Consider the following 115,343-nt stretch of genomic DNA (forward strand, 5'->3'; position numbering starts at 1 on the left):
ACTATCTGACTATCTGACTATCTGACTATCTGACTATCTGACTAATGGCATATATATTGCTTATAGAAAATATTGCTTTCAGAAATTTAGCCTAATTCGTAGGTATGTAAGGGGTAACATGTATGAATAAAGATACAGATAGACCAATAGATGTAAAAGGTGATTTATTTGGCGGACACTTTGATAAGGATGAAGAAAAACTACAACGTTCTTTAACAAACCGTCATATTCAATTACTCGCGATTGGTGGAGCTATTGGTACAGGTTTATTCATGGGTACAGGTAAGACATTAAGTTTATCAGGAACTTCTATTGTCTTAACCTATATGATTATTGGGTTTTTCTTTTATTTTATTATGCGTGCAATGGGAGAGTTGTTGCTCTCCAATACCAATTATAAGTCTTTTGCAGATTTTGCAACGGCTTATCTAGGTCCATGGGCAGGGTTCTTCATGGGCTGGTCTTATTGGATGTTATGGATTATTACTGCCATTGCCGACATTATTGTGATTGGAGGCTATTTCCAGTTTTGGTTCCCTCATTTATCTGCATGGATACCCGCCTTTATTACAGTAAGTACACTAACAATATTGAATTTGCTTACAGTGAAAATGTTTGGTGAAACTGAATTTTGGTTTGCACTCATTAAAATTGTTGCCATTATTACGTTCTTGTTAGTAGGAATTTATTTAATTTCAACAGGGTTTACTTCACCAAATGGTGTAAAAGCTTCCTTGTCACATGTCTTAGAGGCAGGGTCTATTTTTCCTCATGGGTTTTCAGGGTTTTTAGCAGGTTTTCAGATAGCTATATTTGCTTTCATTGGTGTTGAACTTGTAGGTACAACTGCTGCTGAAACAAAAGATCCAAGCAAAACATTACCTAAAGCAATTAATTCAATTCCTATAAGAATATTATTATTCTACGTTGGAGCACTAATCTGTATTATTTCAGTGACATCTTGGGCACAAGTTAGTCCAAATCAAAGTCCATTTGTGCATATGTTTACACTTATTGGACTACCAATTGCAGCGACTTTAGTCAACTTTGTTGTAACAACATCTGCAATGTCATCTGCAAATAGTGGTATTTTCGCGACAAGTCGTATGATGTATGGACTAGCTGTTGAGCGTGATGCACCAAAATATTTCAAAAAGTTATCTAAGGGCAAAGTTCCTGTAAATAGCCTATTATTTTCAATGGGTTGTATCATTATTGGTACAAGTATGTTGTTTATTATTCCAAATGTAATGACAGCTTTCACGATCTTCTCATCATTAACAACAGTTCTTATTATGTTTGTATATGGAATGATGTTGGTTTCATACCTTGCATATCGTAAAAAAGTACCACAGCTTCATAAAAAGTCTGTATATAAAATGCCAGCAGGTATCTTTATGTCGTGGCTATGTTTGGCATTTCTTGTATTTGTCACTGTTGTGCTTAGTTTAGACCATGATACTAGAATTGCTTTGTATTGTTCACCTCTTTGGTTTGGCGGTCTTTACATCGCTTATAAGTATCGTAGCAAAAAAGATGTAGAACGTTCTTGGATTTTGCAACATGGTAAACGAGTTGAACGTGATTAATTAATAGTCTATAGAAATAGAAAACTAAAAATGCTCTAATTGAGAGCATTTTTAGTTTGTACGGTTGATATTTTTATCACATTATGTTTTATTAATTAAAGTTATTATTGGTTGTACTGTGTGAAAAAGAAGTCAGTATTTTTATTGGTTTTATCGGGCTTACTGCTATTCCAAAGTATGTGGAATATTGCAGCGGCTTTTTGCACACATGAAAAAGGTACAGTCTCTACATATGCCACTCAAATGCATTTTGGTCATCATAGTTCGGGTCATCAGTTAACTGTAAGTCAAGAGAACAAGTTTTTTTCGAGTCAAGATGACCATAGTGACCATCTTCCTTCATTTTCTCCACTTATTCTTGTAGAAGCCCAAGGTGTACCTCAGCCTGTTAGTAAGATTGCACAGTCTAGAGATGATACAGATTGGCGAAACTTGTACTCCTCTCCATATTTGAGTTTTAATTCACCCCCTCCAAATTTAGCCCCGCTATAGGTGGGGTAGCCGAAAAATAGCCCACCGTTTAAATTTAATTTAATTCGGGGCTTTTTCATGTCTTTTTTATATAAGGTAAGTGTTCATTATCAAAAAATGAATACTATACGTAAGTTTTACATACATAGTGCTGCATTGCTCTGTGCGTTATGTTCTATCTCATCAAATGTGGTATATGCTGAAGAAACTCCATTAGTTTTTAGTCAGACATTACAAAAGATTGAAGCTTATCAGCAACCTGAAAAGTGGAGTAATCAGGAAAAAATCGCTAACTTAGAGGTTGCAAAGAGTAAGGTCTGGGACAATCCAACACTTTCTATACAGCAAACAGGGTTTAATCGCCGCCAGGAAAAATCATCTGAAATTTCAGTTGCGCAGCAGATTGATATTTTTGGTACAAAGCGAAAAGCAGCGTACGTTTCTCAAATTCAAAAGCAAAATGTAATTCTAAATAAAGAGATGTATCAAATACAGCAATTCTTAGCTGTGAAGTATTTTTGGATGCAGATTTTATTTTTGGAAAAAGAAGTAGCTATATTAAAACAACAGTTCGAAGTAAGTGAGCTAAGCCTTAATACAGCTCAGTTGCGTTTACAAGCAGGAAGTATTGCAAAGATAGATTTTGAAAGAGTAGAAGTCTCAACGCTTGATTTAGAATCGCAGTATAAACAACAAACAGCTGCATTAGAAATTCTGAAAAATAAGTTCTCAAAATTATGGGGTAGTACAGCCTCTAATTTTCATTTAAATGAAATGTCGGAACAGGCATGGCAACAGCAAGCTGAAAGTATGCCACTGAGAATAAATATCTATGAAAGTGCAGTGCAATTACAAAAACAGAGTTTTGAAGCTCAACTTGATTATTTAAAGGCACAAGCAAAGCCAAAACCTTCAGTCACTTTAGGTGTAGTAAGAACGCAAAGTGAATTTGGAGGAAAGTCTGATCAGCAAGTACGTGTTGGTTTAGATATTCCATTAAATATTTTTAATCGTGAGCAATATAGCCAAAAGATTGAAGAAACAAAATTAAAGTTAGTAGAGCAAGAGCGTCTTCGATATCAAAGGCAGCAACTTATTGATATAAAAAACTTATCTGCTGAAATTAAGTTACTTAAGGAGAAGCTAAATACCTTAACTCATTCTCAAATTCCTTTATCAAAAAGTATTCAACAAAAAATGCTTCTTGGCTTTAAAGCAGGTAAGTATGCCGTAACAGATATACAGCTATCGACTTTAGAACTACAGCAAAGGCAGCTACAGGAAATTGAACTCAATAGAAATATTTTTCAAAAAACAATGCAGCTAGATTGCCTACGGTTTGGTATTGAGCCAGAAAGTATTTTGTATACAGATGCAATTAATAATTTAAATAAATCTTTGAGATTGGGGATGGAAAATGAATAAGAGTAAGTTATGGATCGGAATTATTGGTGTATTTACAGCATGCATCATCGGTTTTATTTTTAAAGTACAAGAGTCTAAACATTCAGATAGCCATGATCATGAAGGTGAGTCAAAGACTGAAAAACACAATGATGAGGCACAATCAGATCATAAAGAAAAAGAATGGAGTATGGTAATAACACCTGAAGAAGCTGTGCAACAAGGTATGAATATTGCAAAGGTTGAACAAGGTGAAGTGAGCAACTCATCACTTTATCCTGCAAAGATTGTGCAGAATCCAAATCAACAGGCACATATTTCATCAGGGTTTTCTGGTCGTATAGAAAAGGTTAATGTTTCTTTAGGGCAAACGGTAAAGAAAGGAGATATTTTGGCATGGGTATCTTCACCAGAACTGATTGATCAGCAGGCAAATTTGAGTTTAGCAGAAGAAAACTTAAAGCTATCTCAGCAAGATTATCAGCGAGAAAATCTACTTTTTCAACAAGGTATTTCAGCGCAACAAGATTATTTAAAGGCTTTTAATGCTTATAAACGTAGTCAAATTGAAGTTCAAACATTACGCCGTAAATTGGTTACATTAGGTGTAAATACTGCTAATGGAATGTATGCTGTTAAATCTCCAATTGATGGGGTTGTTTCTAAAAAAGACCTTGTAGTAGGTGAGTATATTCAAGTTACAGATCAGGTTATGGTCATTGATGATAATCGTCATTTGTGGTTAGAGTTTGTTATCCCAAGTCATTTTTCTCAAAATTTATCTCAGCTTTCAGATGTAACATTTGAATCGATACAGACACAAAATGTATATCGAGCAAAAATCAGAACAGTTTTACCTGAAGCAAATGAGCAAACAGGTCAAATTAAGGTTCAAGCAGATATAACAAGTCAAGACCCGATGTTAAAACCAAATATGATGGTAAATATTCGCTTGGCAACAAAATCATCAAAAGTAAATCGTATTTTAAAAACTGCGATACAGAAGGTTGAGGGTAAAAACGTTGTATTTACTGTGACCGAGCAACAAGGGAAACTCCTTATTCAGCCTACAGAAGTCGTACTAGGTTTAGACTCTGAAAAAAACTGGGTTGAGGTTGTCGAAGGTTTGGATATAGATCAACGCTATGTTACAGAAGGAAGCTTTACTCTGAAATCTGATATGGAGAAAGGAGAAGCTGATCATGGGCACTAAGCACGATGATACTTTTCCAAAGTCTAAGGGTATTTTTGATTCAATTATTCAATTTTCAATTCAAAATGCACTATGGGTCATATTGTTTACACTTATTTGGATTGCTATTGGAGTTTTTAGTTATCAGAGACTCTCAATTGATGCAGTTCCAGATATTACGAATGTTCAAGTTCAAATTAATAGTGAAGCAAAGGGATTCACAGCATTAGAAACTGAGCAGAGAATTACATATCCAATTGAAAATGAAATGGCGGGTATTCCAGACTTACAGCAAACACGTTCGATCTCTCGTTACGGTTTATCTCAGATAACTGTAATTTTTAAAGATGGTACGGATATATATTGGGCAAGACAGCAAATTACAGAGCGTTTGCAAAAAGTTAGAGGAGAGATGCCATTATCTGTAGAGCCTAAGATTTCACCTGTTTCTACAGGACTAGGTGAAATATATCAATGGGTAATACGCGCTGATACTAATGCCAAAAAGCCCGATGGTTCTGTGTATAGCCCAATGGATTTAAGAGAAATACAAGATTGGATTGTAAAACCACAGATACAACGACTTTCTGGTGTTGCTGAAGTAAATAGTATTGGAGGATATGATAAAAATTATATTGTTTCGCCAAATTTGAGTCGACTACAGCAACTTGGTATTTCTTTAAACCAAATTACAGAAGTCTTAGAACAAAATAATGAGAATAAAGGTGCAGGATTTGTTGAAAATAATGGTCAGCAATTGACTGTACGTGTGCCCGGTGTTTTAAAAACGGTTTCAGATATTGAAAATGTTGTGGTACAAAATAAAGGCAATACACCTATTCGTATTTCAGATATAGCAACTGTTTCAATTGGTCATGATTTACGAACAGGCGGTGCTACTTATAACGGTAAAGAGGCTGTTTTAGGTATTGCAATGATGATGATGGGAGAAAATAGTCGTACCGTTGCTCAAACTGTTCATAAAAAAGTACAAGAAATTCAAAAAACACTTCCAAAAGGTGTGGTGATAGAAACGGTATATGACCGTACGAATTTGGTTGATAAAGCCATTAAAACCGTCGTCAAAAACCTGATTGAAGGTGCTGTTTTAGTCATTGTTATTCTATTTATATTCCTAGGGAACTTTAGAGCAGCATTAATTACAGCATGCATTATTCCTCTATCAATGCTATTTACTCTAACAGGAATGGCAGAACAAAAAATTAGTGCCAATTTAATGAGTTTAGGTGCTTTAGATTTTGGAATTATTATTGATGGTGCTGTAGTTATTATTGAGAACTGTATACGGCGACTTGCTAATGCACAGCATGAAAAAGGACGTTTGTTAACACGTAAAGAAAGGTTTAGAGAAGTATTTTTAGCAGCACAGCAAGCAAGAAGACCACTTATTTTTGGTCAGCTGATTATTATGGTGGTATATATTCCAATCTTTGCACTTACAGGTGTAGAGGCGAAATTATTCCACCCAATGGCAATGACAGTTGTACTCGCACTTGTTGGTGCAATGATTTTATCTTTAACTTTTGTGCCCGCGGCAGTGGCTCTATGCGTAACAGGCAAAGTTTCTGAAAAAGAAAGCCGTTGGATGATAAAGCTAAAAGAGATTTATCTATTAGTACTAGATATAACATATGCATATAAAGCGATACTTATTGCAGTAGTCATATCTATCTTATGTATTACAGGCACGATTGCTTTTAAAATGGGTACAGAGTTTACGCCTAAACTAAGTGAAGGAGACTTTGCAATACAATTTATGCGTGCGCCAAGTACAGGCATAGAACAATCTTTGCAAATGCAAGAAAAAGTTGAGCAGCAACTGATTCAGAATTTCCCAGAGGTTAAAGCAATATTTGCACGCACAGGCACTGCTGAAGTTGCTACAGATGTTATGCCACCAAATATTTCAGATAGCATTGTTCTATTGAAGCCTCAAGCTGAATGGTCAAATCCTAAAGAAACGATTTCTGATTTAAGACAACGTATGATGGCATATGTTGAACATATTCCTGGAAATGCAAATGAATTTTCTCAGCCTATTGAACTTCGTTTTAATGAGTTGATCTCTGGTGTGCGAAGCGATATTGGTGTAAAAATTTTTGGTGATGATTTAAATGTTCTAGCAGATGAAGCCCAAAAAGTAGAAAAGCGGCTAAAGACTATTGATGGTGCAAGTGAGGTGAAAATAGAGCAAACGCAAGGGTTGCCTATGTTAAATGTAGATATACAGCATGACAAGATTGCACAATATGGTCTTTCTACAAAGATGATACAAGACTGGGTTGCGATGGCAACTGGTGGGCAATCTGTCGGTAAAATTCTGCAAGGAGATCGCCGTTTTGATTTTGTTGTAAGGCTATCTCCAACATTGAATAGTTTGGAGCAGCTACAGCAATTACCGATTTCATTGCCAGGTGGTGGCTCTATTGTTTTAAAAGATGTTGCAAAAGTTGAAGAAGTGAGTGGTATTAGCCAAATTAGTCGAGAAGAAGGGAAACGCCGTATTGTTATTACTGCAAATGTACGTAATCGTGATTTGGGCTCTTTTGTACAAGAAGTACAGCAAGTCATGCAACAACAGAAGCTAGCTGCTGGCTATTGGATGAGCTATGGTGGTCAGTTTGAAAACCTACAGTCGGCAGCGCAACGAATGCAAATTGTTGTGCCCATTGCGCTTACTTTAATTTTTGTTCTATTGGTTGCTGTTTTTGGTCGTTTGCAAGAAAGTTTATTGGTCTTTATGGGAGTTCCTTTTGCACTTTCTGGTGGTGTTGTTGCATTGTGGTTAAGGGATATTCCATTTTCTATGTCTGCGGGTATTGGATTTATTGCATTATCAGGTGTTGCTGTACTCAATGGCTTAGTCATGCTGACCTTTATTAAGGAACTAGCTCAGAGTCATTCATTGGTACAAGCCATTTGGCAGGGTGCTATTTTAAGATTACGCCCAGTATTAATGACAGCCTGTGTTGCTTCTTTAGGGTTTGTACCAATGGCATTGGCAACGGGTACGGGTGCTGAGGTTCAGCAACCATTAGCAACGGTTGTTATTGGTGGAATTGTGTCATCAACATTGTTGACGCTTATAGTCGTACCTATTGTTTATAGATGGTGGAATGAACGTAAAAGTTAGTTGTTCGCTGTAATTATATGTCCTACACACTATTACGTGTAGGACATATAAAAAATTATAATATTTTCTGATCGCGTATTTGTTGAATAGATAAAATCTGTTGACCATCTTGGTCAAAGTTATTTGGATCTAGCCAAGATTGAAGTACAGATTTATTGAGTGACCACTCACTATCTATTAAAGAAAACCAAGATGTGTCTCTACTTCTATTTTTATATACAACTAGTTTCCTAAAAGTGCCTTCATAAGTAAAGCCTAGACGTAATGCTGCTTTTTTTGATGGATCATTGAAAGAATCACATTTCCATTCATATCTTCTATATTTAAGTTCGTCAAATATATATTGCATAAGTAGATATTGTGCTTCTGTAGCAATTCTCGTTTTTTTGAGTTGTGGTGAGTAAAGTACAAATCCCATTTCTACAACACCGTTTTCTGTATCTATACGCATAAGTGCAATAGAGCCAACCGCTTGTTGAGTTATTTTATTGATCACTGCGTAATGTATAGGGTCATTGCTTATTTCAAATTGATTGGCGCAGGAAAGGTATTCTTCAAAGTTTCTAAAAGGTCCTATAGGGAGCCATGTCCAGTCTCTATCATCTAAAGCCTCAGAATAGGCGCTATATAAATCTTTTGCATGAAGATTCACTTTATAAGGCACTAAAGTACAATATTTACCATCTAATATTTTCTTTTGGGGGAGATCTCTTTTATCCCAATTGAGGATTGGCTCGCCAATAGGCTGATCATACTGATTTTTATGCATAGGAAGTCTCTACTTTAAATGATTTTTTATAATCTTATTGTATTTATATAAATGCAAATAGGTGATAGAAATTTTTCTTTAGTTTCTAAGAAAAATAATAAAAAAATAGGCTATAAATAAGACAATTGGGAAAAAATTATAACTAATGTTTTTTTTGTGGAATTTTTTTTAGAAATACGTCAAAATTTATTTTATTTAGGAAAATAATTCGGTTTGGTTAGCGCTATATTATAAATCAGGGTGTGATGGGGATCGAGAAGAGCGTCAGTTAGATTGGGAGATTGCTGACTTAACTCAAAAGGTTCATTCTCGGCTTTAAACACAGTAAACCAAAAGTTGATCTGCGTCAGCAATATGTTACCCACATAACGCTGTTTAAAGTAAACAAATTGTTTTCCCTTGACCCTTAAAATTTTATGCCTGCCTCGATATATTTTCCGTAAAAATCTTAACTATAAGGGAAAATATGCAACTCGATCGTTTTGATAAACAGATTCTTGAAATTCTAACGCATGAAGATTTAAATTTAAATGAATTGTCTGAGCGAATAAACTTATCTGTCAGTTCTGTGCATCGCCGTATCAAGCTACTGATTGAAGCAAATGTGATGACAAGCTTAAAAAGAGAAATTAATTATGCAAAATTAGGTTTTAAACTGCATATTCTTTTGCAAGTTTCTTTAAGTAAGCATGACAGTGAAACATTTGATGTTTTTTTAGCAGAAATTGAATCAATCGCTGAGGTGATTAATGCTTATCTAGTCACAGGCCAAAGTGCAGACTTTATTGTAGAACTTGTTGCTAAAGATATGGAAAACTATAGTGAAATTCTTCTACGCCGCATTGCAAAAATTGATAATGTAACAGCACTCCATTCGAGCTTCGTGATTAAAAAGTATGATGTGTTTAACTGCCATAGTATGTTGAGTCATATTTAATAAAATAAATGGGGAGTGTGACTCCCCATATTTTTATAAAATATTCTTTAGTCGTTTTATAACTTCTTCACATTGTTGAATGTCTGCAACAAGCGCCATTCGTACATGATTTTCTCCCGGATTACCATGAGCAGTTTCTCTAGATAGATAACGTCCAGGAAGTACTTTAATATTTGCTTCTTTTAATAGTTTTCTTGCAAATTTTTCGTCATTATCGACTTTTAACCAATAGTAAAATCCTGCATCAGGTTTTTGTAATGGCAGTAAATGACTCAACTCGTTTTGGAATAGATTGAACTTTTGACGATACTGCTTTCTATTTTCTTCGACATGGGTTTCATCATTCCAAGCAACAATAGAAGCAATTTGATGTTGTACAGGCATAGCTGCACCATGATAGGTTCTATATTGTAAGTATGGTGCTAAAAGCGCTGCATCACCTGCAATAAAGCCTGAGCGCATGCCCGGTAGGTTTGAACGTTTTGACAATGAATGAAATACAACACAATTTTTATAATCATTGCGTCCCATATCTGCACAGGCTTCAAGCAGTCCAACAGGTGCTTGTTCAAACCATAGTTCTGAATAGCATTCATCTGAAGCAATTGTGAAATTGTATTGATCAGAAAGTTGAATTAGTTTTTGCAGTTGCTCTTTAGAAAATGTTGCTCCTGTTGGATTGCCCGGAGTACATATAAAGAGAAGCGTTGTCTTTTCCCATACTTCTGCAGGTACGGCATCAAAGTCGCCTAAATACCCATTTTCTGCTGTACAGTTAATAAAGTATGGTGTGCCTCCTGCTAAAATTGTTGCTCCTTCATAAATTTGATAAAAAGGATTGGGCATAACTACATATGGATTGTCTTCACGGTTAATAACTGCTTGTACGAATGAGAAGATTGCTTCACGTGTACCAGAAACGGGTAACACTTCTGCATCAGCACTGATGATATTTAAATGAAACCGTTGTTTTAGCCAATTTGCGATTGCTTCGCGTAGCTCAGGTAGACCTTTGCTACTTGGATATGTTGAAAGATGTTTAAAGTTTTGGCTTAAAGAATCAATGACAATTTGTGGCGCAGGATGTTTGGGTTCGCCAATTGATAATGGGATCAGTGGTAAATCGACAGGTTGAATGTCTGAAAAAAGTTTATTTAACTTTTCAAAAGGGTATGGATGTAATTGTGATAGATGATGATTCATAATATGCTTACCGATGTTGAATAGTCACTTGATTAGATGCTTCATCTAAAGCAGCTTTTAATTGTTGTGTAAGAAGATTAGATTCTTCTTCAGAAAGAGGGATGTCATCTTTTTTTGTGACAAAGAATATATCTTCTGCTTTTTCACCAAGTGTGACAATTTTTGCAGAGTGTATATCTAAGCCTTGCATCATGAATAATCCCCCAATTTTTGCAAGTAAACCAGGATGATCAAGTGTAGAGATCTCTACAATGTTTTTTTGTAATGATGCATCAAAACGAATAGACACTTTATTCTCGATATTAAAGTGTCTAAGTTGTCTAGGAATACGGCGCTGCATTAGATTTGGATATTGGTCTAAATGGCTTAAGGCTTCGATAAGGGCATTTTTAACAGTAGCTTGACGCTCAGGATCATTTAATAATGTACCAAAACGGTCTAATACAATATAGGTATCTAAACTGAAGTCTGTATTGGCTGTAATAATTCGTGCATTTTGTACATCAAGGTTCATTCGATCGAGTACAGCAACAGTGGTTGCAAATAGGTTGGGTTTATCTTGTGTGTAAATAAATACCTGAACTGCATCTTGAGCTGCCTGACGCTGTGCACGTAAGAGTATAAGAGGTGTTGGGTTGTCGCCGTGTTCAAGAATGGCTTTGGTGTGCCATACAATTTCATCAGCAGATTCTTTGATGAAGTAATCATCGCCAAGTGCTTGCCAAACTTGCTCTACTTCTACAAGTGAAAATTCATGTACAAGTTTCTCACTGGCAGTGAATTTCGTATCCTCTATGAGCATTTGATAGTCGACAGGCCGATCTAGTCCGTGACGAATGACTTCTCTTGTTTGTGTATAAAGCTGACGCATTAAAGAAGCGCGCCATGTATTCCAAAGTTTAGGATTGGTGGCATTAATGTCTGCAACGGTTAGCGTATATAAGTAATTGAGATAATCTATGTCTCCAAGTTTATCTGCAAATGCTTTAATAACATCTGGGTCCGAAATATCTTTCTTTTGTGCTGTAAGTGACATCAGTAAATGATTCTGTATCAGCCAAACAATAAGCTCTGTATCGGGCTTAGAAATGCCATGTGCTTCACAGAAGTCATAAGCATCTTGTGCACCAAGCTCACTATGGTCACCGCCACGTCCCTTTGCAATATCGTGGAAGAGTGCAGCTATCATAATAATTTCTTTACGTCTAAGGCGCTGATATACAGAGCTGACAACAGAAAATGATTTGGCAAACTCAGGCTCTTGAAATCTTTCTAAATTGCGCAGTAATAGTAGCGTATGTTGGTCTACCGTATATATATGGAATAAATCGTATTGCATGAGACCCATAATTTGGCCAAAAGCAGGTAGATATTTTCCAAGTATGCCATACCGTCGCATATGTGAAAGTGTTTCGTAGAGGCGTGTAGAGGAGCGAATAATATTGATGAATAAATGGCGGTGTTCAGGATTATCTCTAAAATTTTGATCTATACTTTTTGCTGCAAGTACAAGCAAACGTAATGTGCGTGCACGAATTCCTGTAATTTCAGGATGAATACCAATAAGATAAAATATTTCTAAGATAGCACTGGGCTGTTCTGCAAATATTTTATGATGTTGAACTGCAATTTTTCCATCAATCAGTTTAAAACGATCATTCAAGATAACAATATTTTTTTCTGTATCTTGATCCTTCGGTTGAATTGCAACTTGATTGAAATAATCTAATAAAATTTCATTCAGCGTAAATACTTGTTGTGCCATTCTATAGTAGCGTTTCATAAACTGTTCTATAGGATAGTTACGGTGTTGGTCTTCTTGATTGGTATAGCCAAATTTTGCTGCAATTTCACGTTGATAATCAAATAGCAGTCTATTTTCATCACGTTTGGTGAGTTTGTGTAGGTGGTGCCTAATTTCCCAATAGAATGTTTCGGCTTGTTCTAGCATTTCTAGTTCGAACTCAGAGATAAAGCCTAAGTGAACTAAATCATAAATACGGTTTACACGGAAATGTCGTTTTGCAATCCAACCAATTTGGTTCATATCTCGAATGCCGCCCGGAGCATTTTTAATATCTGGTTCTAGATTGCTTTCAGTATTGTGATGTTGCGCATGACGTTGTTTTTGTTCTAGCATTTTTGCATCAAAGAAATCACGATCTGTCCAAACGTCATTAACCGTACGCCGTGGCCATTTTGCTAAAGTTTCATTGCCAATAATGAGACGAGCTTCGATAAGAGATGTTGCAATGGTAAGATCTGATTTTGCTTGTTCTATACATGATTGTAGTGTGCGTACACTGACACCGGGTTTAATATTTATATCCCATAAGAGTGCAATAAACTTTGAAACTTTTTCTTCTTGTTCTGTTGTAAGCTCAGATGTAGATAATATCATGATGTCTACATCTGAATAAGGTAACATTTCCCTACGACCATAACCACCAACTGCAAAGAGAGAAATGGTTGTTTCTTCTGAGAGTTGAGTCATTTGCCATAAGAATGTAAGTGCATCATCAATTGCATTAGATCGAGCCAATACAATGTCGCGGATGCTGTAACCATATTCCTCAAAGTTTTGATCAAGGTGTTGTTCTATATCATTTCGCCATTGTTGTAATGAGGAAATATCTTGGTCATGTTGAATATATTCGGTTAAAGCACGCATTTTTACCATTGTATTTGCCCTTTTCTTTATGCTTTTACACTTATTTGTTTTGCAGATTCTCGTGCAATTTCACGAGCATGGTCAGTTGTTGCTGCACGTGCAGTAATGACACCCATACGACGTTTTACGAAGCCTTCAGGTTTACCAAAAAGGCGTAAGTCTGTATTTGGGTTTGTAAGCGCCGTCTCTAGATGATTAAATGAAAGGTTTGTACCATCTGTACCTGCATAGATTACAGCACTTGCAGCAGTACTATGCTGTTCGGTATTTACAGGTAAACCTAAAATAGCGCGTGCATGAAGTTCAAACTCATTTTGAAATTGAGAGGCAAGGGTAACTAAGCCTGTATCATGTGGGCGAGGTGAAACTTCACTAAACCAAACTAGATCGCCTTTTACGAAAAGCTCAACACCGAAGATACCACAGCCACCTAATGCAGTTGTGATTTTATCGGCAATATGTTGTGCGGACTCTAATGCGGCTTGAGACATTGGCTGTGGCTGCCAACTTTCGATGTAGTCGCCGTTTTGTTGCTGATGACCAATGGGATTGCAAAAGTGGGTTTCAATTGCACCAGATGTAGGATTCTTTGCGCGCACGGTGAGTAGTGTAATTTCAAAATCGAAGTCAATTTGCGATTCTATAATGACTTTACCTTGGTTTACACGTGCAGCTTGCATCGCATAGTCCCATGCAGCATCGACCTCCTCAAAACTTTTAATGTGAGATTGTCCTTTGCCTGACGATGACATTACAGGCTTAACAAAATTTGGATAGCCAATATCATCACAGGCAGCACGAAAAGATGCTAGATTGTCTGCGAAACGGAAATTTGATGTAGGTAAACCGAGTTCGTCTGCTGCTAAGGTACGAATACCTTCGCGATTCATTGTTAGGTTGACTGCTTTTGCTGAAGGGATAATCGTTGTTTTATTTTGTTTCTCTATATGAAGTAAAACTTCTGTTGCAATGGCTTCAATTTCAGGAACGACTAGATTAGGTTGTACTTCATCTATGAGTTGTTGTAATGCAATTGGATCTGCCATATTTAAAGTATGTGAGAAGTGAGCAACTTGCATTGCAGGCGCATTATGGTAGCGATCTGCAGCATGTACTTCAACGCCTAAACGCTGTAAGGATATAACAACTTCCTTGCCAAGTTCTCCTGAGCCTAATAATAATACTTTGAATGCTGATGGTTGCAGAGGTGTGCCAATTGTAATACTCATGTCATTATTCCTTGTTTCAGGTTATTTTAGAATAACAGAACTCGGAATGCTGTTAAGTATTCAAAAGTATATTTTTTGAATAAAATGACTAATTTAGTGGTATTTTTTTATATAGCGCCGATTTGATGTATCTTATAGCGTAGTGTATCGCATGAGTAAGAAGTGAAATCGTTATGATGTTGTACAAAAAACAGTATATGGCTCTAGCACTCATTGGTATGATGCTTGGGTTAACCGCATGTAATAATAACAATGGTCAAAAGGTTGAAATTAAGCCTGCACCTAATTTGAGCAAAGATGCAACAGAATATGCAAAAAAATCTTGGGAATTAATGAACCAAGTGGAGCCAATGGTTGAAAATCATGAGTTGACTAAAATTGACAGTGAAGTACGTAAGCCTTTACGAGAGCTTGGTAGTCAATGGATGATTAATGTGAAAATGGGTGACTCTGTTGCAGAAGGAAACTTTGCATTATGTAGAAAGGCGATGGTCAGTTTGGATACATGGGCACGTGCTGTGCAGGCCAATGATGATTCTCAAACTGATGCAAAGGAGAGTTACCTACATAATAAAGGGTTGTGTAAAAGTGCATTAGATAGCCCTGCACTAGGAAATAGTTAAAAAAAAGAAGGTGATCATCACCTTCTTTTTTTAAATCTTAGCTGAAAAGCTTATGATTTTTTATTCATTGACATTTTAGACATTGAATCATGATTCATTTTCTTGTCTGATTTAGCTGCACTAGAGCCAGCTTTAGCAACACATTTGCCGCCTTTATGATGTGGACCTGTACCGCCTTGTAAAGATGAGCCTTTAGGGCAAGCCATAGCACCTGCGCTTAATGTTGCAACGCTTAATGCAATAATAGAAGTAGAAAGTAATTTTTTCATTGTATTTTACCTATATAGGATAGTAAATCTTTAAACAAGATAAGGATAATCAATTAAAAATATAAACTGCAAGAAATAAGTCGTATTTTATTGAAATTTTTTGAATTGAATTTGTTGTTTTTAATGTAATTTAAAAGAACTAGATAAATCTAGTTCTTTTTATTTTGAGTCTATGCTGTTTTGACGAAATTTTGCATCAATCATTGCCCAAACAGAAAAAGCAATAGATACACCAATTGCATATAAAAACTGTTCAGCTTTTAGGTTGCCACTAATAACGCCCTGAACGCTTAGAGTAAGCATTAGTGCTATAGTCATAACCATATAGATAGCAATATTTGGATTGATTCTTGTATTCATGATTGCCTCCAATATGTACTTAGATAAAAAATATCTTCAGATAAGTGAATGTAAGTTTAGTATTTTACTTGGAATTTTAAAAAGGTCAAGTTTTTGCTATCAAAGTTATATTACTGAATTATGACAATATGAAATAATTTAAAAAAATACCTGCATGGTTGCAGGTATTTTCATCAAATATCGTGAGAAGTTAAGAGGATTTGAATCTATCAATAATCACACAGATAATAAGTAAAATTACAGATGGGATGAACCAATCTAAATTTTGTTCAGCAAGTGGCAATGCATTGATAAGGTCAGGTACAAGTCCTTTGAGTTCAGAAGATCTTAATCCCTCAAAAATACCAATAATAAAAGCCAGTGCAGCAACAGGCAGTACAACGTGTTTTGGACGATTTAACTTTTGTACAAACAATCCTGCAAGAATAACAACAATCGCTGGTGGATAAATTGCAGTAAGAATAGGTACTGAAATTGAAATAAGTTTAGTTAAACCAAAGTTTGCAAATGCCAAAGAGAAGAGTACAAATACTAATACAAGTATCTTATATGGGATCTTCGTCATTTTATGGAAATATTCTGCACATGAGCATGTTAAGCCTATTGCTGTAACTATACATGCGAGAAATATAAGTAAACTTAGGAACCAAGAGCCCGTTTGTCCCAACGTATTTAGAACATATGCATGTAAAATTTCTGCGCCGTTTGTTGCTGTAGGTAGGAAAGAATGGCTTTGTACACCTAATCTAAATAAGCATAGATATAGAATGGTTAATCCAACACCTGAAATAATACTGGCAATAACAGCATACTTTGTAATGAGTTTGCTGTCTGTAACACCTCTAGATTTAATTGCTTGTACAATAAGTATACCAAATACAAGTGCCGATAGCGTATCTAGTGTGAGATAACCATTCACTAATCCTTCTGCAACAGGCTGTTGAACATAGTTATGGGTTGCAGGTGGAATATCAAGTAAAGGAACAAATAATGTTACGCCACATAAAACAGCAAGTGCTAAAATTTTAATTGGTGCAAGAATATGTCCAATCGAATCTAATAGTTTATTTGGGTTAAGTGAAACCAAAGTTACAATAACAAAATAGACAATACTATAGATAAGTAGTGGTTTTTGTGGATCGGTAAAATGAGAAGAAAGTCCAATTTCATATGAAACGGATGCTGTTCTTGGTATACCAAATAGCGGACCTACCGATAAGTAACAGGCAACTGCAAGTAATACACTCGCAAAACGACCAATAGATGAACCTAATGTTTCTATTGAACCTTGTACTCGACCTAACATAATAATGCTAAGGACAGGCAAGCCAACAGCTGTGACTAAGAAGCCTAAAGCAGCGAGCCAAACATGGTCTCCTGCTTGGTATGCAACAATCGGTGGAAAAATAATATTTCCAGCCCCAATAAACAATGCAAAAGTCATAAAGCCTAATGCAAATGTATCTCGAACATTCAGCTTAGTCATAGAATTAAAGGTAATATAGAATCTTAAAGTTAGGATTCTAAGACAAAAAAACTAATTTTAGAAATATTCTTATTAAATTTATGCATTTTTTGAAAAAAATGGCTCAAAAATCTATTTTTTTGAGCCAAATATTTTATATCTTTATGCGTTTTTATTCATTTTATCGAAAATTACAGAGATGAATAAAACAATTGCACATGGGATAACCCAAGCTAAGTTTTGCTCTGCTAAAGGTAATGTTTGTAAAAATGAAGGTACGATAGAAGCAAAAGAAGATGCTTTAATGCCTTCAACAACACCAAAGATAAGCGCAATACCTGTAACAGGAACAAGGACAAAAGATGCTTTATTAAAAAACTTCCAAAAGAAACTCAAAACAATTACAACAATTGCTGGTGGATAAATTGCTGTCAATATAGGAACAGAGAAAGCAATGAGCTTTGTTAAGCCAAGGTTTGAAATAATGAAAGCAAATCCAACCAATAATAATACAAGCAATTTGTAAGAAATATTAGTTAATCTATGGAAGTACTCTGCACATGAGCATGTTAAACCAATTGCAGTAACCACACATGCTAAGAAAATTAGGATACTTAAGAAAATTGAACCTAAGTTACCAAATGAGTGCTGAACAAAAGCATGAAGAATAACCGCGCCGTTACTTGCATTTGGTATAAATGAGTGACTTTGAATACCTAAGCGGAATAAACATAAATATAATGCTGTTAATCCTACACCTGCCATAATACTTGCTATGACAGCATAGCGGGTTATTAACTTACGATCAGTCACACCACGTGAAGCAATTGCTTGTGTAATAACGATACCAAATACTAAAGCGCCTAAAGTGTCCATAGTAAGATAACCATTTACTAATCCTTCAGATACAGGACGAGTAACATAATTATTAATTGGTGGCGCAGCAAAAATAATAGGTAATACAAGCGTTGTAATACATAAAATTGCTAATGCAGCTATTTTTAATGGTGCAAGTACTTTACCAATAGTATCTAATAACTTAGTTGGATAAAGAGATACAATTCCTACAATAACAAAGTAAATTGCACTGTAAATTACAAGAGATGATGATGAACTACCAAAATATGGAGATAGACCAATTTCATATGAAACAGTAGCTGTACGAGGTGTAGCAAATAAAGGGCCTACTGCTAAGTAACAGACGATTGTTAAGATAAGGCTAGCAAATCTTCCAATAGGCGCACTTAATGTCTCAATAGATCCACCAACACGAGCTAGAGCAATAATTGTTAGAACGGGAAGACCAACACCTGTAATTAAGAAACCAAAGGCAGCTAACCAAACATGATCTCCAGCTTGCTGTGCGACAATAGGCGGAAAAATAATATTGCCAGCTCCAATGAAAAGAGCAAAGGTCATAAAACCCAAAGCAATGATATCCCTAATACTAAGTTTAGTCATAACATCGAACAATAATAAAAAGTAATGTTATATTTTAGTGCAAAAGTATCTCTTTTGAAATTCTTGTTTAATTCTTTCAAAAAAAAGGGAAATATTTTACTATAGCGAAAAGTAATTCATATTTTTTTTCAAATAGCCTAAGTGTAGTATTTTTGAGAAGAAATTATTTTCACAAATATGAAGGGTAATTTCATGTATAACTCCAAAGTAAGTATCAAAACAGCGGAAGAAATAGACAAACTGCGTGTAGCAGGAAGGCTAGCTGCTGAAGTTTTATACATGATTGAAAAGCATGTTAAACCAGGTGTAAGTACAGAGTACTTAGATGACATCTGTAATGACTATATTGTAAATACACTTAAAGTGATTCCTGCAAATGTTGGATATCATGGATATACAAAAACAACATGTATATCAAAAAATGAAGTTGTATGTCATGGAATTCCATCAAAATCAGAAATCTTAAAAGATGGTGATATTATCAATATTGACGTTGCAATTATCAAAGATGGATATCATGGAGATACAAGTCGAATGTATCCTGTAGGGGTAATCACACCGCAGGCAAAGAACTTAATCGAAGTGACATACGAAGCTATGAAGGCAGGAATTTACCAAGTTAAGCCGGGGGCAACATTAGGGGATATTGGCCATGCTATTCAGTCATTAGCACAAAAAAATGGATACAGTATTGTTAGAGAATACTGTGGCCACGGAATTGGTAGAGTTTATCATGAGCAACCTAATGTGCTTCATTATGGAAGTAAAGGTCATGGCTTAAAGTTAAAAGAGGGAATGGTATTTACTATAGAACCAATGGTAAATCTAGGGAAAGCTGGGGTAAAAGAGTTATCTGATGGCTGGACTGTAATTACAAAAGATAAATCATTATCTGCACAATGGGAACACATGATTGTTGTAACTCAATCAGGTTTTGAGCTTTTAACGCCTTGGCCTGAAGGAACAGGGAATTACTCTAAAATTTAAAAGATCGATGCTTATGCATCGATCTCTTTTTTGCTCTTACTTTAAATAGCCTAAGCATGGAAAATATATGAGTTACAAAAACAATAACCTAAAAAAAATCAGAAAATCTTACTGGGGAAAAAATAATAAAAACATTCAAGAAGAAAAAAACCATCTAAAAAAAATACTAATAGAAAATAAGATATTCAAAAATATATCTGAAAAAGATCTTGAATATTTTTTTGATACATTACCAAGTGAAATTATAATTAAAGCCTTTGGTTTAGGGCTTAACCATCCTTCAATCACAGTGCTTTTAATAAAGCATATCCAAAAAAATAAAGAAGATTTAGTAAATAAGAAACCACTAAATATAAAATATAGAGCAGAACCCTAATATTTTAAATTTTTAAATACTGCTTGTAAGTTTCCCATAGTTTTTTCAACTTGAAGAGGAGTTAATCCATCAAATGTTCTTGCTAGAATTGCATTGGTTAAATCATTCGTTTTATTTAACGTATCTAAACCAAAATTAGTAATATTCACACGTGTAATACGACCATCATCATTACAAGAATAAGTATCGACTAGTCCTTCGTTTTTTAAACGATAAATAATCTTTGTTGTTGTCGACATTTTGAGTATAAGCATCTCCGAAATTTCAGAAATACTTGCATGAGGTGTAATTAATAAAGCATTCAATATACGTTGTCTAGAGTGGTCAATTCCGTATTTTTTAAGGACATGATCAACACCTTGAACATATTGTGCATGAACTTGAGTGACCCAGTGGAAAAATAAGAAATCCTGATTTTCCATATCAGTTGAAGGCAAAAATCTTAAATATTTTTTAGACATTAAAAAAACCAAACTACGATAAATTTCTAAATAATTGTGACCTATTTCACAAAAAAATACAAATATATAATTTATTTTTTTAGTTATTAAGCAAGCTTTATGTCTAAAGCTTGCTTTTAAAATATATTACTAATTAAACATTAAAACGGAAATGCATGACATCGCCATCCTGAACGATATAACTTTTACCTTCTAAACGCCATTTTCCAGCATCTTTAGCGCCATTTTCACCATTAAATTGGATGAAATCTTCATAAGCAATAACTTCTGCACGAATAAAGCCTTTTTCAAAGTCAGTATGAATGACACCAGCTGACTCAGGTGCTGTTGCACCAACTTTTACAGTCCATGCACGAACTTCTTGAACACCAGCTGTAAAATAAGTTTGTAAACCAAGTAAGCCATATCCTGCACGGATTACAACATTGAGTCCTGGTTCTTCCATTCCCATTGCTTCTAAAAATTCTGTACGGTCTTCATCTTCTAATAAAGAGATTTCAGCTTCAATCTGATTACATAGGGGAACAACAATTGCATTTTCTTCTTTTGCAAGTTGACGTACGGCATCTAGGTAAGGATTATTTTCAAATCCATCTTCAGCCACATTTGCAATATACATAGTTGGTTTTAATGTAAGTAAACCATAACCACGAAGTGCTTTCTTATCATCATCAGATAAGTCTGCGGCACGAGCAGGGAGACCTTCATTTAAAAGAGGTAATATTTTTTCAAGAACGGCTTTTGTAGCAATTGCTTCTTTATCGCCACCTTTTGCAATCTTTGTAAGACGAAGCAGAGATTTACTTACAGTATCTAAGTCTGAAAGCGCTAACTCTGTATTAATAGTAGAAATATCATCTAATGGATCAATTTTACCATTTACATGAATAACATTTTCATCTTCAAAGCAGCGTACAACATGTGCAATTGCATCGGTTTCTCTAATATTTGCTAAGAATTGGTTACCTAAACCTTCACCTTTAGAGGCACCAGCAACTAATCCAGCAATATCTACAAACTCCATCGTTGTTGGTAACACACGCTGTGGTTTCACAATTGCAGATAATTTGTCTAAACGCTCATCTGGTACAGGTACAATACCTGTGTTTGGTTCAATTGTACAAAATGGAAAATTTTCAGCAGCAATAGCAGCTTTTGTTAAGGCATTAAATAAAGTTGACTTACCAACGTTTGGAAGACCTACAATACCGCAATTAAAACCCATGCAATACTCACAAAGATGTAATGTAAAATTATTGTCGATTTTACATTAAAGTTTAAATAAAGTCAGGCAATCATTCATACAAGAATAATTTAAAAAGAAATAGGACGAAAAGATCATTGTTTTTTTAGCATGTGCTCTCTAAAGTAAAGAAATATTATAAATTGGTGGATTATTATTTATGCGTATTCTTTACCAGTTCCCATTGTCTCATTTTTGTGAGAAAGCACGCTGGTTATTAGACTATAAAGAATTAGACTATGTTGCGCAAAATTTAACGCCTATTGTACATCGTGCATTTTCTAGGTTAAAAACAAAGCAAAATACATTACCTATTTTAAAAGACAATGATTTATGGATTCATGATTCAACAAAAATTGCAGAATATTTAGATGAAATATATCCTGAAAAAATTTTAATTCCACAAAATCGTTCATTGAAAGAATCTATTTATAATTTTAATAATATTGCAAATGAACTTGGAGAACATGTACGGCGTTGGACATTGCAAAATATAATTCTAATAGATCAGAAATCGATTGATAACATGATTAATGAAAGAGGATATTTAAGAAAATTTGAGAAGTATTCTAAACCTGTGCTCAAAAAATTGATTAGCCAAAGTCTTCATTTGAGTGATGAGCAAATGAAATATGATCACCATAGAATTATTGAAATCATTGAGATGCTTAATATACAGCTTAAAAATGCACACAAAGGATATTTAGTCGGTGAGCATCTCACACTGGCTGATATATCTATCTGCTCAATGTTAGCTCCTTTGATGAATATTTATGGTACACCATGGGAAATAGGGGAAAGTAAACAGAGTCAAGAATTATTAGATATGCAAATGTTTATTCAAAGCACAGCGATTGGCCAATATGTTCAACGAATTTATAATACTGAACGCAATGCGCGTATTGATTGGAGAGGTATATAATAAGGAGGATTTCTTCTCCTTATTATTTATTAAATAAAATTATTGTTTATATATTTGGTCAAATATACCGCCATTTGAGAAATGTATTTTTTGTGCTTTTTCCCAACCACCAAACATAGAGTCAATTGTAAATAACTGTATTTTGGGAAACTTAGCTGCATATTTTTGGGCTATAGCTTCATTTCTGGGCCTAAAGTTATATTGTGCCGCAAGATCTTGACCAATTGGAGAGTATAAGAAGTTGAGATATCCTTTAGCAATAAGTCGGTTTCCATCTTGATCTACAGTTTTATCAACAATAGCAACTGAAGGCTCCGCGAGAATTGAAATTGAAGGATAAACAATTTCAAAATCAGCTTTTGGATCTTCTTTTTGAGCCAATAGGGCTTCATTCTCCCAAGTAAGAAGAACATCACCTATACCACGCTCTGCAAATGTAGTTAATGAGCCTCTTGCACCTGAATCTAAAACCTTAACGTTATGGTACATTTTAGAAATAAGCTCTTTTGCTGTTGTATCATTACCATGAGGCTGTTTTAAAGCATATCCCCAAGCAGCTAGATATATCCATCTCGGTGCACCACCTGTTTTAGGGTTTGGCGTAATAATATCAATACCTGGTTTTGTTAGATCATTCCAATCTTTAATATGCTTAGGGTTGCCTTTACGCACTAAGAAAACAACAGTAGATGTATACGGCGCAGAATTATCTGGGAACTGTTTTTGCCAATCCTTCCGAATGAATCCTGCCTTTGAAATTTCATCAATATCATTAGAAAGAGCAAGTGTGACAACATCTGCTTTTAATCCTGTTGCTACAGCACGCGCTTGTTTGCCTGAACCACCATGAGATTGTTTAAAATCTATTTTTTGACCTGTTTTGCTTAACCAATACTGACCAAACTGCTGATTAAAGGCTTTATAAAACTCACGTGTTGGGTCATAAGATACATTTAAAAAATCTTTAGTTTCTGCAAATGCAGGTGCAACAAGAAAAAAACTAAGTAAGCTTGAGAAAAAAATACGTTTCATTATAGGCTCTATATTACAGTCATTTTCTATGTATAGCCTTAGCTATAATAATGTTTAAATAATTTTATCTACAATAGATATGAAATATCTTGCTAAAGATTGCCTTTAGCTCATTTTATTAGAAGTATATTAGAAAAATCTATTTATTAAATTTAAATAAGTAATACAGTTTTTCTTATTTTTTTCTTATTTGTACGAGATTTAACATATACATAATATTCATAAGTCAGTGCTATAGCCATGCGAAAACAGTATAAGAAGCCACTTTTCACAACAGTTATTGTATTGGCTGCGCTTGTTGGTTTTTTGGTATATCAAACACGTGGAAATACAGATATAACAGATGAAGGTAAAAAGCCAATCATCATTGCCTATCAAACAGGGGTAGATCCAAGTAAAGTTGCACAGGCAGAAGGCTTATATGAAAAAAATAGTAACCAACCCATTGAGTGGAAGAAGTTTGATACAGGACCTGATGTTGTCAATGCACTAGCATCAGGTGATGTTTCTATTGGAAATATTGGCTCAAGTCCATTCGCTGCTGCAACAAGTAGAGGCGTGCCAATTGAAGCATTTTTAATTACAGCAAAACTAGGAAGCTCTGAAGCACTTGTAGTTAATCAAAAATCAGGTATTAAACAGCCAAGTGACTTAATTGGTAAGACCATTGCTGTACCATTTGTATCAACCACACATTACAGTTTATTGTCTGCATTAAAGCATTGGAACATTCCTGAAAATAAAGTCAAAATTATTAATTTACGTCCACCTGAGATTGTTGCTGCTTGGAACCGTGGCGATATTGATGCCGCTTACGTATGGGAACCTGCTTTAAGTAAAGTTAAAGCAACAGGTAATGTATTAATTGACTCTCATCAAGTTGGCGAGTGGGGTGCACCAACTTATGATTTATGGGTTGTAAGAAAAGACTTTGCAGAAAAAAATCCCGAGTTTTTAAAATCTTTTGTGAGTACTGCATTAACTCAACTTGAGAAATACAACCAAAACCCTGAAGCATTTTCGCATGATGAGAAAAATGTAAATGAGATTTCAACATTAACAGGTTCTAGCCCTGCTGATATCGCACTATTACTTTCAGGAAATACGTACTTAAGTAGAAAACAGCAAATCGAAACGCTTTCAAATGAATTTTCTAAAAATATTTTAGATACGGCGCAATTTTTGAAAGGGCAAGGCAAAGTCGATCAAGTGAAAGCAGACTATCACGACAATGTATCTACAGCATTTTTGCAATAAATAAGGAGAATATGATGAGTACATTAGTTGCTGAAAATATTGGACTGACATTTGCCAAACAAGAAATACCAACACTTGAAAATATTAATTTAAGTCTTTCAGAAGGCTCTCTTACTGTTGTGCTCGGTGAGTCTGGTTGTGGTAAAACTACCTTATTAAATATATTAGCAGGATTTCAAAAACCGACTGTTGGACATATTTCACTCGATAAAAAAATTCTACATGAACCTGATGAAACGAGAGCTGTCGTTTTTCAAGAGCATGCTTTATTCCCGTGGCTAAATGTAGAAGAAAATATTTCATTTTCTTTAGATATAAAAAAAGAGAAAGAACAAGTAATTGCACAGAAAGTAGCAGAAATTCTTCAAATTGTTGGGCTTAGTCATGTTGCTAAGTCCAATATTTGGGAATTATCAGGCGGAATGAAACAACGTGTTGGTATAGCTCGTGCATTGATTAGCCATGCAAACTTTATTTTACTTGATGAACCATTTGCTGCACTTGATGCATTTACACGAGAAAATATGCAAAAACTCGTGCTCGATTTATGGTCTAAGCGGAATAAAAGTTTTTTTCTAATTACACATGATATTGAAGAAGCACTTCTATTGAGTGAAGAGCTTATTATTATGCAAGCAAAACCAGGAAGAATAGCGAAAAGACTGCAATTGGACTTTTCACATCGTTATCGCAATGGAGAAAATATCCGCTCAATTAAATCTGATCCTCAATTTATTGAACTTCGCGAACAATTATTCTCACAGCTTAGCCATGAAGTGGAGTCACAGATATGAGTAGCATCGTAGATACTCGGGATAAAGAAAAAAAAGGGCATAGTGTGGCACAAGGCAAAAGAGAAACTTCATCAAATGAGCGTTTTTGGGAAAAGTATCAGAGTCTACTTCTAAGTATTTTGAGTGTTTCAACATTAATTGCCATTTGGTTTCTAGTTACCACGCTAGGATTAATATCTCCATTATTTTTACCGAGCCCTCAAACAGTTTTTCATAAATTTATTGAAGTGAGTCAGCATGGATTTATGAAGGCAACGTTATGGCAGCATTTGGCTGCAAGTATCAGCCGTGTACTGGTTGCGCTTGTAGCAGCTGTTATTATTGGTGTGCCTATTGGGCTTTGGATGGGATTAAATAAATGGGCAAGAGCAATCATTGACCCATTAGTTGAGTTATTAAGACCTATTCCACCTTTAGCATACTTACCATTGCTTGTCATCTGGTTCGGTATTGGTGAAACAACAAAAGTATTACTTATTTTCTTTTCGATTTTGGCACCAATTATTATTAGTAGTACACATGGCGTGTTAAGTCATCAACAAAATAGAGAGCGAGCAGCACTCTCACTTGGTGCAAGCCGTTCACAGGTCTTTTGGTATGTGATTGTACCTACAGCTTTGCCTCATATCATTACAGGTGTTCGTATTGGGCTGGGGGTTGGTTGGTCTACTTTAGTTGCAGCGGAACTGGTCGCAGCAGATAAAGGAATTGGATTCATGGTGCAATCTGCCGCACAGTTTCTAATTACAGATACAGTTATTTTAGGCATTATTGTTATTGCTGTTGTTGCTGTAAGCTTTGAGTTGTTTTTACGTTGGTTACAAAAAGAACTCGCGCCATGGTATAGCAAACAGTTGTAGGAGAAATAAAATGCAACTTCAAATTGAAAAAATTAAACCTGCGATTGGTGCAGTCATTCACGGCGTAAATTTAAATGAACTCAATGATGAAAATTTAGTGCAAATTCATCAGGCACTTCTAGACCATCAAGTCATATTTTTTCGTAATCAGAATTTATCGCCACGCAATCAGGCCAATTTAGCAAATAGTTTTGGTTCACTACATATTCATCCTATTTTCCCAAATGTAGAAGATGTACCTGAAATTCTTATTTTAGATAGCTTGAAGCAAGATTTGAGAGATAACGAGCTTTGGCATACAGATGTAACATTTAGCAAAACACCACCTTTAGGCTGTGTTCTACAAGCGAAAAAAATTCCAGCGTTTGGTGGTGATACCTTTTGGTCTACAGGTATAGGTGCTTTTCGTACATTACCTAAAGAGATTCAACATAAACTATTGGGTTTAACCGCGGTACACGACATTCGCCAATCATTTCCTATTGAGCGTTATGCAAAAACTGATGAAGAGCGACAAAAGCTACTTCAAATTTTTGAGAAGAATCCACCTGTTGTTCACCCTGTGGTAAGAACACACCCTATAACAAAAGAGCCTATTCTATTTGTGAGTGAAGGGTTTACAACAAAAATTAATGAACTAGAAACATCTGAAAGTGATGAACTATTAAAGTTCCTATTTGAACATTCAACACAACCTGATTTACATGTACGCTGGCAGTGGACTGAAGGAGATGTGGCTATTTGGGATAACCGTTGTACCCAGCATAAAGCTCTTTTTGATTATGGAGATGCGCATCGAATTATGCATAGAGCAACAATTAATGGTGATGTACCATTTTATAAAGCGGCATAAATAAAAAAGGTCAGTAATTTTACTGACCTTTTTTAAAATTAAGCAAAACTCACAAAATTTGTCGACTGATATTCTTGTTTTAGATGATGAATCAAAGTCTCTATATCTTTTTCAGTTGTATATTTACCAAAACTAAATCGTACTGCATTTCTAGCTGTTTGTTCATCTCTACCTAGTGCAACCAATACATGTGATGGTCCACCATGCCCTGAATTGCATGCAGAGCCACTTGAAACAGCTGCTAAGGTTTTAATTGCATTGATAATAATAAATGCATCATCATTTAAGAATGATACATTTAAGTAGTTGGCAACGCGCTGTGTTTTATCACCATTTAATACAATGTCTGTAAGGTCGTTCAGGGCATTAAATAATTTTTCTTGTAAAACTTTTAAACGCGCTTGTTCTGTAACTAAATTCTCTTTGGCTAGTCTAAATGCTTCGCCCATACCAACGATTTGGTGTGTTGCTAGTGTACCTGAGCGACAACCTTGTTCATGTCCACCACCGTGAATCTGTGGCTCGATCTCAAATGAGTTCTCATGGTTTACATAAAGTGCACCAATTCCTTTAGGGCCATAAACTTTATGTGCAGAAAGGCTTAGAAGGTCTATACCAAGCTCATGAACATTGATAGGAAGTTTACCTGCAGCCTGTGCAGCATCTACGTGGAAAAAGATATCTTTTGCTTTCGTTATTTTACCAATCTCAGCGATATCTGTAATTGTACCAATCTCATTATTTACCATCATGAGTGATACCAATACGGTATCTGGTCGAAGTGCTTCTTGTACAGAATGAGGCGAAATTAAACCTGTTTCTTTTTCAGGTTGAAGATAGGTGACCTCAAAACCAAGGGATTCTAATTTTATACAGCTATCTAGAATCGCTTTATGCTCAATTTGACTGGTAATAATATGTTTACCGCGATGTGCATAACGCTCAGCTATTCCTTTTAATGCAAGGTTATTCGATTCTGTTGCACCCGAAGTCCAAATGATTTCATCTGCTTTCGCACCAATAAGGTCTGCAACATACTGTCTTGCTTCTTCAATTTGACCTCTTGCATCTGTACCAAAACAATGACCATTTGATGCAGGATTACCAAAGAGACCATCGAAGGATAAACAGTCTGCCATCTTTTTTATAATCTCAGGGTAAACTGGTGTTGTAGCAGCATAATCTAAGTAAATTTGCTGTTTCATGTCCTTAAGGTCTCCATATCTATTTTAACGATTTCTATATCAGAAAAAGTTCTAAAGTAATAAGAATATATATCAGAGCTCAATAGATCAACTGAAATTCACTCATTTTAGGAGTGATTTATAAAACTTATATTGTGTCTTGTGTAGTTATAGAATATTTTGCAAAGAATGAAAATGAATAAAAGCACATATATTAATGAATAAAAGTAATATAAATGTAGAACAGAATAGAATTAAATGATTTAAGGAAAATTATTTGATTTGCATTTTTTATGAAATACTCATCAGATATTATAAAAAGTAAATGATATAGTATCATCTATACTACTCAATTGAGTGTTTTTGTTTGGAATTTCAGTCAGGTAAGCGTTTTATGTACCCAAAAAATAATTTAAAAGAACTCGAAAAACAAATAAAGATAGATTTAGAAAATTTTAATATTCCACCCAAAGACTGGATAAGCTCTGTAAATAATAATCCACCGATTGTGATTATTGGTGCAGGAATGTCTGCGCTATGTTTGGCGTTTGCTTTAAAAATAAAAGGAATTCCATGTGTTCTCTTTGAAAAAAAAGAAGAAGGCTACGAAGGGGCTTGGCTTAGTCCTGCGCTTATGGAAAATTTAAGATCTCCTAAAAATTTAACAGGACCAGCTTTAATTTCTCCATCATTAACATTTCAAGCTTGGTACAAAGCACAATTTGGCCTAACACAGTGGGATGAACTAGAGAAGATTCCACGCGTTACATGGCATCGCTATCTGCAATGGTTTAAAACAATAACAGCTCCCAAAATTCATTATAAACATGAATTAATTGATTTAATTGTAGAAAGAAAAAGTATTAAATTGACTTTCAAAACAGAAAATGAAGAACAAATATACGCTGCAGAACATTGTGTGCTTGCAATGGGTATGGATAGCTTAAGCTCTCCAAATATACCCAATTATGCAAGTCATTTACCCCAGAAATTTTGGGAACATAGCTATGCTGGAACAGACTACACTCGATTTAAAGGTAAAAATATTGGGATTGTTGGGTCAAGTGCGGGAGCAATGGACAGTGCTGCAACTGCATTAGAGCATGGTGCAGAAGTAGTTGAAATACTCTGCCGTACAGATGATTTTCCTAGAGTAAATCGAAGTAAGGCTGCTTCTAATCAAGGTTATCTTTCTTCTTATGCATATTGGAGTGATACCCAAAAATGGGATTTTCAATACTATTTAAAGAAAGAAGGGACACCGCCACCTTTTGGAAGTACATTGCGTGTTTCTAAACATGAAAATGCGTATTTCAATTTTAATGAAACAATTGATAAAGTTGTTATACAGAGTAATAAGCTACATGTTTATACTGAGCAGCATCACTTTATTCTTGATCACTTAATTTTTGCGACAGGATTTAAGCTAGATTGGACAAAAAATATTTGGCTTGAACGTTTACAGCATCAGGTAAAAAAATGGAAAGAAGTTTATACCCCTGAACAGAGCCAATCATACGATGAAATGGGGGAGTACCCATATCTTAGTCCAAGCTTCGAGTTTACTCCTAAAGTGGATGAAAGTTTAGATGTATCTCGTTTATATTGCTTTAACTATAATGCACATATGAGTCAAGGTCCTTTGGTTGGTATGATTGGCGGTGTTGCAAAGGGTGCAGAGACCTTGGCAGAGGCTTTGGCTAAAAAAATATATATAGAACAGTACGGTACTCAAATCAATCATGTGAAAGCAAGTGAAGACTTTGAATTACAAGGTGATGAATGGATTACAGATAAAACTTATAGAAACACAAAAAGAAAAATTGAGTAGAGTACTAGCATGCAGAAAAGCTTTGCCGAACAGACACTCTATATGAGGCATAGACCAATTTTAGAGGTTGTATTGGGTTATTTAAATGATGATTTACCTAAAGTTGCAATAGATTGTGGTTGTGGTGCAGGAAATGAAGTTCAATTTCTACTAGATCAGGGCTTTACAGTCTATGCTTTTGATCAATCTAAACAGGCCGAAGAAATTTGTCGAACAAGATTTAAATACGCTAATCGCTTTATATTTTCAAATAACTCGTTTCATGACTATCCATTTGTTGAAGCTAGTCTCATTACAGCATTTTTTAGTCTTTTCTTTGTTCCTGAAAAACAATTTTTTGATGTTTTGGAAAATATAAAGAAAGCTTTACCCAAGAATGGCATTTTTGCATGCAATTTACTGGGCATAAATGATGCTTGGATAGAAGAATCTCCACATGTATTTTTAGGGTTTAATGAACAACAGCTAAAGGATTTATTTAGCGAATACTTTGATATTGTGTATTTAGACCACTTACAAGAGGAACGTCCTTTGGCAAGTGGCCTAATGAAGTTTTGGGATATCTTCACAGTTATTTTAAAGAAAAAATGATTTCTACCGAAACAACTTAAAGATAAAAAGAATTATTGATAAGCTGCTAAGCACGAAGATTGAATGACCTAAGGTTTCTATACTTTGTCCAAAAATATGACTAATTAAATAAGAAATGACACCAGCAGAACCTATTTGTAAAAATCCTAATATACCCGAAGCAATTGCTGTCTGATTATGTTTACTATTAATTGCTGCTGCTACCGCAAGAGATAACGAAGAACCATTCGCTAAGCTCACAATAAACATTGAAAGAATGAAATAAGCTAAAGAGGGACGTGGGTATATAAATAGGATTCCACCTATAAAAAAACTAATTAATCCAAATAAAATAATATGATCTGAGTTCCAAAATCTTAATAATTTTCGAGTACTATAATTTGCTATGATAATTCCAAAGCTCAGTGGTAAATACAACCATCCTGCTTGTTTTGCAGATAAGAAGTAAATATTTTTAAAAATAAAAGTAGATTGTGTTAGATAAATAAACCATGCTTGATAAATTAAACAAACTATACAAGTATAGATCCAAAAGTTTATATCCTTGAACAGAATGCTGATTGACTCTTTTAAGCATACTTTGGTTTTTTGTCTAGAAGAAGGTTGTTGAGAGAATGAGATTGGTAGAATTTTATAAGTTAAGAAAAGTGCAAATAAACCAAAAATAGCAATAAAAATGAAATTGCTTTGCCAATGAAAATAAGTAGAAAGATATCCTCCAATGAGCGGTGCGATTGCAGGTGAAAGAGAAACAAAGGGGTAAATAATGGCATAAATATAAGCCGATTTTTCTTTAGGAAAACATATAGATATAATATAACGTCCAACAACTAAACCTGATGCTGCACCAATACCTTGAATCAGTCTAAAAATAATAAATAGGTGATATGTATTTGAGATTCCACAAGCCAGTGATGAGAAAATATAAATAATTATTCCAGTGATTAAAACATATTTTGCACCAAAACGTTCAATCAGAACCCCATAGACAAGCTGGGAAAAGGCCAGTGCTATAAGATATATAGAGATTGAAAAAGTTATTTCATCTTCTGAAACAGCAAAAAAATGTGTAATTGCGGGGAGTGTAGGAATATAGATATCAGATGATATCAGTCCAAACATACTTAAAATAGTAATTAAGAGAATGAGATAAAAGTTAGAATACTTTTCCATTTATATAAACCTATTCAGTTCATCTAATATTTGAAAAAGAGTCTATCTATTTTTATGTGTATGAATAATAGATACAAATACAGCAAGATGCTGCGGATATGCAGCATCATATTTATGTAAAATGACTTATTCGGATTTTAAGATGAGAGAATTTTTTTGAACTGGAATGATTTACAAGTTTTCTTAGAGATATATGAATCTAAAACTTTGAGAGCAGCAGCAAAAAAGTTAAATGTTGATCAAGCTACAATTGCAAGACGTCTAAATGATTTAGAAGAAAAACTAAATACAAAACTATTTATTAGATCTAGGAATGGTGTTACTCCAACATCACATGCTTTAGATTTAATTCCACATTTAAATACCATACAACAAGAAACAATAGATATTGAAAGAAAGTTAAACCAGCTTCAACAGGAGGTAATAGGCACTGTAAAAATAAGTACGACAGATAGTCTTGCTATCGAATTTATAACTCCTTTAATACATCGGTTGCAAGTCAAATATCCCAAACTTTGTATTGAGCTGACAACAACAGTCGAAACATTAGATTTAAATAAAGCGGAAGTAGATATTTCAATCCGAACGTTCAGAGCGAAAGAGCAAGATCTCATTGTAAAAAAACTAGCAGAATGGGAAGTTGGCTTATATGCATCAAAAGAGTATATAAATAAATTCGGTCAGCCAAATGATCGTTTACACCATCGACACATTGTGATGTACCAACAAGGGATATTGCCATATCAAAATGACCGGCTAGTTGGTGAGGTAGTAGATCACTCTAATATCATTACTCAAGTAAACTCTAGCTTGATTCTCATGCATATGATTAACTCGGGTTCGGCAATCGGGGAGCTATGTAGTTACTTTGCTAAAAAGAATAATCTTCAACGCATTTGGCCAAATAAAAAACGTGAACAGAATTATGAAGTTTGGTTGGCAATGCATAAAGATAGCTATAAAACAAAAATAGTTCGTATTGTAATTAATGAAATCGTAAAAATATTTGAAAAACTCTAAATAAGATTACTCATCAATTAATAAAAGATTTAAATCAATAATTTCATCTACCCATTCAATACAGTATTTTGCATGGGTAACTAAAATTATTGATTTAACATGCGAGCTTATAAAATCTAACATCTTTTTAGCAGTTTTTTCATCTAATGCAGATGTTGGTTCATCTAAGATTAAAAGGCTTGGTTTTCTTAGTAGGGCTCTAATGATATTCAACCTTTGGCATTCACCTCCAGAAAACTTTTTATAAACATCATCAATTTGAGTGTTTAGGTCTAGATTATAGTTATTTAGAGTACTATCTAAAAAAAGTTCCTTTATATAAAAAAGAAGGTCTTCATCTGTATATGCATAGTTCGCGTTATAAACTAAGTTATCTCTTAAAGTACCATTAAATAAGGTACTTTTTTGCCCGACAAATGCAATTTCTTTAAAAATATTTGATGAGAAATGTTGAGTTATATCTATATTTTTATAAAAAAGTTGTCCTTTCTCTAATTTTTCTAATCCTAACATATGATTGATTAACGTCGTCTTTCCTATACCACTTTCACCAACAATCGCATACTTTTTATTTTTAATAAATTGAAAATCAAAATTTTTAAGCTTTTTCTCACCAAAGCTTAAAAAAGCTGCTTTAAATTGATAAAAATAATCTTTATCTACCAGTTTTTCTTTAGATAATTGATCTTTACTCATATCTAAATAAATTTGAAAGTTTGATAAAGCAACAATATTTGCGCCTAATTTAGTAAGTTGCTGTGACAGCATGAGGAAGGGTGTTGTTAACATAATAATATATGAACTAACTAGTATAAAGTCACCGGAGCTTAATGTATTTTTACTAAATAAGTAGGCAGATATAAGCATAAAAAAAAGAAGAAAAATAAAAATGATAATAACTTGAAATATTAAGGATATGCCTAGCTTTGACTGATTATAAAAGGATGTCTTGACATTTTCTTGAAGAATTCTTTTGAATATATTTGTCTCATATTCAATAGCATTACTTGTTTTTATATCATAAGCATTTGCTACTTTTTGTAAAAAGAAACTATTTACATGATTGCGAGAAGAATAAATAGGGGATAAATATTTCTTATTTCTTTTATTAATATATAGAGATGTTAAAAATATGAATATAGAGAATAAAGTAAAGCATAAGGAGTACAATATATTAATGTTTTTATATAAGTACCAGCACATAAAGAAAGTTTGTATTAATGTTGGAATAAGAATTAGAAATATTGTGGTATTTGTTGCAGAAAATGCATTTGCAGCACGATTAACATCACTGACAAACTTTCCTATATCTATTTTATCTATCTCATACTTTTTTATACTTAAGAAATCTTGCAAACCAAAGCTTAATAAAGAAACTTCAAAAGAGTTTGATAAATATAGACTTGAAATATTTTGTACCCATTCTAGTAACTTGCTAAATAGCCAAACAGATGCATATATAGTAACTAAAGTATATAAATTATTTAAAGTGAATATTCCTGTCGTATCTAGATAGAGTTTCTTTTCATGTGTCTTATCAATGATAATTTTCATGAGAAAAGGAACTGATGTATTTAAGAAAGATGATAATAAAGCTAAGGCAACCATGATGATCAAATGAAAATATGCTTTAGAGTAGTAATTTACAGAAATATTCCATATTCTTTTATACAACTGTAATGATTTCATTATTTTTTAGATCAAATTATTTTGAAAAATAGAATAAACCATCAGCACTACTTAAAGTTAATATTTAAAATACATTATTAATCCAAGAATAAATATATGATCTTCAAAGGTAATGGGTGTAAGCCCGGCATACACACCTCATTTAACATAATATTGATTATACGAACTCATGTATAGGGGCCAACAACAACTAAAATTTGCTGTTGGCCATAAAACTATTCTTTAGCTATTGGAGTCTCAACTTGTTTTACTGTGGTTGAGCCTTGGATTTGCTTAATAGTATTTTCAACTTTTTGTACTTGTGAGCGATCGCTGAGTAATGAATACGTCAAGTCAAAACTTACACTTTGGCCTGCTTCAATTTGTTTAACTCTTTTCTGTGCTCTTTCAATATTCACAGGATATGCATAGCTCGTTCCAGGTTCAATACCAGTCACATAGCCTTGTTTTAAGGTATCTGTATTTTTCCATAAAGTAAGTACAGGAAGCTGCTTTGTATTAAACTCAATTGCAACACCTTTATTATTATCTTTATTGACTAATGCAGCTATGGTATTACCATTTTGGTCTGACAATGGTTTTAAATTAAATACCATTTCATCAAAATCTTTAGTTGACCCTAAATACGTTGTCCAATCTTTTAGACCTTTCTTCGCATAATCATTAAAAGGACTAACTTCACTGACTGGTGCTAAGAATTTTGCACCTTCTTCTAATATTGGCTGAGAAAAGTTACTATGGTAGATAATTTGATAATCATGCCCGTAATCTGCATGATTTGTCAGCACATCATGTAATTTGAATGACGTTTCTCCCGGAATATATGTCAGCTGTGTCATTGTTCGCAAATCAGTTTTTTTAAAGGTACTTTCCTTAATTAAACCCTTGACATGTATAGCAAAAGGTGGTTTTTCATCAATTTCAACTACAACATATGATGCAGGCGTATTTTGAGCTTTACCATGCAAGGAGTATATTTGACCATCAATTGTTGTTGGGTGCCCAGTCCATTCATATCCACAGCGAACAACCATTTCATTAAATCCGTCAAGCCACCCCAATCCATTACGGCTATCTAAATTTATATACGCAGGATTAACAAGCTCGGTTACAGGAGATTTCCAACCAAGATGAACTCCATTACCTTCTGCATGGAGTAATCCCATACCTCGTGTTGGCGAGAGTGCAATTGTTAAACCATTCGGACTTGTAATGGTAATAACTTTACTCCCTTCTTGCTTTCCGCCGTGTAGGACTTGTTGCTCTATTGTGTAGTTTTGACCTTCTGTTTTCCAACTTCCAACTTCTATATTGTTTTGAGTATCTGTAAGTACATATGTTTTTGCATGAATACTCATTGCACTAATTCCTATAATTGCACCAATAATTACACTATATTTTTTCATTTCATATTCCTTATGATTTCTTTATATGATGTTTGACTACACCATATTTATATAATATTTGATCTTATATAATTAAGATATATAGCCAATTGTCTTATATGCGAGAAGCAAAGAAATACAAATAAGCGTAGAAGAAAATACCGTTTTTATAATTTGAACAGGGATATACTTACAAAGTAATCTCCCTAGAACTAAACCTAATATACATGTGCTTGTAAATATAAAGGTTTCTGATAAAGGATAATGATATCCTTGCATTATATGCATGATTAATGTGATTGAACCAATCAAAAAAATTACCATGAGAGATGTATTGGTAATGCTATAAAACTTAAGGTTTGTCATCTTTTGTAATGATGGTGTAATGACAAATCCACCACCAACACCAAGTAGCCCCGTAAGTACTCCAGATAATATACCAATGCCTCCTAAAGAAAGTCTTGTTCTCCAATTCCAAATAAAACGCCCTGTTCGAGGGTTTGTCTTACACAAAGCGGTCGATGAACATTTAGATTTAAATATTAAAGGTTTTAGGCCAATAATAAGCATAACTAGGCAAAAAAGTATTGTGATCCATAGTATAGGCAATATATGGCTCAGCTTTAACCCAATATAAACCGATGGTAAGGAAAAGATTGCAATCCAGATAGCAGCTTTATATCTAACTGTCTTTTCAAATAAACCTTGTAAAGTACCCACAAAAGCTGAGATTGTAATCGCAATTAATCCAACAGGCGCTGCTTCTAGGATACTCCAGCCTTGTGACCACATTAGAATGGGGATTGCTAAAATCCCCCCTCCTGCACCTGTCATTCCTAACAAAGTGCCTATGAATAAACCTTCTATTATTAAAAGCATCATAGTACTAAGCGTCTTTCTTTTGACCACAAGTCTGATTTAGAGGTAAAGCAATATCTATTTGTTTAGGATATGGCAAATTAAGATTTTGCATTAACTTTACAAACTCCTCTTGGGTTTTCCCCTCTCCTAATCTTACATTCTCTTGTTTTTCTTTTTTAACTGTTGAAGATTTTTCTCCGCGATAATCGTGTGCTGGGTAAACTACTGTATTTTCAGGAAGTGTAAAAATTTTGTTATGAATACTTTGATAAAGCTGAACAGCACTGCCATGTTGAAAATCTGTTCGACCACAGCCATTAATCAATAAAGTATCCCCTGTAAATATGATACCTTCCTCTTCAATATAATAAATTGTGCAAGCATCTGTATGACCAGGTGTATAGCGTGCCTCAATTTTATACTCACCAAATCGAATTACGCAGCCATCTGTAATGAGAATATCGGCACAACTGATGTGCGCATTTTTATGAACAATAGATTTCGCCTTTGTTTTTTCTCTAAGCTCAGAAGCTGCCGTGACATGGTCTGCATGAATATGCGTTTCCAAGATATAGAGAAGATTAAAACCTTGTTCATTAATGATATCTAAATAATTTTCTATTTCTGACAGTACAGGGTCAATAATAATTGCTTCTTTAGACTGAGTGCTTGCAAGTAAATAGGTATATGTCGAGCTTTTTTCTTCAAAGAATTGTTTTAAGAACATAGTGCCTCTCATATAAGAATATTAGATATATTTATTCAGTTTAATGCATACATTGTGCCAATTTTTCAATAAATTTAATTATTATATTTATCAGTTACTTATATTTTAAATTATATATTTATTCTAAAGAAAGGTATTATATATTGAAACATGAAACAAAATTATGAAACATGAAACAGATCTATTTTGCTAACACCTTATCTTTTCAAGATTTTACGACTCAATATTTGGTCTTAAATAATGAGTTAAGTTTAGAAAAACATCAAAAAGATAATAAAATATTCTATGTTTTCTATCCAAAGTATATGCAACATTTAGAAAATGTACTTTTAGAGAATTATATTCAAGCTCAAGTCTATATTGATAATTTAAATTACGGATATTTATGCATTATTCCTCAGATCTCTAAATTAGAGTATTTAGGTGATTATCAGAAAGATCTTACTAAGTATTTAACAAGTCAGTCTTCCTCAATGGAAAAAATGTTTAATATATTAAAAAAAGTAGCAAAGACCTCTTTTCCAGTATTGGTTCGCGGAGAGTCAGGTGCAGGAAAAGAAAAAGTTGCGCAATTAGTACATCAGTTTGGAAAAAGATTTAACTCACCCTTTATTAGTGTTAACTGTGCTTCTCTCAATGAAAATCTTTTAGAAAGCGAGCTATTTGGACATGTCAAAGGTGCTTTTACAGGTGCTATTCGTGATCATAAAGGTGTTTTTGAACGTGCAAATCACGGTACATTATTCCTAGATGAGATTGCAGAACTTCCTTTAAACCTACAAGCAAAGCTTTTAAGGGTCTTAGAAACAGGTGAGTTTACGCCGTTAGGTGGAGAAAAAACCATTGTCACAGATGTTCGTATTGTTACTGCAACCCATAGAGCACTAAGAGAGGAAGCAAAAAATGGAAGATTTCGATATGATCTACTATACAGGCTAAGAGTTATTCCAATTTTTGTGCCTCCGCTTAGAGAAAGAAAGGAAGATATTCCTTTATTGGCGAAAAGGATTATTTCTGAATATGCAAAGGACTATCCTAGCCAACCTGTTATTGACCCTGCGGTTTTTAGTGTTTTTGAGTCTTACGACTGGCCAGGAAATATTAGAGAACTCAAAAATACATTGCTTTATGCATTAACGATGGCATATGGGGAGCATAAGATTACTACCCAAGACTTACCTCAAGAGCTTTTATTAGATTCCTTATATACATCTACAACAAACAGTTTAACCAAGCCGCAAGAAAAAGCTAAAATGTCTAAAGCACTGTTAAGCAAAACGTTGCAGGAAACAGAGTTTGATATTCAGAAAACGCTGAAACAATTAAATATTAGTCGTAGTACTTTATGGCGATATCGTAAAAAGTGGGATATTTAATTAAAAAACAAATTAATTAATGTAGGCCCAATAACTACCATTAATATACCTGATATCACCATGGTTAAACTGGCAATAACACCTTCTTCATTATTTCTTTGTTGTGCACGTGCTGTACCAAAACCATGTGCTCCACTCCCAAATGCTGCGCCGTTAGCAATATTGGATTTAATTCGTGTAATTGCGAGAATCAAATCACCAAGGATCATTCCAATTAGACCTGTAAGTGCAGTAAATAAGGAAACCAATGTAGCTGAACCATGGATATTTTCGGCAAGCACAATTGCAAATGGTGTCGAAATTGATCTCGCCATTAAGCTGTGTGTTACCTCACTGTCAAATCCAAAGAGTTGAGCCATTTTATAAGCACTAAAAACGCCAACACTCATCCCTACAAAAATTGCAATGGTTAATACACCAATATGCTGTTTGATTGTTTCACGATATCTATAGATAGGTACAGCAAATGCAACTGTAGCAGGCCCAAGTAAATTGACAATCCATTGTGTATCTTGCGAGTAAGTTTGGTACGAGATACCAAAAATCACCATTAATATAATAGTAGCTATAGGTACAGTAAGTGCTGGTGATAACCAAGCTTTGGTATGCTTCTTATAAATTTGTTTAGCAAATACATATGCAACAACTGTCCATACTAAACAAAGAATTGACCATATATCCATTTTCTTTTTCCTATTACTTGATAGCTTCTAATGCTTTATTATTTTTTCGGTCTTTAAATCGATATATGAAGTGAATGGTTAGACTTGTACTTAACATCACAAGCGCCGTTCCAGCAATAATACAAATTGCAAGCTGCCATCCTTCATTGATGAAAAGTGATTTATATTGAACCACTGCTACAATAATAGGTAAAAAGAAAAGTACTAACTCTCTTAAGGCAGCATTTGCACCAACCTCGACATGTTCAATGCGCAGTATTTTAAAAAATAGGCAAAATAGTAAAAGAAACATGCCTAATATGCCTGCAGAAATGGGCAAATGTAATGCTTTTTGAATGAGCCCACCCACAAACCAAAAACCGAGTAAGCTTAAGAGCTGTATAAAGGTTATCATTAAATTTTTGATATTCATGATCCTACCTCATCTGATTAACGACCTATCTGTTCATTCTAATTGAACATACTTATAGACCATATGATTTATATAATGAAAAATTATTCCATTTTGGCATAATATTAAAAATAAGAATGATAGACTTCCATTGCATGATTTCACTTAAATTACTCAAGTGTTTTGCAACACTCGTAGAAACGAAGAGTTTTACACGGACTGCTGAACAACTTTATATTACGCAACCAACGGTAAGTAAAAATATTTATCAACTTGAAAGTGAACTTGATGTGACGTTGTTGTTTAAAGCAGAGTTGGCAAAGAAAAGAACCATTCACCTTACAGAAATTGGTCAACGTGTTTATGAACATGCAATAAAGATTTTAAACAGTCAAAATGATTTACTTATAGATATTCAGAACTATCGACACTTAAAGGTTGGCGTACTGCGTATGGGTGTTCCTCCGCTAGGGGCACAACTATTGACATCAACACTATTCGATTTTCATAAGAAATGGTCGAATATTGAATTGTCATTTTTAGAAGTAGGATCAAAAGGAATAGAAAAAGCGCTTTTAAATAATCAGCTTGATATAGGTGTATTGCTTGAGCCAATTAATAATGAAAAATTCTATAAGATGGAAATATGTAATTACCCATTAATGGTTGTTGTAAGAAAAGATTCTGAATGGGCAAAAAAAGAAGTTATCACATTAGATGAATTAAAATATCAGTCCTTCCTTTTATTTCAAGATAATTTTTCTTTAAATGGTCGAATACTAGATGCATGTCAAATGCATAATTTTGTACCCAATATTGTATGTAAAAGTAGTCAATGGAATTTATTGGCAGATATGGTCTTCGCACGTATGGGAATTACACTACTCCCCAAATATTATACAGATATGTTAGATGAAAGGTTTTCTGCTATTCCATTACAAAACCCTAATATTGAATGGCATCTGGTAATGGCATGGCGTAAAGATATTCTACCTTCGCCCGCCGTCAATGCATGGCTTGAAAGTATGAAAAAAAATATCTAAAAATAAAGGGCAAAATTTTGCCCTTTATTTTATGGTGAAATAGATTATGCAATCGCATCTTTATAGCGTTTTTCAACTTCATCCCAATTTACAACATTATAAAAAGCAGCAATATATTCAGGGCGACGGTTTTGGTATTTTAAATAGTATGCGTGTTCCCATACATCTAAACCTAAAATTGGTGTATTGCCATGCATCAATGGAGAATCTTGGTTACCACTACTTTCAACAACGAGTTTTTTCTCTGGTGTAACACTTAACCATGCCCAACCACTACCAAATCTAGTGAGTGCAGCTTTGGTAAATTTTTCTTTAAATGCTTCAAAGCCACCTACATCACTTTCAATTGCTTTTGCTAGATCACCAGTAGGTTCACCGCCACCTTGTGGACTCATTACTGTCCAAAATAAAGAATGGTTGGCATGACCACCGCCGTTATTAACAACAACATTTTTTAGCGACTCAGGAACTTCATTTACTTTAGAAACAAGCTCTTCTACGCTTAGCTTTTCCCACTCTGTTCCTTCAATTGCAGCATTAATATTATTAATATAAGTTTGGTGGTGTTTTGTATGGTGAATTTCCATAGTCTGTGTATCAAGATTTGGTTCAAGCGCATCATATGCGTAAGGTAGTTGAGGTAATGTATATGCCATCTTCTTATATCCTTGAATATAAATAATAATTAATATCAATAACATTACGACATTTTTTATATAAAGACAATCCATTCTAAAGTGAAATATTTATGGTTTTCTGTAATTCTAAATTACATTTAAAAAAATTAGATGATCTGATGCCTAAAAATCATGTTATGATAATTTCACACCTTATATTCGATCGCTTATCATAAGTAGATCAAATTTATCTTATAACCGCTCGGTTAAAATCAAATTACTTAAATGATGAATATGCTAATAGTGAGAAAACACTATTGGTACAGTTGCTATTACAGGTTTTTTATATGCTTGCAAACTATAAGAAAGAATGGTTCTCCAATATTCGAGGAGATGTACTGGCTGGCTTAGTTGTTGGTTTAGCTCTTATTCCTGAAGCAATCGCTTTTTCAATTATTGCTGGTGTCGACCCAAGTGTCGGGCTATATGCTTCTTTTTCTATGGCTGTTGTTATTGCATTTATGGGTGGTAGACCTGCAATGATTTCTGCTGCAACAGGTGCTATGGCATTATTGATGGTGACTTTAGTCAAAGAGCATGGACTACAGTATTTATTCGCAACGACGATTCTTACGGGTATTTTCCAGATTATTATTGGAAAAATTAAGCTTGCTAAACTGATGAGATTTGTCTCTAAATCTGTTGTTATTGGTTTCGTAAATGCGCTCGCAATTCTAATTTTTTCTGCACAATTGCCTGAACTGACTCATGTACCTTATTTGGTTTATGGACTTGTTGCGTTAGGTCTTGCCATTATTTATCTTTTTCCGAAAGTTCCTAAAATTGGTAGCCTATTACCATCACCATTAGTATGTATTATTACTCTTACTCTGATTAGTATTACTTTTGGATTCGATATACGTACTGTTGGAGACATGGGACATCTTCCAAATAGCTTACCTATTTTCTTACTGCCAAATATTCCTTTAAATTTTGAAACATTAACAATTATTTTACCCTATGCTTTAGCAATGTCATTTGTTGGTTTGTTGGAGTCTATGATGACTTCTACAATTATTGATGAAATGACAGATACTGACAGTAATAAGCATCAAGAATGTGTTGGTCAAGGTATTGCAAATATTACCACAGGCTTCATGGGTGGTATGGCAGGATGTGCCATGATTGGTCAATCTATGATTAATGTTAAGTCAGGTGGTCGTGGTCGATTATCCACTTTTGTTGCAGGTGTATTTTTACTTATTCTCGTTGTTTTTATCAGTGGTTGGTTGAAAGTTATTCCAATGGCAGCACTTGTCGCCGTGATGATTATGGTTTCAATTAGCACATTTGAGTGGAAGTCGATTACTCAATTTACCAAAAACCCTAAAAGCAGCAATATGGTGATGATTGCCACAGTTATTGTTGTTTTGTTCACACATAATTTAGCATTGGGTGTATTTACTGGTGTACTGCTCTCTTCTTTATTTTTGGTGAATAAGCTTGAAAGTAAAGTTTTTGTAAATCATTTCATAGATGCAAATAATACAAAAGTTTATGAAGTGAAAGGACAAATTTTCTTTAGTTCTTCTGAAAAATTCTTTAATTTTTTTAATTTTGAGGAAAAAGGTCTAGATAATATTATTATTGATTTAACACATGCACATGTTTGGGACATTACATCTGTTTCGATTTTGGATTCTGTTGTTGATAAATTTAAGAAGAACGGTTTTTCTTGCTCTATTATTGGTTTGAACGAAGATAGTTTATTAATGGTAGATAAGTATGGTACACATTCTAAATTTTAATAAAAAATATGCTTAGGCTATTTTTATTGTAATAGAAGTTTAACTGAGGTTTTTTAATACGGATATATCGTTCATTTTCCGATACAATATAAGAAAGTAGATATGTACTGATATATCCGTAAACTTAAATCAGTACACCCAACTAAAGGATTTTCGCTATGTCTGATCAAAAAGATATATTAAAAAACTTAAAAACATCTTCTATTGATCGACGATTATCTATCGCGAAAGCATCATTTCTTGCAGGAACACGCTGGGCAACATCAAATGCAACCTCTTTTTTCTCAAGTGAAAAAGACAAGGAGAAAAAGAGAAAACAAGTTCTGAGAGAGCAAGCGAGATATCTCGTTTCTGAAATTGGCAAGTTAAAAGGCTCTATTGTAAAAATAGGTCAAATGATGGCACTTTATGGGGAACACTTTTTGCCTCGTGAAGTTACAGAAGAATTAAATACGCTAAATAACCAAACAATTGCGCTCGATTGGGATTCTATCTACCCTCATTTAAAAAATGAGCTTGGCTCAAAGATTTTAGATTTAGAAATTGATCCGAATCCAATTGGGACAGCTTCCCTTGCCCAAGTTCATCGTGCAAAAAGAAAGTCTGACAACTTAGATATTGTACTTAAAATACAATATCCTGGTGTTGCAAATGCTATAGATTCTGATATGAATCTATTTAAACAAATGCTTAAACTGACTCACCTACTTCCACAAACGCGCGAGTTTGATCAATGGTTTGAGGAAGTGCGTGAGATGATGCACCGAGAAGTAGATTATCATTTAGAGGCACAAACTACTCAGAGATTTGCTCATTATTTAAAAGATGATAGTCGTTATGTTGTACCAACAGTGATTGATGATTATTGCTCTAGTCAAGTTTTGTGCATGACTTTTGAAAGTGGTATTTCTGTAAATAGTCCTGACGTATTAACACTTTCTCAAGAAAGACGTAACTTAATTGGCGAAGCTGCATTAGAAATTGCGGTAAATGAGCTATTCGTTTGGGGTGAAATGCAAACTGACCCCAATTTTGGAAATTACTTAGTCAGATTAGCAGAAAAAAGTGATGAACAAGATCAGATTGTACTTTTAGATTTTGGCGCAATTCGTCAGTTTGATAAGGATCTTTTGTCTGTTGCACATGATCTAATTTTAGCAGGTTACGATCATGATTTAGATAAAATGGTTCTTGCAATGCGTGGCTACTCTTTCTTTGAGCAGATACCTGCAAATATTAAGCCTGATATGGCGAAAGTATTTTTAATTGCGACAGAACCTTTTAGCTCTTTAAAAAATAATCCTGATATTCCTGAGGGAATAATGGATGAAGAAGATAGATATGACTGGAAGTTAAGTCATTTACATAACAGAGTAATGCAGCGAGCAAGCAAGTCGATGGCTTCTCGCTATTTTAGTATTCCCCCTAAAGAATTTATGTTTATTAGCCGTAAATTTATAGGTGCATATACTTTTATGACGGTTATAGATGCTAAGACTAATCTTAGAAATATGATTACTCGTTTGAATTAATTTTTTTAGCCTAGATTTTTCTAGGCTTTTTTATGCATTTAAAAAAAACACTTAGGCTATTTAGTGGCTGCGACTAAAGTCTAACAAAATAGAACTCTATATAAAAATTACCCTATAAATAATTTAAGTTATTGTTTTTAATTGAAATTATACAATTAATTATTAACACAATCTATTTTCCCTTTTTTATTCATTTCTTTTTTGAATAACGAACATTTCGACTTGTAATGGTTTTTTGAGTAAAATTCTCAATAAGTTATTTTAAGTTTTTAAAACATTAGGATTAATAATGGATGTTCATCCTCATACACCAAGTAAAAAGCCTAAATTTTACCAAATATTGTATGTACAAGTAATTTTTGCGATTACACTCGGCATTTTATTGGGTCATTTCTACCCTGCACTTGGGGAAAGCTTTAAGCCTTTAGGTGATGCTTTTATCAATATTGTAAAAATGATTATTGCTCCTGTTATTTTCCTGACTGTTGTGACAGGAATTGCGGGCATGAACAATATGGGCAGTGTTGGACGTGTTACAGGTAAAGCAATGCTTTACTTTGTGACCTTCTCTACGCTTGCTTTATTTATAGGTATGATTGTCGCCAATGTAATTCAACCAGGTCATGGACTAAACATTGATCCATCTTCCTTACAAGGTGACAAAGTTGCTCAATATGTAGAAAAAGCACATGATTCTACAATTGTCGGCTTTTTAATGGGTATTATTCCAAAAACACTAATTAGCCCACTTGTTGGTGGTGATATTTTACAGGTTCTTGTTGTTGCTGTACTGTTTGGTATCGCACTTGCATCCACTAGCAAACAATCACAGTCGATTATTGACTTTCTAAATACGCTTACCGTACCAATTTTCAAGCTTGTTGGTATGCTAATGAAACTTGCACCAATCGGCGCATTTGGTGCAATGGCATTTACAATTGGTAAATACGGCGTTGGTTCTATTGGTAATTTAGCATTGCTTATTGCTACCTTCTATATTACGTCTATTTTATTTGTCGTTATTATTTTAGGTGCCGTTGCGAAATATAATGGTTTTTCTATTATTGACCTTGTTCGTTATATTAAAGATGAATTATGGTTAGTCCTTGGTACGAGTTCTTCTGAAGCAGCTTTACCAAACCTTATGAAAAAGATGGAAAAAGCAGGTTGTGAAAAATCTGTGGTTGGTCTTGTTATTCCTACAGGTTATTCATTCAACCTTGATGGTACAAATATCTACATGACTATGGCAGCGTTATTCATTGCTCAAGCATGTAATATCGATCTTACTATTGGTCAACAACTAACATTATTATTTGTTGCAATGATTAGTTCTAAAGGTGCTGCTGGAGTCACTGGTGCAGGTTTCATTACGCTTGCTGCGACGTTATCTGTTGTTCCTGATGTACCTGTTGCAGGCATGGCTTTAATTCTAGGTATAGACCGTTTTATGTCTGAATGCCGTGCAATTACCAATATTATTGGTAATGCTTGTGCAACGATTGTTGTTGCTCGTTGGGATAATGCCTTAGATAAAGAAACATGTGATCGCGTTTTAAAACAGCATCATGCTGACTAATTGAAACCAAAATAAAAAACCGCCTCAACGGCGGTTTTTTATTTCTTACAAAGTTGCATTTAACACTTTCTGAGATACATAGTTTTTCCATAAATTATGGAGTGTTGGTAGGTAAAACTTTTCACCAATTTCAACTAAATCGCCATCAACCAATGCATGTAAACTTTGCAAAAATAAATAATCAAGTTCAACAGTTTTCAGTTGAGGATGCTTTTTGCTATATTCCTGACGTTTTGCTTTTGCACTCTTAACCATTTTATCGGCATAAGCTTTATCTTTAAACTGTGCAAGTGCAGTTAAACGCAGTTCAACAACACCCCATCCACTTACAAGTAGTTGAAAGATTTTAAAATCAGTTTGATTAGACTCCCATTGCATTTTTTCCAAGTCATTATCTTCAGGTAGTACAGGCAACAATAACTCCATTACACTTGGGAAGATTTTTTTAAAATTTAATATAAATTTGACAGGATGATCACCAGGATAATCTTGAAATTGAACATGTTGTTTTTCATCTGTTAAATATATATCAAGCATAAATTGATCATCAGCAATTAAGAATTGTCACTATTGTAAAACATAAGCAGGATGATTCAAAACTACTGATGACCTTAATGCTTATTTCACATTCGGTGAAACCATGTTTTCAGGTCTAACAACTTGATCAAACTGTTCTTCCGTGACTAAATTCAATTCAACAGCAACTTGTTTAAGTGTTTTCCCCTCTTTATAAGCGGTCTTTGCAACTTTTGCTGCATTTTCATAACCAATAACAGGATTAAGTGCCGTAACAAGCATTAAAGAGTTATGTAAGAAATGCTCTATTTTATCGTGATTCGGCTCTATACCCACAGCACAGTTATCATTAAAGCTATGGCATGCATCACCTAATAAACGAATTGATTGTAAAAGATTAAAAGCAATGACAGGCATAAATACATTAAGCTCAAAATTTCCCGATGCACCTGCAACATTAATGGTCGTGTCATTACCTAGTACTTGTGCCACAACCATAGTCATTGCCTCACTCTGTGTAGGATTTACCTTACCAGGCATAATACTTGAACCAGGTTCATTCTCAGGGATACGAATTTCACCAAAACCACAGCGAGGGCCACTTGCCAACCAACGAACATCATTAGCAATTTTATTTAAGCTCACGGCGAGAGTCTTTAATGCACCTGAAGCAAAAACAGCAGCATCTCTACCCGCAAGTGCTTCAAACTTATTTGGTGCTGTCACAAATGGTAAGCCTGTAAGTTTGGCTAACTGTGCAGCAGATTGCTCTGCATAGTCAGGATGTGCATTTAGTCCTGTCCCTACAGCCGTACCACCCAATGGAAGCTCATATAACCCAAGTAAAGCCTGATCTAAACGAACAAGTGCGTGATCAAGTTGTGATACGTACCCACTAAACTCTTGTCCAAGGGTTAACGGCGTAGCATCTTGTAAATGTGTTCTACCAATCTTAACAATGTTATTAAATACTTCTGACTTCTTAGCCAGTGTATTTCTTAATGCTTTAACAGCAGGAATAAGCAGTTCATTAATATGCAAACTTGCCGCAACATGAATTGCAGTTGGAAAAGAGTCATTGGTAGACTGCGCACGATTTACATGGTCATTAGGATGAATTGGATTTTGTGAACCTAATGGGTTACCTAACTTCTGATTCGCAATATTGGCAATAACCTCATTGCAATTCATATTACTTTGAGTACCCGAACCTGTTTGCCAAACGACTAAAGGAAACTGCTCATCCCATTTTCCATCTATTACTTCTTCGGCAGCTCCTACAATATGCTCGGCAAGCTCTGATGGAATTTGGTTTAAAGATGCATTTGTAAGAGCTGCTGCTTTTTTTACAAGTCCCATACCACGAATCATTATTCTTGGGAGATGCTCTTGTCCTATCTTAAAGTTTTGTAAGCTTCTTTGAGTTTGTGCACCCCAAAGTGCTTGCTCAGGGACTTCTACATCACCCATCGTGTCATGTTCTATACGTACAGCCATTATTTTCTCACTATTTACTTATATCCATACAGTCATTTCATAATAATCAACAAATACCAGATAGTAAATAATAACTATTTACATTTAACCCGTGTAAAATTTCCATTGATGCCGAATCATTTCGTCTAAATTGTATTGAGTATGCCAATCTAAAATTGTTTTTGCTTTTTGAGAGTTTGCACCAAGCTGATCAATACCATTGTCAAAGTATAAATTTAAATCGGGCTGATGAGAAATAATAGGAATTTTGGTTTGAATAATTTTTTCAGCGGTATGGATCAAATCTAAAATACTATGGGTCTGATCATGTGCAATATTTAACGTTTCCAATATATGATAGTCCATATTTAAGCTTAACCATTGTATAGATTGAGAAATAGCCTTACAAACATCTAATATATGTATAAAGCTACGTTCATCTGAATAATCATTTGTTGTACGATTTAAATATAAATCAATATGGCTTCTTTCATGCTTTGCCGTTTGTAGCATAAACCCAAAAATACTTTTAGGAACTGTTGCAATAAACTCACCTAAAAAACCATCTTCAAAAGCACCTGCCACATTTGATACACGAAGTAACATCATCTTCCATTCAGCATCGGTCGCAACAACATCCCTTAAAATACGTTCCATCATCTGCTGCGATTTAATATATGGATTTATTGTTTCATAATTAAATGTAGTTTGTTCAAATAGGTTCAACTCTGATTGACCATAGACCATTAAACTAGAAATACAAATTAACTTTCGAATACCCGCTCGTTGCATAGCACGAATTAAACTAATTAGAGAACTAAGGTTATTGTTATAATACTCTATAGGTTTTAGGTAAGATTCAGCAACAGACTTAAAACCTGCACAGTGCACAACCATTTCAATTGCATACTGTTCTATAAATTTATTTAATGCAGGTGTATTTCTCAAATCACCATCAAAAAATGGAATGTACCTTCCTGCCAAATACTGTAATCGCTCTAGCATATGTACATTACTATTTACTAAGTTATCGATTAGAACAACCTCTTTGCCTTGTTTGAGTAAATACAATGCAAGATGAGAACCTATAAAACCAAGACCACCAGTAATTAAAATCATTCTTTGGATACTCCTTATTATAATCAATGACTTATGATTATTTGGTGCTATAGTAAAAATAAGATAAAACTGACTCAAAAAAACCTAGTAGCTCATTCCAATATTGCATATTGTATGAGTGTATTTCAGTCATTTTAGTTATACTTTTAGTTATTAAAAATAAAAAAGGAAAAGCCTATCCGCTTTTCCTAGTATCACGGACAATACAAATTAAGATGGTAAATTTTTAATCATTAACGGCTTCAAACGCCACCGATTACCATATCGAATGTCTAAATTATGCTTAATACAATGTAAGCATTGCTTAAAGGTTTCTTTGGTAAAAACGGTTACATTCTGTCCAGTAGTCATGCACATACAAATATCGTGCGGATCAAATTCTTTTGTATCTATAGATACAAAGCTTCTTTTAGTTATATTGTGACCTAAATCACTTAAATTATTAACTAAGACTACTTGAACAATAAACTTATTACTATTCATTTGATATCTTCTTTATTATTTTATTGTTTAAATATTAGTTAACAATATATAGCATGATTCACTTAATTTTTAAATAATTATTAGCTTTGTCATCGCAATAAAAAACCACCCTTAAAGAGTGGTTTCTAAATACATATACTACTTATATACATGATATGTTGCGTAGGTTCGTATAGCAGCATTAGTTGACCAACTTGTTGCTATGCGATTGGGATCCCAATTATACATACTCGTTCTATCTGGACGAATGCTTGGTGCCCATTTGCTTTCACCATTACATCTTCCACCATCATTTACCCAAGCGCCTTTATATACACCTTTCATCCAACGGCGTGTTACTACTTGAATTGGCTGTGCTGAATAACCTGGATTTAAAGTAATATTCCATCCAAATGTTGTTGTAACGCTCTGATTATGACTATAACTGCCATTAATACTAGCAGGCATATATTTTCCAATTACAGGAATTTTATCAAAATTTAAAGTGCCTCCAACAGCCCAACTATAACCTGTAGTTTGAGCTTGGCTCCATTGATACTGACAATTCTGCGTACCTGTAGATGGACACTGAAATGACTGTCCTCGCCAAATCCAATCATCCCAAGTATTTCGTGCCTGCTGCTGTATAATTCTTTGTGAACCGTCATCAATCAATAATGGTTCATTATTTGGATACTTACATTCATCGGCAAAAATATGAGTAGATGTTAATGCAAGAATGGATAATATAATATGCTTAATCTTCATTGTGATATCCCCTCTTATAAACCAAATACATCATCTACTGTATTAGATACATGTGCACTACCATCACTCATACTTGCTTTAGAGTCAGAATATACACTTGAGGAAACAGGCGTCACATCATAACCACCTGCACTACCACTACTTTTCTTAATCATAATGGCTTCTGAATTTACCGAAAACCCTGCAATTTTCTGTGCCACAGCCTGAGCAGTTCCCATTCCTGCTTTAGCATCAATAATAATGGTAACACCTTGTTCTAGATAATTTTTAATTTGTGAAACTTGATAGCTAGATAATGAGTTACTACTATCTACAATAATTGTGTTATACCCTTGAGAACTTGTTTTAAAAACTTGACTCAGTTTATTAAATACAAACCCTGATTTTCCATTGACAGGATAAATCACTTTTTGTTCAGGTTTCCCATCATAATCAATCAAATCATCAGCAAAAGTCGCTGTACTTCCCAAAGCAAGTGTTGAGGCTAAAATTAAAGCCAATTTATTAATTTTAAACAATTAAAAATCCCCATATTTATCAAGTTAGATAAAAGTTTTATCTAAATTTGATAATATGTTTTTTTCCTAAAAAAAAATTAGCTAGAATCTCCACAAATATTAAAGAAATCTTAATTTCCACCATACTTGTAGCATAATTATTTTTATATTTCTAAATGTAAAAAGAGCATAAAAGAACAAATAATAGTCAAAAAATATCTTATTTATTAACTATAAAAAATCAAGTTGAGATAACCAAAAAATATCTATAAATTATTAAAATATTATTAAATTAACTTTTAAATACTTTATATTTCAACTATTTTTACTTGGCAAAATATGTCAAATTAATTTTAATTGCACCATTTTTAATCAAAAATACTTATAGTTTTTTTAAATAACTTACAACTTCTTTCACATACATAAAGTTTTTGTAAATTTGTCCTATGCCCATACACGTTTCATTTATTGATTATAATTGTATACTTATATTTTTACTGATGTGCCTAATGCACAAGTCTGACAAATGGCTAACTATTTATGAGTACACTCATTTTAATGACCTCTTCACCTTCTTCAATAATTGCATGGCATGCATTAGGGCTTGCACAAGCTTTAAAAAAAGAAGATGCACCTTTTAGCGTATTTTTTTATCAAGATTCTGTATATGTTGCGAATGCATTAACTTGGCTTCCAGATGATCAACGCAATCTCACACACGAATGGCAGAAACTCAATATTCGTCTTCCTGTGTGTGTTAGTGCAGCACTCAATAGAGGAATTACAGATCAAGATAATGCAATACGCCATCAGCTTACACAGTCCAATCTTGCAGAGTCATTTGAACTTGTTGGGCTTGGAGAGTTGGCAGGTGCAATTGAATCGAGTGATCGTGTAATACAATTCTGATAAAGTTTAAAAGATACTTATATGAAGACAATACTAATTATTTTAACGCAAGCGAACATCACTCAATTGCAAACCAATGAGAGTTTATCTGTTGCTATGGTCTTAGCTACTTTTGGTAGTAATATAACTATTGTATTCAAAGATGCAGCACTTTCCCTACTACAAGATGAATTACATTTTAATAAGCAAGAGTATGCTTTTAAATTTGGATCAAACATGAGAGAAAGTTTTGAATTCTATGACATAGACCCTATCTACGTCCAAGAAAAAGACAAAAATGACCCATTCGTTCAACAGACATCACAAAATGTAGAATATATCGAACTCACTTCAGAGTTCCTGAAAAAATTTAACCATGTCTTATATTGGTAATCTATATGGAAAATCAAATTTATTTAATACAAAGTGATTATCTAAAAACTCAGATACACTTATCTTCTTTATCTCAAATTGCAGATAAAACTGATCCTATTATTCTTATGGGAGAGGCAGCTTTACACTATAATTCATCTTCACTTCACATATTTGAAAATGTATATGTTCTTCAAGCAGATAAACTCCTTGTAAATATGGAAATGTTACCTTCAAACTTAAAATTTATTGATTACCAGCAATTTGCTAAAATAATATTACAAAGCAAACACTGTATACGTTTAAATTAGAGAAAATTATGCATTTAGAACTCGATCAAGATGGTCACTTGATCAACTACACCGATTGGAATGAGACTATTGCACAAGAGTTGGCAAATGGTTTAGATATTCAACTGAGCGATTGGCATTTTAAAGTATTAAACGGCGTGCGTGCATTTCATCAACAATTTGGATATTCACCCGCAACTCGACCTTTAATTAAATTTTTAATTAAAACTGTAGATAGTGACATTACCAATATTCAACTTCAACAAGCATTCAATACAGGTTTAGTCGCACGCCAACTGAGTCGAATTGCTGGTGTACCTAAACCTGCAAACTGCCTTTAGTTTAAGGAAGAATACGTTTTAAATTGGCAAAACAATGATCGCCATCGGCAGACGTACAAAACTGAATACTATTTTGGTCTTTCCAATGTATATAGTATTGAGAAACATCTGAGTTCAGCTCAGTTCTATGTCCCGAGCAATCTGATTGATTATTATCAAATTTCATTTGAATCGCTAATGCGCCTGATTTTATATCATTATCAGGCGATGGTTGGTATTCATATACCCCCGTTGCCCATTCAGCAGCACTATTAATAACAAGCTGATTTGCCGTTTTAAAGTTATAAAACTCCGTACATTTTTTATTGTTTGGAACTTCCATTCCCCATAGCCCATAAATAACAGGACGAGTGACTATGGTTATATCATCTGCTGTATTCGCATTATTCACAGATGAAGGGTTATTTTTGACTATTGGGGCTGGATTTGCAGCAAAAATGATTGTCGAGCTTATAAGCAATAGACTTGCTGTGAATAATTGCTTCATATGCGCCTTTTATTAAGTATTTATAAAACTCCGTTTAAGTTAACACAAAAACATAAAAATCCAACGAATTAGACAGTACCTTTTTGTTCTATTTTCTTTTCTTCTGTAAGAATCCGAGTGCACTTTCTGCCAAATTAGATAAATAAAGAGCACTTGGAAATACAATATTAGTGTCTATTTTAAATTTTGGATGATGCAATGGATAAGGTCCACCAGAACCAATCATAATAAATGCACCAGAAACTTTTTCTTGATAAAAAGAGAAATCTTCTCCAATAGGACTCTTTTCAACCTCTCGATATTGTAAGTTACTCTCTTTTGCAACCTGTAAAGCAAAATTTGACCATATTGAATCATTCGTAACAGAAGGTGGGCCTGCTTGCCAATCTAAATCAATTTTTACAGCAAATGTTTGCTCTATACCTTTTAATATTTGTCGAATTTCATTTTCTATAAGTTGGCGTGTTTGTGTATTAAAGCTACGTACAGTTCCTTCTAAAAATGCAGTATCGGGAATAATATTCCATGTTGTTCCGCTATGTACTTGAGTTAAAGACACCACAGCATTTTCATCTGAAGAAATACGTCGACTAATAATTGTTTGAAAAACTTGTATGATATGCGCAACGACGATAAGCGGGTCATTTCCATCTTGTGGTCGTGCAGCATGTGTTCCTTTTGCTTGAATACGAATCGCAAAACGATCTACACCCGCTGTAAGAGCACCCTCCTTACAACCAATGATACCTGAAACTAATGTCGGATCATTATGAATCCCAAAAACTGCCTCTGCTTGATCCAATACACCTGTACGAATCACATCTAAAGCACCTGTCCCAACCTCTTCGGCTGCTTGAAAAATAATACGAACGGTACCCTGTAACGTATGTTCTCTTTCTTTTAATAAAATTGCAGTGCCTAACATTGCAGTGGCATGAAAGTCATGACCACAAGCATGCATGACACCATCATTTTTAGAGGTATAACTTACATCTACCTGTTCTTGAATTGGCAAAGCATCTATATCTCCTCGTAAAACAATAAAAGGAATACCCTGACCAATTTCAGCCACTAAACCCGTTTTCAAAGGTAAATCTAAGACCTTAATATGATGTTGATCTAAAGCTTTTTTAATTTTTTGAGTTGTTTCAAATTCATTATTTGATAACTCTGGATGCTGATGTAAGTCATAGAAGAACTGATGTAAATCATTTTCAAGAGGCTTGGTCATAACAATCTTTCTCACTACCTAAAGTACACTTGCTAAAAACTTTTTTGTTCTTATTTCCACGGGTGAAGACAATACTTCGGCCGCTGTTCCTGTTTCAACAATTTGCCCTTGGTCCATAAATACAATACGGTCTGCAACTTCTCTTGCAAATGCAATTTCATGTGTAACGATGACCATTGTTTTGCCGAGTCCTGCTAAGTTTTTCATCACGCTTAAAACTTCTCCCACAAGCTCAGGGTCTAATGCAGAGGTAGGCTCATCAAATAAAATCACTTTAGGATCTAATGCCAAAGCGCGTGCAATGGCAACACGCTGCTGTTGACCACCAGACAACTCGCTTGGCCACGCATGTATCTTTTCCTTTAAACCTACAAGCGCAAGTAAATCTTCAGCTTTTTTAATTGCATCTGATTTGCTTAATAGCTTATGTGCAACTGGTGCTTCTATAATATTTTGTAGAACACTCAGGTGTGGAAATAAATTAAAATTTTGGAATACATAACCAATAGATTTACGTTGCTCTAAGATCTCTTTTTCTTTTAACTCGTATAACTTGTCATCTTTTTGGCGATACCCAATAAAATCACCATCAATTTGTATATATCCATCATCTAATTTTTCTAAATGATTAATTGTTCTTAATAAAGTCGACTTTCCTGAACCTGATGGGCCAATAATTACAGTCACCGAGCCTGCAGGTACTTCTAAAGAAACATCATTCAGTGCGATATGCTGTCCATATTGTTTAACAACATGGTTTACTTGGATCTGTCCTTGAGATGCTGTCATGATTTTTCTCTAATTAAAGCTGAGTGAATAGGAGGTGTTCTTTTAAATAAAACAAATGGTTTAAAATTAAACATAGATACTTTTGAAGTTTGCTGAATCTTTCGCTCTATTGCATATTGTGCAACTGAAAATATACTTGTAATCACGGTATACCAAACGGCGGCAACCATCAGTAAAGGAATAACATCCTGATTACGGTTATAAATCATTTGTACTGTATAAAAAAGCTCAGGCATCGCCAATACATAGACTATTGCCGTACCTTTAGACAAGTTTATACACTCATTAATAATCGCAGGCAAAATACTACGAATGGCTTGAGGAAAAATAATACGTGTGGTTCTATGCCACCAAGACAAACCCAAAGCCATTGATGCTTCAACTTGACCACGGTCAACGGCTTGTATTCCACCTCGAATAACTTCCGCCGTATATGCACTTTGTACAATGGTCAATCCAATCAGCGCTGTCATAAACTGGTCAAGTACATTCACCGTTTTGTAATGACCGTAAGAAATATGTGTAAAAGGAATACTGAGCGAGATGCTCTCATATAAATACGAAAAGTTATATAAAATAATGAGTACAACCAGCAAGGGCAAAGAGCGAAATAACCAAATATAGCCCCATGCTAAACTTTTCACGAGCCATGATGATGACAACCGCATCATGGCAACAACCCCACCAAAGATAAAGCTGAGAACCATGGCGGAAAAAGTTAACTTTAAAGTGATCAGTAGCCCATCTAAAATGGCAGGATCAAAAAAACAGTGTCGAAAAACTACCCACCCCCATTTATCATTAAAAAATACAGACTGTAATACAGTAAATAAAATAAATATGGAAAATCCTAGCCCAATCCAACGCCATGGTTTTTTATAAGGAACGATTTGATATTGTATACTCATGATATGGCATCCTCTCTGACTAAGAGTTTTTCAAATGGTAAACTACCGTCATAAGGGTCTTCACCATAATGGTCAAAATTAAACTCACGATTTAATTGAAACAAAGGCTGATATGCCAATGCCAGATATAGTTTTACCGCTGCAATTTGTTTAAACCCAGTTGTAAGATATATCTTCTTATATCCAGCATCTTTTGCTTGTCTCTCAAGCTCTAAAACCATACTTTCTGCAATGCCTTGCTTTCGAAATTTAGGATGTGTCCATATACGTTTTAATTCCGCTGTTTCATGGTCATAGCGTTTGTATGCCCCCATCGCAATAATTTGCTTCCCATTGCTTAAAGTCACAAATAATCCATAGGGTGGTTGATACAACACCTCAGACTCATATCGTTCATGATGCTGCTTGTCTTGGTATGCTGCCAATTTTCCATGGTCTGATAAGACTTGATGATAAATTTCAAAGTACTCTTGAAATAATCCATCCAATAATGGCTGCACATGCGCAGCTGCAATCGATGTTTGCGTAAATTGTGCTGTCATTACTGATCTCCTAAACCCGGTGGATTCACTTCAGAGTCTTCCACAGCTTCTTTTTGCACACCCCAGCGTTTTAGTACCTGAGCATACTTACCATCTTGAATGACTCCATGAAGGGCAATTTGTATCGGTTCAGCCAAACCACTGCCTTTTTTCACTGTGACTGCAATATCTGCACGGCGTGGCCACCCACCTTTAATTAAGCCAGCTAAATGAATTTTTGCGCCATTGAGTGCTTGCCATGCGTATACAGCATTTGGCCCTAAAATTGCGTCTGCTCGACCTGACTGCAATGCTAAGCTCGCAGATGCATTATCGTTATAATAAAGAGCCTGTGCTGGCTTCAAACCTTTTTTCTTATTGTCTTCAATCCATGTCAGCAGTACTTTTTCTTGATTCGTTCCTGCACCCACAATAATTTTAAGCCCTGCAATATCATCTGCATTTTCAATTTTCTTGACTGGACTATTATCAGGAACATACACACCCAAAACATCTTGGCGATATGTTGCAAAATCAAACTTCTCTTTTCTGTCTTTTGTTACTGTTACATTGGCCAAAACAGCATCATATTTACCACTACTGATCCCTAGTGGCCAATCTTCCCATGAGCTAACAACCACTTTAAGCTTTAAACCAAGACTATCTGCAATTAAGCGCGCAATATCGACCTCTGTTCCAATCACTGTTTTATTATCAGGTGCCATCACTGCAATCGGTGGTGAACCTGCATATGTTCCAATCGTTAAATAACCAGGATTCACAAAGTTATAATTTTTGGGAATTTTTGCAATTGCAGCCTGATTCACCCCTGTATCAATCGGTGTCATATTTTCAAGAAGCACCTTTTGCTCAGATGTCAGTGGTTTAGATGATGTTGGTGTATTTGCTGAATTATTGTCTGTATGACCATTACTACAGCCGACTAAAGCTAAACCAACTGTTATAATGCTTACAGATAAAATATTTTTATAAAATCTTAATGTCATGTGAGTTCTCTTAGGCTATTTTTTCTTGTGGAATGCTTTTTTCAAATTGATTAACAGGCAAAGGCAACTGTAGATTTTCACGTAAGGTCGTACCGAAATATTCTGTTCGATAAATACCGCGCGCTTGCAATATTGGAACAACATGATCGATAAACTGTGTCAAAGTATTCGGTGTTGTGCCTTGAATAATAAAACCATCGGCAGCACGACTGTTAAACCAATGTTCAAGCTGATCTGCAACCTGTATCGCCGTACCCATAAAAGGAGGTTTTGGCGTTGCTGAAGCTAAGGCAGTTTGGCGAAGCGTATAATGATTCACCTGAGCAATATGCTTAATTTCATCAGTCGTACTTCTAAAGCTATTTTGACCAAGCGATCCTACATCGGGGAATGGTGCATCAAGGTCATACTGCGTAAAATCATGATGCTCAAAAAACCGACCTAAATAATTTAAAGCATTGTCAATTGACACCAATTCAGCCATTTGTTGATACTGTTGTTCAGCATCAGTTTCATTTTCACCAATAAGTACGCCTATTCCTTGAAAAATTAAAAGGTCATCTTCTGCTCGTCCATGATTTTTTAACTTCCCTTTAACACTGCTATAAAATGCCTGTGCCTCTTCTAAACGATGCTGATGTGTGAAAATTGCGTCTGCATGCTTAGCAGCAAGTTCTTGGCCACTTGTTGAAGCGCCTGCTTGAAATACAATAGGTCGCTCTTGCGGTGTGCGCTCTATATTTAATGGGCCATTGACTTGAAAGTACTCACCTGCATGCTCAACCGCATGTAATTTATTCTTATCAAAAAATAGACCTGTTTTCTTATTACGTACAAATGCATCCTTTTCCCAAGAATCCCATAAACCCTTCACTACATCTAAATATTCATTTGCAATCTCATAACGTTGCTGATGTTCAGGGTGAGGCTTATTATTAAAGTTTTTAGATGTTCCTTCTAACGGTGTGGTTACAACATTCCATCCTGCTCGCCCACCACTAATATGATCTAAACTCGCAAACTGACGTGCAACATTAAACGGTTCACTATACGACGTTGAAACTGTACCCACCAAACCAACATTTTGAGTAACACTTGCTAATGCAGACAACAACGTAATTGGCTCAAAGCGATTTAAAAAATGTGGAATCGATTTTTCATTGATATATAAACCATCGGCAATAAATACAAAGTCAAATTTTGCTTGCTCTGCCTGTTTGGCAATATTCTTCACAAAATCAAGATTGATGCTGGCATCTGCAATTGCATCGGGATGTCTCCATGCAGACATATTTCCACCTGCACCTTGTAAAATCGTTCCAAAATGGATTTGTCTTTTATTCGTCGTCATTTCATTTCCTTTTTATTTTGCTATGCAACAGCACGCTTTTTTTCTATTAAATGTTCAGTCAGTAAATCTAAGATATGCTGTCGTTGTTGGTGATCAGCCAAAGGAATATCTAAGATGAATTCATCAACAAGGAAGTCTTCATAATATTCATCAAGTGCTGCGACAACTTGTTGTGCTGTACCTTTTAAAACAGTCAGGGGTTCTTTCACCAAAGAAATGATTGTTTTGCCTGCTTGCTGTGCAAATGCATGTCCCATTGCTTCATTTAAGACTTTAAAGCGTTTCCCATCATCCAATTCAAGCGTCCAAACTTCTAGGTCTTTCGCCAACTTAGAAGCCGTTTTTTCACTGTCTGCAATAATTATTTGTACTGCAATGATTGCCACACCTTGAGGAGACAACTGTTTAAATCGTTGTAAAGACTTTTTAAGCTGCTCTCGATTCCCATTTAAATGTGCAGCAAATACAAAGTTCCAATTAAAACGAGCAGCAAGAGTTGCACTTTCCTCACTTCCACCAAGTAAAAAATACTCAGGAGAGTTTTTGGCTTGTGGATGAACTGTTGCAACTCCCTCTGTATTTTTTTTACATTCAAGGTAATCATTTAAAAGCTGTAACTGATCTTCAAATGTCCCTTTCTCATTGGTATTTATTGCATGTTGTAATGCTTTGGTAGAAATTGGCATACCGCCAGGTGCTTTACCAATACCAAGATCGATACGGTTTTCACCCAATGCAGCCAAAATATTAAAATTTTCAGCAATCTTATATGGGCTATAGTGCTGTAACATCACACCACCAGAACCAATACGAATTGTTTTGGTCTGCGCAATCAGCCATGCAATAAGTAGTTCTGGTGAGGGACTTGCATGTTGCTCAGATGCATGATGTTCGGCAAGCCAATAGCGAGAAAAACCTAAGTTTTCAAGTTTCTTTACCATTGCTAAGGTATTTTGAAATGCTTGTTCAGCAGATTCATTTTTAGCAACTGGGCATTTATCTAGAAAACTTATATTATATTTAAATGACATGATTTTTTTAAAAATAGCTGTTTTAAATAATTTAAATAGATTTTTTGAAAAATGATAAATAATAAAATAACGGTTATTTATATTAAAATATAAAATAGGTTTTTTAGTCTTATAATTGATATCTTAATATTTTCTTCTTATTTAACAAATCAAGTAACTCAAATTAGATTTTAAAAAACATTTGGAAATTCATTTATAATGCAAACTCAAAGAAATCGCCGATTTCATCTTATTTATATTTCATTATTTTTAATCGGGTCTCATAGCTATGCAGATAAAGTGGTTTACAATGAGAGTAATTTATTTACCAATAATGATCACTTAACAATTTCATCCTCTGGCTCATTTAGACTGCAAAGTTTAATTTTTGACGAGTATAACAACACCAATGATGCTCTCAAATATAGACGTGATGGCTATAACTCCTTTAGTAAAATTAGCCTTGGATCTGATTATAAATTTTCTAATGATTTACACTTTCTTATTGGTAGTGAGACCTATATTAACTATCCAAAAATTTTAAGATGGCATGGTCGTTACAATAAATCAGATTCTACACTGACTGCAAACCAACTCTATGTAGGCATTAAAAATGACCAATTTGGTACATTAAAATTCGGTAAAATCAATGATTTATTCTATGATGTTGTGGGAGTTAAAACAGACCTTGCAGATTATACACCGATTGCACAACCATTAGATTTTTCCAATCAATCTGCATTTGATGGTACAGGTGCAGCCAACAGAACTCTTCGCTATGAAAAGTCCTATAAAAAGCTCGATTTTTATAGTGCCTATTTATTTAAAGACACCAATACAAGTGATGCTCAATCTACCTTTAAACGTAACTATGGCTTACAGTTTGCAACTGAGTATCACTTTACACCAAACTTTTCATGGGCAAATGCTTACCAATATAATAGTGGAAAGTTGAATAACAATACATCTAACGAGCAAAAAAAATATAATGGTCATCTCATTGGTTCATCTTTATTTTATATCGACAACCATTGGTTAATTAGTCTAGGAGTAAACTATACTAAAAACCTATTGCCTACCCATAGTAATATTACTCAAACAGCATATAACAGTGAAACATTTGGCTTAGAAAGTTATGCAGGTTATAAATTCGATATTCACCAATATGCGATAGAAAATATTAGACCATATATTTTAGAAACACACTTCAAGTATATTAATGGCCGAAATTTCAAACAAAATAATGTCGGCATTGGTACTGCAATTAAATTTAAATATGGTCTAGGATTAGATGTCGAACATTATTTTACATCTGATACTGTAAACACCCCAGACCTAACATTACTTCGACTCAGATTTGATTATTAAGGAACATCATGACAATTAAAATTTATGGAAGAGCAAATTCACTCAATGTACAAAAAGTCTTATGGCTTGCACATGAACTTAACCTGCCTTTTGAACATATTCCTGCAGGGAAAGCGTTTGGTATTATTCATACCGAAGCGTTTTTAAAGTTAAATCCCAATGGTCTTATTCCATTGTTAGAAGATGAATATACATCGATATGGGAATCACAAATTATTTTGCGCTATCTTGCAGAGGTTTATGGCAAGGAACAAATTTGGATTGCTAACCCACAACGACGCTTTCAAGCAGAACAATGGCTAGATTGGTATATCACCACCTTACTTCCTAAATTTACTATTATTTTTTATGAATTGGTGCGTACACCACCTGAGCAGCAACGTATCGAAATTTTACCACCAATTATTCAAGAAATTGAAAAGCATTTGGCTGTTTTAGAAGCTCTACTGATAAAACAGCCTTATATTTCTGGTGAAAAATTTGGTATTGCAGATATTCCATTAGGGCTTGCACTACACCATTGGTTTAACTTTAATATAGAGCGTGAAACCCATCCACACCTTGAAGCGTGGATTCAAAACATTCGCCAACGCCCCAGTTTTGAAAAGGTGGCTTATACGCTGTAAAGTAAAAAGCCTAGTTTGTATAACTAGGCTTTTCTTTTATCCAATTGTAGAGAAATCTGATCACCAATATATTGTACTGCAACCACCAAGATCACAAGCAAGATGATCACGGCGAACATAATCTGAACATCAAAACGTTGGTACCCATAGCGATACGCAACATCCCCTAAACCACCTGCACCAATTGCACCTGCAACAGCTGATGAATTAATCATCGTCACTAAAGTGACGGTAAACCCTGAAACAATACCAGATAGTGCTTCAGGCAACAGTACATGCCATATGATTTGCTTACGATTACACCCCATGGCTTGTGCAGCTTCAATCAACCCAAAATCGACCTCACGCAAGCTTACTTCGGCAATACGCGCAAAAAATGGCGTTGCTGCAAGCGCCAATGGTACAACTGCAGCCCAAAGCCCATAGCTAGTCCCTACAATCCATCGTGTAAGTGGTATTAAAGCTACCATTAAAATAAGAAAGGGGACGGCACGTGTAATATTCACCACCGCACCAACACACTTATTTATTTGATATGAAGGATAAATTCCATACTTATCTGTACATACTAAAATTAATGCCAAGGGTAAACCCAGACAAAATGCAAAAGCGGCTGACACACCAACCATCACCAATGTATCTAATGTTCCTGTAAATAAAAGATCAAACAATGGATCTGACATAGCCCAATTCCTCTATTTTTAATACATCTAATGCCAATGTTTGTTGAAGTGCATAAGGAATTTCTGTGTTTATCTTACACACAATACTCAACTCACCAACACAATGTGCTTGAATTTGATCGACTCGACTATAAATCACAGCAACCGATGAGACAGCCTGTAATATCTCTTGTAAATTAAATAACCGTTCAACCGTATGCGCATAACGAATATTGAGGACTTTATATTGGTGCGCAATAGCACGCTCACTCTCTATTGGAAAAGAGAACTGATGAGACTCAGGATATAAAAGCCCTTTGGTCATCAAATTTTGAGGTGCAGAAAATACTTGCCACACTTGACCACTTTCTACAATTTCACCCTGATTAATCACAACAACCTGATCACAAATGTCTCGAATTACTTGCATCTCATGGGTAATCAAAATAATTGTGATGCCAAGATTTTTATTGACCTGTTTCAACAGCTTTAAAATCATCTCGGTGCTTTCAGGATCTAAAGCAGAGGTTGCCTCATCACATAATAAAATTTCAGGGTTATGAATGAGGGCTCTTGCAATACCTACACGTTGTTTTTGACCACCTGACAACTGAGATGGATAATTGTCTTTCTTATTTTCGAGCCCAACCAGCGCTAAACTATTATTCACACGTGACTGGATCTCTTTTGCTTTTACTCCTGCAACAATCAATGGTAAAGCAATATTTTCCCAAACCGTCTTGGTTGACATCAAATTAAAGTGTTGAAAAATCATACCTATGCGCTGTCTTAATTGAATCAGTGCGTTATGGTTAAGATTTGAAATATTTTCACCAAGTACATTGGCATAACCATCGTTAATCGACTCTAAACCATTTAATGTACGTAGGAGTGATGACTTGCCTGCACCACTTTTTCCAATCACCCCGCAAATTACACCCTTTTTAACCTGCAAATGAATGTCTTTTAAAGCATGAATCTTTGTGCTGCCATCATAATATTTATTCAGCCCTTGAATATTGATATCTAACACGGCATTTTGATTTATATGTGCATTCATATCATTACCACCCCGGATACCATAATGCATTGCCAAGCTGCTCATCGAGTACAGCTTTCACTTCAGGTGAATGCTGATAAATCTCTACAAATCTTCTTAGTTTGTCGTGTTCATCTTGATAATTTTCTTTGACTGCAAATACGATGGCATAGCGTTTATCTTCATCTTTATTTAAATAAAGCGCTTTTTGTGGGTCAATCGTCTTCGCAAGTTTCAAATATTGAGGATAAGTAAAAGCAAGATCGACATCATCTACTGCTCTTGCCGTTTGTGGTCCTTCCATTTCTATAAATTGTAAGTTTTTCGGGTTACTTGCAATATCTTGTAAAGTCGCAAAGTGATTATTGGGGTCTTTCAACTGAATTAATTTTGCTTCTTGGAGTAGTAGTAACGCACGCCCCTCATTCACAGGGTCATTGGGAATTGCAACACGTGCTTTTTGTGGTAATGCTTCAAGAGATTGATACTTCTTAGAATACAACCCTACTCGCGCGGCCGCTCCCACAGCAAAGATTTTTAAATAGTAACCACCTTCTTTTATAGCATTATTTAAAAATGGCTGATGCTGAAAGAAGTTGGCATCAATATCGCCATTATTTAAAGCAATATTTGGCATTTTCCAATCGGAAAATTCCACCAATTTCACATGTATACCTTGCTTTTCTGCTTGAGCAACTGCAACTTGTAAAATAGGTGTAAATGCAGGTGTAATACCAATGACCAACTCGTCTGACTGGGCATGCCGTTGTTTATTCCAAATAAATAATCCTGCGACTAAAACAACAAAGATACCTAAAGAAATGAATATTTTTTTATTTGTCATGAGTACCAACTTTTATAATGATTTTGCAGGATGTTGCGGTTTTAAGAATGGACCTTGCTGAAAAATTTTGTGTCGTAAAGTACCCACTGTATAGGCTGTTTTATAACGATCTCTTTTTTGCCATTCAGGAATGACCCATCGAATAAAATCTTCATATGACTCAGGTGTCACTGTTTTTGTTAAATTAAAACCATCAATTCCTGTTTCATCAAGAAAATGTATCAACTGCGCCGCTATTGTTTCACCACCACCGACAAATAGAGGATAACGACCACCTAAAAGATGCTGTTGTTTTAAAGAATACGGCGTAATATCTTGCTGCTTAAACTTTTCATTGACAGATGTAATACTATTACTCTTTTCATAAGGAATACGCTCATGCTCCTTATAAACCGAGAGATCTTTTCCTACAGAGCTTGAATAATGTGCAAGCCCTGCTTCAGGACTCGCATATTGCTGATATTCTTTTAACTTGTGCACTGCTTGAGTATCATTTTCTGCAGTTACCACGGTAATACCGACAAATATTTTAATATCTTGGGGATTACGTCCATTTTGAATGGCTGTATCTCGAATACGCTGCACATTCTTTTTTACTTCAGCAATACTTCCGCCACCTATAAAAATACATTCTGCATGTTTAGTGGCAAACGCAACACCTCGCTCGGAAGCCCCTGCTTGAAATAATAACGGCGTCCGCTGCGGTGATGGAGAAACCTGAAACACGCCATGGCTTTCAAAAAAAGGACTTTGATGGTGAATTTCATGTACTTTCTTCGGATCTGTAAAAGTACGTGTTTGCTTATCTTTCAGAACAGCATCCTGCTCCCAAGAATGCTCCCAGTATTTATAGCAAAGTGTTAGAAAGTCTTCCGCTTTGTCATAGCGCTGGTCATGCTCTGCCAATTGTTGACGACCAAACAGCCTTTCCGCACTATCTAAATATCCCGTCACAATATTCCATCCCATACGCCCTTGGGTTAAATGGTCTAAACTTGCAAAACGGCGTGCCAAAAGATATGGATGCTCATAGCTTAAATTGACTGTCACACCAAAACCTAAATGTGTTGTTATAGCGGCCATTGCAGAAACCAACGTGATTGGGTCATGACTTGGTAATTGCACCGACTCTTTCAATGTCACGTCTAAATTATTTTTATAGACATCATAGACACCTGTAATATCTGCTAAAAACACGCCATCAAATAACCCACCTTCCAAAGTCTTTGCTAAGTTGGTCCAATAACTCAGTTCATTAAATTTTGCCGACTCATCACGTGGGTGTGTCCATAAACCATGATTGATATGCCCAACACAATTCATATCAAAGGCATTCAATAAGATCTTCTTCACCATTACAATGTCCCTCGACGTGGTGGAAGGATATGGTTTAATCGGTAATTACCAATAAAATAGTACTTCCAACGTACAGGGTCATGTAACGTATGCACTCTTACATTACGCCAATGTCGGTCTAACCCCGTTTTACTTTGACTGCCACGACTGCCTGCCAACTCAATCAGTTTAGAGGATGCTTGAAGTGCTGTTTCTGTACTGTGGGCACGTACTCGTGCGACATGAATAGAGGCTTCAGCAATATTTTCTTTACTTACTTTAGGTTTAATAAAATCTATAAAATTGGCTGCCTTTTTAAGAAGTAATTCACTTGCTTTCACATCTACAGCAACTTGTCCCAATTCATACAAAGTCAATGGATCTTGCGTTGCAACATCAATATTTGCATCTATCCACGGACGCGCATGTCTAACTTGTAGCAATGTTTCTTCGAAGGATGCCCTTGCAATCCCAACTTCAATAGACGCATGCATGAGTTGTGCATATGGGCCAACAAGACTTGGTTCAGAAAATACGGGACTAAATGGAATGATATCTTCTGCATCAACATACACATGATCGAATTTTACCGTACCACTCCCCGTTAAACGCTGACCAAAACCACTCCAATCATCAACTACACTTAGACCTTCTGAATCTCTCGGCACAAATGCAAGATACTCAAGCCCATTGTCATCTTTCACTAAGGTTGGTATGCGATGTGCATAAATACTGCCTGTGCAATAAAATTTCTCACCTTGAATAAGATAACCTTGTTGATACGGCGTTATATAAGTGTTCTTTTGGCTCGCGTTTTTCGACTTAAATTCTGCAAGAGCATTACCAAAACGCCGTCCATCTAACACTTCTTTATAAAGTTTCTGTTTCTGTACTTCTGTTCCTGTCGTACGTAATACTTCAAGCGCATAAAAATGATTTTGTGGAATTTGACCAATCGACCCATCTGAACCACTAAAAAGCGCAATAACTTGTGCGACGGTCCAACTTGAAACCTCTGCACCACCATATTGTTTAGGCACAGTGATTGCCCATAATCCTGACTGGCTAAATGCATTAATCTCTGCAAAAGGAAGTGTTCTTGTCTTATCTCGATGAGAGGCTTCAATTTGAAATTGCTGAGACAGTTTTGTCGCAACCTCTAATGCTTCTTCATCAGATTCAATTACATGTGCGGGCTGAGTATTTAAAAAACCAGTATGATAAGATGTCATATACTCACCTATATCCAAGCATGTTGTTTAGGAAATTGATGATTTAAATAATAATTACCTAGTGCGTAGTATTTCCACCGAACAGGATCATGCAAGGTATGTACTCTTGCATTGCGCCAATGCTGATCTAAATTGTACTTAGCCAATGAAGAACGACTACCACTGAGCTCAATTAACTTTTCAGAAATAGTAAGTGCAGCACGGTGGGCATAAATCTTTGCCTCAGCAACAGCAATAGAAGCCTCAGCAACCTGAGTATCTATAATTTCTTTTTTTTGTTCTAAACGATCTAATACATTCGCAGCTTCATCTAAAAGCAATATACTTGCTTGCAAAAGCACATCTAACTTTCCGACCTCTTGAATTAAGTAAAGTTCTAGAGAGGCCTCATCGACATTCGCATCTGCAATAGGTCTTGCTTTTTTCACATGTGTGAGTAAATCCTGAAAAGCTGCTTCAGCAATCCCAACGTCAATCGCAACTTGTATAATCTGAGAATATGCACCCCTAAAATGCGTTGTATCTGCTAATTTTCGTTCATCAAAAATTAAAAACGGATCTATTACTACATCCTTTAACTTCACTGTCCCACTTGATGTTGTACGTTGTCCAAAAGCATCCCAATCATTTACAACTTCAATGCCTTTGGTTTTACGATCTACAAGCACAAGTACAACATATCCATCGGGGTGCTGTGCTTTAATCGCAAGCCAGTCTGCAAATGCACTTCCTGTAGAGTAAAATTTATCGCCGTTTAAAACATACTGCCCATCAGCTATTGTTAAAGTCGTTGCAATAGTTTGACTGTCCTTCGTATTCTTTTCAGGGCCGCCATTGGCTAAAAATTTACCTGCTAAAATTTCATTAAATACAAAGGTTTTTTGTTTTTCATTACCGATCAGTAAAATTGCATTTAAAATACCAAATTGGTTCTGTGGTATCTGACCAATATTGGCATCCGCCTTGGCTAAGATACGGATCACTTGCGTTAACGTCTGGTGAGAAACTTCTGCACCGCCATATTTCTTAGGAATCCGAATCGCAGTGAGTCCTTTTTTTACCAAATGCTGAATGACATCTGTTGGTAAAAGTCGCTGTTGATCACGTAAATTTCGTTCTTCTAATGCAAAATCTGCAACGTGGTATGCAGCATTTATTGCATCAATATCATTATCAATTATTTTTTGAGAATGGCTCATAGCAATCACCTATATTTTAAAAATAAGGTATGGCTTTTAGCAGAAATTTAGAAATAAAAAATATGGGAATCCTTATCAGAAAATATGCAGGAATCTATTTATTTGATAAATGAACGCAAATTAAAACAGAACAAACAATACATCATTATTTTTATACGCTAAAATAAATGATTGCTTTATGATGATAAGAGACTAGAGTGCCGACACCTGATCATACGAATAATAATTTACAAGCAGATGCTTTAAATACTGTGTTTAAACAACAGCAAGTTGCTTACCAAAGCGAAACATATCCTACGTATGATATACGTAAACAGCGACTAACTCAGCTTTATACACTTATTCTAAATAATCAGGAAAAAATAGCCGATGCTATTTGTAAGGACTTTTCAAACCGCAGTCATGATGAAACACGGCTTGTAGAAATTGTTCCAAGTCTTTCAGGAATTAAATACTGTTTAAAGCATCTCAAAAAATGGATGCAACCCGACTATCGTGATATCTCTGTCATCTTTCAACCTGCTAAAGCTTATGTCATTGCACAGCCACTCGGTGTCGTTGGCATTATGGTTCCTTGGAACTACCCTTTGTTCCTTGCAATTGGCCCGCTCTGCCAAGCCATTGCAGCAGGCAACCGTGTCATGCTAAAAATGAGTGAATTTACGCCTAATTTTTCTGCATTTTTTCAAAAACTTATTCAAGATAATTTTCCATCAGACATCATTTCTATTACGTTAGGCAATGCTGATATTGCAAAGCAATTTTCCACCCTTCCATTTAATCATTTACTCTTTACAGGTTCGACCAATGTAGGCAAACACGTCATACGTGCTGCCGCTGAGAATTTAACACCTGTAACACTTGAACTTGGGGGGAAATCACCCGCACTTATTGGACAAGATGCAGATCTTTTTGAAAGTGCACAGCGTATTGCTTTTGGAAAAAGTGTAAATTCAGGACAAACTTGTGTTGCACCCGACTACGTGCTTATACCCGAAGCACGACAAGATGACTTTATTCAGTCCTATTTTACGGCGCTTAGAGGCTTCTACCCAAGCATAAAAGACAATAATGATTACACCGCCATTATTAATGATGCACAGTTTTCTCGTCTTCAATCTTATTTACAAGAAGCTAAGCAATATGGCGCAAAAGTACACTATCTATCCAATGAAGAAGATGGCCGAAAATTACCGCATTGTGTCATTACACATACAAGTGCTTCACTTAAAGTATGCCAAGAAGAAATATTTGGCCCTATTCTTCCTATTATTACCTATGAAACCTTAGATGAAGCCATTCAATATATCAATGAACGCCCAAGACCACTTGCTTTATATTACTTCGGATATAAAGCTGAAGAGCAACAAAAAGTCCTTTTAAACACGCACAGTGGTGGTGTCTGCATCAATGAAACCATCATACATGTTGGACAAGAAGATCTACCTTTTGGTGGTGTAGGACTTTCTGGTATGGGGAATTATCATGGCTATGAAGGCTTTAAAACCTTTAGTCATGCTAAAGCTGTATTTGCCAGACCCAAATTAAGCTTCATGAAACTGGTTTATCCACCTTATGGAAAATGGCTACAAAAAACTTTATTAAAAATGTTTATAAAGTAAAGCCCATAAAAAGTCATTTTTTATCGATACTTGTTCAAAAACATCAAATAATCTGCAAAAAATGGCACTTTTTAACATTGTCAATTGAAGCAAAAATTTACAAGATATACGCACTTTTTGACTGTGCAATTTTACAATTTTTTATAAAATTTCATATAAATTGTAGGTTTTGCCCTCATAATAGAGTAACTTTGCAGATATCTTGCAAAAACTTAATGTCTTTTCATCGGAGCAAGTTACATGACTTTTAATATTTTGGTTATTCATGGACCGAACTTAAATTTGTTAGGAAAACGAGAACCCGAAGTATACGGTCATCAAACACTCAATGACATTAATCAAAACTTGGTAGAACATGCAAAAGAAAATGACTGTGCTTTAGAGGTATTTCAAAGCAATATCGAAGGTGAAATCATCAACCGTATTCACCAAGCACACGCAGAAAACATTCAATTTATTATTATCAATCCAGCAGCATTTACACATACTTCTATAGCTATACGTGATGCATTGCTTGGTGTCAATATTCCATTTATTGAAGTTCACTTGTCAAATGTCCATGCCCGCGAAACATTTAGACACCACTCTTATCTTAGCGATAAAGCACAAGGTGTGATCTGTGGACTCGGTGCTTATGGCTATCAAGCTGCACTTAATTATGCTCTTCGTACTCTTCAATCTTCTCATTAATTTTCATAAGGAATATTAATACTATGGATATTCGTAAAATCAAGAAACTTATTGATTTAATGATCGAATCTGACCTTCAAGGTATTGAAGTTAAAGAAGGCGATCAATCGATTGCATTGACTCGTCGTAACCCTGAACCTGTTGCTGTTGCTTCTATGCCTGCTGCACCTGCAAGCGTAGCAGCTGCGCCTGTTGCAAAAACACCACGTGGTAGCGTAGAAGCTGCGCCAATGGTTGGTGTGTTCTATTCAGCAGCAAGCCCTGGTGAAGCACCTTTTGTACAAGTTGGTCAAACCATTTCAGCAGGTGAAACTTTAGGTATCATCGAAGCAATGAAGATTATGAACCCAATTGAGGCAACTCAAAGCGGTGTCATTGAAGAAATCCTTGTGAAAAATGGCGAAGTTATTGAATTCGGTCAACCATTATTCCGTTACCGCGCATAAGCACGGAGTGTCATAATGTTGCAAAAAGTATTAATTGCAAACCGTGGTGAAATTGCGTTACGCATCACACGTGCTTGTAAAACGCTTGGAATAAAAACTGTTGGTGTTTATTCCAATGCAGATAAAGATCTCATGCATTTACGCTTCGTCGATGAAGCGGTTTGTATTGGCCCAGGTGCAACGAGTGAAAGTTACTTAAACATTCCTGCACTACTTACAGCAGCTGAAGTTACAGGTGCTGATGCCATTCACCCAGGTTATGGCTTTTTATCTGAAAATGCAGAATTTGCAGAAATGGTGGAAAGCTCAGGATATATTTTCATCGGCCCTCGCCCTGAACATATTCGCCTGATGGGTAACAAAGTTTCAGCAATTACTGCCATGCGTAAAGCTGGCGTACCTACTGTACCAGGTTCACAACATGCCGTTACGCCTGCAAATGCAAAAGAAGAAGCTGCAAAAATTGGCTTCCCGCTTATTGTAAAAGCAGCTTCTGGTGGTGGTGGCCGTGGTATGCGTATTGTAGAACGTATAGACACACTGTTAGAGTCTGTACAAGCTGCACAGCGTGATGCTGAAATGTGGTTTGGTGACGATACCGTGTATATGGAACGTTTCCTACAAAAACCGCGCCATGTAGAAGTACAAGTACTTGCAGATGGTAATGGTCAAGCAATTCACTTATATGACCGTGATTGTTCATTACAACGCCGTCACCAAAAAGTTTTAGAAGAAGCGCCTGCGCCTGGTCTTCCAGAACAAGCACGTGCAGACATTTTAAAATCTTGTGTGAATGCTTGTGAACTCATGCAATACCGTGGTGCGGGAACATTTGAATTCTTATTTGAAGATGGAGAATTCTTCTTCATTGAAATGAATACACGTGTTCAAGTTGAGCATCCTGTAACAGAAATGGTCACTGGTGTAGATATTATCGAACAACAGTTACGTGTTGCTGCAGGACTTGGTTTAAGCATCCAACAAGATGATGTTGAAGTTAAAGGCCATGCGATCGAATGTCGTATCAATGCCGAAGACCCAACAACATTTATGCCTTCTCCAGGTAAAATTGAAACATTCTATGCACCAGGCGGTGCTGGCATTCGTTTAGACTCTCATATCTATCCAGGATACAGCATTCCACCATATTATGATTCAATGATTGCAAAACTCATTTCACATGGTAAAGATCGTGCAACCTCAATTGCTCGTATGCGCCAAGCTCTTGATGAAATGATTTTGACAGGTGTGAAAACAAATATCCCACTTCATAAAGATTTGATCTTAAAAGATGAAGCTTTTTGTGAAGATGCTATGGATATTCACTATCTTGAAAAACACCTCTTGAAGCAATTAGAAGCACCAGCATCAGATAAAAAGTCTGACTAAAAAGTGAAAAAAGAAGTGGTTTACCACTTCTTTTTTTATGCAACAAAAGCAACCATCTTTATAACAATTTGTTGAACTTCCTCAATATCATCATCTAAAGTTTTTTTGCGACTCAATTCTTTAGAAAGCACTTTAAACTTATGATTCTGATGTTCGATAATATCTGGTATTTGATCAAAATAATCTGCTGACTCATTCAGCTCAACTTCAGGTAGTGGACTGCCTAGTTGATACTCCTTACTCTTGAGCACAATATACTTCACAATCGTTTTCATTGATGACTCCGTGTTTTTAGGGCACTTTATTTTTATATTTAACAGCTTTCCCTACCAAAGAAAACATTATTTTCTCTTATTTGCTTAATATTAAGACAATTAAATTTTATACAAAATAAAAGCCTCAAAAGAGGCTTTTATTGAAATGTTATATTTTAGATCGGTTCAAATGGTGCAATCACATCTGCATTTTGTGCACGATGACGTAAAAAATGATCCATCAAAACAATTGCCATCATTGCCTCAGCAATAGGAGTCGCACGGACACCAACACAAGGATCATGACGCCCTTTTGTTAAAACGTCTGTATCTTCTCTTTGTAAATTAATTGTTTTACCTTCCGTGGTAATACTCGCCGTTGGTTTTAAAGCAATTGCTGCACGAATCACCTGCCCAGAAGAAATACCTCCAAGTATTCCACCTGCATGATTTGCTAAGAAACCATTTGATGTTAGTTCATCGCGACTTTCATGACCAAACTGTCCTGCAACTGCAAAGCCATCACCTATTTCAACACCTTTTACAGCATTAATACTCATTAGTGCATGTGCTAAGTCTGCATCTAAACGATCAAAAACAGGCTCACCCCAACCAACAGGTACATTCTCAGCAATCACCTCAAGTTTAGCACCACAACTTGTACCCTGTTCACGTAAAGATGTCACCAATTTTTCAAATCTTGGAACAGCGTCAACATCACCACAGAAGAATGGATTATTTTCAACTTCAGACCAATCTAACTGATGAGCAAGCTCATTTCCTATTTGAGTAACATGACCTCGAATAACGATATTAAACTTTTCAGCTAAATACTTCTTAGCAATAGCACCCGCAGCAACACGCATTGCAGTTTCACGTGCACTTGAACGCCCACCGCCACGGTAGTCTCTAAAACCATACTTTTGTGTGTAGGTATAATCTGCATGACCCGGTCTAAACGTTTGCGCTATATTGCCATAATCTTTTGATTTTTGGTCAGTATTTTCAATAAGCAAGCCAATAGATGTGCCTGTCGTCTTACCTTCAAAAACACCTGAAATAATTTTCACCTGATCAGGTTCTTTACGCTGTGTTGCAAATTTCGAAGTTCCCGGTTTACGGCGATCTAAGTCTTTTTGCAAATCAGCTTCAGATAAAGCAATTCCGGGAGGTACGCCATCGACTATTGCCATTAAACCTAAACCATGCGACTCACCACAGGTCGTTACACGAAACAACTGTCCTATTGAGTTTCCAGCCATTATTACTTTCCTTTAAACTGCTAGAGCATCCTGAAAAACTTGTTTATAACGGCGACATTGTTCAGCAGTCAATGCAAAAATACCTGAACCACCTTTTTGGAAAGTCAACCAATGAAAGTCAACCGTGTTAAAGTTTTGGCGCATTGCCCACTCAGAGTTACCAACCTCAATAACAATTAGTCCATCTTCTGTAAGATAGTCTGCTGCTTCTGCTAGCATCTTACGTACCAAGTCTAAACCATCTTGTCCAGCCGCAAGTGCTAGCTCAGGCTCATGTAAAAACTCTTCAGGTAAATCTGCCATATCTTCGGCATCAACATAAGGTGGGTTTGTCACAATTAAATCATACTGGTTTTCAGCAGGAATTTTACTGAACAAATCCGACTCTAATAATGCAACTTGATATTGCATATTGTGATGTTCAACGTTTAATGCCGCAACTTCAAGCGCATCTCTTGAGATATCCGTTGCATCAACATCAGCTTCAGGATATGCATATGCTAAAGCAATTGCGATACAACCCGAACCTGTACACATATCTAAAATACGCTGTGGTTTTTTGGGCGTGTCTAATGTCGGTAATGCATTTAACGCTTCACGCATATTACCTGTTTCATCTAAGCAATATGGTGCAAAACGCTGATTAATTAACTCTGCAATAGGTGAACGAGGAATAAGTACTCTTTCATCTACATAAAATGGTTTATTACAGAAATAAGCCAAATTAAGCAAATACGATGTTGGTGTGCGCTCATTAATACGGCGTGCAAGTAACTCTAAAAACTGTGCTTTTTCACTCGGTAAAAGTTTTGCATCTAAAATTTCGTTATTTGCTTCCCAATCTAGTGCCAGTGTTTGTAACACTAAAGCAGAGCTTTCAGCAAAAAAATCTTCTGTACCTTGACCTAAGTGCGCATCGTATTGACGTAAAGCTGTGACACCAAAACGGATAAAATCTCGAATTGTTGTTAAATTTTCAGCAGCTTCTGTTAAGTTTTCAGGAAGAATTGTCAATCGCTCCACGCATTACTCCAAGTAATCATTATTAAGGCTATATCTTTCATTTTAGCCTGTTTTCACATTATTGATAATGCCTAAATCATCAATAAAATAAGATTAAAGCCTATAGATTAAGATAAACAAATTAAAACAAAAACAAAACTGGCTTTTCACACGCCAAGTCACTCGAAATGGTAGATTATATTTTCACCTAAACACAAACAACTAAGGACAATAAAAATGGTTGATATTATTAAAAAAGGTTCTGCACATTGGGAAGGATCAATCAAAGAAGGTAAAGGTACAATATCTACTGAAAGTGGTGCACTCTCTCAACAACCTTATGGATTCAATACGCGCTTTGAAGATAAAGTAGGAACGAATCCTGAAGAAATTATTGGTGCTGCACATTCAGCATGTTTCTCGATGGCGCTTTCATTACAGCTTGGAGAAGCAGGTTTTACAGCAGATGCAATTGATACAGAAGCTGCTGTGACTTTATCTAAAGATGAAAAAGGCTTTTTTATTCGTCAAGTACACCTAACAAGTCATGTTAAAGTGAAAGACCTTGATGATGGAACCTTCCAAAAAATCGCAACTGCAACCAAAGAAGGTTGTCCTGTTTCAAGACTGTTTAATGCAGAAATCTTATTAGATGCAAAACTGGTTTAATCATTCGCATGTGTAGCTGTAGCGAGCATTCGTTCGCTACATCACAAAGCCAACATAACGGTTGTAATTTGCTACCCCTAAAGGCATTTTATAAATTGTTAAATTACAATGTGCGGTTGTTATTGCATCAAATACATTAAGTGATTGATCATGAATCTCATCTACACTAAATTGCATTTCATCTTCAAAAAAATCAGCAACATATTCAAAGCCTAAATCTAGCGCTATAAATGCTGTATGCTCACAAGGCTGAATATACTGCTCTTCTGACCAGTTCAAAGCCTTATGCTTACATATAGGACAAAGCACATTTTCTGTCGCGTTGTCTAATTCCTTCAATTTAAAGCTCATTTCTTATCCAATTAAATGCTCTGTAAAATATTGTAAAATATTTCTATACAGACTGCATTGCAATTTTGATGCATGAGGTATAGATTTTAGACATTAAACCATGTTGATCAAATTCGTTTAAAAGGATACCCAATGGCCAACCTAGAAAAAGCCATTGCTTTGGCAACAAAGAAACATGCAGGGCAAACAGACAAAGCAGGACAAGCATACATTCTTCATCCTCTTCGTATTATGTTGAAAATGAAAAATGATGACCAAAGAATTGTTGCCGTCTTACACGATGTACTTGAGGATACAGATACCACTGTGGTCGATCTTATCTCTATCGGTTTTGCGCCCCATATTATCGATGCTGTCATTGCCCTCACTAAAAAGAACAATGAAAGTCGTATAGAGGCTGCTTTTCGAGCGGTAAAAAATTCCATTGCGCGTGAAGTTAAATTGGCAGACATTGCCGATAATATGGACTTAACTCGTATAAAAAACCCGACAGTTCGAGATAAAAAGCGTTTACAAGAGTATCAGGAAGTACAGGAAATATTACTCGCAGGTGCCTAAGTATTGTATTTAATACTAAGAACATTTATCGTTCTTATATTCTCAAAATATTAAAAAAGGCCTAACCTATGTTAAGCGATTTAGACGACTTTTATTGTTTTGCTTTGGTCGTCGAACACGGTGGCTTTAGTGCCGCAGAGCGCGCCACTGATATTCCAAAATCGAAGCTCAGTCGCCGTGTTTATAACCTTGAAGAAAATCTTGGCGTTCGTCTTATTCAAAGAAGCTCACGACAGTTTGCAGTGACTGAAATTGGTTTAAATGTCTACCATCATGCTCAAACAATGCTGAATGCAGCGCAAGCAGCACATGATATGGTAGACCACCTAAGTGTTAAACCCAGAGGGGTTGTGCGTGTAAGTGTGCCCGTTTCTATTGCACAAAATGCATTTTCTAAAATTTTACCTCAGTTTCTCAAGCAATATCCTGAAATTCGTTTACAAATGACTGTAAGTAACCGTCGTGTAGATATTATTAATGAAAATATTGATGTTGCGCTACGTGTCCGTGCCAAAATTGACGATGATCCAAATTTAATTGTTCGACAATTTGCAAGAGAAGAGCTGCATTTATTTGCTAGCCAAGCATACTTAAATGAATTTGGGAATGTCAAAACCCCCGAAGAGTTAAGCCAACATAGAGTCTTAAGTATGTCAGATGAACATACAGACCAACATATGGTGCTTTATAATGATCAACAAATTCCCGTTAAAATTAAAATAAATCCAATAATTATGGCTTCTGATCTCCTCATGCTACGAGAGCTCACCAGACAAGGAAGTGGAATTTCTTTATTACCAAACTCGATTACTCAAGATTTTGTTAAAAGTGGTGAGCTCGTACGACTACTGTGTGACTGGAAAGTTCCTCATGGTATTTTACATGCAGTGTATGCCTCACGTAGAGGCATGCTTCCTGCAGTTCGTGTATTTATAGATTACCTGGTTGAAAATCTAAGCGAAGAAAATATTAAGTCTATTTAATTTTTACAGGCTTAAGTTGCTGTAGTAATACTTGATCTAATAACATTGGCAACTTAAGCGTCATCAGAAATGCATGATATAAGTCAGGTTTACCATTCCAAATTAAATTAGAAATATTATTACGCTTATCTAGATCTTGAAACCAACTTCCATGCTTTTCGTCAACCAATGTATGATGAATATAGCCAATAATTTTTCGATAATAGACTTCATATTTTTCATCATTGAGCCTTTTCATAAGTGTTGCTGAAGCAACTGCTGCCTCGGCATGTACCCAATGTAAACGCTCTCTTACCACGGGTTCATTTTTCCAATCATAGGTATAAATGATTCCACGATGTGGCTTCTCTTGCCATCCATTTTTCCATGCGGTATCAAACAGCCCTTGAGCATCTTCAAGCAACCATTGAGGTACATCAAGCCCCATTACTTGAAGTTCTTGTTCTAAATTAATCAGTAAATGACACCATTCAAAACCATGCCCGGGTGTCACACCATATGGTCTAAAGTCATCAATAAGTTTATTTTTATTAAACTCATAATCAGGCTTCCATTTTTCATCGAAATGTTCAACCACGCTATAATCATGATTCTTTGCATGTTCATGAATAATTCGCTCTACAATCGCAAGTGACTTTTTAAGCCAGCTCGAGTCTTGTGTTGTAATTGCAAGTTGCATGAACATTTCTAAAGAGTGCATATTACAGTTTGCACCACGATATTTTTCTAAATCAGACCAATCTGGTGCATAGCTTTCTAGAACACAATTTTCAGTTTCTGACCAAAAGTGTTCATTAAATATATTTACTGCTTTATCAAAGAGTGCATCTGCACCTGCAATATTTGCTTGTTTTGCACTATTTGCAGCCAACAAAACAAATGCATGTAAATATGATTTTTTACGGTCATTAGGACTATCATCAACTAAAGAGGAAAGCCATCCACCATGTTTATGGTCAAATAAATGTTCATTTAGACTTTTAATTCCCCATTCTGCAAGCTCTACACTTCCTGCATAGCCTCGAATTGCGGCAAGTGAATAACAGTAAGTAAATCGTGCAGTATTTAGCGTATTAGGCCGTTGGTGCAAAGGTAAGCCATAACGATCTAAATCAATAAATCCACCATATTGACACTGTGCATCCTGATAAAAATCAAGTAAATTCAATGTCTGTGTTTTTAACCAATCAATATGCGCCGTTTGATTTAACCAGCTATGCCTTACTTTCGTCAGTAATTTCATAATTTCTTCCTTTTATTTTTATAGTCTTACAGTTAACCACCTACCATCATACCGCCATTTGGATGAATCGTTTGCCCCGAAATAAAAGAAGCATCTTGGCTTGCTAAAAACACATATGCAGGCCCTAATTCACTTGGCTGTCCACAGCGTTCAATTGGTGTGTCAGAACCGAATTTTTCCATACTTTGAGGATCGACTTGTCCCCATGTTGCTGGTTGTAATGGTGTCCAAACGGGGCCAGGTGCAACAGCATTTACCCGAATACCTCTATTTACAACTTGGTTTGACAGTGCACGCGTAAATGAAATGATTGCACCTTTTGTGGCTGAATAATCGACGAGTGCTTTGGGCCCAACATATGCATTCACCGATGCTGTATTAATAATCGTATCGCCAGAAGAAAGTTGCGGTAAAACAGCTTTTGTTAAATAAAATATAGCATGAATATTAATTGCAAAAGTATCAAGCCACTGCTCATCAGAAAGTGTTGCTAAGTCTTCATTCGGAAACTGTGTACCTGCATTATTCACCAAAATATTTATTTTTTTAAAATCAAATAGCACATCTTGTATAAGTTTTTTACATGCCTCACTACTTCGTAAATCAACGGGGTAAATTTTGCAATTCCCCCCTGTTCCTTCAATCCATGCTTTTACCCATTCAGCATCTTTCAGCTCTACCTCTGTGTCCAAACATGTAATGGCAACAGTTGCGCCTTCTTTTGCAAAATGTAAGGCAACTGAGCGACCAATACCGCTATCACCTCCTGTAATGAGTGCAACTTTTCCCTGTAGCTTATGACTTCCCAAATAGCTTTCATGAATAAATTCTGCATGAGGCTTTAACTGTTCATCGCTACCCGGCAATTCTTGTTGTTGTGCATGTATATCAAACTTATTCATTTTTAATCTTCCATTATTTTTTTATGAGTAAATAATAGTCGAATAGTGTGAATCTAATTGCTTGGAATATGTTTTATAATTTTACTGAGTTGTAATTTTTATCATTTTTATGTTTAAAGACATCTAACATTATTTAGATAAACTTAACTTTTATCGCACAAAAAGAGTCAAAAATGGCTTTTTTGTGCGATATATTATTTAGATTATATTAAATATAATATTTATAGAATAAAGATCTCAACTAAGTACTCTTCTTGCTTTTAAAAAGATACTTATTCATTTTCTAAAAACTCATTCGTAGATAGAATCTGAGAAAAATTCATTAACGCCCATAAATAAGCAGTTTGCACATCGGTTGCTAAAACTTTTTTACCATCAGCACTCACTAAGTCTCTTGTTGCTGTTGCATCATGAATAAGTAAGTTATTGAAACCATGCTCTTTGGCTGCTCTTGTTGTCGAGTCAATACACATATGTGTCATCATACCTGTAATTACCAATGCTTCTATCGCATGATTTTTTAATATTTCAAGCAAGTTAGTTTTAAAAAAGCTATTTGGATATTGTTTTTCAATAATAATTGCTTTACTACCTATATTTAAATCGTGATGTAATTCTACACCGCTTGTATTTACTTCAAAAAAAGAAGCACCTTTCATAAGATTAATATGCTGAACATATATAATTGGTTGTTGTATCTTTTTAAAATAAGCTTCTAGTCTATTAATTTGATGCAATGCTTCTTGTGGTTTATGTAAAGGGTATTTTCCACCTTCAAAGTAATCATTTTGAACATCAATCACTATAAGTGCTTTTTTCATCAGTTTTTCCTACATAAGTTCTTATATCCATCATAAAAAATAGTATGTAACTGTGATATAACATGCTGAAAGTAATCATATATAAAAGCTTTCATTATGAAAAAAGATGAAAATATCGATGAGATTGATTTGCAGATATTAAGTTTATTATCGCAAGACTCGCGATTAACACATAAAGAACTCAGCGAACAGGTACATCGGACTGGACAAGCTGTAGGTGCTAGAGTACAGCGTTTAATAGATATTGGTATTATTGAAAAATATACAATACAAATTCACGCTTCTGAACAACAGTTTATTAGGATTTTTCTAAAAGCACCATTATCAAAAGAATTAGAAGAAAAAATATATTCAAATCCGAAAATTCAATCATTTTATAAAACTTCTGGCCATGCATGTTATATCATTATGAGTCACTTTATACATGCAGAACTCAATGCATTTTTAGAAGATATTTCAGATGTTGCAAGCTATACCGTTGAATCTGTAGTAACGAAAAAATTCTAACCAAACATATTTAATTGGGGTGTTTCTTTCACTAATTTTGCTTTCGGCACATGTAAGCACTCAAACTCATTTACGGGAAATCCTTCTATAAAGCTTGAAATATTCACAGTCTTTAATGTGAGCCATTCTAAAATACGATGGTGTGGAATAACGATGACTGATCGCTTTATATTTCCCGGCTCATGAAAATCTTTCATCATAGGGTGATCTATAGCATCCATAGTGAGCATTGTGCTAGATCGTATAATCTTTTCATTTATTTGACATATTTCATAAAGTGCTGCAATAAAAAAAGCTTGCCCATCTTTACGTCTTACTCCCCATCTCTGAGGTTTACCATCTATATATTTACTTTCATAAAATTCAGTAACGGGAATAACGCCAAACTTATAGCGTTGCAAAGCCTGTTGAAAACTTGGTTTTTGCAATAAAGTTTCTTGACGAGCATTATATGTCTTCTTAGAAATTTGTTCGTCTGTTGCCCATTTAGGGACTAAACCAAATAGTACTTCTCTCCACTCAAAGCCACTACCTGAATGGAATAAAAATGGCAACTCACCCATTGGATATACTTCATCAGCGTATGAAAACGTGATTTGTGGTAACCCAAGTTGTTCTACCTGTAAGCGTGTAATTGGCTTAAAATTAGCGCACATTAAAAAATACCAAAATCTAATAAACCAATCATAACATTAAAATTGATTGTAAAAAACTCTAGATACCTTATTCTAGCCTGCTTTATGTACAGCATTTAAATAATCATCGGACTGCATTTCTAATAATCTAGAGCGTGTTCTCTCAATTTCAAATGCAAGCTTTTCCCCATGATATAAATCAATAATTGAATCTTCCGAAGTCAATAATAGCTTAACACCTCGATCATAAAACTCGTCAACCAAGTAAATAAACCTCCTTGTCGCATCATTCAGTTGATCGGTTAAATGAGGTACATCGCTCAATAAAATGGTTTGGTATTTATTGGCAATTTCAATAAAATCGGATGGACTTCTAGGCTGTAAACATAATTCAGAAAAGTGACACCACAATACATCATCACTTAACCCAAGTGTTTTCACTTGGCGATGGTTTATTTCTATACTTTCATTTAATTTTTTTTGTGACTGTGTCAGTGCATCAAATCTTTCTTGAATCCAAAGTCGAGATTCTTCATTTAGTGGAGTTTTAAATAGTTGCGCTTGTTTAAGTATTCTCAGTCTATAATCTACGCCAGCATCTACATTTAGAATATGACAATTACTTTTCACCATATCAATCGTTGGTAAGAATCTATCTCTGTGTAATCCATCTTTATATAGCCCATCAGGAGCAATATTCGATGTTGCAATGAGTGTTAATCCGCGTTGAAAAAGCTTTTGAAATAAATCACTAAGGATCATTGCATCAGGTACATTAGATACAAAAAACTCATCAAAGCAAATTACCACTGCATCATGATGAATTTGATCCGCAACAATATCTAAAGGGTTTTGCTTTCCCGTATGCTTATGAAGCTCTTTATGAACATACTGCATAAAATGATGAAAATGTAGTCTTAATTTTTTTTCTAATGGCAATGCATCAAAAAACTGATCCATTAGCCATGTTTTTCCTCTTCCTACACCACCCCACATATATACACCCATTGGATAACTTTTTTTCTTAAAGAAAGAAAAAAAACCTTTAGATGTATTTTCTTGCTCTATTAGTTGATGCCATACGGTATCAAGTGCTTTTACTGCATTTTGTTGTGCTTCATCTGCAATAAATTGCCCTGATGCAATTGCATCCTCATAACGAGCCATTGGGGATAATTGTTTCATAAGTTAATTCTTTAAGTTAAACAATCAATTGTTTAAAAAGCCCACATGAAAGTGGGCTTAACAATACACCTTAAGCAATAGAGTCTAGTATATTTACTAAAGTCTGCCTTGGATTTTCTGATTGAGTAATCGGACGTCCAATTACTAAATGTGTTGCACCATTTTCAATGGCTTGCTTCGGCGTAACAATTCTTTTTTGATCATCTATATTTGCACCTACAGGACGAATCCCTGGTGTAACCAATGAAAAATCTGAACCAAGCTCTTCATGCAAAAAAGTTGCTTCTTGTGCGGAACAAACCACACCATCTAAACCTGAGTCTTTAGTAAGTCGTGCCAAACGTCTTACATGATCCATAGGATTAACATCTAAACCTATTTCTCTTAAATCTTCTTGTTCCATAGAAGTAAGTACAGTCACAGCAATAAGCTGTGTTTGGTAATTACCCTTTTTCAAACGCTCAACACATGTTTCCATCATTTTTCGACCGCCTGATGCATGAACATTAACCATCCATACACCCAAATCAGCAGCTGCACAAACAGCTTGTGCTGTTGTATTTGGAATATCATGAAACTTTAAATCTAAGAAAACATCAAAACCACGTTGATGAAGTGCTTTAACAACTTTCGGCCCTTCATTCGTAAACAACTCCTTACCAACTTTCAATCGGCAAAGTTGAGGGTCAAGCTGATCTGCCAACGTTAAAGCATCTTTTTCACTTTTTGCATCTAAGGCAACAATAATACTCAAAGGTTTAGCCCTAACTAAATAATAACAAAGCCCATTATAATGGGCTTTGATTGTTTGAGTTAATATCTAATACAGTTTTTTCGTGTCGAGTTTGAGCAACTGCATCTGCTGCTGCAGTTTTTGCAATCTCAATCTGCTCTTTTCTTAAACGTTCAATTTCTTTATGCAAACGTTTAATTTCCCAACGATTCTGAAAAACTCGGAATACTTGAACACCAAGCAGTAAGCCGATTGCAACACCTAGTGCTAACGTAATTAAAACAAGTAAACCTAAGCGCATTTCAGGAATATCATGGGTAAACCATAAATCCACAGTAACAGGTGTACTATTTATAAGAACAAGCCCCAAAGAGTACGCAAATATGACGATCAGTAAAATAATTAGTATAAAGCGCATCATAATCTCACCATGCTTATTTTAAATTTTAGTTATTTAGAGAGTCGTTTACTGCATCTCTTAAGGCTTTTCCTGGTTTAAAATGTGGTACAGCCTTCGCAGCAACTTCAACAGATTTACCTGTTTTAGGGTTACGTCCAACACGAGGGTCGCGATGATGTAATGCAAAACTTCCAAAACCACGAATTTCTATACGATTATCAGAAGATAATGTATCAATCATTTGATCAATCATGATTCTAACCGCTTCTTCCACCAAAGGTTCTGCAAGATGGGGATTTTTTAAAGCAATTCGTTGTATTAAATCAGATTTATTTAGTGCTTCTATAGTCATCTATGACCTCATTGATTTCTAGCGACTTTTATTTGTAAGTTTATAATAACCTGTTTAAATACAAAACGGTAGCGCAGTAAGCCTATACTACACTACCGTTTACAGTAATTAACCAATAAAGTATCAATTAGTTACACTAATATCAACTTTTTTGAATTACTTCATTTGTGCTTTAATTAAGTCACCAATTGTCTTAGGACCTTTGTCTTGAGACGCATTAGTTTGACGTAAGTTAGCAACAGCTTCACGTTGTTCAGCTTCATCTTTCGCTTTAACAGAAAGATTAATTGTACGTGACTTACGGTCAACGTTTACAATTTTAGCTTCAACTTCTTGACCAACTTCTAGAAGTTTAGTTGCATCTTCAACGCGATCATGGTTTATTTCAGAAGCTTTTAATTGAGCTTCAACTTCATCAGCAAGTTTAACAGTAGCGCCACGTGCATCAACTGCAGTGATTGTACCTTTAACCAACGCACCACGTTCGTTTGTAGCTAGGAAGTCGTTGAATGGATCGCTATTTAACTGTTTAATACCTAGGCTGATACGGTTGCCTTCAGCATCTACAGAAAGAATAACTGCTTCAACAGTGTCGCCTTTCTTGTAACGACGGATAGCTTCTTCTCCTTGCTCGTTCCAAGAAATATCAGACAAGTGAACTAGACCATCGATACCACCTGGTAGACCGATGAAGATACCGAAGTCAGTGATAGACTTGATAGTACCAGAAACTTTTTCACCTTTGTCATGGTTCTTAGCAAACTCTTCCCATGGGTTAGCACGAGTTTGTTTAATACCAAGAGAAATACGACGACGTTCTTCGTCAACTTCAAGAACCATAACATCAACTTCATCACCAATCTGAACAACTTTAGATGGGTGGATGTTTTTGTTTGTGTGATCCATTTCTGAAACGTGTACAAGACCTTCTACACCTTCAGCAATTTCAGCGAAGCAACCGTAGTCAGTTAAGTTAGTTACACGTGCTTTAACAATTGAACCTTTAGGGTAACGGCTCATGATTGCTAACCATGGATCTTCACCAAGTTGTTTAAGACCTAGTGATACACGGTTACGCTCGCGGTCAAACTTAAGTACTTTAACTGTAACTTCTTGACCAACTTCAACAACTTCAGAAGGATGCTTGATACGTTTCCAAGCCATATCTGTAATGTGAAGAAGACCATCAATACCGCCAAGATCAACGAAAGCGCCGTAGTCAGTAAGGTTTTTAATTGTACCTGTAACTGTTTGACCTTCTTCAAGTTGAGCAAGTAATGCTTCACGGTCAGCTGAAGATTCAGCTTCCATTACTGCACGACGAGATACAACAACGTTGTTACGTTTAGCATCAAGTTTGATTACTTTGAACTCTAACTCTTTACCTTCAAGGTGAGTTGTGTCACGGATTGGACGAGTATCTACCAATGAACCTGGTAAGAACGCGCGAACAGGACCGATGTCAACAGTGAAACCGCCTTTAACTTTACCAGAAATAACACCAGTAACGATTTCGCCATCTTCAAAGATTTTTTCAAGTTTAGTCCAAGTTTCAGCACGCTTCGCTTTCTCACGTGATAGAACTGTTTGACCCATGCCGTTGTCAAGTGCTTCAACAACAACATCTACATTATCACCAACTTGAACTTCTAGCTCACGTTGGTCATTTAAGAATTCTGCACGGTCAACAATACCTTCTGATTTAAGGCCAGTGTCAACAGTTACCCAGTCAGAATCGATGTTTACAACAACACCTTGGATGACTGCACCCTTTTCAACGTTTAAGTTTAATTCGCTTTCTTCAAAGAGGGCTGCAAAAGATTCGGTCATGATATACCTGATAAAGTCAGCGGTCTTGGATCAGTCAAGGCCGGTTTAGTTACGTCTATACACTATCTACTAAGTTACTGATCGAGCAGTATATAAACTAATCTGTTACGCTAACAAGCTATCGATATATTGCTTCATGGTTTGAAACACTTCATCAATAGTTAATTCTGAACTATCAATGACATATGCATCTGAAGCTGGCTTCAACGGCGCGACTTCACGCTCCGTATCTCGCTTATCTCTAGCTTCTATGTTGGCTAAAATGGCAGATATTTTAGCATCAACGCCCATTCCCTGCAACTGGTTATATCGACGTGTTGCTCGAGATTTGGCAGATGCTGTTAAATATATCTTTGCAATCGCATTTGGAAATACTACTGTTCCCATATCTCGACCATCTGCAACAAGACCTGGTGCTTGTGCAAAAGCATACTGACGGCTTAATAGAGCCTGTCTTAATTCCTGAACAACTGCAACTTTAGATGCATACTCACCCACTTGTTCAGTTCGAATCAACTTTGTTACATCTTCACCATTTAAGACCACACGTACACCTTGTTCTGTCGGTGTAAATCCAATATCTAAGCTCTCTGCAATCTCAATACAAACTTTTAAATTCTCAACATCAGTTAGAGTATCTAAGCGATTTTCTTTCGCCAGTGCTAAGCCCAAAAGACGATATAATGCACCAGAGTCAAGTAAGTGATATTGATAATGAGCCGCTATTTTTGCAGCAAGTGTTCCTTTACCAGATCCGCTTGGACCATCAATGGTAATAATATGTGTTGTCATAAGTTCTATTTCCGAAATACTTAGGCTATTTTAGATAACAAAAACAATTTATTGTTTCCGTTCTAATTTCTTATGTTCACGGCGCATTTTAAAAAAGTTACTCAGTTGTGTAGAACACTCTTGCCCCATACACCCACATTGGAAATCAAATTTATGGTTATAATAACCTTCATCTAATAAAGCCCGAGCACTCATTAATGCACCAGCTTTAGGCTCAGGGGTTGCAAAAATAACCTTACTTATTCTTGCATGAATCAGTGCACCAACACACATCGTACAAGGCTCTAAGGTCACATAAAGCACAGCATCTTTAGGTAATCTATAGTTTTGAATATTCTTACAAGCATCTTGAATTGCAAGAATTTCAGCATGTGCTGTAGGGTCATGAGAAGTTATCAATTGGTTTCGGCCTACGCCAAGTAGCTTATGCTCACTTACAATAACAGCGCCTACAGGAACTTCTTGACTATTTGCCGCAATTTCTGCTTGCTCAAAAGCAAGTTGCATCCACTGAAAATCTTCTACACTAAAATTTTCTTTCATTAAATAATATCGTACTGCTTTAGCAGACTATTCCAACTTTCAATCGTGGTCACAGGTGGACACGAGGCAAGAATACCTACAAGTGTATATTCTTGAATAGATTGCCATTGAGGAGATAAATCCTTATCTATAAGACGTGCTCGCACACCCTCCACAAAGTCTGAATGTCGAATTTTCCACGCAGAAATTTCCTTCTCTAAAGCAAAAACCTCAGCCCATGAATGCCCTTGACGCCCCCATTTCCATAGGAGCCAAGTAATTGCAACTGTGGCAGGAGATCCTTTTTGTAGGTTCTCACTTGCTTGCCTTAGCCAATCACTTCTTGCTTCACTTAAGCCAACAATAGCGTCATAGTCTTGTTCAAAATAATTACCACGACAAACCGTATGTATTGCGTCCAATGAACTTTGTAATGGCCCTACAGCAACAGGACAATGCATACTATTTAGCACATCATCTAAGGCTCTAAATTTGCCAGCAGGATAGTCTTCCCAGCAAATATTTAGCAACTTATCGAGTACAACATCTCTACTCGCTTCACAAATATGTGTGGCCCAACCAATCGCATATGCACCTGCCGATGTCATAATTGACCCTGTTAACCCAGTAAATAGCCCGATTGATCCTCTATCCGCAAGAAACCGGCTCGCGCCAACATCCGGATATAAACCGATATTAATTTCAGGCATTGCTAGCCGAGAACTAGGCGTTACAAGTCTAAATGGCGCTGCCATAAATAGACCGAGTCCACCACCCATTACATAACCTTCACCCCATACAACAATAGGTTTAATATAGCTATGTAATAATAAGTCTAATGCATATTCTTTCTCAAAAAAGCTTTCCGCACCAACCTCATCATCTTCAAGTATGAGCTGTCTCAGTTTTCTAACATCACCACCTGCACAAAATGCTTTTGGGGTGGTTGAGTCAAACCATATTGCGCTTACTTGATCGTCATATTGAAAGTCCGTGAAGATCTGTGTAAGTGCGGTAACTAAAGAAATATCTAATGCATGTAAGGTTTTAGGTCGATTTAAACGAATCATCACCCAACCATTAATATACTTTTCAACCAAAATATCGCTATGATATTGGTGTAATTCTACTTTTTCTATCATATATCTAGCTGCCAACAAATAGGTTGCATATTATTTTTTTCAAGATAGCTGTTTGTTTTTGAAAATACTTTACAGCCAAAAAAACCGCCTCGATTCGCTGCTAAAGGAGATGGATGTGCAGCCGTTAAAACAAGATGTTTATCTCTTAAAATACGTTGCCCTTTGCGCTGAGCATAAGCACCCCATAAAATAAATACAATATTTTCTTTTGTCTCATTAAGCACATCAATAATATAGTCTGTAAAGTCTTCCCAACCCTGTTTTTGATGTGATGTTGGTTGTCCTGCTGCAACAGTTAAAACACTATTTAACAACAATACGCCTTGGTTTGCCCAACTGGTAAGATCACCATGTATTGATGGTTTCACACCTAAGTCTGTATTAAGTTCATGAAAAATATTACGCAAAGATGGTGGTATAGCAATACCTTTTTGCACAGAAAAGCTCAAACCATGGGCTTGATTCGGCCCATGATATGGATCTTGACCTAAAATAACAACTTTCACATTATTTAGTGGCGTTAAATTCAATGCATTAAAAATAAGATGGCTTGGTGGGTAAACAACAGTTTCCGCCTTTTTTTCTTCTAACAAAAATTGGCGTAAATGATCCATTTTAGGACCAATTAGAAAATCTTGTAGCGCATCTTTCCACAGTGGCTCTAATTGTACTTTATCTAACTTCTGTTGTTGCTGTTGCGTCAATGACATTGAAAAAACCGTATACCTATAATAAATTTATGATGTTTGTACTTGTAGTTCAACTTCAGGGTTGTTAAATATTTGACCTGTTTTTAACTTTTCATACATTTCAGAGTCATTCCACTCTATTTTAATTTGTTCTGAAAATTGAATCTCATTTAAACTTAATATTCCCATTTGTGCATTTTCAATATCTTCAATAAAGCTTTGCGCATATCCAGTATCTGTCTCATGCACAATCACTGAATATACTTCGACGTCACCTTCACCATTTTGGGTTTTTGTGGCATTTAGTACTTGTTGTGCTAAATAAAAGAAAATACGTGAGAACTGTTCTGCAGATGGTGAAACTGGCAAGCTTACCCATCTAGCACTAAACTGTTGGCATGCTTGAATATAGTCTTTACTGTCTTTATCCCAAAAGCAAATTGCATGATCAAAGCTATCAAACAGGTCTTTAATTATACCTTTCAATAAGCCAAAGTCATATACCATCTGACCATGGTCTAATTTATTCGCTTTTAATAAGAGTTCTACTTTATAACTGTGCCCATGAATCGAACGTTTACAACGATCTGAGGTACAATTTCGAACAATATGAGCATTCTCAAATTTAAATAGCTTGCGAATTAACATGGCTCAACACCCTCACTCAATCGTGTAAAACAATTCATCATTATAAATGAATTTTTGTATTTTTCCTAAAAGATAGATTTCGATTACTACAAACTGATTTAACGATGTATTTTTGGAATTTTTAAGACCTGTTTAACATATGCCCTTTTAAGCGTTTCTCTGGACCCTAAATACCTTTGATAGAAACTAGAGTTGAGTAACATGCATGCGCCATAGACCAAAGACCAAACTAAGGCGATATAATCTCTTGATGATACTTTGCTACCTTCTTCTGTTAAATGAGCATCTATGGAAAGTAGTATAATCTTTAAACGCTGCTTACGTATCTGATACAGCTTTGCAAATAAGTTTTGTAGCCCTGTTGCATTGGCTGCGAGTTTCTCTTCAAGTAAATGATACAGCACCGTTTTCTCTGAATGATTTAAATGATATAAAACAAAAAACTCAATTTTCTCTGAAAACTTCTTATCTTCTTGGCCGAGTAATTGCGCCAACAAACTTTTCTCATAAGCTAGAAGTAGCAACATATATAATTCATTTTTACTTTTAAAATGCTTATATAATGTCCCTTTTGCAAGATCCAATTCAGCTGCAAGAAGATCGAGTGTAAATCCAACCTCCCCATCTTCTAGCAGAATTTTTTCAGCAACTCTAAAAATAGTCGCTTCTCTTTCCTGAAACTGAGTTTGCCGACCCATCTTAAACCCTGCAACCTGTATTACACTTATATTCTTTTTAATAGGTTTTCGAAATTTTGTGTGGTTATCTGACCAATTTCTTCTTGAGTTAGACCATATACTGCTGCAAGCGCTGTTGCAACATGTGGTACATATTTAGGCTCATTACTTTTTCCTCTAAAAGGAACAGGTGCTAAGTATGGACTATCGGTTTCAATAAGAAGGCGATCTAACGGTATATGCTTTGCAACATCCCTTAAATCTTGTGCATTTTTAAATGAGACAATACCCGAAAAAGAAACGTAATAGCCGCTATCTAGTACTGATTTTGCCGTTGCTAAATCTTCTGTAAAACAATGCAAAATTCCATGCTCGGACTTTTCTGCGCGAATAATATCTAACGTATCTGAACGTGCTGCTCGTGTATGTACCACAACAGGTTTACCAACTTGTTGCGATGCATATATATGACGCGCAAAACAAGCTTTTTGTTCATCGACAAAATCTTGGCTATGATAATAATCTAGCCCTGTTTCACCCAATGCCCAAACATTGTCATTTGTAGCCAATTGTACCAAATACTCAACAGAAGCACGTGCCATAACTGATGGGTCTTCACAAGGATGCACACCTACACTATAGCCAACATCATCATGACGGCGTGCAATCGCATCTAATGCAATATGATCATCTATATCGACAGAGATGCCCATAAACTTTGTCACGCCAGCTTGTCTTGCCTGTGCAAGCGCTTCATCCAAACTGCCGTTATAAGGTGTCAAATCCAACATGGTTAAATGACAATGGGTATCTGTAAACATGTATGCTCCTGCCCGTTTAAATTGTATAACTCATTTGCGTGGTTCTACCTGCGAGCAATTTTTCAGCTTCTGCTTTGTAGTAAGCACCTTTATCTCCAGAAAGCTGTATTGCAAAACCTTGTGGTTTTAAACCCGATTGTCTTTGGTTAATCCAGACAACTTTTCCTGTTAAAGGTATTTTCTGCTTCTGCTCAGGTAATGTTGCAAGTACAAAACATTCTTGACCAAGTTTGACTTCCTGTTTAGAAGCCACAAATAGACCACCATCTACAATAAATGGCATGTAACTCGCCTGAAGCATTGCTCTATCTGTGATATTAACTTGTAAAATTCCACCCATGCCTGTTTGCATTACCATTCCCCCAAATGAATAAATGACAAAGTATATAGTTTATTTTACATTTAACAGTAATACAAATAGATCATCAATAATTAAGTGTGTTTGTACATTCTGTTGAGTATAGTGCTTCGCTTTTTGTAATGCTTGATAAATATTAAACAGTTGCTCTAATGTGTAATAAGTCGCGATTTTTTGAAAATCCAAGTCAATATTACGTATTTTTTGCCCCAACTTAAATGCCACAAGATCTGATAACAAATAATCAAACATTTGTTCAAACTCAACAAAATTGAGCTCTTTGCTCCACTTAGTCGAGTATTTCATAAGCATGTTTTTTATTTCAACAAGCGCAGTCCAATCGTCCAAAAACAATTGACGTTTCATTACCCATGTTTCATCTTTCAAGTGTAATGCTTGCAATGGCATATCATTAGATAAGTTTAACAAAAGATTTACTTGCTGCTCACCTAAACTGTGGTCTTGCTTCTGCATATAAGTTTTTGCATCTTGCATTGAAATACGATCTAAAGCATACCTCTGCAGACGACTACGAATTGTTGCAGGCAGCTTCAGAAAATGCTGGGTAACCAAAATAATTAAAACACGTTCCCCAGGTTCTTCCAATGTCTTTAATAGTGCATTTGCAGAAGCAATATTTAATGCATCTGCAGGTTGGATAACAACCACTCTCCATCCATCTACCGTTTGTTGGACAAAGGGCTGTAAGTCACGTATTTTTTCTATTTTAATTTGATTATTATTTTTTTTGCTTTCTTCATCATTCGAAATATATACGTAGTTTGGATGTGTGCCCGACTTCAACCATTGGCAACTTACGCACTTACCACAAGCACCATGCTGTTGTTTATCTAAGCATAGAACCCATGCTACAAAGTGCTGAACAAAATCCAATTTGCCTGCACCAGATTTCCCATAGAATAAGAGCCCATGCCCCACATTAGGAAATCTGCCCACCAACATATCCCAAACAGGTTTCTGCCATGGATATACTTCGGTTTGTTTAAAGAAATTCTCTGACATCTTTTCTCAGTTTATTGTGAAAATACTGATATATCCATCGCATTAATACGATCTAGATCTTCCTGAGTATCCACACCTGGCGGCAAGCTTTCTTCAGCAACATCAATCGCAATACGATGACCATTTTCAAGAACACGTAATTGCTCAAGAGATTCTAATTTTTCCAAATCACCTTGTTGCCACGTAATATATTCTTGTAAAAGTTTTACGCGATAGGCATATAAACCCAAATGGCGCAACGCATGCTCATGTAATTCATTATTTCCATCTCTCTCATATGGAATTGTTGCTCGGCTAAAGTAAAGTGCCTCTTTCTGCTTTGACTTAACCACTTTCACAATGCTATTTCTCTGAAACTCACTCATTTCAGAAATCTTTTCACAAAGTGTTGCCATTGAACAATGAGGTTTATCTTCAAGTAAAATAGCTACTTGCTGAATAAGCTTGGCAGGTAGCAAAGGCTCATCACCTTGCACATTTACCACAATATCACTAGCACCCCACCCTTTAATTTGGGCAACCTCACTTAAACGATCTGTTCCCGATGGATGTGATGATTTAGTTAAAACAACATCAATACCTTCGGCTTGACAGATATCTACGATTTGTTGATGGTCTGTTGCAACACAAATATCATCAAATCCCGCTACCTTTTTTGCTTGATCTACTACACGTAGAATCATTGCTCTACCATGTACTTGTAATAAAGGTTTACCCGGAAGACGTGTACTTGCAAAACGTGCTGGAATAACAATATGTTTCATCAGAACCTTTATTTAAATTTGAATATTTAATTGAGTTAATTGTTGCTGTAAGCGGGTATAGCAGGCAGCAGAAAGTACAGCTTCAACAGGTAAAACCCATATTTCTCTTTTTATCATTGAAGTTTCATTCAATACAGATTTAATTTTCACTGCATCTTTTTCTGTCGTAATGATCGGAAGGCTGTCATCAAACTTTAGATCATGCACCGTATAGTCATAGTGGTCAGCAAAAGCATGTTTAATCAAGTCAGAAATGCCACATTGCTCTAAACTTTGATAAAACCTTTCAGGATAGCCAATACCGACCAGCACATGAAATTTCTGCTTTGCGTTAAAAACAGTATTTGATTCATTTAAGCAATATGGCTTCCCAACTTGTAGATACATACTTAGCTCAACATTTGGCATGGCTACAGGAAAATGCTGAATAACCGTACTATTTTCTAAGCGTTTTTTAGGCTCTCTTAAGAAACCTTCAGGTAAAAGTTTTTCATTGCCTAAACCGCGTTTACAGTCTAAAACAATCCACTCTAATTGACGACCTAACGCCCAATGCTGTAGACCATCATCGCTAATGATGAGATCTAGTTTTGGATATTTTTCCAATAGCAGCTCAATACTCTTTTGCCGATTTGCCCCAACTGCCATAGGTACATTTGTTAGGCTTACAATCAGTGCAGGCTCATCCCCAACACGCTGTGCTGTATCTGTTGGCTGAACAATTGTGGGAAAAGGACCCTTTCCTCCATAACCTCGACTAATCACACCTACATTAATATTCTTTTTGCGTAGATACTTAACAAGTGTGATCAATAAAGGTGTTTTTCCACTACCACCCACTGTAATATTACCAATGACCATAACAGGCACAGGCGAAACATAAATAGCTTTCTTACCTGATAGATACCGCTGCTTATTATGGTTGAAGGCATACCCATACAAACAAGACAAAGGGCGCAAAAATACTAACCATTTTGACTGATTATTCCAAGCTTCTTGTATTTTTTGCGCCAATGACATTTGTATTATTCCTCAAAATTACGTTGATGCAATTGGTAATATGCACCACGCTTTTCAAGTAACTCTTCATGAGTGCCTTGCTCAATAATACGACCATGATCCATAACAACAATGACATCGGCGTTTTCAATTGTTGATAATCGATGTGCAATTACAATTGTTGTTCTTTCTTGCATCGCTTGTTCAAATGCACGTTGAATAAAATGCTCAGACTCATTATCTAATGCACTCGTTGCTTCATCTAAAATAAGAATAGGCGCATTTTTCAAAATAGCACGCGCAATTGCAATACGTTGGCGCTGGCCACCAGATAAGTTTAGACCCTGCGCACCCAGTTTAGTTTCATAGCCATTTGGAAGCTCCATAATAAAACTATGTGCATAAGCTGTTTTTGCTGCTGCAATAACTTCTTCATCTGACGCACCTTCCAACTGACCATATGCAATATTCTCTTTCACTGTACGATCAAATAAGAATACCTGTTGGTTTACCATCGCAATTTGGCTACGCAAGTGATTTAGTTCAATGTTTTCAATTTTTTCATCATCGAAATAAATATTGCCTGTTGCTAAGCCTTGGAATCTTGGTAATAAATTTACAAGTGATGATTTACCTGCACCTGAACGACCGACCAATGCAATTGTTTGACCTGCTTTCACATCTAGATTGAAGTCATGAATAGCTTTAGATCCATCTGGGTAAACTAAACCTACATTTTCAAATCGAATATTGCCATTCAATGTTGGTTTAAGTGTTCCCTTATTTTCTTCTTCAGGTAGGTCTAACACTTCAAATACTGAATGGGCAGCAGCCAAACCTCTTTGCAACTTTTCATTGACTGTAGTCAAATTTTGGATTGGTTTACTTAACATACCCGCAGCAGTAATGAATGATACAAACTCAGCAGCAGAAGTATTCCCCAAAATTTCTGGGCGTAGCGCCAACCACATAATAATAGCCATAGAAAATGCCATAATAAGCTGTACTACAGGTGTATTCAGCACATTGACCACCAAAAGCTTCAATCCACGTTTTAGGCTTTCAAGTGAATGATAGTACAGCTTTCTTTCTTCTAATTGCTGCCCACAATAGCTCTTCACAACTGACTGACCAAGGATAGATTCCTGTACCACATGGTTTACATCACCCATTTTATCTTGGACTTGTAAAGAAAGCTTACGCATACGTTTGCCAGCCTTTCTCACCGCATATCCAATTATAGGTGCAACAAGAATAATAATCATTGTTAAGCGCCAGTTCTGATAAAACAGATATGAAAGTAACCCAATCGTAATAAAACCCTCTTTTACAATAGTTTGAACAGATTCAGAAGATGCAGCGGTGAGCTGTTCAATATTAAAAAGAATTTTTGATGTAATATGTCCACTTGAATTTTCTAAATAATAATTTGTAGGCAAGCGTAAAAGCTTCGAGAAAACCTGTTCACGGATCGTGAAAATGAGGTTTCTCGAAATAACTGCTGAAAAGTAGTTACCTAGAAATGAACCCACACCACGAACAAAAATAAGCAATATAATTAAAAATGGAAATAATGATGTTTCATCATGGTTCTTATGTTGAATTGCATTAATAATGAATTCTAATAACTTAGCGATCGAAACTTCAGTTAATGCACTTAATGCAAAACCAATAAGAACGAATATTGCATATCCCCAATAAGGTTTTAGGTAAGCAAGTAAGCGAAAATAAATCTGAAAATCTTGTTTCACGAATAACCTCAAGTAGGCATTTTGGTACTGATATTGATGTTTACAAAACCAAGTTGCCCTGCAACATCCATAACACGAATTACATCTTGATGCGTTGATTGTGCGTCCGCTGTAATCACAAACATTGCATCATGTTTTCCTTCTGCAGCCTTTTTTATTGCCGACGAAATATCAGAAATATCTTTTGTCGGTACAGACTGACCATTTACAGTATAATGACCTTTTGCATCAATAATGACTTCAATTTTACGATCATACTGCTTTTCGGGCACGCCTTGTGCATCTGGCAGCGTTAGATTAATACGACTTTGCTGATAAAATGTTGTTGTTAACAATAAAAAAACCAATATAAACAACAAACAATCAATAAGTGGTGTTAAATTAATTTCAACATCGTTAACCACTCTTCTTCTAAACTTCATTTAGCTGTCCAGCGACTTATCATGAAGATCACCTGCCTTTCTATAAAATAGCTGAGCATGAAATAAAGAAGCTTGTTTTTCAAGATCTATAACATAGTCATTTACTAAACGCTGAAAATACCGATAAGCAATCAATGCAGGAATAGCAACTACCATTCCCATTGCTGTTGCAATAAGCGCTTTTGATATCCCTGGAATCATTAATGTAGGGCTAATATTTGTACCCATATCTACAACTAAAAATGCCTCAATGATACCAACAACTGTCCCTAATAGTCCTAACAAGGGCGAAACCGCACTCATTGTACCTAAAACATTTACTCTTTTTTCTAAAGATAGAATTTCATCAGAAGCAGCGCACTCCATTTGTACCTTAGCAAACTGTTCTGTTTCCGATTGGCTTCTAATTCCTGCTAACAAAATACGCCCTAAGGTACTATTGGCATGCTGATAATTTTGTTGTAACAATTGTGCCACCATTTGTGGACTCGTTTGTATTGCAAGTCTTAGCTTATCTGGAATAATTATGGTTGAACGCAGTCGAATAAATCGCTCTACTATGACGGTTACTGTAATAATAGAACATATAAATAGTGGCAGCATTAACCAACCACCTGCCCGAACAAGTTCCCACATAAATTACCCCAATAAAGCGAAGAACTACTCTTCTGCTAAGCAAATATTTAAAATACCATCAAGCTCGTCTAAAGAGTGATAGTGAATAACTAACTTACCTTTTCCATGCTTATTATGGTCAATTTTTACATTCGCATTGAATCGATTGGTTAATTTTTGTGTTAACTGTTCAATATCAGCAGAGATTGATTTATTTTGTTGAGCTTCTTTCGGGTTATTAAACTCTCTAACTAACTGTTCAGTTTGTCGAACTGAAAGACTTTTATCTACAACAATCTGTGCAATTTTTTCTTGATCTTTTGCTTTTAATGTAAGAATTGCGCGTGCATGCCCCATGTCTAGCACACCTTCTTGCATAAGATCTTTTACAAACTCTTGCAAAGTAAGTAATCTCAATAGGTTACTAATCGTTGTTCTTGCTTTACCTACAGTATCAGCAATTTCTTGATGACTTAAACCGAACTCATCATGAAAGCGTTGTAATGCCAAAGCCTGATCGATTGGATTTAAGTCTTGGCGCTGAATATTCTCAATAAGTGCTAAGGCAATTGCTACTTGATCGTTAAGATTTCTAACGATTGCAGGAATTTCAGTCAATCCTGCTATTTTAGCTGCACGCCAACGACGTTCACCCGCAATAATTTCATAGGGATGTTGTTCATCATTTACAGGACGAATAACGATTGGCTGCATAACCCCATGCTTTTGTATAGATGCAGAAAGGTCTACAAGCTCTTCTTCACGAATGGTACGGCGTGGCTGATATATCCCTCTTTGAAGCAGGTTGACATCAATCACTTTTAGCTGACCTTGATCATGCGCCTGCTCTTCAATTTTTAACTTTTCTTTTTGTATTGAACCAAGCAGTGCATCTAAGCCACGTCCTTTTGCCAACCCTCGCTTATTTACCGCCATTCGTGTTTACCCTTTTTTAACTTTACTTTTTTTCACAAACTCAGCTGCCAAATTCAAATATGCAACGGCACCCTTAGAACTTTTTTCAAAATAGATTACAGGAAGTCCATGTGCAGGTGCCTCAGCAAGTCTGACATTTCGCGGAATTACTGTTGCATACAATTTTGAACCAAAATATTGCTCTAGTTCAGCAGAAACATCTCTTGTTAATGCATTTCTTGCATCATACATGGTTCTTAACACCCCGACAATTTCAAGATTCGGGTTTAAAGCCTGTTGAATACGATCAATTGTTTGCGTTAAATCTGCTAAACCTTCCAAAGCATAATATTCACATTGCATTGGAATAATCACGCCATGTACAGCAGCCATGGCATTGACAGTAATAAGGCTTAGGCTTGGTGCACAATCAACAATAATTACATCGAATGTATCTTCAATACTTTTAAGCGCATTTTTTAAAATAAACTCACGCCCTTCTTGCTCTGCAATTGCAAGCTCGACACCTGCAAGCTCTCTATTGGCAGCAAGAACTTTATAACCAACCTCTGCTTTAATAATTGCAGTTTCAATAGCAACTTCACCAAGTAAAACGTCTGTTACCGAATAAAGTAAATCATTTTTTTGAACACCAGATCCCATTGTCGCATTACCTTGGGGATCCATATCAATAAGCAGAACTTTTTTCTTCAAAACAGCCAAAGAGGCTGCTAAATTTACTGCAGTTGTTGTTTTACCAACGCCACCTTTTTGGTTTGCGATTGCAATAATTTGAGCCATACTACTGATCCAACAATTTCTTTAAAATAACTAAATGGCGTTGCTCGTCTAAACGAGGTACTTTTAATGGAGTAATTTGGCTTTGAAATGTAGTTTTTAAACTTTCTATTTCATCAATTGGCACTAGTCCTTTCATCGCGCAAATTTGGCTACTGCTATGCATATAAGGTGTAGCAGCAGAAACAAAATCTGTTAAAGATGCGAAAGCACGGCTTGTGATGACATCAAATTCGCCCAACTGACCAATCGCATCTACATCTTCAACGCGTGTTTGAACAGCCGTTACATTTTTTAGTTTTAAATCTGCAATGAATTGCTTTAAAAAACGAATCTTCTTACCATTAGAATCTAAAAGTACGCATGTTCTATGTGGCTGACATAAAGCAATAATCATCCCCGGCATACCACCACCTGTGCCAATATCTAATAATCGTCCCTCAGGAAGATCTTTTAATATACTTAGGCTATCTAACAAGTGTTTGACCAACATTTCTTTTGGGTCACGAATGGCAGTTAAGTTATAGGCTTTATTCCACAATACCAATGCATCTTGATATTTCAACAATAAATTCAAGGCATCATCACTGAGCTGCAAACCTAGCTTTTCACTGCCCCGTTTTAACTCTTGAAAAAAAAGATGCATAACGAACTCTCTTATTTAATTTAGGTGAAGTATACCGATTTATCAGACCAATCATAGTCTTGGCTGATTAGTGAATACACATTTAAGCAGATTCTTATTGCAGAAGCTGTTGATCTAATGCAGACAATCTTTCAGGTGTTCCCACATCTACCCATGTTGCATCTAGCTTATGCGCAACTACTTTTTTTTGTAGCATTGCTTGTTTTAACAACGGTGCTAAAGGACGTTTTCCATCTGACAATCCATTAAACATAGATGGTGAAATGAGAGCAATTCCGCTATATGTTAATGCTTGGCCTTCAACACTTTGTTCAAATGTATAAGCATAGTCATCAGCAAGAATAAAATCTCCCTTCGGATGTTGCTCAGGATTATCTACCAATGCCAAATGTGCTAAATGATTACCTAGCTCTATATCTAACATGTTCCGAAAATCTAAATTTGTCCAAACATCACCATTAACCAATAAAAAAGGCGCTTCTCCGAGCAATGGAAGTGCACGAATAACTCCACCCGCAGTTTCTAAACCGTCTTGTTCATCAGACCAAAGAATATTTACGCCAAACTGAGACCCATCACCTAACGTTTCATGCAGTTTTTCTGCAAGCCATGCTGTATTGATGACAATCTCAGTAATACCAGCACGTGCTAGGTTCTCAATATGCCAAACAATTAAAGGTTTACCACCAACTTTGAGTAAAGGCTTAGGTGTATGTAGCGTAAGTGGACGCATACGGTTACCCAATCCAGCAGCTAAAATCATTGCTTTCATTTAAACCTCCAAATATACGCCATAAACTTGATCGAATTTTGGCATTACTTGATTTTTCAGAAACTGATGGAGTGCTTCCAACTCTGGATACTTTTGGCTTTCATTAAGTACATACCACATGACTCTAGGCAAATCTTTTAAATAGCCTTGTTTACCATCTCTTTTAAATAATCTCACAAAGATACCTAAGATTTTAATATGGCGCTGTAGCGACATAAAATTGGCATCTTTATGAAACTGCTCCAATGATCGACCTGCTTGAGTATTTCTTGGGAGTAAATTATAGAATTGGGTAATCCACATTTCGACTTGAGCTTGCGGCCACTGCACATAAGCATCACGAATAAGAGACATTAAATCATATGTGTCTGCACCAACTACAGCATCTTGAAAATCAATCACACCTAACTCTTTGCCTGTTGCTAGTTTCATAAGATTTCGACTATGAAAATCTCTATGAACGAAGACTTGAGGCTGAGCAATTGCATTGCTTGCCAATAAATGAAAAGTATTTGTAATATCTTGGATTTGCTGCTCTGTAGGCATAATTTCTAAAGATGGTAAGAACCACTCTACAAATAAATTCATTTCCGCAACTAGTTTTTCGTAACTATAGTTTGGAATAACATTCAGTGTACTACTTGCCTGTAATTGAATAAGTTGTTCAAAACACTGTTGATAATATTGATCAACTGTAGATGCATTTAATTGCTGTGCAAGTACAACATCACCAAAGTCTTCAAGTAAAAGTAGACCATTTTCAAGATCTTTTGCTTCAATTATGGGGACTCTTACATTGTTTTTGTACAAAAACTCAGCAACACTCACAAAAGGTACACAATCTTCTTTATCGGGTGGTGCATCCATTAACATAAATGTTTTATTATCATAGATAACTCGTGCATAACGACGGAAGCTTGCATCGCCTGCTAAGTAATTGATTTCAAATTGATCTGAGCGCAGAACAATAGTTAACCAGTCTTTAATTAATCGTTCACGTTTTTTATTCATTTGCAAAATATCTAAATACAGGCAGAGATTTAAGCCCATAAGTGTAGCCACTTATGGAGTTTTTCTCTATGATGCAACAATAATTAATTGCAAAAAAGCATACTTGGTTAATGAAACAAATGAAGCAACAGTTTAAATTTAGTCCTTTAGCAACTGCGATTTTGACACTCTTATGTGGTAGTTCAATACAATCAAGCTATGCTGCCAATTCAACTGAAGTCGTATCAAATGTCAATAATCAAGAGCTTAAGCAACAAGTTAATGAAAGCTATCCCGGGCAAGCTTTCTTCGATCAATATTATGTCACTAAAGATAATCCTGAAGTAGCAACACGCAAACAAAACCCTCAATTTGCGAGCTACTGCCAAGGCACATGGATTACACCTATTGCTCAAAGTACCCCAACATCAGCCCCAGCAGATGCGCCAACTAATGTTTCAGCAGATTATGCACACTATAATCCAAATGGCGACTCCGTCTTAGAAGGTAATGTTGTGGTTGAGCAACCCGGTCGAGAAGTTCGGGCACAAAAGCTTATTTTAGATAAAACACAGACTCATGCACTTGCTCAAGGCAATGTGCAAATGGCTCAAAATGGTTTAATTTCGCAAAGCCAAAACATAGATTACGACTTACAAAAACAAACTGGTGCATTAAATAACAGTTACTTTATTTCAGAAGCAAACCATGCACATGGTTATGCAGGAAGTATCAATAAATCTTCATCATCTGAAATGATCTTAGACCATGCAAGTTATACAACCTGTGCCCCTGGAAAAAGCCCGGATTGGAAATTAAATGCACGTAAAATTAACTTAAACCAAGATACTGGTAGAGGCGTCACACGAGATACAACTTTTTATATTAAAAATGTACCTGTGATGTATCTTCCTTATTATAATTTCCCAATTGATGATCGTAGAACAACCGGATTACTTACCCCAAATTTTGGATGGTCAAGCAATGGTGGCTTTCGTTTAGATGCGCCTATTTACCTTAACTTAGCACCAAACTATGATGCAACTGTGACTCCTCGTTACTTAGAGGAACATGGTGTAATGCTTGAAGGAAAATTAAGATTCAAGACACAAAACTTTGGTCAAGGTAGTATTTCAGGTGGTTACTTACCAGATGATAAGCACTATAACAACCAAGATCGTAAATCATTAAAAATCTTACACAACTGGCAAGTAAATAACTATTTTTCAACCAATTTGGAATATAACTATTTATCAGATATTGACTACTTATATGACCTTGCCAATGACCCTAATGTTTCAACAGACTTAAACCAAAAACGTCTTTTTCAGGTTAACTTTGCCAATGCGATTCCAGGTTTAGATGCTGCATTAAAAGTTGAACAGTATCAAACGCTCGATAAAACACTTGCGGCGGAAGAACGCCCATATGCCCGCCTTCCTCAATTTCTATTGAACTATAAAACAACGAATCCACAAGGGTTCCAATTTGAATACCATAATGACAGTGCCTACTTTCAAAAAACACTATATAACTTAGGCAGCCCAAATACATATAGCTCAGGTACACGTATCTATAACTCAGTAGCAACTCGCTATAACTTTAGAACACCTTGGGCTTTTGCTATTCCCGAAGTATCTGCACGGTCTTTAAACTATGTATTTAGTGAAAGTCAGGTAAATAGTAAAAATCAAAATACGGTTGTTCCTCAATTTACCTTAGACACGGGATTAAACTTCCAAAAAGATGGCAAGTATTTGCAGACCATTACACCAAGAGTGTTTTATGCTTACTCACCATATAAAAACCAAGGTAACAACCCTAACTTTGACACAACAACATCTTCAATCAGTTATGACCAACTCTTTAGCCCATACCGCTTTTATGGTCATGACCGTTTAGATGACAACAATTTTGCCTCTTTAGGCATAAGTTATAGTTTATTTGATCAGCAAGGGCTTGAACGCCTCAAAGCTGCTCTTGGACAAAGCTTTTATTTTTCTGATCGTCGCGTACAACTGTCTCCGACAGATGCTATTCAGAAAGACCGAACATCTGATCCAATCTTATCGCTATCTAGTCAGTTAAGTAATCAGTTTACAATTAGTACAAATCTTGCATTTGATGGAAAGAATGTTTCTCAAGCAAATTTTCAAACATACTATACAGGATATAACGGCCGTATTTATAACTTAGGCTATTATAAACGAGAAACCATTAATAATTCACAACAAAGCTATGATCAAGTGGTTGCATCTTTAATACAACCTGTTGATGACAATTGGAGAATAATCGGGCATGTACAATATGACCTATCAAACCACTTAGCACGTGAATATTTACTTGGTGTTAATTATGAGTCATGCTGTTGGGCTGTTTCCGTTTATGGTCGTTCATATTTTAATGACCTAGATGATGTCACAAAATCAAACGTAAAACGTACCAATGCAATTATGGCCGAATTTACACTCAAAGGGCTTGGTGCATTCAACAACCGATTATCATCATTGCTTGAACAACGCATTACAGGCTTTAGCAAATCTAACCAAACTTGGACACGACCTTAATGATGAACCAACAACTTAAACGATTTTTTAAAGCAACAACGCTTGCTCTATTAATTTCTAGCTCAGTGTCTGTTTTTGCAGCAACAAGTGATGAAGTTGTTGCCGTTGTAGGTGACAGTGCAATTTTAAGAAGTGACCTAGATCAACTTTCCAGTGATCTTACACGTCAACTACAAGCACAAAAACTCCCAATTCCTTCTCCGCAAGAACTACAACAACAAGCTTTAAGTAAAATCATTTTAAATCAAGCGCAACTTGAACTTGTAAAGCGCTACAACATTCAACCAAGCGATAGTGAAGTTGATGCTGCTGTTTTAGATTATGCAAATAAACAAGGTGTACAAACACTTAGTGACTTTCAAAACCGCTTAGATGCACAATTCCCTGGAGCATATCAAGCAATTCGCCAACGTATTTCTCAGCAACTAGCTATTAATATTTTGCGCCAACAGCAAATTATGTCTCGCATCCACATTAGTGACCAAGATGTGACTAACTTTTTAAAGACACCTCAGGGACAAGCAGCTATTGGTAGCCAAGCTCACCTTTTACATTTACGTATAAGTGGTGTAAATGGAACAAGTCCTGAGACATTAACGAAAGTTGCTAACGAAGTTAAATCAGCACTTACTCTATCAAATGATATTCCCGAAATTAGTCGTCGCTTCACTAAAGATGGAATCACGGTAGAAGGTGCAGATATGGGAGATAGAAGTCTAGCAGATATTCCTGCCGAGCTTGCTGCACGTGCAGCAGCAATCCAAACAGGACAAACTTCTGAACTTATTCCTGCACAAGATGGTATACATATTTTAAAATTACTCGATCGTAAAGCAAGCGATAAAAAAGTAATGATTGAACAATATCATGTACGCCATATTCTTATTCAACCTTCTGAAGTTCTTACACCAGAGCAAGCAAAACAAAAAATAGATATTATTTATAAACGTCTAAAAGCTGGTGAAAATTTTGCGACGCTTGCATCTACATTCTCTAATGATCCAGGTTCAGCAGCAGATGGTGGTGATCTTGGCTGGGTAACACCAGGAACAATGGTTCCTCAATTTGAAGATGAAATGAAGACCACACCTAAAGGAGAAATTAGCCAACCATTCCAAAGTCAATTTGGATGGCATATTCTTCAGGTCTTAGATACTCGCCAACAAGATATGACACAAGAATATCAACGTCGTCTTGCACGCCAATATTTAGGTGAGCAACAATTTGATACTGAACTTGATGGTTGGTTACGTGAGTTACGTGCCAATACATATGTGCAAATTAAAGATCCCTCACTAGATCGTAAGAAATCTTCGGCAATTGCTCAAACACCATAATAAATAAAAAAAGACCAGCAAATAGCTGGTCTTTTTTTGATAAAACTTAATTAACGATTGTTGTTTGTTTCATCTTCTTGGTGGCTTTCTTCAAACTTAGATTCATTGCCACCTTCAAAACCTGCATTTTGTTGTTGCTGTGCAGCACCGAAGCCGCCTTGACCGCCGAAGCCGCCTTGACCGCCGAAGCCGCCTTGACCGCCGAAGCCGCCTTGACCGCCGAAGCCACCTTGACCACCAAAGCCATTGCCTTGACCGCTAAAGCCATTGCTTTGACCGCCAAAACCATTGTTGTTGCTTTGACCGCCGCCGAAGCCACCTTGAGTGCTATTGTTGCTAAAGCCTGCAGCTTGACCATTACCACTACCTGCTGGCGCACCCGCTGGGCGAGGGTTTCTTGCTGGTACTACTGTAGAAATAGCATGCTTATAAACCATCTGACTGACAGTGTTTTTTAATAAAACAACGTATTGGTCAAAAGATTCAATATGACCTTGTAATTTAATTCCGTTTACGAGGAAGATAGATACAGGAATACGCTCTTTGCGTAGAGAGTTCAAGAAAGGATCTTGTAAAGTCTGGCCTTTAGACATGTTATTACTCCAAAAAAAATTAAAATGTAATCAGCGCAAAAACTATCTTTAGTTTTTTAAAAATTTATAAAAAAGACAGCCCGCAAATTTTGCTTCATCTGTAACAGTTTCGCAAGTGTTCTTGTGCCTGTTTTAGTGATAAAAAGGTGATAAATTGATGTTTTTCTCTTAATGAACGTAACCAAGTAAATTGCCGCTTGGCCAGTTGCCTTGTTGCAAATAATGCTTTGTCCTCCATATTCTTTTTATTCTCGTGACTTTCTTCACAATTCATTAAATATTCTAATACTTGTCGATATCCTACAGCACGCATCGATGGTATTTCAGGAGTTAAATCGTATTTTTCAATCAATAGTCTGACCTCATCAAAAAAACCTATTTTCCACATTATCTTGAGTCTTTGCTCAATTCGCTCATGTAACTCTACTCTATCAGGCATTAATGCGTAATTATGAAAAGTGTAATGATATGGTAAGTTTTTAGATTGTTCTGCCTGTAATTGTGTAATTGGTTTACCCGTAAGTTTATATACTTCAAGTGCTCGAATAATGCGCTGTTTATCTGTTACAGAAAATTTCTGACTCGCTAGTGGATCAACATTTATAAGCTCATCATATACACTTTGCCAGCCTTCAAACTCTGCTTTTTGTATAATTTGTTGTCGTACTTCTTGGTCTGCACTTGGTAAATTATCAGATAGCCCTTCAAGTAAGGCTTTAAAGTACAGCATTGTTCCACCAACCAATATTGGTGTTTTACCCCTTAAATGAATTTCATCAATTAAACGAGTTGCATCTTGTACAAACTCTGCTGCTGAGTAAACTTCTAATGGCGTAATAATATCAATAAGATGGTGTGGATATTGCGCTTGCTCTTCTTTTGAAGGCTTTGCTGTACCGATATCCATATCTTTATATACAAGCGCAGAATCAACCGAAATTAACTCAAAATTACCCTGCTCATATAACTCACATGCAAGTGCTGTTTTACCACTGGCTGTTGGCCCCATTAAATTGATAACAGGCAATGAACTCGTCATATACCACTATTCTCCTCGAGCAAATAACTTATCTAATTGAGATAAAGGAAAGGCACGCCATGTTGGACGCCCATGATTACATTGGCTTGCAAATGCAGTTTGTTCCATTTGTCTAAGCAAAGCATTCATTTCAGACAAACCTAATTGTCTATGTGCACGTACTGCACCATGACATGCTATTCCAGCTAGAATTTGATCTCTTTTTTGCTGTAGTGCTATCGCTTCATCACTCGGATCTAAATCATTCAATAACTGTGGAACTAAACTACCTAGGTCTGCTTTATGTAAAACAGCTGGAACACCTCTCACAATAACTTGTGTATCACCATATAAGTCAACATCTAAACCAAACCGTAAAAACTGTGATTTTAAATCCTCAAGCCGATCTGCCTGTGCATGCGTAATACTAATAACCTTTGGAATAAGTAACTGCTGAGAAATCCAAAAGTCAGGCTGATCCCAACTTTTCTTCATTTGCTCAAGTAAAATACGCTCATGTGCTGCATGCATGTCTACAATAATGAGACCTTCCGTATTTTGGGCAAGTATATAAATACCGTGTAACTGCGCAATAGCAATTCCTAAAGGATACTCATCTTTTTGCGTGACTTGTTCAGGCTCTTCACGTAGTGGGGTTAAATAGGATTTTAGTGCATTTTGAAATTGATCAGATGTATGAGAAGCGGTATCGCGCTGTTGATAATGATGATTAGATGAAGATACAACTTTTGCATTATTAAACTCAGTCATGAGCGCATCGCTTATCGCCTCATCTGCCTGTGTTTTTTCTGCTGCACTATAATCTATTTGCTTATTTTGATGCAGTTTAAACTGCTCTTGTAGTCTTGGCTCAGGTTTTCTCATTTCAGGTTTGAGTGCCTGAGTCAATTCAGCCGAAGCCGTTTGGAACTGGCTTAAAATATCTTTTGCAGTATGTCTGACAAACTCATGCACTTCTCTCTGATTTAAAAATCGAATTTCATGTTTTGTTGGATGCACATTTACATCGACATGATCAGGCTCAACCTCTAAGAATACCAAATATCCTGCATGCTGTTGCCCATGCAAAATCCCATCATATCCCATACGCAGTGCATGAGAGATCGTTTTATCTTTAACAATACGACCATTTACATACACATATTGTAAATCTGCTTGTGGGCGTGCATCGGATGGATGACCTAGCCAACCTGTCATTTTTAATGCTGTCGCCTCACGCTCAAACACATAAGCATTTTCTATAAAAGAACGACCTAAAAGCTGTTGCACACGCTGATAACGCAATGCTCCACTTTCTGCACGAGGTAAATTTAATTTAATCTGGTCATTATGTTCAAGCATAAATCGTACATCAAAATACGTTAATGCTAGACGGCGAACAACTTCTTCAATATGTGCATATTCTGTTGATGGTCTTTTTAAAAACTTACGGCGTGCAGGAACATTAAAAAATAAATCTTGGACACGAATATGTGTACCACGGTAACTTGCCGTGGGTTGGACTTGTTGATGATCAAATGCTGTTCCATTGACTTCAACCTGATAACCAACACCTGAGTCATCTTGGCTACTGGTCAACGTTAAACGAGAAACAGCGGCAATCGATGCTAAAGCTTCTCCACGAAACCCCAAACTTACAATTGAATGTAAATCTTCAGAAGTCTGAATTTTACTCGTTGCATGTCGCATGACAGCAAGTGATAAATCATCGCGATGTATACCCACACCATTATCTATGACTTCTATCAGCGTACTGCCACCTTGTTCAATCCGAACAATAAGCGAGTTTGCACCTGCATCAATTGCATTCTCAAGCAACTCTTTTACAACAGATGATGGCCGCTCAATGACCTCACCTGCTGCAATTTGGTTGGCTAAAGCTGGTATAAGTGTATGTATTCTCTTATGTTGATCATTATTATTTTCTTGCATACACCTGTTCCTGCAAATGCTGGATCAATGCCTCATTTTCAGAATAAATTGTGATTTCTCGTGCCGTCTCATCATCTGTTCTTAAAATTTCAAGCGTTAAATCTGCTTCAGGAATTTCATCTTCACCTTTTGATGGCCACTCGAAAATAAATAATGCATGGGCTGTTTCTAAATAATCACGAATCCCCATCAATTCTAACTCGTATGGGTCATTTAAACGGTATAAATCGAAATGAAAAACCGACTTACCACGAATTTGGTAGGGTTCAACCAATGTATATGTCGGACTTTTAACCGCACCATCATGCCCAAGTGATGTTAGAAAGTAACGAGTAAATGTTGTCTTTCCTGCACCAAGATCTCCAATAAGATAGAGCACACCCTCATTGAAATATTGTGCGAGAGAACTTGCAAATGCCTGAGTATCACGTTCAGAAGAAATATTAATTTTGAGAGTATTTGACATTGTGACAGACAATAGAATAGAACATCTGACTATGATAGCATTGCACTTCAGTAAAACCTACTCTTCGCCTACCTGTAGCCGTATTTATCTATGCTAGAACAAACACCACCGATGCGAAATGGCGTAAGTCCAAGTCGTGTTTATCTTCCTGCGCATCAGTCATACACCACAATATTTGAATTTTTATGTCAAAACTTCCCCCATATTACAAATACCGAATGGGAAGAAAGAGTTCAAAATCAACTGATCATTGATCAAAATCTGAATCCAATTACAATTAATACTCCTTATAAAAGTAATGAAGTGATTTTCTACTATCGCTTTTTAGCCCATGAATTTCATGTGCCTTATCAACATGACATTATTTTTGAAAATGATGAAATTATTGTCGTAGATAAACCACACTTTTTAACCATGAGTCCAACTGGACAATACTTACAAGAAACATTGCTTGTACGATTAAAGCATGAAACACAAAATGAATTACTTACACCAATTCACCGCTTAGATCGTGAAACTGCTGGTGTTGTTATGTTTTCTAAACGAGCCGAAAACAGAGCCATATACCAACAACTTTTTGCACATAAACAAGTTTTCAAACAATACCATGCAATTGCTCAATTTCATCCCAACATCACGTTACCTACAACAACTCAATACCACATGCAAAAAGGCAACCCATTTTATACCATGCAAATTGTTGCCAATGAAAAACCCAATAGTGAAACACACATTGAATGTTTAGAACATAATCAGATTTGGGCAAAATATTTACTTACACCAACAACAGGCAAACAACACCAATTACGTGTGCATTTAAATGCTTTAGGCATCCCCATACTCAATGACCCTTATTACCCAATCGTACAGCACAAAGAACCTGATGACTTTAGTCAGCCACTACAGCTTTTAGCAAAGAAACTTTGCTTTACAGATCCCTTTACCAAAGCAGAAATGCAATTTTTTTCGCAACAAGACTTAAAAATGCCATTCTAATGTAATGACAGAAGAATGGCATTTTTGTTGACTTTTAATTCAAATTAATTTTATATTATCTATTACACTTATTCTTTTTTACTTTGGCTTGAACAAATGAGAAAAACAGAAGTCTACCAAGTCAGACTTGACTCACAAGAAAAAAAGCAAGCATTTGCAGTATTTAAACACTTAGGAATTACGCCAGCACAAGCTGTACGCCTTTTTTTCAAGCAAGTTGTACTGACAAAATCTATTCCTTTTTCTATTGAGAACCAAAATATCAATATGGAACAATTGCTGAAACTGAAAAAGACAAAAGCATCAACACAAAATGATGACAATCATGAAGACTTCTTTGATGAACTTACCGCACTTTTAAATGAAAGCAATAATGATCAAATGCCAAAAACATAATTAGCTTTTTATACGTTGTATCTCTTCAAACGATAAATATTGCCACTCTCCCTCATTTAGGTCGTGTGGTAGCTCAAATGCACCAATTTTATTTCGATGTAATGTTGATACTTTATTATCAATTGCTGCAATCATGCGTTTAACTTGATGATATACACCTTGGTGAACTGTCATCAAAAACTCATGGTCTGATAGTTGTTTAACATCTGTCGCTACAAATAAACCCTTTTCTCCTTTTAAACTCACGCCATCTTCAAGTTGTTTCAGTTGCTCATCTGTCAAAGGATCTATAACCTGAACAAGATACTGCTTCCCTACATGCTTTTTAGGATGTGTTAAAGCTTGAATAAACTGACCATCATCACTAAATATTAGTAAACCTGTCGTATCTTGATCTAAACGTCCAATAGACTGTACCCCTCTCGCATTAAATAAAGGCGGAATTAACTCATAAACACTAAAATGATGTACTGCCTCATGTGAACACTCGTATCCTTTAGGTTTATTTAATAAAATATATAGTTTTTCTGCATAATTATAAGACTCACCTGAAACATTAAAAACAAGTCCAACAGGCTGAAAAACCGCTTTAGGATCTCGGCATGTTTCACCATTTATTTCGACAAGACCACGCGCAATAAGTTGCTGACATACTTTTCTTGAGCCAAAACCTTGTGACTGTAATATCTTATCTAAACGCATATTACTTACTCCTATAGTCTAATATCTTTGAATATGTTACCTAATTTTCAACTGAACTTATTATTTTTTCTTAGATATATAGAAGAAAAATATCTAAACCCGTTACAATGAATCTCAACTCTATAGATATTATAATGATTGCCATGCCTTCTTTAGATTTAAACCTGATTGCACTTATTGTTTTACTCGTTTGTGGTGTACTGAGTCATAACTCATCTGTGACCATTGCAAGTGCTGTTCTTATTGTTGTAAAAATTTCCCCACTTTCCATGTACTTCCCTTTTATTCAAAGCCATGCGCTAAATTTAGGGGTTACTATTCTCACGATTGGTGTACTCGCACCAATTGCAAGTGGGAAAATTGCAGGGGAAACATTACTTAAATCTTTTGTAAGCTACAAATCTATATTGGCGATTATTATTGGACTATTGGTTGCTTGGTTAGGTGGTCGTGGCGTTAAACTCATGAGCAGTCAGCCCGATGTTGTTGCAGGCTTACTTATTGGTACAGTTGCAGGCGTTGCTTTATTGCGTGGTGTACCTGTAGGCCCACTGATTGCAGCAGGCATACTTTCGTTATTTATTTATAAAGGTTAAGAAGAATAATACTGACTACGTTGCTGAGAAAACTTATCTAATTGCTTTAAAAAGCCTTCAAAATAATTTTTCTCTTTTTCTTCACTACGGTAGCCTGCATATAAAGTACGACGTAACCCTTGTGGTGCAATACAGTCTAAACGGCGGCTAGTCACCCAGCCCTTTTGCTCATATTCTTTCACAACCCAATCAGGTAATGCCCCAATACCTCGACCACTTGCAACAAGTTGAATGAGCATTTGTGTTAGATCTGTCGTTCTTATATGTTTTGGCTGAATATTTGCAGGTATAAATAAATGCGACATAATATCTAAACGGTGCTTATCTACAGGATATGTAATTAGCGTTTCTTCGGCCAATGCTTGTACCGTAACCTTTTCTGCACGTACCAAAGGATGTGTGTTTGATAATACCAACCGAGACTCATACTCAAAAATCGGAAAATATTCCACACCTTTTAAGGCAATAGGATCTGCCGTAATTAATAAATCAAACTCACCATTTTGCAATAATTCATGTGGATTAGACTCAAATGCTGGAGCGAAGTCTAAATCGACATCAGGATACTGCTGACGGTATTGATTTAACAATGGCATAAGCCAATCAAAACAACTATGGCATTCAGATGAAAAAATAATACGTCCCGTCTGCCCATGAATAATGCGCGTAATATCACTTTGTGTAATATGAATCTGCGGCAAGATATCATCTGCAAGTTTTAAAAGTCTTTGCCCAACATTTGAAAATTGAACAGGGCGACTGCGACGATTTACCACCTCCACCCCATACCAATGGTCAAGTTCCTTTAACTGATGGGAAATTGCAGAAGGTGTTAAACATAGGTCACCTGCAGCAGCAACCAATGAGCCATGCTCACGCAATGCAAGTAATGTTCTTAAATGACGAATCTCTAACATAACACGATTATTAGTTGAATTTTATTCATTATAACATAACCCTATTGAGTTAACCTCAACACCTATTCACATCACAAATTTGTAAAGATTATTTAAATACGGCGTATTTTCTTTGTAGACAACCAACATAAAATTGCGCCTAAACACACGAGTAATGTGCCTTTCCAAAAGGATAAGGTCAACGATGTATTTAATAAAATAGCAGATACCACTGCTGAAAGCACAGGTACAAAATAAGATGCCGTGGCAAGTAGTGTTACATTACCACGCAAAATCCCTATATTCCATGCACCATAGCCCATACCCATTGCAAACCCAGCCATGACTAAATATATAAGGGGCTTTAACTCAAAAGTAACATGAGCACTTCCTGTTAAAAATAAGAACTTCATCCATAATACAAACGAAACCAATATAAAAAATAAAGTGATGCCATTTTTACCATCAGATATTTTCGTGGTTAAAGTGCAATATGTCGCCCAAATGAGTGTACCTATAAAAGCAAGACCATAGCTTAATGGATTTATTCGAATATTACTTAAGATACCCTCAGTACTAATGCCTTGATCTCCTGCAAGCACCAAACAAATACCAAAAAGTGCCAATATAAATCCGGGAACAATTAAAAAATTTGCTTTCTGATGATTAAATAAAATAGAAAAAAGAATGGTAAATGTAGGCCATAAATAATTGACCATACCCACTTCAATTGCTTGCCGATTTGTTGTTGAGTAGCCAATAGATAGAGATAAACACAGCTCATAAGCAACAAATAAAATACTTCCTAAAACTAAATATTTAGTCGGGAACTCCTTTATTTTTGGAAATCCCAAAGTAAGTATAAGAAATATAGATGCCAAGGAATAGATAAGTGCAGCACCTAAGATCACACCATAAAATCCACTGACTTCTTTAATTAGTGCAACAATTAGACTCCACAGGACAACTGCACTTAACCCCAACAAAGTTGCTTTATTTTTACTCATTTTTTTCTCTATTAACTTATTCATAAAGATAATACAGTATTTTTAATTTACATCAGCAGATACATATAAGTCTTTACCTGCTTTAAAACCAAAATAAATAAGTCCTAAAAATATAAGAATGAATACAACTTCAACTAACAAAAAATGATTTGGCGACCTGTATACAAAACCAATGATTAATGGACCAAATGCACCCAACCCAAAACCAACAGTTTGAACCATACTAGA

Annotated in this window: 119 protein-coding genes and 1 pseudogene (1 of these 120 only partly in view); 41 read left to right on the top strand and 79 right to left on the bottom strand. The window is 35.7% G+C overall.

The genetic code is table 11. From position 1 onward, the window contains the following. The first annotated feature begins 122 nt into the window (after window positions 1–122). From P256_RS01925 to P256_RS01945, 5 genes are all read left to right on the top strand, one after another. Window positions 123–1,589, top strand: coding sequence for an amino acid permease (locus P256_RS01925; protein WP_023271996.1), 1,467 nt, complete (start codon window positions 123–125; stop codon window positions 1,587–1,589). 120 nt (window positions 1,590–1,709) lie between these two features. After that, the gene (locus P256_RS01930) at window positions 1,710–2,081 is read left to right on the top strand and encodes a cation efflux protein, CzcI-like (protein ID WP_023271997.1); all 372 of its coding nucleotides are present in this window, start codon (window positions 1,710–1,712) and stop codon (window positions 2,079–2,081) included. Between the two features lie 57 nt (window positions 2,082–2,138). Beyond that, the gene (locus tag P256_RS01935) at window positions 2,139–3,485 is read left to right on the top strand and encodes a TolC family protein (RefSeq protein WP_023271998.1); all 1,347 of its coding nucleotides are present in this window, start codon (window positions 2,139–2,141) and stop codon (window positions 3,483–3,485) included. Continuing rightward, window positions 3,478–4,677 (top strand): efflux RND transporter periplasmic adaptor subunit, encoded by a 1,200-nt coding sequence (locus tag P256_RS01940; protein ID WP_023271999.1) that lies wholly within the window; start codon window positions 3,478–3,480, stop codon window positions 4,675–4,677. The genes P256_RS01935 and P256_RS01940 overlap by 8 nt, the downstream gene beginning before the upstream one ends. Beyond that, window positions 4,667–7,810 carry an efflux RND transporter permease subunit gene (locus P256_RS01945; protein ID WP_023272000.1) on the top strand — a complete coding sequence of 1,048 codons (3,144 nt, stop codon included), beginning with the start codon at window positions 4,667–4,669 and terminating at the stop codon, window positions 7,808–7,810. The genes P256_RS01940 and P256_RS01945 overlap by 11 nt, the downstream gene beginning before the upstream one ends. A 55-nt stretch (window positions 7,811–7,865) precedes the next feature. Here the strand turns inward: P256_RS01945 and P256_RS01950 are convergent, their stop codons facing one another. After that, window positions 7,866–8,579 (bottom strand): GNAT family N-acetyltransferase, encoded by a 714-nt coding sequence (locus P256_RS01950; protein ID WP_023272001.1) that lies wholly within the window; start codon window positions 8,577–8,579, stop codon window positions 7,866–7,868. A gap of 466 nt (window positions 8,580–9,045) precedes the next feature. Here P256_RS01950 and P256_RS01955 point away from each other — a divergent pair, with 466 nt between their 5' ends. Beyond that, window positions 9,046–9,516: an Lrp/AsnC family transcriptional regulator gene (locus P256_RS01955; protein ID WP_023272002.1), complete on the top strand. Its 471-nt coding sequence runs from the start codon at window positions 9,046–9,048 to the stop codon at window positions 9,514–9,516. A 33-nt stretch (window positions 9,517–9,549) separates the two neighbouring features. On the opposite strand, the gene dapC is transcribed toward P256_RS01955, so the two are convergent. The 3 genes from dapC to purT are packed head-to-tail and all read right to left on the bottom strand — an operon-like array spanning window position 9,550 to window position 14,619. Further along, window positions 9,550–10,719, bottom strand: a complete 1,170-nt coding sequence (gene dapC, locus P256_RS01960) for a succinyldiaminopimelate transaminase (protein ID WP_023272003.1) — start codon at window positions 10,717–10,719, stop codon at window positions 9,550–9,552. Between the two features lie 7 nt (window positions 10,720–10,726). Next, on the bottom strand, window positions 10,727–13,399 hold the full coding sequence (gene glnD, locus P256_RS01965) for a [protein-PII] uridylyltransferase (RefSeq protein ID WP_023272004.1): 2,673 nt from the start codon (window positions 13,397–13,399) through the stop codon (window positions 10,727–10,729). A gap of 17 nt (window positions 13,400–13,416) precedes the next feature. Continuing rightward, window positions 13,417–14,619, bottom strand: a complete 1,203-nt coding sequence (gene purT / locus P256_RS01970) for a formate-dependent phosphoribosylglycinamide formyltransferase (protein WP_023272005.1) — start codon at window positions 14,617–14,619, stop codon at window positions 13,417–13,419. Window positions 14,620–14,792: 173 nt separating this feature from the next. Here purT and P256_RS01975 point away from each other — a divergent pair, with 173 nt between their 5' ends. Beyond that, window positions 14,793–15,242 (top strand): hypothetical protein, encoded by a 450-nt coding sequence (locus tag P256_RS01975; RefSeq protein ID WP_023272006.1) that lies wholly within the window; start codon window positions 14,793–14,795, stop codon window positions 15,240–15,242. 98 nt (window positions 15,243–15,340) lie between these two features. Here P256_RS01975 and P256_RS01980 read toward each other — a convergent pair. The 4 genes and pseudogenes from P256_RS01980 to brnQ (P256_RS01995) form a co-directional block, all read right to left on the bottom strand. Then, window positions 15,341–15,511, bottom strand: a pseudogene (locus P256_RS01980) (hypothetical protein); the annotation flags it as partial. A gap of 159 nt (window positions 15,512–15,670) precedes the next feature. Beyond that, entirely contained in the window at window positions 15,671–15,871 is a 201-nt protein-coding gene (locus P256_RS01985; protein ID WP_023272008.1) for a hypothetical protein, read from the bottom strand. A 190-nt stretch (window positions 15,872–16,061) separates the two neighbouring features. Continuing rightward, window positions 16,062–17,357, bottom strand: coding sequence for a branched-chain amino acid transport system II carrier protein (gene brnQ / locus P256_RS01990; protein ID WP_023272009.1), 1,296 nt, complete (start codon window positions 17,355–17,357; stop codon window positions 16,062–16,064). Between the two features lie 141 nt (window positions 17,358–17,498). Then, window positions 17,499–18,797: a branched-chain amino acid transport system II carrier protein gene (brnQ, locus tag P256_RS01995; protein WP_023272010.1), complete on the bottom strand. Its 1,299-nt coding sequence runs from the start codon at window positions 18,795–18,797 to the stop codon at window positions 17,499–17,501. A 192-nt stretch (window positions 18,798–18,989) separates the two neighbouring features. On the opposite strand from brnQ (P256_RS01995), the gene map reads away from it, so the two are divergent. Together map and P256_RS02005 are read left to right on the top strand one after the other, a co-directional pair. Then, on the top strand, window positions 18,990–19,784 hold the full coding sequence (map, locus tag P256_RS02000) for a type I methionyl aminopeptidase (protein WP_023272011.1): 795 nt from the start codon (window positions 18,990–18,992) through the stop codon (window positions 19,782–19,784). Between the two features lie 67 nt (window positions 19,785–19,851). Further along, window positions 19,852–20,160: an RNA-dependent RNA polymerase family protein gene (locus tag P256_RS02005; RefSeq protein ID WP_023272012.1), complete on the top strand. Its 309-nt coding sequence runs from the start codon at window positions 19,852–19,854 to the stop codon at window positions 20,158–20,160. On the opposite strand, the gene P256_RS02010 is transcribed toward P256_RS02005, so the two are convergent. Continuing rightward, the gene (locus P256_RS02010; protein ID WP_023272013.1) at window positions 20,157–20,621 is read right to left on the bottom strand and encodes a MarR family winged helix-turn-helix transcriptional regulator; all 465 of its coding nucleotides are present in this window, start codon (window positions 20,619–20,621) and stop codon (window positions 20,157–20,159) included. The genes P256_RS02005 and P256_RS02010 overlap by 4 nt on opposite strands. Before the next feature lie 133 nt (window positions 20,622–20,754). Then, window positions 20,755–21,846: a redox-regulated ATPase YchF gene (gene ychF, locus P256_RS02015; RefSeq protein ID WP_023272014.1), complete on the bottom strand. Its 1,092-nt coding sequence runs from the start codon at window positions 21,844–21,846 to the stop codon at window positions 20,755–20,757. A 178-nt stretch (window positions 21,847–22,024) separates the two neighbouring features. Here ychF and P256_RS02020 point away from each other — a divergent pair, with 178 nt between their 5' ends. Continuing rightward, window positions 22,025–22,786, top strand: a complete 762-nt coding sequence (locus P256_RS02020; RefSeq protein WP_023272015.1) for a glutathione S-transferase family protein — start codon at window positions 22,025–22,027, stop codon at window positions 22,784–22,786. Window positions 22,787–22,825: 39 nt separating this feature from the next. Here P256_RS02020 and P256_RS02025 read toward each other — a convergent pair whose 3' ends face one another. After that, window positions 22,826–23,818: a sulfate ABC transporter substrate-binding protein gene (locus P256_RS02025; protein ID WP_023272016.1), complete on the bottom strand. Its 993-nt coding sequence runs from the start codon at window positions 23,816–23,818 to the stop codon at window positions 22,826–22,828. Window positions 23,819–24,058: 240 nt separating this feature from the next. On the opposite strand from P256_RS02025, the gene tauA reads away from it, so the two are divergent. Genes tauA through tauD form a run of 4 tightly spaced genes read left to right on the top strand, consistent with a single transcriptional unit; the run spans window position 24,059 to window position 27,582 of the window. Continuing rightward, window positions 24,059–25,075, top strand: coding sequence for a taurine ABC transporter substrate-binding protein (gene tauA, locus P256_RS02030; protein ID WP_023272017.1), 1,017 nt, complete (start codon window positions 24,059–24,061; stop codon window positions 25,073–25,075). Window positions 25,076–25,089: 14 nt separating this feature from the next. After that, window positions 25,090–25,869 (top strand): ATP-binding cassette domain-containing protein, encoded by a 780-nt coding sequence (locus tag P256_RS02035; protein WP_023272018.1) that lies wholly within the window; start codon window positions 25,090–25,092, stop codon window positions 25,867–25,869. Next, window positions 25,866–26,729, top strand: a complete 864-nt coding sequence (gene tauC / locus P256_RS02040) for a taurine ABC transporter permease TauC (protein WP_023272019.1) — start codon at window positions 25,866–25,868, stop codon at window positions 26,727–26,729. The genes P256_RS02035 and tauC overlap by 4 nt, the downstream gene beginning before the upstream one ends. Before the next feature lie 10 nt (window positions 26,730–26,739). Further along, a complete protein-coding gene (gene tauD, locus P256_RS02045) occupies window positions 26,740–27,582 on the top strand; it encodes a taurine dioxygenase (protein WP_023272020.1) in 843 nt (280 codons plus the stop codon). A gap of 38 nt (window positions 27,583–27,620) precedes the next feature. Here tauD and P256_RS02050 read toward each other — a convergent pair whose 3' ends face one another. Further along, window positions 27,621–28,787 (bottom strand): aminotransferase class V-fold PLP-dependent enzyme, encoded by a 1,167-nt coding sequence (locus tag P256_RS02050; RefSeq protein ID WP_023272021.1) that lies wholly within the window; start codon window positions 28,785–28,787, stop codon window positions 27,621–27,623. Window positions 28,788–29,133: 346 nt separating this feature from the next. Here P256_RS02050 and P256_RS02055 point away from each other — a divergent pair, with 346 nt between their 5' ends. Both P256_RS02055 and P256_RS02060 read left to right on the top strand, forming a co-directional pair. After that, window positions 29,134–30,597 (top strand): FAD-dependent oxidoreductase, encoded by a 1,464-nt coding sequence (locus P256_RS02055; RefSeq protein WP_212749974.1) that lies wholly within the window; start codon window positions 29,134–29,136, stop codon window positions 30,595–30,597. A 9-nt stretch (window positions 30,598–30,606) separates the two neighbouring features. Further along, window positions 30,607–31,188, top strand: a complete 582-nt coding sequence (locus tag P256_RS02060) for a class I SAM-dependent methyltransferase (protein WP_023272023.1) — start codon at window positions 30,607–30,609, stop codon at window positions 31,186–31,188. A 3-nt stretch (window positions 31,189–31,191) separates the two neighbouring features. Here the strand turns inward: P256_RS02060 and P256_RS02065 are convergent, their stop codons facing one another. After that, window positions 31,192–32,361 carry a multidrug effflux MFS transporter gene (locus P256_RS02065; RefSeq protein ID WP_023272024.1) on the bottom strand — a complete coding sequence of 390 codons (1,170 nt, stop codon included), beginning with the start codon at window positions 32,359–32,361 and terminating at the stop codon, window positions 31,192–31,194. A 156-nt stretch (window positions 32,362–32,517) separates the two neighbouring features. On the opposite strand from P256_RS02065, the gene P256_RS02070 reads away from it, so the two are divergent. Next, the gene (locus tag P256_RS02070; protein ID WP_023272025.1) at window positions 32,518–33,381 is read left to right on the top strand and encodes a LysR family transcriptional regulator; all 864 of its coding nucleotides are present in this window, start codon (window positions 32,518–32,520) and stop codon (window positions 33,379–33,381) included. 6 nt (window positions 33,382–33,387) lie between these two features. Here the strand turns inward: P256_RS02070 and P256_RS02075 are convergent, their stop codons facing one another. The 4 genes from P256_RS02075 to P256_RS02090 form a co-directional block, all read right to left on the bottom strand. Next, window positions 33,388–35,070, bottom strand: a complete 1,683-nt coding sequence (locus tag P256_RS02075; RefSeq protein WP_023272026.1) for an ATP-binding cassette domain-containing protein — start codon at window positions 35,068–35,070, stop codon at window positions 33,388–33,390. A gap of 215 nt (window positions 35,071–35,285) precedes the next feature. Then, a complete protein-coding gene (locus tag P256_RS02080) occupies window positions 35,286–36,476 on the bottom strand; it encodes an aldose 1-epimerase family protein (protein WP_023272027.1) in 1,191 nt (396 codons plus the stop codon). Between the two features lie 72 nt (window positions 36,477–36,548). Beyond that, window positions 36,549–37,337, bottom strand: coding sequence for a sulfite exporter TauE/SafE family protein (locus P256_RS02085; RefSeq protein ID WP_023272028.1), 789 nt, complete (start codon window positions 37,335–37,337; stop codon window positions 36,549–36,551). A 4-nt stretch (window positions 37,338–37,341) separates the two neighbouring features. After that, entirely contained in the window at window positions 37,342–38,043 is a 702-nt protein-coding gene (locus P256_RS02090; protein ID WP_023272029.1) for an MBL fold metallo-hydrolase, read from the bottom strand. A gap of 473 nt (window positions 38,044–38,516) precedes the next feature. On the opposite strand from P256_RS02090, the gene P256_RS02095 reads away from it, so the two are divergent. Continuing rightward, on the top strand, window positions 38,517–39,419 hold the full coding sequence (locus P256_RS02095) for a sigma-54 interaction domain-containing protein (RefSeq protein WP_051353557.1): 903 nt from the start codon (window positions 38,517–38,519) through the stop codon (window positions 39,417–39,419). Here the strand turns inward: P256_RS02095 and P256_RS02100 are convergent. Both P256_RS02100 and P256_RS02105 read right to left on the bottom strand, forming a co-directional pair. Then, window positions 39,416–40,102: an LrgB family protein gene (locus P256_RS02100; RefSeq protein WP_023272031.1), complete on the bottom strand. Its 687-nt coding sequence runs from the start codon at window positions 40,100–40,102 to the stop codon at window positions 39,416–39,418. The two genes, P256_RS02095 and P256_RS02100, sit on opposite strands and share 4 nt — an antisense overlap. 13 nt (window positions 40,103–40,115) lie before the next feature. Then, window positions 40,116–40,514, bottom strand: coding sequence for a CidA/LrgA family protein (locus P256_RS02105; RefSeq protein WP_023272032.1), 399 nt, complete (start codon window positions 40,512–40,514; stop codon window positions 40,116–40,118). 134 nt (window positions 40,515–40,648) lie between these two features. Between P256_RS02105 and P256_RS02110 the strand changes: the two genes are divergently transcribed. Beyond that, window positions 40,649–41,536, top strand: coding sequence for a LysR family transcriptional regulator (locus tag P256_RS02110; protein ID WP_023272033.1), 888 nt, complete (start codon window positions 40,649–40,651; stop codon window positions 41,534–41,536). A gap of 44 nt (window positions 41,537–41,580) precedes the next feature. On the opposite strand, the gene P256_RS02115 is transcribed toward P256_RS02110, so the two are convergent. Further along, window positions 41,581–42,192 (bottom strand): superoxide dismutase, encoded by a 612-nt coding sequence (locus tag P256_RS02115; RefSeq protein WP_023272034.1) that lies wholly within the window; start codon window positions 42,190–42,192, stop codon window positions 41,581–41,583. Between the two features lie 308 nt (window positions 42,193–42,500). Between P256_RS02115 and P256_RS02120 the strand changes: the two genes are divergently transcribed. The 3 genes from P256_RS02120 to P256_RS02130 all read left to right on the top strand — a co-directional run bounded on the left by P256_RS02120 (window position 42,501) and on the right by P256_RS02130 (window position 47,072). Continuing rightward, the gene (locus P256_RS02120) at window positions 42,501–43,961 is read left to right on the top strand and encodes a SulP family inorganic anion transporter (RefSeq protein WP_023272035.1); all 1,461 of its coding nucleotides are present in this window, start codon (window positions 42,501–42,503) and stop codon (window positions 43,959–43,961) included. 158 nt (window positions 43,962–44,119) lie between these two features. Further along, window positions 44,120–45,493 carry an ABC1 kinase family protein gene (locus P256_RS02125; RefSeq protein WP_023272036.1) on the top strand — a complete coding sequence of 458 codons (1,374 nt, stop codon included), beginning with the start codon at window positions 44,120–44,122 and terminating at the stop codon, window positions 45,491–45,493. 289 nt (window positions 45,494–45,782) lie between these two features. Then, window positions 45,783–47,072: a dicarboxylate/amino acid:cation symporter gene (locus P256_RS02130; protein ID WP_023272037.1), complete on the top strand. Its 1,290-nt coding sequence runs from the start codon at window positions 45,783–45,785 to the stop codon at window positions 47,070–47,072. 45 nt (window positions 47,073–47,117) lie between these two features. Here P256_RS02130 and P256_RS02135 read toward each other — a convergent pair whose 3' ends face one another. The 5 genes from P256_RS02135 to P256_RS02160 all read right to left on the bottom strand — a co-directional run bounded on the left by P256_RS02135 (window position 47,118) and on the right by P256_RS02160 (window position 51,931). Continuing rightward, window positions 47,118–47,609 carry a hypothetical protein gene (locus tag P256_RS02135; protein WP_023272038.1) on the bottom strand — a complete coding sequence of 164 codons (492 nt, stop codon included), beginning with the start codon at window positions 47,607–47,609 and terminating at the stop codon, window positions 47,118–47,120. A gap of 81 nt (window positions 47,610–47,690) precedes the next feature. Beyond that, entirely contained in the window at window positions 47,691–49,085 is a 1,395-nt protein-coding gene (gene fumC, locus P256_RS02140; RefSeq protein WP_023272039.1) for a class II fumarate hydratase, read from the bottom strand. Between the two features lie 84 nt (window positions 49,086–49,169). Next, window positions 49,170–50,183 (bottom strand): SDR family NAD(P)-dependent oxidoreductase, encoded by a 1,014-nt coding sequence (locus P256_RS02145; RefSeq protein ID WP_023272040.1) that lies wholly within the window; start codon window positions 50,181–50,183, stop codon window positions 49,170–49,172. A gap of 621 nt (window positions 50,184–50,804) precedes the next feature. Continuing rightward, window positions 50,805–51,413: a hypothetical protein gene (locus P256_RS02155; RefSeq protein WP_023272042.1), complete on the bottom strand. Its 609-nt coding sequence runs from the start codon at window positions 51,411–51,413 to the stop codon at window positions 50,805–50,807. Between the two features lie 14 nt (window positions 51,414–51,427). Then, a complete protein-coding gene (locus P256_RS02160) occupies window positions 51,428–51,931 on the bottom strand; it encodes a type 1 periplasmic-binding domain-containing protein (RefSeq protein WP_023272043.1) in 504 nt (167 codons plus the stop codon). A 519-nt stretch (window positions 51,932–52,450) separates the two neighbouring features. On the opposite strand from P256_RS02160, the gene tusD reads away from it, so the two are divergent. The 4 genes from tusD to P256_RS02180 are packed head-to-tail and all read left to right on the top strand — an operon-like array spanning window position 52,451 to window position 53,801. Further along, window positions 52,451–52,819, top strand: a complete 369-nt coding sequence (gene tusD / locus P256_RS02165; RefSeq protein ID WP_023272044.1) for a sulfurtransferase complex subunit TusD — start codon at window positions 52,451–52,453, stop codon at window positions 52,817–52,819. Window positions 52,820–52,840: 21 nt separating this feature from the next. Further along, window positions 52,841–53,191 (top strand): hypothetical protein, encoded by a 351-nt coding sequence (locus P256_RS02170; protein WP_023272045.1) that lies wholly within the window; start codon window positions 52,841–52,843, stop codon window positions 53,189–53,191. 5 nt (window positions 53,192–53,196) lie between these two features. Continuing rightward, on the top strand, window positions 53,197–53,481 hold the full coding sequence (locus tag P256_RS02175) for a DsrH/TusB family sulfur metabolism protein (protein ID WP_023272046.1): 285 nt from the start codon (window positions 53,197–53,199) through the stop codon (window positions 53,479–53,481). A gap of 8 nt (window positions 53,482–53,489) precedes the next feature. Then, window positions 53,490–53,801: a TusE/DsrC/DsvC family sulfur relay protein gene (locus tag P256_RS02180; protein ID WP_023272047.1), complete on the top strand. Its 312-nt coding sequence runs from the start codon at window positions 53,490–53,492 to the stop codon at window positions 53,799–53,801. Between the two features lies 1 nt (window position 53,802). Here P256_RS02180 and P256_RS02185 read toward each other — a convergent pair whose 3' ends face one another. The 8 genes from P256_RS02185 to P256_RS02220 all read right to left on the bottom strand — a co-directional run bounded on the left by P256_RS02185 (window position 53,803) and on the right by P256_RS02220 (window position 61,126). After that, window positions 53,803–54,288: a hypothetical protein gene (locus P256_RS02185; RefSeq protein WP_023272048.1), complete on the bottom strand. Its 486-nt coding sequence runs from the start codon at window positions 54,286–54,288 to the stop codon at window positions 53,803–53,805. A gap of 88 nt (window positions 54,289–54,376) precedes the next feature. Next, window positions 54,377–55,519 (bottom strand): amidohydrolase, encoded by a 1,143-nt coding sequence (locus P256_RS02190; protein ID WP_023272049.1) that lies wholly within the window; start codon window positions 55,517–55,519, stop codon window positions 54,377–54,379. 18 nt (window positions 55,520–55,537) lie between these two features. Next, window positions 55,538–56,308, bottom strand: coding sequence for an amino acid ABC transporter ATP-binding protein (locus P256_RS02195; RefSeq protein WP_023272050.1), 771 nt, complete (start codon window positions 56,306–56,308; stop codon window positions 55,538–55,540). Continuing rightward, entirely contained in the window at window positions 56,305–57,216 is a 912-nt protein-coding gene (locus P256_RS02200; protein ID WP_023272051.1) for an amino acid ABC transporter permease, read from the bottom strand. The genes P256_RS02195 and P256_RS02200 overlap by 4 nt, the downstream gene beginning before the upstream one ends. Then, window positions 57,213–57,758: a GNAT family N-acetyltransferase gene (locus P256_RS02205; RefSeq protein ID WP_023272052.1), complete on the bottom strand. Its 546-nt coding sequence runs from the start codon at window positions 57,756–57,758 to the stop codon at window positions 57,213–57,215. Before P256_RS02205 ends, P256_RS02200 begins: the two co-directional genes overlap by 4 nt. Further along, on the bottom strand, window positions 57,758–58,744 hold the full coding sequence (locus P256_RS02210) for an ABC transporter substrate-binding protein (protein WP_023272053.1): 987 nt from the start codon (window positions 58,742–58,744) through the stop codon (window positions 57,758–57,760). Before P256_RS02210 ends, P256_RS02205 begins: the two co-directional genes overlap by 1 nt. 10 nt (window positions 58,745–58,754) lie before the next feature. Then, the gene (locus P256_RS02215; protein ID WP_023272054.1) at window positions 58,755–60,095 is read right to left on the bottom strand and encodes an LLM class flavin-dependent oxidoreductase; all 1,341 of its coding nucleotides are present in this window, start codon (window positions 60,093–60,095) and stop codon (window positions 58,755–58,757) included. Between the two features lie 20 nt (window positions 60,096–60,115). Further along, window positions 60,116–61,126: an MsnO8 family LLM class oxidoreductase gene (locus tag P256_RS02220; protein ID WP_023272055.1), complete on the bottom strand. Its 1,011-nt coding sequence runs from the start codon at window positions 61,124–61,126 to the stop codon at window positions 60,116–60,118. Between the two features lie 198 nt (window positions 61,127–61,324). On the opposite strand from P256_RS02220, the gene P256_RS02225 reads away from it, so the two are divergent. Continuing rightward, window positions 61,325–62,473 (top strand): porin, encoded by a 1,149-nt coding sequence (locus P256_RS02225; protein ID WP_023272056.1) that lies wholly within the window; start codon window positions 61,325–61,327, stop codon window positions 62,471–62,473. An 8-nt stretch (window positions 62,474–62,481) separates the two neighbouring features. After that, a complete protein-coding gene (locus P256_RS02230; protein WP_023272057.1) occupies window positions 62,482–63,099 on the top strand; it encodes a glutathione S-transferase family protein in 618 nt (205 codons plus the stop codon). 23 nt (window positions 63,100–63,122) lie between these two features. Here P256_RS02230 and P256_RS02235 read toward each other — a convergent pair whose 3' ends face one another. Genes P256_RS02235 through P256_RS02260 form a run of 6 tightly spaced genes read right to left on the bottom strand, consistent with a single transcriptional unit; the run spans window position 63,123 to window position 69,410 of the window. Further along, window positions 63,123–63,782, bottom strand: a complete 660-nt coding sequence (locus P256_RS02235; RefSeq protein ID WP_023272058.1) for a methionine ABC transporter permease — start codon at window positions 63,780–63,782, stop codon at window positions 63,123–63,125. Then, on the bottom strand, window positions 63,763–64,821 hold the full coding sequence (locus P256_RS02240) for a methionine ABC transporter ATP-binding protein (protein WP_040331742.1): 1,059 nt from the start codon (window positions 64,819–64,821) through the stop codon (window positions 63,763–63,765). Before P256_RS02240 ends, P256_RS02235 begins: the two co-directional genes overlap by 20 nt. A gap of 4 nt (window positions 64,822–64,825) precedes the next feature. Beyond that, window positions 64,826–65,644, bottom strand: a complete 819-nt coding sequence (locus tag P256_RS02245) for a MetQ/NlpA family ABC transporter substrate-binding protein (RefSeq protein ID WP_023272060.1) — start codon at window positions 65,642–65,644, stop codon at window positions 64,826–64,828. Between the two features lie 12 nt (window positions 65,645–65,656). Next, window positions 65,657–67,000, bottom strand: coding sequence for an LLM class flavin-dependent oxidoreductase (locus P256_RS02250; RefSeq protein WP_023272061.1), 1,344 nt, complete (start codon window positions 66,998–67,000; stop codon window positions 65,657–65,659). Beyond that, on the bottom strand, window positions 67,000–68,211 hold the full coding sequence (locus tag P256_RS02255; RefSeq protein WP_023272062.1) for an SfnB family sulfur acquisition oxidoreductase: 1,212 nt from the start codon (window positions 68,209–68,211) through the stop codon (window positions 67,000–67,002). The genes P256_RS02250 and P256_RS02255 overlap by 1 nt, the downstream gene beginning before the upstream one ends. Before the next feature lie 8 nt (window positions 68,212–68,219). Then, the gene (locus tag P256_RS02260) at window positions 68,220–69,410 is read right to left on the bottom strand and encodes an SfnB family sulfur acquisition oxidoreductase (protein ID WP_023272063.1); all 1,191 of its coding nucleotides are present in this window, start codon (window positions 69,408–69,410) and stop codon (window positions 68,220–68,222) included. A gap of 197 nt (window positions 69,411–69,607) precedes the next feature. On the opposite strand from P256_RS02260, the gene P256_RS02265 reads away from it, so the two are divergent. The 4 genes from P256_RS02265 (at window position 69,608) to accC (ending at window position 73,557) form a co-directional block, all read left to right on the top strand. Continuing rightward, entirely contained in the window at window positions 69,608–71,032 is a 1,425-nt protein-coding gene (locus P256_RS02265; RefSeq protein ID WP_023272064.1) for a coniferyl aldehyde dehydrogenase, read from the top strand. Window positions 71,033–71,272: 240 nt separating this feature from the next. After that, window positions 71,273–71,722, top strand: a complete 450-nt coding sequence (gene aroQ / locus P256_RS02275; protein ID WP_023272065.1) for a type II 3-dehydroquinate dehydratase — start codon at window positions 71,273–71,275, stop codon at window positions 71,720–71,722. A 23-nt stretch (window positions 71,723–71,745) separates the two neighbouring features. Beyond that, on the top strand, window positions 71,746–72,168 hold the full coding sequence (accB, locus tag P256_RS02280; RefSeq protein ID WP_023272066.1) for an acetyl-CoA carboxylase biotin carboxyl carrier protein: 423 nt from the start codon (window positions 71,746–71,748) through the stop codon (window positions 72,166–72,168). Between the two features lie 15 nt (window positions 72,169–72,183). Then, the gene (gene accC, locus P256_RS02285; protein WP_023272067.1) at window positions 72,184–73,557 is read left to right on the top strand and encodes an acetyl-CoA carboxylase biotin carboxylase subunit; all 1,374 of its coding nucleotides are present in this window, start codon (window positions 72,184–72,186) and stop codon (window positions 73,555–73,557) included. 35 nt (window positions 73,558–73,592) lie between these two features. Here the strand turns inward: accC and P256_RS02290 are convergent, their stop codons facing one another. The 3 genes from P256_RS02290 to prmB form a co-directional block, all read right to left on the bottom strand. Further along, window positions 73,593–73,832, bottom strand: coding sequence for a hypothetical protein (locus P256_RS02290; RefSeq protein ID WP_023272068.1), 240 nt, complete (start codon window positions 73,830–73,832; stop codon window positions 73,593–73,595). Between the two features lie 155 nt (window positions 73,833–73,987). Further along, entirely contained in the window at window positions 73,988–75,073 is a 1,086-nt protein-coding gene (gene aroC / locus P256_RS02295; protein WP_023272069.1) for a chorismate synthase, read from the bottom strand. 12 nt (window positions 75,074–75,085) lie between these two features. Further along, complete coding sequence (prmB, locus tag P256_RS02300; protein ID WP_023272070.1) at window positions 75,086–76,096, bottom strand: 50S ribosomal protein L3 N(5)-glutamine methyltransferase; 1,011 nt, start codon at window positions 76,094–76,096, stop codon at window positions 75,086–75,088. A gap of 216 nt (window positions 76,097–76,312) precedes the next feature. On the opposite strand from prmB, the gene P256_RS02305 reads away from it, so the two are divergent. Next, entirely contained in the window at window positions 76,313–76,744 is a 432-nt protein-coding gene (locus tag P256_RS02305; RefSeq protein WP_023272071.1) for an OsmC family protein, read from the top strand. A gap of 36 nt (window positions 76,745–76,780) precedes the next feature. Here the strand turns inward: P256_RS02305 and P256_RS02310 are convergent, their stop codons facing one another. Continuing rightward, window positions 76,781–77,095, bottom strand: a complete 315-nt coding sequence (locus P256_RS02310; protein WP_023272072.1) for a hypothetical protein — start codon at window positions 77,093–77,095, stop codon at window positions 76,781–76,783. 132 nt (window positions 77,096–77,227) lie between these two features. On the opposite strand from P256_RS02310, the gene P256_RS02315 reads away from it, so the two are divergent. Continuing rightward, window positions 77,228–77,653 carry an HD domain-containing protein gene (locus P256_RS02315; protein WP_023272073.1) on the top strand — a complete coding sequence of 142 codons (426 nt, stop codon included), beginning with the start codon at window positions 77,228–77,230 and terminating at the stop codon, window positions 77,651–77,653. 68 nt (window positions 77,654–77,721) lie between these two features. Further along, window positions 77,722–78,636: a LysR substrate-binding domain-containing protein gene (locus P256_RS02320; protein ID WP_023272074.1), complete on the top strand. Its 915-nt coding sequence runs from the start codon at window positions 77,722–77,724 to the stop codon at window positions 78,634–78,636. On the opposite strand, the gene P256_RS02325 is transcribed toward P256_RS02320, so the two are convergent. From P256_RS02325 to P256_RS02335, 3 genes are all read right to left on the bottom strand, one after another. Then, window positions 78,629–79,879, bottom strand: a complete 1,251-nt coding sequence (locus P256_RS02325; protein ID WP_023272075.1) for an AGE family epimerase/isomerase — start codon at window positions 79,877–79,879, stop codon at window positions 78,629–78,631. The two genes, P256_RS02320 and P256_RS02325, sit on opposite strands and share 8 nt — an antisense overlap. 32 nt (window positions 79,880–79,911) lie before the next feature. Next, on the bottom strand, window positions 79,912–80,781 hold the full coding sequence (locus tag P256_RS02330) for an SDR family oxidoreductase (RefSeq protein ID WP_023272076.1): 870 nt from the start codon (window positions 80,779–80,781) through the stop codon (window positions 79,912–79,914). A gap of 272 nt (window positions 80,782–81,053) precedes the next feature. Beyond that, on the bottom strand, window positions 81,054–81,602 hold the full coding sequence (locus P256_RS02335) for a cysteine hydrolase family protein (RefSeq protein WP_023272077.1): 549 nt from the start codon (window positions 81,600–81,602) through the stop codon (window positions 81,054–81,056). A 96-nt stretch (window positions 81,603–81,698) separates the two neighbouring features. Between P256_RS02335 and P256_RS02340 the strand changes: the two genes are divergently transcribed. Further along, complete coding sequence (locus tag P256_RS02340; protein ID WP_023272078.1) at window positions 81,699–82,109, top strand: Lrp/AsnC family transcriptional regulator; 411 nt, start codon at window positions 81,699–81,701, stop codon at window positions 82,107–82,109. On the opposite strand, the gene P256_RS02345 is transcribed toward P256_RS02340, so the two are convergent. The 25 genes from P256_RS02345 to P256_RS02465 form a co-directional block, all read right to left on the bottom strand. Beyond that, window positions 82,106–82,765: an SOS response-associated peptidase family protein gene (locus tag P256_RS02345; RefSeq protein ID WP_023272079.1), complete on the bottom strand. Its 660-nt coding sequence runs from the start codon at window positions 82,763–82,765 to the stop codon at window positions 82,106–82,108. The genes P256_RS02340 and P256_RS02345 overlap by 4 nt on opposite strands. A gap of 72 nt (window positions 82,766–82,837) precedes the next feature. Further along, the gene (gene zapE / locus P256_RS02350) at window positions 82,838–83,929 is read right to left on the bottom strand and encodes a cell division protein ZapE (protein WP_023272080.1); all 1,092 of its coding nucleotides are present in this window, start codon (window positions 83,927–83,929) and stop codon (window positions 82,838–82,840) included. A 70-nt stretch (window positions 83,930–83,999) separates the two neighbouring features. Continuing rightward, entirely contained in the window at window positions 84,000–84,683 is a 684-nt protein-coding gene (gene pyrF, locus P256_RS02355) for an orotidine-5'-phosphate decarboxylase (RefSeq protein WP_023272081.1), read from the bottom strand. 34 nt (window positions 84,684–84,717) lie between these two features. Then, a complete protein-coding gene (locus tag P256_RS02360) occupies window positions 84,718–85,080 on the bottom strand; it encodes a LapA family protein (protein ID WP_023272082.1) in 363 nt (120 codons plus the stop codon). A gap of 28 nt (window positions 85,081–85,108) precedes the next feature. Beyond that, window positions 85,109–85,414 (bottom strand): integration host factor subunit beta, encoded by a 306-nt coding sequence (locus tag P256_RS02365; RefSeq protein WP_023272083.1) that lies wholly within the window; start codon window positions 85,412–85,414, stop codon window positions 85,109–85,111. 156 nt (window positions 85,415–85,570) lie between these two features. After that, on the bottom strand, window positions 85,571–87,244 hold the full coding sequence (gene rpsA / locus P256_RS02370) for a 30S ribosomal protein S1 (RefSeq protein WP_023272084.1): 1,674 nt from the start codon (window positions 87,242–87,244) through the stop codon (window positions 85,571–85,573). Window positions 87,245–87,349: 105 nt separating this feature from the next. After that, on the bottom strand, window positions 87,350–88,036 hold the full coding sequence (gene cmk / locus P256_RS02375) for a (d)CMP kinase (RefSeq protein ID WP_023272085.1): 687 nt from the start codon (window positions 88,034–88,036) through the stop codon (window positions 87,350–87,352). 48 nt (window positions 88,037–88,084) lie between these two features. Next, window positions 88,085–88,579: a tRNA adenosine(34) deaminase TadA gene (gene tadA / locus P256_RS02380; protein WP_023272086.1), complete on the bottom strand. Its 495-nt coding sequence runs from the start codon at window positions 88,577–88,579 to the stop codon at window positions 88,085–88,087. Continuing rightward, the gene (locus P256_RS02385) at window positions 88,579–89,700 is read right to left on the bottom strand and encodes an enoyl-CoA hydratase/isomerase family protein (RefSeq protein ID WP_023272087.1); all 1,122 of its coding nucleotides are present in this window, start codon (window positions 89,698–89,700) and stop codon (window positions 88,579–88,581) included. The genes tadA and P256_RS02385 overlap by 1 nt, the downstream gene beginning before the upstream one ends. After that, window positions 89,697–90,410: a uracil-DNA glycosylase gene (ung, locus tag P256_RS02390; RefSeq protein WP_023272088.1), complete on the bottom strand. Its 714-nt coding sequence runs from the start codon at window positions 90,408–90,410 to the stop codon at window positions 89,697–89,699. Before ung ends, P256_RS02385 begins: the two co-directional genes overlap by 4 nt. A 27-nt stretch (window positions 90,411–90,437) precedes the next feature. Then, entirely contained in the window at window positions 90,438–91,037 is a 600-nt protein-coding gene (locus P256_RS02395) for a 6-pyruvoyl trahydropterin synthase family protein (RefSeq protein WP_023272089.1), read from the bottom strand. 98 nt (window positions 91,038–91,135) lie between these two features. Further along, on the bottom strand, window positions 91,136–91,735 hold the full coding sequence (locus tag P256_RS02400; protein ID WP_023272090.1) for a TetR/AcrR family transcriptional regulator: 600 nt from the start codon (window positions 91,733–91,735) through the stop codon (window positions 91,136–91,138). Window positions 91,736–91,761: 26 nt separating this feature from the next. Then, window positions 91,762–92,535, bottom strand: coding sequence for a TatD family hydrolase (locus tag P256_RS02405; RefSeq protein ID WP_023272091.1), 774 nt, complete (start codon window positions 92,533–92,535; stop codon window positions 91,762–91,764). A 16-nt stretch (window positions 92,536–92,551) separates the two neighbouring features. Beyond that, entirely contained in the window at window positions 92,552–92,887 is a 336-nt protein-coding gene (locus P256_RS02410; protein ID WP_023272092.1) for a PilZ domain-containing protein, read from the bottom strand. Between the two features lie 39 nt (window positions 92,888–92,926). Next, window positions 92,927–93,916 carry a DNA polymerase III, delta' subunit gene (locus P256_RS02415; protein ID WP_023272093.1) on the bottom strand — a complete coding sequence of 330 codons (990 nt, stop codon included), beginning with the start codon at window positions 93,914–93,916 and terminating at the stop codon, window positions 92,927–92,929. An 11-nt stretch (window positions 93,917–93,927) separates the two neighbouring features. Next, entirely contained in the window at window positions 93,928–94,680 is a 753-nt protein-coding gene (gene kdsB, locus P256_RS02420; protein WP_023272094.1) for a 3-deoxy-manno-octulosonate cytidylyltransferase, read from the bottom strand. A gap of 12 nt (window positions 94,681–94,692) precedes the next feature. Next, entirely contained in the window at window positions 94,693–95,700 is a 1,008-nt protein-coding gene (gene lpxK, locus P256_RS02425) for a tetraacyldisaccharide 4'-kinase (RefSeq protein WP_023272095.1), read from the bottom strand. Window positions 95,701–95,705: 5 nt separating this feature from the next. Continuing rightward, the gene (msbA, locus tag P256_RS02430; RefSeq protein ID WP_023272096.1) at window positions 95,706–97,430 is read right to left on the bottom strand and encodes a lipid A export permease/ATP-binding protein MsbA; all 1,725 of its coding nucleotides are present in this window, start codon (window positions 97,428–97,430) and stop codon (window positions 95,706–95,708) included. 8 nt (window positions 97,431–97,438) lie between these two features. After that, window positions 97,439–97,852, bottom strand: coding sequence for an ExbD/TolR family protein (locus P256_RS13345; protein ID WP_023272097.1), 414 nt, complete (start codon window positions 97,850–97,852; stop codon window positions 97,439–97,441). Continuing rightward, window positions 97,853–98,488 (bottom strand): MotA/TolQ/ExbB proton channel family protein, encoded by a 636-nt coding sequence (locus P256_RS13350; RefSeq protein ID WP_023272098.1) that lies wholly within the window; start codon window positions 98,486–98,488, stop codon window positions 97,853–97,855. Between the two features lie 24 nt (window positions 98,489–98,512). Further along, window positions 98,513–99,403 (bottom strand): ParB/RepB/Spo0J family partition protein, encoded by an 891-nt coding sequence (locus P256_RS02445; RefSeq protein ID WP_023272099.1) that lies wholly within the window; start codon window positions 99,401–99,403, stop codon window positions 98,513–98,515. 6 nt (window positions 99,404–99,409) lie between these two features. Then, on the bottom strand, window positions 99,410–100,183 hold the full coding sequence (locus tag P256_RS02450; protein ID WP_023272100.1) for a ParA family protein: 774 nt from the start codon (window positions 100,181–100,183) through the stop codon (window positions 99,410–99,412). A 1-nt stretch (window position 100,184) separates the two neighbouring features. After that, window positions 100,185–100,826, bottom strand: a complete 642-nt coding sequence (gene rsmG, locus P256_RS02455; RefSeq protein WP_023272101.1) for a 16S rRNA (guanine(527)-N(7))-methyltransferase RsmG — start codon at window positions 100,824–100,826, stop codon at window positions 100,185–100,187. Between the two features lie 94 nt (window positions 100,827–100,920). After that, on the bottom strand, window positions 100,921–101,598 hold the full coding sequence (gene murU, locus P256_RS02460; protein ID WP_023272102.1) for an N-acetylmuramate alpha-1-phosphate uridylyltransferase MurU: 678 nt from the start codon (window positions 101,596–101,598) through the stop codon (window positions 100,921–100,923). Further along, window positions 101,599–102,609, bottom strand: a complete 1,011-nt coding sequence (locus tag P256_RS02465; protein ID WP_040331747.1) for an aminoglycoside phosphotransferase family protein — start codon at window positions 102,607–102,609, stop codon at window positions 101,599–101,601. A gap of 119 nt (window positions 102,610–102,728) precedes the next feature. Between P256_RS02465 and P256_RS02470 the strand changes: the two genes are divergently transcribed. Both P256_RS02470 and P256_RS02475 read left to right on the top strand, forming a co-directional pair. Then, window positions 102,729–105,155: an LPS-assembly protein LptD gene (locus tag P256_RS02470; RefSeq protein ID WP_040331748.1), complete on the top strand. Its 2,427-nt coding sequence runs from the start codon at window positions 102,729–102,731 to the stop codon at window positions 105,153–105,155. Further along, window positions 105,155–106,492: a peptidylprolyl isomerase gene (locus P256_RS02475; RefSeq protein WP_023272105.1), complete on the top strand. Its 1,338-nt coding sequence runs from the start codon at window positions 105,155–105,157 to the stop codon at window positions 106,490–106,492. Before P256_RS02470 ends, P256_RS02475 begins: the two co-directional genes overlap by 1 nt. 50 nt (window positions 106,493–106,542) lie before the next feature. Here the strand turns inward: P256_RS02475 and hfq are convergent, their stop codons facing one another. The 4 genes from hfq to tsaE all read right to left on the bottom strand — a co-directional run bounded on the left by hfq (window position 106,543) and on the right by tsaE (window position 110,522). Continuing rightward, on the bottom strand, window positions 106,543–107,085 hold the full coding sequence (gene hfq / locus P256_RS02480) for an RNA chaperone Hfq (protein ID WP_023272106.1): 543 nt from the start codon (window positions 107,083–107,085) through the stop codon (window positions 106,543–106,545). A 94-nt stretch (window positions 107,086–107,179) separates the two neighbouring features. After that, window positions 107,180–108,124, bottom strand: coding sequence for a tRNA (adenosine(37)-N6)-dimethylallyltransferase MiaA (miaA, locus tag P256_RS02485; RefSeq protein WP_023272107.1), 945 nt, complete (start codon window positions 108,122–108,124; stop codon window positions 107,180–107,182). 6 nt (window positions 108,125–108,130) lie between these two features. Further along, complete coding sequence (gene mutL, locus P256_RS02490; RefSeq protein ID WP_023272108.1) at window positions 108,131–110,056, bottom strand: DNA mismatch repair endonuclease MutL; 1,926 nt, start codon at window positions 110,054–110,056, stop codon at window positions 108,131–108,133. Next, entirely contained in the window at window positions 110,043–110,522 is a 480-nt protein-coding gene (gene tsaE, locus P256_RS02495; protein ID WP_023272109.1) for a tRNA (adenosine(37)-N6)-threonylcarbamoyltransferase complex ATPase subunit type 1 TsaE, read from the bottom strand. Before tsaE ends, mutL begins: the two co-directional genes overlap by 14 nt. 90 nt (window positions 110,523–110,612) lie before the next feature. Here tsaE and P256_RS02500 point away from each other — a divergent pair, with 90 nt between their 5' ends. After that, window positions 110,613–111,518, top strand: a complete 906-nt coding sequence (locus tag P256_RS02500) for a pseudouridine synthase (protein ID WP_023272110.1) — start codon at window positions 110,613–110,615, stop codon at window positions 111,516–111,518. A gap of 96 nt (window positions 111,519–111,614) precedes the next feature. Continuing rightward, window positions 111,615–111,914: a type II toxin-antitoxin system RelB/DinJ family antitoxin gene (locus tag P256_RS02505; RefSeq protein WP_023272111.1), complete on the top strand. Its 300-nt coding sequence runs from the start codon at window positions 111,615–111,617 to the stop codon at window positions 111,912–111,914. On the opposite strand, the gene P256_RS02510 is transcribed toward P256_RS02505, so the two are convergent. Then, complete coding sequence (locus P256_RS02510; protein WP_023272112.1) at window positions 111,915–112,616, bottom strand: pseudouridine synthase; 702 nt, start codon at window positions 112,614–112,616, stop codon at window positions 111,915–111,917. Between the two features lie 143 nt (window positions 112,617–112,759). Here P256_RS02510 and P256_RS02515 point away from each other — a divergent pair, with 143 nt between their 5' ends. Continuing rightward, window positions 112,760–113,212, top strand: a complete 453-nt coding sequence (locus P256_RS02515) for a DUF441 domain-containing protein (protein ID WP_040331749.1) — start codon at window positions 112,760–112,762, stop codon at window positions 113,210–113,212. Here P256_RS02515 and P256_RS02520 read toward each other — a convergent pair. The 3 genes from P256_RS02520 to P256_RS02530 form a co-directional block, all read right to left on the bottom strand. Next, entirely contained in the window at window positions 113,209–114,129 is a 921-nt protein-coding gene (locus P256_RS02520; RefSeq protein ID WP_023272114.1) for a LysR family transcriptional regulator, read from the bottom strand. The genes P256_RS02515 and P256_RS02520 overlap by 4 nt on opposite strands. 92 nt (window positions 114,130–114,221) lie before the next feature. Beyond that, complete coding sequence (yddG, locus tag P256_RS02525; RefSeq protein WP_023272115.1) at window positions 114,222–115,115, bottom strand: aromatic amino acid DMT transporter YddG; 894 nt, start codon at window positions 115,113–115,115, stop codon at window positions 114,222–114,224. 42 nt (window positions 115,116–115,157) lie between these two features. Further along, on the bottom strand, window positions 115,158–115,343 hold the final stretch of the coding sequence (locus P256_RS02530; protein ID WP_051353539.1) for an MFS transporter. It continues 891 nt past the right edge of the window; the window shows 186 of its 1,077 coding nt (coding positions 892–1,077); its start codon lies off the right edge, out of view; it ends in the stop codon at window positions 115,158–115,160.

Origin of the sequence: Acinetobacter nectaris CIP 110549 (assembly GCF_000488215.1) — a bacterium.
Lineage (GTDB): Bacteria > Pseudomonadota > Gammaproteobacteria > Pseudomonadales > Moraxellaceae > Acinetobacter > Acinetobacter nectaris.

Bases quoted from the DNA above. Each gene is read 5' to 3' on its own strand.
- P256_RS02410 (WP_023272092.1), bottom strand. From the start codon at position 92,887: ATGCAAACAGGCATGGGTGGAATTTTACAAGTTAATATCACAGATAGA.
- P256_RS02510 (WP_023272112.1), bottom strand. From the start codon at position 112,616: ATGCGTTTAGATAAGATATTACAGTCACAAGGTTTTGGCTCAAGAAAA.
- P256_RS02310 (WP_023272072.1), bottom strand. From the start codon at position 77,095: ATGAGCTTTAAATTGAAGGAATTAGACAACGCGACAGAAAATGTGCTT.
- P256_RS01945 (WP_023272000.1), top strand. From the start codon at position 4,667: ATGGGCACTAAGCACGATGATACTTTTCCAAAGTCTAAGGGTATTTTT.
- P256_RS02330 (WP_023272076.1), bottom strand. From the start codon at position 80,781: ATGAATAAGTTTGATATACATGCACAACAACAAGAATTGCCGGGTAGC.
- tauA (WP_023272017.1), top strand. From the start codon at position 24,059: ATGCGAAAACAGTATAAGAAGCCACTTTTCACAACAGTTATTGTATTG.
- P256_RS02505 (WP_023272111.1), top strand. From the start codon at position 111,615: ATGAGAAAAACAGAAGTCTACCAAGTCAGACTTGACTCACAAGAAAAA.
- P256_RS02125 (WP_023272036.1), top strand. From the start codon at position 44,120: ATGTCTGATCAAAAAGATATATTAAAAAACTTAAAAACATCTTCTATT.
- P256_RS02090 (WP_023272029.1), bottom strand. From the start codon at position 38,043: ATGTTCTTAAAACAATTCTTTGAAGAAAAAAGCTCGACATATACCTAT.
- miaA (WP_023272107.1), bottom strand. From the start codon at position 108,124: ATGACGAGTTCATTGCCTGTTATCAATTTAATGGGGCCAACAGCCAGT.
- P256_RS02230 (WP_023272057.1), top strand. From the start codon at position 62,482: ATGACAATTAAAATTTATGGAAGAGCAAATTCACTCAATGTACAAAAA.
- P256_RS02050 (WP_023272021.1), bottom strand. From the start codon at position 28,787: ATGAAACAGCAAATTTACTTAGATTATGCTGCTACAACACCAGTTTAC.
- P256_RS02120 (WP_023272035.1), top strand. From the start codon at position 42,501: ATGCTTGCAAACTATAAGAAAGAATGGTTCTCCAATATTCGAGGAGAT.
- P256_RS01925 (WP_023271996.1), top strand. From the start codon at position 123: ATGAATAAAGATACAGATAGACCAATAGATGTAAAAGGTGATTTATTT.
- P256_RS02290 (WP_023272068.1), bottom strand. From the start codon at position 73,832: ATGAAAACGATTGTGAAGTATATTGTGCTCAAGAGTAAGGAGTATCAA.
- P256_RS02210 (WP_023272053.1), bottom strand. From the start codon at position 58,744: ATGACATTAAGATTTTATAAAAATATTTTATCTGTAAGCATTATAACA.
- brnQ (WP_023272010.1), bottom strand. From the start codon at position 18,797: ATGACTAAACTTAGTATTAGGGATATCATTGCTTTGGGTTTTATGACC.
- P256_RS02035 (WP_023272018.1), top strand. From the start codon at position 25,090: ATGAGTACATTAGTTGCTGAAAATATTGGACTGACATTTGCCAAACAA.
- P256_RS02095 (WP_051353557.1), top strand. From the start codon at position 38,517: ATGGAAAAAATGTTTAATATATTAAAAAAAGTAGCAAAGACCTCTTTT.
- P256_RS02415 (WP_023272093.1), bottom strand. From the start codon at position 93,916: ATGTCAGAGAATTTCTTTAAACAAACCGAAGTATATCCATGGCAGAAA.
- P256_RS02305 (WP_023272071.1), top strand. From the start codon at position 76,313: ATGGTTGATATTATTAAAAAAGGTTCTGCACATTGGGAAGGATCAATC.
- P256_RS02235 (WP_023272058.1), bottom strand. From the start codon at position 63,782: ATGTCAGATCCATTGTTTGATCTTTTATTTACAGGAACATTAGATACA.
- P256_RS02190 (WP_023272049.1), bottom strand. From the start codon at position 55,519: ATGACCAAGCCTCTTGAAAATGATTTACATCAGTTCTTCTATGACTTA.
- rpsA (WP_023272084.1), bottom strand. From the start codon at position 87,244: ATGACCGAATCTTTTGCAGCCCTCTTTGAAGAAAGCGAATTAAACTTA.
- P256_RS01935 (WP_023271998.1), top strand. From the start codon at position 2,139: ATGTCTTTTTTATATAAGGTAAGTGTTCATTATCAAAAAATGAATACT.
- P256_RS02005 (WP_023272012.1), top strand. From the start codon at position 19,852: ATGAGTTACAAAAACAATAACCTAAAAAAAATCAGAAAATCTTACTGG.
- P256_RS02075 (WP_023272026.1), bottom strand. From the start codon at position 35,070: ATGAAATCATTACAGTTGTATAAAAGAATATGGAATATTTCTGTAAAT.
- lpxK (WP_023272095.1), bottom strand. From the start codon at position 95,700: ATGTCATTGGCGCAAAAAATACAAGAAGCTTGGAATAATCAGTCAAAA.
- P256_RS02175 (WP_023272046.1), top strand. From the start codon at position 53,197: ATGGAAAATCAAATTTATTTAATACAAAGTGATTATCTAAAAACTCAG.
- tusD (WP_023272044.1), top strand. From the start codon at position 52,451: ATGAGTACACTCATTTTAATGACCTCTTCACCTTCTTCAATAATTGCA.
- P256_RS02445 (WP_023272099.1), bottom strand. From the start codon at position 99,403: ATGGCGGTAAATAAGCGAGGGTTGGCAAAAGGACGTGGCTTAGATGCA.
- tauD (WP_023272020.1), top strand. From the start codon at position 26,740: ATGCAACTTCAAATTGAAAAAATTAAACCTGCGATTGGTGCAGTCATT.
- P256_RS02385 (WP_023272087.1), bottom strand. From the start codon at position 89,700: ATGATAGAAAAAGTAGAATTACACCAATATCATAGCGATATTTTGGTT.
- P256_RS13345 (WP_023272097.1), bottom strand. From the start codon at position 97,852: ATGAAGTTTAGAAGAAGAGTGGTTAACGATGTTGAAATTAATTTAACA.
- P256_RS13350 (WP_023272098.1), bottom strand. From the start codon at position 98,488: ATGTGGGAACTTGTTCGGGCAGGTGGTTGGTTAATGCTGCCACTATTT.
- tsaE (WP_023272109.1), bottom strand. From the start codon at position 110,522: ATGTCAAATACTCTCAAAATTAATATTTCTTCTGAACGTGATACTCAG.
- brnQ (WP_023272009.1), bottom strand. From the start codon at position 17,357: ATGACTAAGCTGAATGTTCGAGATACATTTGCATTAGGCTTTATGACT.
- P256_RS02225 (WP_023272056.1), top strand. From the start codon at position 61,325: ATGCAAACTCAAAGAAATCGCCGATTTCATCTTATTTATATTTCATTA.
- P256_RS02170 (WP_023272045.1), top strand. From the start codon at position 52,841: ATGAAGACAATACTAATTATTTTAACGCAAGCGAACATCACTCAATTG.
- P256_RS02400 (WP_023272090.1), bottom strand. From the start codon at position 91,735: ATGGGTCGGCAAACTCAGTTTCAGGAAAGAGAAGCGACTATTTTTAGA.
- kdsB (WP_023272094.1), bottom strand. From the start codon at position 94,680: ATGAAACATATTGTTATTCCAGCACGTTTTGCAAGTACACGTCTTCCG.
- P256_RS02185 (WP_023272048.1), bottom strand. From the start codon at position 54,288: ATGAAGCAATTATTCACAGCAAGTCTATTGCTTATAAGCTCGACAATC.
- P256_RS02110 (WP_023272033.1), top strand. From the start codon at position 40,649: ATGATTTCACTTAAATTACTCAAGTGTTTTGCAACACTCGTAGAAACG.
- aroC (WP_023272069.1), bottom strand. From the start codon at position 75,073: ATGGCTGGAAACTCAATAGGACAGTTGTTTCGTGTAACGACCTGTGGT.
- P256_RS02340 (WP_023272078.1), top strand. From the start codon at position 81,699: ATGAAAAAAGATGAAAATATCGATGAGATTGATTTGCAGATATTAAGT.
- P256_RS02195 (WP_023272050.1), bottom strand. From the start codon at position 56,308: ATGACAGCATCTCAAGGACAGATCCAAGTAAACCATGTTGTTAAACAA.
- P256_RS02065 (WP_023272024.1), bottom strand. From the start codon at position 32,361: ATGGAAAAGTATTCTAACTTTTATCTCATTCTCTTAATTACTATTTTA.
- P256_RS02180 (WP_023272047.1), top strand. From the start codon at position 53,490: ATGCATTTAGAACTCGATCAAGATGGTCACTTGATCAACTACACCGAT.
- P256_RS02360 (WP_023272082.1), bottom strand. From the start codon at position 85,080: ATGCGCTTTATACTAATTATTTTACTGATCGTCATATTTGCGTACTCT.
- P256_RS02320 (WP_023272074.1), top strand. From the start codon at position 77,722: ATGTTAAGCGATTTAGACGACTTTTATTGTTTTGCTTTGGTCGTCGAA.
- P256_RS02145 (WP_023272040.1), bottom strand. From the start codon at position 50,183: ATGATTTTAATTACTGGTGGTCTTGGTTTTATAGGTTCTCATCTTGCA.
- P256_RS02020 (WP_023272015.1), top strand. From the start codon at position 22,025: ATGCGTATTCTTTACCAGTTCCCATTGTCTCATTTTTGTGAGAAAGCA.
- P256_RS02475 (WP_023272105.1), top strand. From the start codon at position 105,155: ATGATGAACCAACAACTTAAACGATTTTTTAAAGCAACAACGCTTGCT.
- P256_RS02470 (WP_040331748.1), top strand. From the start codon at position 102,729: ATGAAGCAACAGTTTAAATTTAGTCCTTTAGCAACTGCGATTTTGACA.
- P256_RS02395 (WP_023272089.1), bottom strand. From the start codon at position 91,037: ATGTTAATTCGCAAGCTATTTAAATTTGAGAATGCTCATATTGTTCGA.
- P256_RS01975 (WP_023272006.1), top strand. From the start codon at position 14,793: ATGATGTTGTACAAAAAACAGTATATGGCTCTAGCACTCATTGGTATG.
- P256_RS02105 (WP_023272032.1), bottom strand. From the start codon at position 40,514: ATGAATATCAAAAATTTAATGATAACCTTTATACAGCTCTTAAGCTTA.
- P256_RS02240 (WP_040331742.1), bottom strand. From the start codon at position 64,821: ATGAATGCACATATAAATCAAAATGCCGTGTTAGATATCAATATTCAA.
- P256_RS02200 (WP_023272051.1), bottom strand. From the start codon at position 57,216: ATGAGTATACAATATCAAATCGTTCCTTATAAAAAACCATGGCGTTGG.
- P256_RS02215 (WP_023272054.1), bottom strand. From the start codon at position 60,095: ATGACGACGAATAAAAGACAAATCCATTTTGGAACGATTTTACAAGGT.
- P256_RS02255 (WP_023272062.1), bottom strand. From the start codon at position 68,211: ATGACATCTTATCATACTGGTTTTTTAAATACTCAGCCCGCACATGTA.
- purT (WP_023272005.1), bottom strand. From the start codon at position 14,619: ATGAGTATTACAATTGGCACACCTCTGCAACCATCAGCATTCAAAGTA.
- dapC (WP_023272003.1), bottom strand. From the start codon at position 10,719: ATGAATCATCATCTATCACAATTACATCCATACCCTTTTGAAAAGTTA.
- ung (WP_023272088.1), bottom strand. From the start codon at position 90,410: ATGTCATTGACGCAACAGCAACAACAGAAGTTAGATAAAGTACAATTA.
- P256_RS02325 (WP_023272075.1), bottom strand. From the start codon at position 79,879: ATGAAATTACTGACGAAAGTAAGGCATAGCTGGTTAAATCAAACGGCG.
- hfq (WP_023272106.1), bottom strand. From the start codon at position 107,085: ATGTCTAAAGGCCAGACTTTACAAGATCCTTTCTTGAACTCTCTACGC.
- aroQ (WP_023272065.1), top strand. From the start codon at position 71,273: ATGACTTTTAATATTTTGGTTATTCATGGACCGAACTTAAATTTGTTA.
- mutL (WP_023272108.1), bottom strand. From the start codon at position 110,056: ATGCAAGAAAATAATAATGATCAACATAAGAGAATACATACACTTATA.
- P256_RS02335 (WP_023272077.1), bottom strand. From the start codon at position 81,602: ATGAAAAAAGCACTTATAGTGATTGATGTTCAAAATGATTACTTTGAA.
- P256_RS01940 (WP_023271999.1), top strand. From the start codon at position 3,478: ATGAATAAGAGTAAGTTATGGATCGGAATTATTGGTGTATTTACAGCA.
- tauC (WP_023272019.1), top strand. From the start codon at position 25,866: ATGAGTAGCATCGTAGATACTCGGGATAAAGAAAAAAAAGGGCATAGT.
- P256_RS02515 (WP_040331749.1), top strand. From the start codon at position 112,760: ATGCCTTCTTTAGATTTAAACCTGATTGCACTTATTGTTTTACTCGTT.
- P256_RS02500 (WP_023272110.1), top strand. From the start codon at position 110,613: ATGCTAGAACAAACACCACCGATGCGAAATGGCGTAAGTCCAAGTCGT.
- P256_RS02115 (WP_023272034.1), bottom strand. From the start codon at position 42,192: ATGGCATATACATTACCTCAACTACCTTACGCATATGATGCGCTTGAA.
- P256_RS02100 (WP_023272031.1), bottom strand. From the start codon at position 40,102: ATGGATATATGGTCAATTCTTTGTTTAGTATGGACAGTTGTTGCATAT.
- P256_RS02060 (WP_023272023.1), top strand. From the start codon at position 30,607: ATGCAGAAAAGCTTTGCCGAACAGACACTCTATATGAGGCATAGACCA.
- accB (WP_023272066.1), top strand. From the start codon at position 71,746: ATGGATATTCGTAAAATCAAGAAACTTATTGATTTAATGATCGAATCT.
- P256_RS02365 (WP_023272083.1), bottom strand. From the start codon at position 85,414: ATGACTATAGAAGCACTAAATAAATCTGATTTAATACAACGAATTGCT.
- P256_RS02520 (WP_023272114.1), bottom strand. From the start codon at position 114,129: ATGTTAGAGATTCGTCATTTAAGAACATTACTTGCATTGCGTGAGCAT.
- P256_RS01950 (WP_023272001.1), bottom strand. From the start codon at position 8,579: ATGCATAAAAATCAGTATGATCAGCCTATTGGCGAGCCAATCCTCAAT.
- P256_RS02205 (WP_023272052.1), bottom strand. From the start codon at position 57,758: ATGACAGCACAATTTACGCAAACATCGATTGCAGCTGCGCATGTGCAG.
- P256_RS02130 (WP_023272037.1), top strand. From the start codon at position 45,783: ATGGATGTTCATCCTCATACACCAAGTAAAAAGCCTAAATTTTACCAA.
- P256_RS02345 (WP_023272079.1), bottom strand. From the start codon at position 82,765: ATGTGCGCTAATTTTAAGCCAATTACACGCTTACAGGTAGAACAACTT.
- yddG (WP_023272115.1), bottom strand. From the start codon at position 115,115: ATGAGTAAAAATAAAGCAACTTTGTTGGGGTTAAGTGCAGTTGTCCTG.
- P256_RS02315 (WP_023272073.1), top strand. From the start codon at position 77,228: ATGGCCAACCTAGAAAAAGCCATTGCTTTGGCAACAAAGAAACATGCA.
- P256_RS02025 (WP_023272016.1), bottom strand. From the start codon at position 23,818: ATGAAACGTATTTTTTTCTCAAGCTTACTTAGTTTTTTTCTTGTTGCA.
- P256_RS02135 (WP_023272038.1), bottom strand. From the start codon at position 47,609: ATGCTTGATATATATTTAACAGATGAAAAACAACATGTTCAATTTCAA.
- fumC (WP_023272039.1), bottom strand. From the start codon at position 49,085: ATGGCTGTACGTATAGAACATGACACGATGGGTGATGTAGAAGTCCCT.
- ychF (WP_023272014.1), bottom strand. From the start codon at position 21,846: ATGGGTTTTAATTGCGGTATTGTAGGTCTTCCAAACGTTGGTAAGTCA.
- accC (WP_023272067.1), top strand. From the start codon at position 72,184: ATGTTGCAAAAAGTATTAATTGCAAACCGTGGTGAAATTGCGTTACGC.
- zapE (WP_023272080.1), bottom strand. From the start codon at position 83,929: ATGAAACAATTATCCCCAATGGCTCGTTATGAGGATGCAATTGCATCA.
- cmk (WP_023272085.1), bottom strand. From the start codon at position 88,036: ATGACAACACATATTATTACCATTGATGGTCCAAGCGGATCTGGTAAA.
- murU (WP_023272102.1), bottom strand. From the start codon at position 101,598: ATGAAAGCAATGATTTTAGCTGCTGGATTGGGTAACCGTATGCGTCCA.
- P256_RS01955 (WP_023272002.1), top strand. From the start codon at position 9,046: ATGCAACTCGATCGTTTTGATAAACAGATTCTTGAAATTCTAACGCAT.
- P256_RS02010 (WP_023272013.1), bottom strand. From the start codon at position 20,621: ATGTCTAAAAAATATTTAAGATTTTTGCCTTCAACTGATATGGAAAAT.
- P256_RS02260 (WP_023272063.1), bottom strand. From the start codon at position 69,410: ATGAGCCATTCTCAAAAAATAATTGATAATGATATTGATGCAATAAAT.
- P256_RS02080 (WP_023272027.1), bottom strand. From the start codon at position 36,476: ATGAAAAAATATAGTGTAATTATTGGTGCAATTATAGGAATTAGTGCA.
- P256_RS02450 (WP_023272100.1), bottom strand. From the start codon at position 100,183: ATGGCTCAAATTATTGCAATCGCAAACCAAAAAGGTGGCGTTGGTAAA.
- P256_RS02245 (WP_023272060.1), bottom strand. From the start codon at position 65,644: ATGACAAATAAAAAAATATTCATTTCTTTAGGTATCTTTGTTGTTTTA.
- P256_RS02250 (WP_023272061.1), bottom strand. From the start codon at position 67,000: ATGGTGAAGAAGATCTTATTGAATGCCTTTGATATGAATTGTGTTGGG.
- P256_RS01985 (WP_023272008.1), bottom strand. From the start codon at position 15,871: ATGAATACAAGAATCAATCCAAATATTGCTATCTATATGGTTATGACT.
- P256_RS02405 (WP_023272091.1), bottom strand. From the start codon at position 92,535: ATGTTTACAGATACCCATTGTCATTTAACCATGTTGGATTTGACACCT.
- glnD (WP_023272004.1), bottom strand. From the start codon at position 13,399: ATGGTAAAAATGCGTGCTTTAACCGAATATATTCAACATGACCAAGAT.
- P256_RS02085 (WP_023272028.1), bottom strand. From the start codon at position 37,337: ATGATGCTTTTAATAATAGAAGGTTTATTCATAGGCACTTTGTTAGGA.
- tadA (WP_023272086.1), bottom strand. From the start codon at position 88,579: ATGAAAGAAAATTTTAGTGTAGAAGATTTTCAGTGGATGCAACTTGCT.
- map (WP_023272011.1), top strand. From the start codon at position 18,990: ATGTATAACTCCAAAGTAAGTATCAAAACAGCGGAAGAAATAGACAAA.
- rsmG (WP_023272101.1), bottom strand. From the start codon at position 100,826: ATGCATCTTTTTTTTCAAGAGTTAAAACGGGGCAGTGAAAAGCTAGGT.
- P256_RS02220 (WP_023272055.1), bottom strand. From the start codon at position 61,126: ATGTCATTTAAATATAATATAAGTTTTCTAGATAAATGCCCAGTTGCT.
- P256_RS02155 (WP_023272042.1), bottom strand. From the start codon at position 51,413: ATGAAGATTAAGCATATTATATTATCCATTCTTGCATTAACATCTACT.
- P256_RS02465 (WP_040331747.1), bottom strand. From the start codon at position 102,609: ATGAATAAAAAACGTGAACGATTAATTAAAGACTGGTTAACTATTGTT.